Here is a 115,343-nt window from a genome sequence, read left to right on the forward strand (position 1 = left end):
ACTGTCAAATATACATCCGCTACAAATGCCTCTTTACTCATTTCTATTTCACCTATTTTTACAACTGCATTTGCGATTTTCTTGAAACAAGAAAAGTTTTCTTCTCGAAAGTTAATCGGTTCTATGACTGCCTTTGTTGGTGCAGCATTAGTTTTAGTAGCAGGACATTCACTTACTAGTTCTTTTTATGGAAATGGAATTGGACTTATTACATCAATATGCTGGGGGCTTTATCCTGTTTTAGCAGGACCATTAATTAAAAAATATTCAGCTTTACGTGTTACTGCATGGTCTGCATTAGTGGGTGCAATTCCGCTATTATTGTTAAGTGGTCCGCATGTGTTTGTCATGCCATTTCACATTACTCGCGGAATGACACTATTTGCTTTACTATATTCTATTTTCTTTGTAACAGTATTCGGTTTAGTAATGTGGTATGTTGGAGTTCAAAAAATTGGGGCGTCACATACGATGGTATATATGTATATAACGCCGCTTGTAGCGGTTCTATTTGCAGCTGTCTGGGCAAATGAATATGTATCGTTTCAACAAATCATCGGTGGAATTATCATTTTTGTCGGTCTATGGTTTGTGAAATCGGAGAAAGTAAAAGTTCATTCTATTGCAGGGGAACCTATATCAAAATAGGAAAACAGATCACCTATGATCTGCTTTCCTATTTTTTTATTTTTGGTAAGAAGATGAGAAATAAGATAGCAGTAATAAGTGGAATTAAGTTTAAAAATGGAATACGGAAGAGTGTAATAAGAATAATACCTGGAAGAAGAACACCGAGGACAGCGTAAAAAATGCTATGATTTTTCGTGTACCAATACAATGAAAGTCCAATAAGTGCAGGGATAATGAGGTGAATGAGAGCCATTAAAAAATAAATCATTAGACGCCCCCTTTATTTGTGTGCTTATTACATCATATCCGTATGTTCATAGATTGATATCATTTTTTTCATAAATGGACGAAAAAAGTTTGAAAAACCGTCACAAAATATGAGAATATGATGTTTGAAATCTTGTATAATATTATTTTCTAAAAACATTTAAACAACATAAACATACTGTTTATGTTGTTTTTAATTTGAATGAAATGAATGTAAGGGATATGAATTTGAAAGAAATTTTTTGTTGGATAGATAAGAACGAATGAAGAGAGGTACAGCATGATTAGTATGTCACTAAGATCATTTAAAATCCAATCGTATTATATACTAGGTATTTTGTTACTAGGTTGGATGTTAACACCGTTTTCAGCACATTTTTTAGGCGCTGGAATTGGGCTTATTGTAAGTATGTATTGCGTTTGGCTTTTAGGCAGAAGAATTGAGAAGCTTGGAGATAGTATTGTAAAGAAGACGAAAGCACCGACACTCGGTATGTTTAACCGTTTTGCAGCTGCCATTTTGGGTGCTATTATTATGTACGAAATTGAGCACCACATGGTTATGTGGGCGTTTGCAGTAGGGATTATGGGTGGGTATTTCTTAATCGTTGTGAATTTAGGTTACTATAGCATGAAAGATGAGAAAGAACTAACAAAGAGCTAAAAAGATAAAAGACTTCTTTTTAGATGGAATAGATGATCCAGTCACGAATAGAAGCGGTCAGGGCCTTTTTTAGCCCCATACGATGTAAAACCCGAGAGATGTAGTGAGTAGGGATATAATGTATATATTCGAAGCTGTAATTTTATAATCTAGGTCACAGATGAAGAGATTAGCGTTTCACTTTATATAAGATATAGAAAGAAGCTTACGTTTTCACGTAAGCTTCTTTTTTATGTAAGTGTGTGTAACCGTTAAGCCGCATTGGGTTTTGTCGGTGAGTACGCGAAACTTTACGGTTACACGACACTTATTCATATGAGTAAAGGGTTATTCCAACAGAAAGTTTTAATTTAAGCGATTGGACCGCCTAAGTTAATAATGTCTTCAGATACGCTGTCGAATTTTTTGAAGTTAGCTTTGAATTCATTTGCAAGTTCGATTGCTTTTGCTTTGTAAGCAGCTTTATCAGCCCAAGTTTGTTCAGGCATTAACACTTCGTCAGGTACACCTGGTACGTGAAGTGGAACTTCAAGACCGAAGATGTCATGTTTAGCTGTTTCAGTTTTCGCAAGTTCACCGTTTAATGCTGCTTGAATCATTGCACGAGTGTAACCTAAGTTCATACGTTTACCAACGCCGTATTCGCCACCAGTCCAGCCAGTGTTTACTAAGAATACTTTCGCATCGTGTTTCTCGATTTTTTCACCAAGCATTTCAGCATAGCGAGATGCATCAAGTGGTAAGAATGGTGAACCGAAGCAAGTTGAGAATGTTGCTTGCGGAGATGTAACGCCGCGCTCTGTTCCTGCTAGTTTACTAGTGTAACCACTTAAGAAATGATACATAGCTTGCTCTTTTGATAACTTACTGATTGGAGGCAATACGCCAGATGCATCAGCAGTTAAGAAAATAATTGTATTTGGGTGTCCAGCAACACTTGGCAGTACGATATTGTCGATCGCATGCATAGGGTATGCAGCACGAGTATTTTCTGTTAAAGTAGTATCGTTGTAGTCCGCGATACGCGTTTGGTCATTAATGATAACGTTTTCTAAAACGGATCCAAATGTGATTGCATCGAAAATTTGTGGTTCTTTCTCGTGAGAAAGGTTTACACATTTTGCGTAGCAACCGCCTTCAATATTGAATACACCGTTATCAGACCAACCGTGCTCATCATCACCGATTAATTTACGATTTGGATCAGCAGATAATGTTGTTTTACCTGTTCCAGATAAACCGAAGAATAGTGCTACGTCGCCTTCTTCACCTACGTTTGCAGAGCAATGCATAGAAAGAATATCTTGTTCAGGTAGTAAGAAGTTCATAATAGAGAAGATTGATTTTTTCATTTCTCCAGCGTATTCTGTACCACCAATTAGTACAATACGTTTTTCGAATGAAACCATAATGAATGCTTCAGAGTTTGTACCGTCAACAGCTGGATCAGCTTTGAAGTTCGGTGCAGAAACAATTGTGAACCCTGACTCATGAGTTGTTAATTCTTCTTCAGTTGGACGAATGAATAATTGATGTACAAATAAATTGTGCCATGCATATTCATTAATAACTTGAATTGGTAGGCGGTAATTGCGGTCAGCGCCTGCAAATCCTTTGAAGACGAATAACTCTTCTTTTTCTTTTAAGTATTCTAAAACTTTAGTATATAATTTATTAAAATGTTCTTCAGAAATCGGTTGGTTCACAGCTCCCCAAGCAATTTTGTCAGCAACCGATGCTTCTTTCACAATAAATTTATCTTTAGGAGAACGTCCTGTATATTTTCCAGTTGAAGCAGAAACGGCACCAGTCGAAGTTAATTTCCCTTCATTTCGCATTAATACTTTTTCCACTAATTGCGGAACACTTAGTTGAATCTGTGCATTGCTTCCGTTCAATAATTCGTGTAAACCAATTTGGACATTCACAGTACTCATATTTATATACCATCCTTTTCATTTAATGAAATATTTCTCGTAATCCCCAACAAGAGTATAACACAATTATATAAATAATGTATACTATTTATTTCTTTTTGTTTGTGTGAATGCATTATTTCCCTATTAATATTTCATTTCAGGCGTATTGAGAAAAACTTTCAGGAAAATGTGAATATTAATTGACAAATGAATATCATTTCTTTAGTATAGGTTGGGACGGATACTCTCTTATCCCGAGCTGGCGGAGGGACAGGCCCGATGAAGCCCAGCAACCTCACTTGTAGTGGTAAATACAGGTGAATAGGTGCTAAAACCTGTGCGAGGCTACAGGTCTCGAACGATAAGAGCGAAGGGCAAAAAGCAGTATGCAAGTAGCAAATTAAACCTTTCCTCTATGTAAAGTAGGAAAGGTTTTTCTGTATGCTTGTGTGGGAGAATAAATGTATGTCGCAGTTTGTGGCAAATTAAGGATGAGTTCCGTACAATATATACAATTACTGTAGGGAGGTTTACCACATGACAAAAAAACGTCATCTGTTCACATCTGAGTCTGTAACTGAAGGACATCCAGATAAAATTTGTGACCAAATTTCTGATTCAATTTTAGATGCGATCTTATCAAAAGACGCAAATGCACGTGTAGCTTGTGAAACAACTGTAACAACTGGTTTAGTATTGGTAGCGGGGGAAATTACGACTTCTACTTACGTAGATATTCCAAAAATCGTTCGTGAAACAATTCAAGGCATTGGTTACACACGCGCAAAATACGGATTCGATGCAGAAACTTGTGCAGTTTTAACATCTATCGATGAGCAATCTGCTGACATCGCTATGGGTGTTGACCAAGCGCTAGAAGCACGCGAAGGTCAAATGACTGACGCTGAGATTGAGGCAATTGGTGCAGGAGACCAAGGTTTAATGTTTGGTTTCGCATGTAATGAAACACAAGAGTTAATGCCACTTCCAATCTCGCTTGCTCACAAATTAGCTCGCCGTTTAACTGAAGTACGTAAAGATGATACATTATCATACCTACGTCCGGATGGAAAAACGCAAGTTACAGTTGAGTATGATGAAAATGGTAAACCAGTACGTGTTGATACTATCGTAATTTCTACACAACATCACCCAGATGTTACATGGGAAGAAATCGATCGCGACTTAAAAGAGCACGTAATTAAAGCTGTAGTACCAGCAGAATTAATGGATGGAGAAACGAAATTCTTCATTAATCCAACTGGCCGCTTCGTAATTGGTGGACCACAAGGTGATGCTGGTTTAACAGGACGTAAAATCATCGTTGATACTTACGGTGGATACGCTCGCCACGGTGGCGGTGCATTCTCTGGTAAAGATGCAACGAAAGTTGACCGTTCTGCAGCATATGCAGCTCGTTATGTTGCGAAAAACATCGTAGCAGCTGGTCTTGCTGAAAAAGCAGAAGTACAACTTGCATACGCAATCGGTGTAGCACAACCAGTATCAATTTCAGTTGATACATTCGGCACTGGTAAAGTATCTGAAGACGTATTAGTAGAACTAGTTCGTAACAACTTCGATCTTCGCCCAGCTGGTATTATTAAAATGCTAGATTTACGTCGCCCAATTTACAAACAAACAGCAGCTTACGGCCACTTCGGACGTACTGATGTAGATCTATCATGGGAACGTACAGACAAAGCAGCAGCTTTAAAAGAGCAAGCTGGTCTATAATATATGAAAAAAAGCTTTGCGCGGTGAGCGCAAAGCTTTTTTTATTTCGTTTTACTTATAATTTGAATACATGATTTGCAATATACTTCGCCATCTAGCTCAATATACTTTTTCATATTAGTCATGCCACTTGCTGGAAATGGCATATGAATCCATGCCTTTTCATACGTTTGTATTTCCTTTTTACATGATTTACAAAGGGTGGGTTTCTTCTGGAACATATGTAATCAACCTTTCATTTGACGTGCTTTACCTGCGCAAAAGGCACTACTTAGTAAAAATAGTGTCGCGAATATAATGCTTACTAATGTAGCGTATGGAATTGCGCCTTTTAAGGAAAAGCCGACAGTGATTGAAGCGATGAATAAGAGGATAAATGTTGTTGTTAATTTTTTATAAAGTTCCATACTATGTAGACCTCCAATTTATTTTTTAGTACAAGTTTTAAAATTGAATTCTATTATGTAGAAAATATAAAGAGTAGCTAAAGATGTGTAGTCTAGGAGTATAAGAAAGTGCACTTTCTTTTTTGTGGGTTAGTATACTTATATTGTATCATGGCGCATGATTGGCTTCATACATAATTGTGTAAAGGTATGTATGATAAAATGAAGAAAAGTCTTTAAGAAAGGAAAGATAAAAAATGAGTGTAACTGAACATAAAAAACAAGCTCCAAAAGAAGTGCGTTGCAAGATCGTGACGATTTCCGATACACGTACGGAAGAAACAGATAAGAGCGGACAACTATTACATGAATTGTTAAAAGAAGCGGGACATAAAGTAACTTCTTATGAAATTGTAAAAGATGATAAAGAAAGTATCCAGCAAGCAGTGTTAGCTGGTTATCATAAGGAAGATGTAGATGTTATATTAACAAATGGCGGTACTGGTATTACGAAACGCGATGTCACAATTGAAGCAGTATCAGCGTTATTAGATAAAGAAATTGTTGGATTTGGTGAGCTGTTCCGTATGATTAGTTATTTAGAAGATATCGGAAGCAGCGCAATGTTAAGTAGAGCGATTGGTGGTACAATTGGGCGCAAAGTAGTCTTCTCGATGCCAGGGTCTAGCGGAGCGGTTCGCCTTGCGATGAATAAATTAATTTTACCGGAATTAGGTCATATTACATTTGAGCTGCATCGCCAATGAGTAAGTATGCTGGAATTGTATTAGCAGGTGGTATGTCGAGTAGATTCGGTGAGCCGAAAGCGTTAGCAATTTGGAAGGGAACTACTTTTGTTGAGCATATTGTGAAAGTGATGGGAAATACTTTGCAAGACATTGTAGTAATTAGCCATACTGATATAAAAGAGCGAGTAGAGCAATTCGTACAAGTACCTGTTATAGAAGACATTCCGCACTATAAAGGAAATGGACCGCTTGCCGGCATTGTATCAGGTATGGAATACATAGAAGCAGATTGGTATGCTATTATGCCTTGCGATGCGCCAAATGTTTCGCATGAATGGTTTACCATTTTACTGGAGCAAACGAACAATGAATATGATGCGGTTGTACCTATTATTAATGGAAGAAAACAACCGCTACTTGCGGCGTATCATAACCGCGTGAAAGAAAAGATTTATGCTTTACTTCAGGAAGAAAAAAGAAGTATGGGGCAGCTTTTATCACAATGTAATGTGAAGTATGTTTCTGGAGAAGATGTACAAGCGAATGCGGATTGGTTTATAAATGTAAATACGAAAGAAGAATATGGGCAGGCTCAAAAAGACCTTTCAAATGAATGAAAGGTTTTTTTGATATACAGAATTGGGGAACAATTGCTGTATAAAGGTATGTGAGTAAGTTGATTTTAAGGGGAATTCTTAAAATCATTATACAGTTAAAATACTGTATAACCATATATTAATTTTTATGGGTTTTTATTACAAGTTTGTTTAGTTATGTTTATTTTTGATATAATTAATATAGAAATAAAACAATGCTTAACCTTATGTATCATTTATTAAACTAAAATTTATGACCATGTAATAAACTCCCTTCGTTTTTTTGAAGGGAGTTTTTCTATTTAAGCAAGCAACTCTGATGCGTTATGCTGAAGGACTTCTTCATATTGGTTAAGCAAGCCACGAAAGATCTCATCCCAGCTCTTTGATTTCGCAAAAGATGAAGCTGCTATTCCCATCTGCTCAAGTTTTTCTTCATTTTGTAATAAAAAATAAATGGATGATAGAAATGCATCTTCATTTTTAGGCGGACAAAGAACTCCCGTTTTTCCATCTGTAATAATATTTTTAACCCCGCCACTATTTGCACCAATAACAGGTGTACCGCATGCGAGTGATTCAAGTACGACATTTCCGAATGTTTCAGTAGCTGATGGAAATACCATTATGTTAGAACAAGCATATGCTTCAGCTAAATCTGCACTTTGTAAATAGCCAGTAAAAGTGATGTTTGTTTTCGGAACAGCTTCACGTAAACTTGTTGCTAGAGGACCGTCTCCTGCTATAAGCCAATGAATGTCGCTTCGAGTATGTGCTGATTTAACGATAAGATTTTGCAACGTATCAATATCTTTCTCAGGAGCAATCCGTCCAACATAGGAAAGGACGTACTTCGCTGTAATATTATATTTTTTTCGGAATAGGTCTGTATTGTAAGATGGATGAAAGAGATTGCAATCTACACCACGTCCCCAAATAGAGAGGGCCTGAAAGCCTTTATGTTTTAATTGATGTAATGTTTCAGGAGAGGGTACAAAATTTTTTTGCATATGACTATGAAACCATTTTAAATAGTTCCACAGCATATTGGAGAGGAATTCGATTTTGTAATAACGTAAATAGGCATCGAAATCAGTATGATAAGAACCGACAACTGGGATGTTTAACTTTTTTGCATAATACAATCCACAAAGTCCCATGTTGAAAGGTGTGGCAATGTGAATCATGTCAGGTTTAAAGGAAAGTAGTTCCCGTTTAATGCGCGGAGTAGGAAAAGAAAAACGACATTCTGGATATAATATTGTTAACGGGATACTTCTCATCTTATTCACATTCGCTACAAAATTATCTTCAGCTGTATGCTGAGGGGCGAAAACAGAATAGGCGATCTGTTCTTTCTGAAAATATCGTGTTAATCGCTCTAACGTTTTCGCAACCCCGTTAACTTGTGGCGTAAAAGTATCGGTAAAAATGGCGACTCTCATCATATCACTCCTTTATGTGAAAAGTGGGATGAATTGATAAAAAGAGATGATGCCAGAGCAAGTGCCAAGGCACATACCGACGAATACATCTGACGGATAGTGAAGTCCTAAATAAATACGTGAAATACCAACGCATAATGCTAACGGTAATAGGAAAGCAAGTAAGCTTGGATTATAGCAAATAAATGGAATGAAGACAGAGAAAACGGCTGTTGTATGACCAGACGGGAAAGAGTGGTCTTTTAATGGATGGACTGGATATTTTGCATCCTGAATTGTTAAATAAGGACGTTTTCGTGGATACCATCTTTTTAATATTTGTACAGGAATATGGCTAATTGCTAAAGAAATAGCAGTTGCAATTGCAGCTTGATGCAAAGTTCCCTTTGCGAAAATCAAAAAGAAAAGTGTGAGTGCGATGGGGAAAGTCGCGCCACCGATATGAGTAATATTGCTGAAAAAGATATTTAATGTTTTTTGATCAAAGTAGCGATTAATTCCTTTGAAAATGTAACATTCTATTTTATATAATCCACTGACCTTCATGAAAATTCTCCTCCCTCGTTTACATATATATGGAGATATTAGCTTTTATTTTAATAAGATTTTGTTGAGGGAGTAATAATGTTTTGTAAAGAAAAAGTTAGATTTTATATAAAAAAAGCTGCCAATCGTATGGCAGCGGAAATTTACCTCTGTAATGATTTATAATATTGACCTTTTTCAACGTATTGCGTGCGAATACGCTCCATATCTTTACGGTCTTCTGCTGTTAATTCACGAATGACTTTCGCGGGACGACCGAAAGCTAACGTGTTTGGTGGAATTTTCTTTCCTTGTGAAACGAGGCTTCCAGCGCCGATAAAAGCTCCTTCGCCAATTTCAGCACCATCTAATATAATGGATCCCATTCCAATTAAAGCATCTTTTTTAATATGACAACTATGTAAAATAACTTGATGCCCAACTGTAACATCATCTTCTAAGATAAGAGGATACTGAGGGCTTTGGTGGAGTGTACATTGGTCTTGTACATTTACTCGGTCTCCAATGATCGTTGGTGACACATCACCACGGATGACTGTATTAAACCAAATACTTGATTCCTCGCCAACGTAAACATCGCCTGTAATCGTAACATAGTCAGCGATAAAAGCACTACTCGCAATTTTCGGTTTTTTTTCTTTGTAAGGATATATCATGTAAAGTCTTCCTTTCCTAGAGACTAGTTTTAGTGTATCAAATTATGAGAAAGAGTGAAATGGAGGAGAGCCGTATGTGGAATTATGAAGCGGAGGAAGCAAAGGCTGTCATTGTTATTGTGCACGGTGCAATGGAATATCACGGACGTTACGAAGCCGTTGCGGAAATGTGGAATCATATCGGCTACCACGTCGTGATGGGGGATCTTCCGTCACATGGAACGACTTCAAGAAATAGAGGACATATTGATTCATTTGATGAATACATAGAGGAAGTTAAACTATGGGTGAAAGAAGCAAGAAAGTATAGGTTACCTATTTTTCTATTCGGTCATAGTATGGGTGGTCTTATTGTCATTCGTATGATGCAAGAAACGAAGAGAGAAGATGTAGAGGGTATTATTTTGAGTTCGCCTTGTTTAGGGGTAGTGACTGGACCCTCTGCTCCGCTTCAATTTGCTTCAAAAATATTAAATGTTGTGGCTCCAAAATTGCAATTTGCAACGAATCTTACGGTGGAAATGTCAACACGTAACCACGAAGTGAGAGATGCAATGGAGAATGATTCTTTGTTCTTGCGCAAAGTATCAGTACGTTGGTATAGTGAATTGATTAAGTCTATCGAAATTGCTCATAAAAAAATAGATGATTTTCCGGATGTTCCGCTCTTGCTAATGCAAGCTTGTGAGGATAAACTTGTAGATAAAACACGTGTCCGCACTTGGTTTGATAATGTTAAAATAAGTGATAAGGCTTTTAAAGAATGGCCGAATTGTTATCACGAGTTATTAAATGAGTATGAGCGTGATGAAATTTTGAGTTATATTCAGTCATTTACTGAAATGCATGTCAATAATATAGTAAAAACAAACAAATAAATCATTATTTGTACATTTAATAGAGGAGATGAAGGAAGAAGTGAACGTACCGAGTAATCCCATAACGCTCATGGCGAAAGTATACCGTGATGTGTTTCCGGTTGTACACCATGAGCTAGCGATGTGGAAAGAGCGTGCCTACCATATTCCGAATGATGAGCTTCATAGTCAGGCAATCGCAAGTATTGAGCATAAAACGTTTCATTGTGAGGGCGGTGGCATTTTAGCTCTGCTAGCAAATGAACACCGAGAAGAATGTATTCGTTTTATCGTAGCGTATCAAACGATCAGCGACTATTTAGATAATTTATGTGATCGCAGTACATCACTTGATCCAAATGATTTTGCCGCACTGCATGAATCGATGTTAATGGCATTATCACCTGAAGTAGAAGGTGGCGGTAATTATTATCGTTATCGTGATGATCAAGATGATGGTGGTTATTTAGATGAACTTGTTGAAACATGCCAAGATGTTTTAAAGAAAACGAAGCACTATGACAAAATTGCTCCTGTTCTTCATGAACTTGCTTGTTATTATTGTGATTTGCAAATTCATAAACACGTGAAATTAGAAGAAAGAGAGCCGCGCCTGAAAAATTGGTTTGAAGCACATAAAGAAAACTTACCTGAGATGAGTTGGTTTGAATTTTCAGCATGTGCCGGTTCTACACTTGGAATTTTCTGTCTTGTAGCATATGCATTTCATGATGAGTTACATGATGAAGATATTGCGAAAATTAGACAAGGGTACTTCCCTTACGTACAAGGACTTCATATCTTACTTGATTATTTCATTGATCAAGAAGAAGACCGTATAGGCGGAGATTTGAATTTCTGTAGTTATTACGAAAACGAGCAAGCGATATTAGATCGGATGAAACACTTTGTAGAAGAAGCGGAGAAGAGCATTGGTGATTTGCCTCATGCGAAGTTTCATCGTCTCATAAGCCGAGGGTTACTTGGTATTTATTTATCAGATCAAAAAGTATCAGCACAAAAGAATATGCACAAAATGGCACGGCGCATTGTAAAATACGGTGGTCTCACTTCACGATTCTTCTATTGGAACGGGAAGATGTACCGAAAGAAAACGGCGCAGTGATGAAGAAAACCACTCATGTAGAGTGGTTTTATTTGTTATAATATGGTAAAGGTGGTGATTGAAATGAAGCGATTGTTTCAAAAGCTATATGGCAATATTGAAGTAACATTACTTCTGCTACTTTCCATTTCATTTGTAACAGGAACGTATATGATGATGAATAAAGCGGGTGGTCCTACAACGATGGATTATGTAGCCCAAGTTATCATTGCATTGATTATTATAGTAGATATTTTCTTTTTAATAAGTGGTAGAAAAAAAGAAAATAGTAAATAAAAAAGCATTTGTACATGAGAGTACAAATGCTTTTTTATTATGATCGTATTTTTGAAAATACATATATAAGAAGTTCAATCGCAAAAATCACTAAAACAGATAGCCCGAATAAAGGCATGACAGCGCCTAGTATAACCATCATGATAAAGAAAACGATTATGCTTTTCTTATCTCTTTGCTTTGGTGGTGCTGCTAATTTTCCTTTCGGCTTCCTTGCTAACCACATTTTTATTCCGTAATAAATGAGAAGTAGTAGAGATAATGTCGTTAGTAAGCATAATATTTTATTTGGCCATCCGAATAAATGTCCTTCATGAAGTGGGATACCGTAAGTGAACCATTGTGCAAGTAATCCATAATCACGATAGTCCGTTTTGGAAATGAGTTCCCCGCTATATTGGTCAAAGTAAGCTGTTATCTCTTCATTTGGTGCAACATGCATACCTGTAATACCAGAACCGCTCGATTTCGAAATAGTGAATACACCTTTTGGATCAGCTGGTAGTGAAATAACATATGGCTTCTTTATTTCAATTCCTTTTTGTAATTCATGGACAGAAATTGCTTTCGGTTCATTTGAATCCGATTCAGGAGGAGCTTCTTTTCTTGTTGCCCACGGCAATTCTTTTACCTTTGATTCAGGCGGTGCCATGTACAATTTTGGATATCCGAGTGATTCATTTGACGATGCAATTTTATAAATTTGGTTCCCCATAAATCCTGACCATGGCAATCCAGATGCGACTAGCAGAAAGAGAGGAATTGTAAATATAATACCTATAATAGAATGACGTCTTTTTGCTTTTTCTCGCTTATTGGATGATGGTGTGTTTTTGAATTGGCGTATACTCATGTACAATCCGGTTACGATTAAAAAGATTGTCCAGCATGCCGCAAGCTCCACAGTATAGTTAACGATAGTGCCGCCAACTAAAAGAGAACTATGTAATTCCCTCATGATATTGGCAAACGTTTCACTTGCATTTTGATCTCCAACAATTTGATTATTACTATCTAAATACACATATTTTTGTTGTCCAGTATACTCATTTGCAATCGTAAGTCTCGTATTATAATCCCCATTAAACTCACTAATTTTCGCCACGCTATAATGTGGATATTTTTTCTCTGTTAAGGAAATAGAATCAGACATCGAAATAGATTCTGTTTGAGCACTCTTCCCAAAATATAAATCTTTATAGATGAAATCTTCAACTTCCTCCCGAAATAAATACCCAATTCCGCTCAGTGACAACGTAATAAGAAGTGGCGTAATAAAAAGCCCAGCATAAAAATGCCAACGCCAAAAAATGTAATGAAGCGAACGATTTACTTTCATACTTTCAGTTCCCCTAACCTTCCCTATATGAATAACTACTTATTTAATATAGCGAGATTAAGTGTGATTACTTTGAAAGAATTGTGAAGAAAGTTAAAAGTTTGTGGGATTTTTATTAAACATAAAACACATTTTAGAAGGAGTGTTTTCTATGTTTATGAAGATCTCTTTATATTTGATAAGTACATCCTAACAACCGCTTTCGCAAGACATTGAGAAGAATCAACAAAATTCTCACTAGCCACAACATTCAAATCAGTACATGCGATAATTGCGGTATCTACTTCATCCTTCAACTGCACAACGAGCGCGCTCCATAATTTGCGAGCTTTTTCAACTTCTCCGCTTTTAATATACGTAATAATTTGATTAATCATCGTTTGCCATTTTTCATAATGAATGTATTCTATATTCCGTTTTGCAATCCCGTCTTGATAAATACCAGCTTGAACTGTCGCTTCTGTTGCGAGAAGAGCGACTCTTTTTGCATTTTTAGGAATTGCTTGTAACGTCTCATCGACTATATTTAAAATCGGAATGGACAGAGAATGCTGTAATTCCTCGAAATAAAGATGCGCCGTATTGCACGGCATAGCGATAAAGCTTGCGCCAGTACTTTCAAGTTTTTGTGCTCCTTCAATAATTGCTTTTTTCATCGCTTCGTGATCAATAGGGCGATCCATGTAAAACGGTGTTGGGCACGAATAGATCATCATATGAGGAAAGTCCATATCATACTTTGCTCCGTATATTATTTGGCACCTTGCTACAACTGTATCGACGAATGGTCCAGTTGATTTTGGTCCCATTCCTGCTAGTATTCCAATCATTGTTTCGTCTCCTTTAATATGTAATTAAAAACGTTTTTTGCGAACGATAAAAAGAAATAAGGTAAATAATAAAAATGAATATACGATAGCCCAAGTTGTGAGCCATAGTGTGTGAGTCAGTATATTATATTTGTATTGGCCAAGCATTAGAAAGCTTTCGACAGGTGGTAAAAACCATAATAACTCTTTTTTAAACCGGATAGATGCGATCGTTATAAGCAATATAAAGGTAAGGCTAAGCCAAGCAGTGCCTGCTTTTTGAATCATATTTCTAGTAAATAATGTTGCGATTGAAATTCCTAGTATAGAGAAAGACATGTGAGAGAGAAATCCGACTAGAAATAAAGAAACTGTCATTTTTTCATTAAACATTTGCAAAATAATTGGATAGATTACGGATATAAAAGATAATACAGTACAAATGAGAAGAGCTGTAATATATTTACCAACGTATAATGCGGAAATATTATTTGTGTGAGAAATAGTAATTTGTTCTTGTACAGGGTCTTCAGTATGAAAGATTGTGACCGTAATCCAGGCAGATAATAAATAAAGCGCGAGAGCTGTTTCTAAATATGTCGGTACAATAGGAGTCGGTTTATATGTATATACAAAAAGCAAGCTCACAAAGTACATCGCAATAGGGGGGATGTACTTATACGATTTTGTATAGTCGAGAAAATGGTAACGAATAAGCGCGAACATAATAAACCTTCTTTCGATTTAAAAGTTAGGTTGTAGCAGTGTGATAGATGCTTTTTTATGTAATAAAAACTGAAGCATTTCGTTTGTATATTCTTTTTCGATTTGTAATTGAATAAGGTTTTGATTTGATTTGTGTGTAACGTGTATAAAACCGGATTGCTTTTGTAGTTCTATCGCTGAAAATGTGTCGTGAACGATTGCTTCAATATAGACTTGTTCTGCCCCTTTTTGTATAAAGGTATCTGCTGTGATTGTATGGTTTGCTAACGTCACAATTCTATCGGCGAAGTTTTCTAATAGTTGTTTTTCATGACATGTGAAGAGTATAGATATACCTTGTTGTTTTAATGAGAGTAAAATATGTTCTAATTCTTGCTGAGAGTGAGGATCGAGCCCAGAAAGCGGTTCATCTAAAATTAATAAATGGACGTCCGTAAGTAATGCTTGCATAATACCTGTTTTTTGTTTCATACCTTTTGAAAAGTTTCGTACAACGGAATGTCTTGCATGATGTAAGTGAAAAGTCTCAAGGAGCATCGGAATTTTATTTCTTAAATATGTTGTTGATAAGCCGTGAATGCAGCCGAGATGAAATAAATAATCCGCTAATGTAAAACGAATTCCTTCAGGAAAATGTTCAGGTACATAACCAATTTGTATATGTTCTTTTCTTTTGAGCGTCCCTGCCGTAGGTGAAATAAATCCTGCAATTATTTTTAGCAGAGTACTTTTTCCAGTCCCGTTCCCGCCAATAATAGCGAGCGCTTCTCCTTCTGGAATGGATAAATCAATGTTGTCTAGTATAAGTGATTTGCTATACTTCTTTTGAATTCCCCTTAGTTCTACTAGCAAAGTTCTATCCTTCTTTCTTTAAATAGTGTATATATCCATTATATAGGAGAATAACAAAAAGACGTGCAATGAGTGCACGTCTTTTTTTGTTATGTTTTGTCGAACAATCGATATATCCGAGAAATCGTTGATATATTGTAAGTTATGATAGATATATCGAAAAAATCGTTGATATATCCCGAGTTACGATAGATATAATTGAAAAATCGTTGATATATTACCCCACATTAACGGGCAGTAAAACTTCCACCTTAAAATTCGGCTGGAGCAAAGAAGTTAGTTGGGAGATAAACTGCCCATAAATGCCCGATTGGTTCAACTAATAATCAGTGGGGATTCCCCCCACTGATTAAAGTTTCACTTTATCGTTTCTCAATCGCCACAATAAATGGCGGATTATTTTGCTGGTTAATAAAGCCATATCGCAGTACGTGAGCTTGTTTTTGGTCTAGTTCTTCGGCAAATTTGAGAACAGCGTCGCGTTCTACTTGTCCTTCTGGATGTCCGTGGTAAATGACAAGGACGATGATACCTTCAGGCGCCATTACTTCTAATAATTGCTCGATCGCCGAGATTGTTGAGTTCGGTTTTGTGACGATATGTTTGTCTCCGCCAGGAAGGTAACCTAAGTTGAAAATTGCACCTGTTACTTTTCCTTTTGCATCTTCTGGTAATATGGATAGAAGTGTATCGTGACTATCGTGAACTAAAACAGTACGTTCGAAAAGTTTTTTTTCTTTTAGACGAGTTGTTGAGCTTTCAATCGCCTCTTTTTGAATATCAAATCCAAATACTTTTCCGTTATCTCCAACAATTTCAGCTAGGAAGCAAGTGTCATGGCCGTTTCCTAAAGTTGCATCTACAGCGTAATCGCCTTCTTTTACTGCCGTTTGCAAGAGAGTACGAGCAAACGGTAATACACGTTCTAATTTCATTTTTGTTTCTCCTCATTTGCATATTTTCCTTGCCAGCTTCCGCGGCGTACAAATTCTGCATCGATGGAATTTAAAACTTCCCATTTATTTAAGCTCCACATTGGGCCAATCATTAAATCAGGCGGACCGTCACCTGTGATGCGGTGCACAATTACGTCTTCTGGAATAATTTCAAGTTGGTCAACAACGAGGCTTACGTAATCCTCAAGAGAAAGGAATTCGAGTTGTCCTTTTTCATATTGCTTCACCATTGGCGTTCCTTTTAATAAATGAAGTAAGTGGATTTTAATTCCTTGCACGTCAAGTTTCGCTACTTCACGAGCTGTTTCCATCATCATGTCGTAATCTTCAAGAGGAAGACCGTTAATAATATGAGAGCAAACTCGAATGCCATGCTTACGTAATTTATTTACACCTTCAACGTAAGAAGGATAATCATGAGCGCGATTAATAAGGTTTGCAGTACGTTCATGAACGGTCTGTAGTCCGAGTTCAACCCAAAGGTACGTGCGTTTATTTAAGTCCGCTAAATATTCAACAACATCGTCCGGTAAACAATCTGGACGAGTTGCGATAGAAAGACCGACAACGTCTTTTTCTGCTAGAAGCGGTTCGAATTTTTCTTTTAACACTTCAAGTGGTGCATGTGTATTTGTGTACGCTTGGAAATAAGCGATACATTTTCCGTCTTTCCACTTTGAGCGCATTTTTTCTTTCATTTCATGATATTGCGTTATAACATCATCGCGGCGATCGCCAGCGAAGTCACCAGATCCAGCAGCACTGCAAAATGTACAACCGCCATAAGCAACTGTACCGTCACGGTTCGGACAATCGAAGCCAGCATCTAATGAAACTTTAAAGATTTTTTCACCAAATTCATTTCGTAAATGGTAATTCCATGTATGATAACGTTTATTGTCGTTTGTATATGGAAAAGGGTTTTGAACCTTCATTACTTTCCCTCCTAAGCCGAGTCAAAATAACACAAAATCCATTATAACATACTCATAAGGTTCATAAGGAAGGGACACACTAAAGGGGAATTGAAGCAAGGAGGGACAATTATGGCAGAGCGTCAATCACTTGAATCGTATATTACACAAGCGGAACAAGCGGTGGAATATGCGAAAGAACAATTAGAACAAGGCATGAGACAAGAGCATTATAATACGATGGAGTATTCGGATGCGCAGTTGCAATTAGAACAAGCATATAACGATTTACAAACGATGCAACAACATGCGAATGATGAGCAACGTGAGCAGTTAAATAGAGCGCGTATGGCAATTCGCCAATTGCAACATCAAATGATTATTACACCGCACTAATAAGGAGTGAATGTAATGGCGAAACGTTCAGATCAAAATAACCCAGAACAAAAAACACAAAATGGACATAACGCTGAATTTTCGAATGAACTTGATCCGATTGTTCAAGTGAAACAGCGTAACAGTAAAAAAGGACAACCTCAAAGATCAAAGCAATCAGAGTAAACCAGGTCGCAATATGACCTGGTTTTGTTTTGTTATATGACAATAATGTAAGATTCCTGTAAGGTTTGCCGATAGTTGTAAGCTTACTTTTCCAGTAGAGTAAGGGAGGATTAAATTTTGGACAAGGAGCTGCTTTATGGGGAACAATATTACAAACAAACGAATTGATGAGTTAGATTACATTCGTGGCTTCGCATTACTGGGGATTATTTTAGTAAATATTTTAGCACTACTTAATATTAAAACTCCAGATCCTAATACAGTAGATGCTAGCTATCAAAGGTTTCTATACTTATTTGTAGAAGGTCGTTTCTTCTCGATTTTCTCATTCTTATTTGGAGTGGGATTCTATATCTTCATTACAAGAGCGATTGCGAAAGGGAAAAATGGATATGTTCTATTTTTCCGCCGCGTAGTTGCATTATTTATTTTTGGTTTGATTCATTACATGTTTCAGCCTGGAGAAGCGTTAACGTTATATGCAATTTGCGGATTAATCGTTTTACCGTTTTATAAAGCGAAAAAACAAGTGAACTTAGTAATTGGTCTTATTATGACAATAGCCTTTAGTGTAATGGGTATTAAAGAACTATTACCACTTGGTTTAATTTTATTAGGTCTTGCTGCAGGACAATATCGTGTATTTGAAAATCTTTCAAAAAACATAAAGCAAGTCGCTATTTTTACAGGCATTATGTTTGTTTTAAGTGTGGCAGCTGTATGGTATCAATATGGACACGTGCCTGCTGGCCCATTTGTAAATATGATATTGATGAATGAAGACGGAACAATGGATGCTGCAAGCCAGTTTCTAAAAATTGGTATTACTGTTGGACCAATTATTTCAGCTTTCTATGTAGGAGCATTAATTTTATTACTTCAGTTAAAACCAGTTCAAACATTATTAGCACCATTGAAATACTACGGTCGTATGGCTTTAACAAATTATATCGGACAAACGGCAATGATTTTAATTGCCGGTAGTGTATTTAACTTTGCAGGTAACTTAACATACATGCAGACGCTATATGTATGTATCGCAATTTATGCAATTCAAATTGTGTTTAGTGTAATTTGGATGAAAATCTTTAAAATGGGCCCATTAGAATGGATTTGGCGTGTTATTACGTACTGGACGGTAACACCTTTAAAGAAATAAAGAGAGAAGTGGGCTGTTCTTTTTGTGGAACAGCCTATTTTTATTTTCAGCTTTTGTAGTTGCGCCGATATATTTTGAAAATCGCCGATATAATTTCATTTACCGATTTACTATGCTGAAATGTGAACTAGTATTAACAGCCAAACTTACAAGTACACCTTTTTTATATTACAAAAGTGTAAGGTAAATGTAATGTTAACAAATAGCAGTTCACTTCCAAAAGGCGCAAAATAGGTAATGGAAAAACAAGCGTAGGAGGATATATATGACGAAACCAGTTGTAGACGTGAAAAACGTTCAAAAAGTGTACGGTAAAAAAGGTGAGAACCAATCACATGCGTTAAAAGGTGTGTCATTCTCAATTCAAGAGGGCGAGTTTGTTGGAATTATGGGACCATCTGGTTCTGGTAAAACGACATTATTAAATGTAATTTCAACGTTAGATAAAGCAACGGGCGGCGTTGTTGAAATTGCAGGAACGGATATTACAAAAATGAAGCAAGGTGAGCTTTCAGATTTCCGTTCACAAAAGTTAGGATTTATCTTCCAAGATTTTAATTTGTTAGAAAACTTATCTATTTATGAAAACATTGCACTTCCACTTTCCTTGCAAGGTGTTCCATCACGTAACATTGGACCAAAAGTCGAGAAAGTAGCGGATATGTTAGGAATTACAGAAATACTTCAAAAGTACCCATCTGAAGTATCTGGTGGGCAAAAGCAACGTTCGGCAGCAGCGCGTGCTTTAGTGCATGAGCCTGCAATTATTTTAGGGGACGAGCCAACAGGAGCGCTTGATTCTAAAAATGCAACGAGTTTACTTGATGCGATGACAAACTTAAATAAAGATCAAGGCGTATCTATTATGATGGTTACACATGATCCATACAGTGCAAGTTACTGTCAGCGTATTTTATTCATTCAAGATGGTGAGCTATATAAAGAAATTCACCGCGGCGGTACACGTGAAGAGTTTTATAAAGAAATTTTAGATGTGCTTGCGGACTTAGGCACACAAAAAGCGTAAGAAAGGAGGTTCTAGAGCATGTTATTCAAACTTTCCATGTCAGGACTAAAGAGTAAGCTAAAAGATTACATCGTCTTACTTGTTGGTCTTGTCATGTCGATTTCAATTTTTTATATGTTTCAAACGTTAGCACTAAATGAATCATTTCTTGAATCTAATTCAGTGATTAAATCAATCGGATTTGTATTCCAAGCAGGTTCATTTTTACTAGCAATCATAACGTTCTTCTATATTTTATATGCGAACTCTTTCTTACTATCTCTTCGTCAAAAAGAGTTTGGTATGTATATGATGTTAGGAGCAAAAAAGCATAAAGTTACATTACTTATGTTTATTGAAACAATCGTATTAGGCGCTGCGTCTCTTGCAATCGGTATTACAGTTGGTGTAGGACTTGCAGAAGGTATCGGTCAATTGTTAATGAAACAATTAGAATTTGCTGGTGAAGGCTATAAAGCATTTTATCTGCCATCTATGACTGTTACTTGTATCTTCTTCTTTGCATTATTTGTACTATCAGCAATTATGAACAGTATTAAGTTATCACGTATTTCTGTATTGCAACTTGTACATGCAGATGCACAAACAGAACGTGTTGCGGTAAAAGGAAAAATGACAGGCTTAGTTGCATTCCTTGCGGTTATTTTATTAGGCATTGGCTATGCATCAATGATTTACATGGAAAAACTAAGAGAAATGGGAATCCTTATTGCATTAATTACAACGACAGCTGGTACTTATATGCTATTTGGCTCACTTCTTCCAGTCATTATTAAAAAGTTAAAAAGTAATAAAAAGCGTAGTGAAAAAGGACTTAACGCTTTTACATTTGCACAATTAAATTTCCGTATTAATAGCTTAACGAAAGTACTTGCGACAGTAGCGATGTTAGTTGCTCTTGGAGCTGGTGCAATTTCAGGTGGTATGGCATTTAAAAATAACGTTATAAAAATGGTAGATGGTTTAGTAATCTATGATTCAGTAGTTCATAATCCAACAGCTGAAGAAAAGAAAATTTTAGACGGTATTACATTTAAAGAGAAAAGCGAATATCGTTACAAAGTTGATGAAAAATACGTTTACTATGTAAAAGAAGATTTAGAGAAAAATCGTCCTTTAGTAAAAGATATGACAAAGATGAAGTCTATGAAGGATTTAGTAAATACGAAAAAAGCTTCAGAGGAACTACCGGTAGGTGCAGTTTCTAGAGAGATGAATCAAAAAGATGTGAACGCTAAAGAACTTTCGGCGGAATGGATAGATGCTTTTAGTACAATCCAACCATATTATTTATACAATGATCATGCAATTAAAATTGTAGATCAAAAAATGTACGATGGGATAAATGGTAAAGAAGGTATAGCATTTATTGGAAAAACAGATGATTTTTTAACATATAAAAAAGAATGGAAAAAACTTGACGAGTTGCAGCTAGATAAATATAAAAATGTAAAAGCTGAACAAATGGATAGTAAATATCAAGCTTATAGTGGGTTCTACGGCATTGCGAGTGGAACAGTATTTATGGGATTCTTCCTTGGAATCGCGTTCTTAGCAATGATGGCAAGCTGTCTTATGTTTAAAATTCTTTCTGGTGCATCAAAAGATATTACGCGTTATCAAATGCTCCGTAAAATCGGTGTGCGCCGTGAGTTATTAACGAAATCAATTTATAAAGAGTTATTCTTAGTATTCTTATTCCCAGCAATTGTGGGTATCGCTCACGTATTAGTTGGTATGAATATTTTCGGATTTATTTTAATTGATCCGTACTTCCGTATTTGGGTACCAATCGTAATTTTCGTAGTTATTTATGCGATTTATTACTTCATTACAGTTCAATTGTATAAAGGAATTGTTCTTCCGAAAGAAGATTAATAATAAAAACCGAGCAAAAACGCTCGGTTTTTATTATTTTCAGAAAAAACACTTTAATGTTACTGAAATATATAATATAATGCAAGTAAGTAACGTAATATAAAAGTAGAAGTAGCTGTATAAGGAAAGGAGGAATCCAATCTGTAGAAAGAAGCTGAACTTTTATCCCCACATTTTTTACCGCAACGTATTTATACAATCGTAAGTTTCCACATTGAAAGTTTTCAGAACCACCTGAGTATATTGTGAAAATAATGGATAACACATGGAAATCTCATAGCATGATAAGGTAAAATGGACAACATAATGAGAAAATTACCGTTCATAAGATGAGGAGAATACATGTATGGAAGTTGTAGAGGCATTAAAAGATATAAGCCAAATTGAGGCTATGAAAAAATATTTAAAAGAGCACTCCCAGCGAGATTATCTTTTATTTGTTATTGGAATTAACACAGGATTAAAAATTACAGAACTACTTAGTATGAAATTTGAAGATGTATTAAATGAAGACGGGACTGTTAAAGAGTTTTATACTCTTCCTGTGAAAGATGAAAAATTTAAACAAGATATTTATTTAAATACAAAAGTAAAAGAAGCGCTTTTAGATTACGTACAATCTATTGGCGTTAAAAGAGAAAATTACGTATTTCAATCTAATAAAACGCCAAATTCAATTACGCGCCAACAAGCGTATCGTGTAATTCATAATGCTGCAGAAGCAGTTGGAGTTGTTGGTAAGATCGGAACAAATTCAATGCGGAAAACGTTTGGATTTCATGCGTACAAAAGAGGGATAGCGATTGCGTTATTGCAAAAACATTTCCATCACGCGACTCCATCAGAGACGCTAAAGTATTTAGGCATCTCAAAGGATGAGACCTTTAAAACGGAGATTGATGTCGATTTATAAAAGCCGTAACTAAAAAATTAGGAGGCGGAAAATATGAATATTAGAGAGAGCGAACTGCCGGGTATTGGATGTAAGTTTGAAGTGATTACAAAAGGTAATGAAAAGATGGTTATCGTTATTCATGATGATGGCCGAAGAGAAATGTACCATTTTGATGCTGATCATGAGGAGAGTGTTTCAAGCGTCTCTCTTCGTGATTCCGAAGCGAGACAAATTGCAGCTATATTGGGCGGAATGGTATATAGACCACAAGCTTTAGATACGATTGAAATGGCCTTTGAAGGATTATCAATTGAGTGGTTTAAGGTGGAAAATAATGCACCAGTCGTACAAAAAACAATTGGTAGTTTACATGTCCGAAACACATATAACGTAACGATTATTGCCATTTTGAAAAAAAATATGAAGAAGTTCTTTAATCCAGGCCCAGATTCTATCATTGAAGCTGGCGATATGCTCGTATTATCAGGCGAAAGACATGAAGTAAAAAGAATTATTAATGAGTTGCTTTCAGTAGGAGGGGATTCATAATCGATGGATACTTTAATCTTTGAAGTTGGAACTGCGTTAGTATTAGTCGCTTTTGCAGCTATTCTCGCTGCAAAGTTAAAGTTCTCGATTATTCCGTTTCTCATTATACTTGGTATGCTAGTGGGGCCCCATGCCCCAGATTTAGGGCTTATCGATTTAAGATTTATTGAAAGTGGAGAAGTTATTTCCTTCCTCGGCCGTGTTGGCGTTATATTCCTCTTATTCTATTTAGGCTTAGAATTCTCAATTAAAAAATTAATTAAATCAGGAAAATCAATTGCCTTTGGGGGAACTGTTCATATATCGCTTAATTTTATATTAGGTTTAATTTACGGATATATAATGGGTTTCCCCTTATTAGAAACATTAATTATTGCTGGGATTATAACAATTTCATCGAGTGCAATTGTTGCGAAAGTAATTGTTGATTTAAGAAGATCTGGTAATAAAGAGACGGAGCTAATTTTAGGAATCATTATGTTTGATGATATCTTTTTAGCCGTATATTTATCAGTCGTTTCAGGATTAGTACTCGGAGGGGCAACGTCACTTGTAGGTGCTCTTACATCTATTTTAATCGCAGTAGGGTATATGCTACTATTCTTTGTAGTTGCTAGAAAAGCTACACGATTTTTAAATAAAATGTTAGATATTTCGTCCAATGAAATTTTTATTATCGTAATATTCGCTATTTTGTTCTTTGTAGCAGGATTTTCAGAAACGATTCATGTCGCGGAGGCGATTGGAGCATTATTATTGGGGCTCGTCTTTTCTGAAACAGAGCATAGTGATCGAATTGAACAGCTCGTTGTTCCGTTTCGTGATTTCTTTGGAGCTATATTCTTTTTCAGCTTCGGTTTAAGTATAGACCCATTTTCACTTGGAGGAGCAGTGTGGTTGGCATTAGGAGCAGTTTTCATTACTCTTATCGGTAATTTTACTGCTGGAATGGTTGCGGGGCGTAAAGCTGGGTTATCGCATAAGGCTTCTACGAATATCGGTTTAACACTTGTATCACGCGGAGAATTTTCCATTATCGTCGCGAATATTGGAATCGCGGGCGGCTTAATGGCAGCGATTAAACCGTTCTCTGCTTTATATGTTTTAATATTGGCATCGTTAGGACCATTATTAACGAAAGAGTCTGGGAGAATATACTCGCTACTAGATAAGGTGTTTAAATGGAGTGCTAAAGAACGTGCGAAGCGAGAAAAGGAAGTTGGATAGTATAAAGAGGCTGCATGAAGTTCATACAGCCTCTTTATACATTGTTACTGTTGTCATTTTTTGTCGGTAAGTCGATATATTTTAATAATCGCTGATATAATCCAAGAAGCAATCAGTATAATTTCATTTACCGTCGAACCATTATCTGAATTTCATCAACTATTAATCAGTTGCCTTCCTATTTAAAAACGACTACAATTTTACTGTTATATATATGAACGAAAAAAATAGAATAGGAGGGGAAACTATGCCAAGGAAAGTATGGCTATTAGTAGCTGGGATGATTATTAATGTCACGGGTGCTTCTTTTTTATGGCCTTTTAATACAATCTATTTGCATGATCACCTAGGAAAATCTTTATCTGTGGCCGGAATGGTATTAATGATCAATTCGCTTACTGGTGTAATCGGAAACTTGCTCGGCGGTGTTTTATTTGATAAATGGGGCGGTTATAAATCAACTTTAGTAGGGATTGTGATTACACTTGTATCAATTTTAGGTCTTGTGTTCTTCCACGGTTGGCCGTTATATGTTGTGTGGCTAGCGTTAATCGGCTTCGGTTCTGGAATGGTCTTCCCATCGATGTATGCGATGGTTGGTACGGTTTGGCCAGAAGGCGGAAGACGGGCATTTAATGCGATGTACGTTGGACAAAATGTTGGTATTGCGATCGGAACAGCATGTGGTGGATTAGTTGCATCGTATCGTTTTGATTATATTTTCTTAGCGAACTTTATTTTATACTTTGTTTTCTTCTTAATTGCTTTTATTGGATTCCGCGGTATGGAAGACAAGAAAGAGCCAGGCGTGCAAAAAGAAGTCGAAACGAAAAAAGGGTGGTCACTTACACCTGGATTTAAAGCACTTCTTATCGTGTGTGTAGCATATGCTTTATGCTGGGTTACATACGTACAGTGGCAAGGAGCGATTGCAACACATATGCAAGAATTGAATATTAGCCTTCGTCACTATAGTTTATTATGGACGATAAACGGAGCGATGATTGTTTGTGCGCAGCCACTTGTTAGTATGCTAATTCGTTGGATGAAGCGTTCTTTAAAACAGCAAATTATGATTGGGATTTTCATTTTTGCGGCGTCATTCATTGTGTTAAGCCAAGCGCAGCAATTTACGATGTTCCTCGTTGCGATGGTAACATTAACAATAGGTGAGTTATTTGTATGGCCTGCGGTTCCAACGATTGCAAATATACTTGCACCAAAAGATAAATTAGGGTTTTATCAAGGGGTTGTAAATAGTGCGGCGACTGTAGGGAAAATGTTCGGGCCGGTCGTTGGCGGAGCAATTGTGGATTTATACAATATGGAAGTATTGTTTATAGCAATCATGGTAATGCTTGTAGTAGCGCTTATAGCAACGAGCATTTATGATAAACGAGTAAAAGTAGAAGAAACAGTTGAAGAAAAAATTGCAGTTTAGTTTGACGGAACATGTAACATGTTTTAGAATATATTTAAATAAAACAACCTTTAGAACAAGGGAGATAGCTCGGCTGTCTTAAGATGAATTCGTTAGTTATTAAGAGTAACGATTAACCGAGAAGTCCTCGCTTTAAGTAAGCTCTTAAGAGATACTAGGTGAAGGATAGTTCACTTAACTTATATGTGTAATAACAGTGAGAAGGAGTAGTAGTAATAGAAGCTGGTTTAGAGAGTTGACGGTCGGTGCAAGTCAATCCACGTTTCGTTATGAACTCGCCTTTGAGTTGCAGTTGTGAAACTAATAGTAGCAATTGCCGTTAATCCACGTTACGGATCTAAGCGAATGTATATTTGTACATTAATTTAGGGTGGTACCGCGGGAATCTATAACCTCTCGTCCCTTTCTAGGGATGAGAGGTTTTTTGTATTTTGGGCGGTGAAAATAAATAGAATTTCAAGGAGGGTATCTCATGAGCTTTAATCATCAAGAAATTGAGAAGAAGTGGCAAGGGTACTGGGAAGAGAATAAAACATTCCGTACGCCAGATGAGACAGAAAAACCAAAATTTTATGCACTAGATATGTTCCCATATCCATCAGGTGCAGGCTTACACGTAGGACATCCAGAAGGTTATACAGCGACAGATATTTTATCTCGTATGAAGCGTATGCAAGGATATAACGTTCTTCATCCAATGGGATGGGATGCATTTGGTCTTCCAGCAGAGCAATATGCACTTGATACTGGAAACAGCCCAGCTGAATTTACAGAGCATAATATTAATACGTTCCGTAACCAAATTAAATCATTAGGTTTCTCTTACGATTGGGACCGTGAAGTAAATACAACAGATCCAAACTACTATAAGTGGACGCAATGGATCTTCCTAAAACTATTTGAAAAAGGCTTAGCTTACGTTGATGAAGTACCTGTAAACTGGTGCCCAGCACTTGGTACAGTACTTGCAAACGAAGAAATCATTGACGGTAAGAGTGAGCGTGGTGGACATCCAGTTGAGCGTCGTCCGATGAGACAGTGGATGTTAAAAATTACAGCTTACGGAGATCGTCTATTAGAAGATCTAGATGAGCTTGATTGGCCTGAAAGCTTAAAAGATATGCAACGTAACTGGATCGGTCGTTCTGAAGGTGCAGAAGTACACTTCAACATCGATGGTACAGACGAGAAATTCACAGTTTTCACAACGCGCCCTGATACATTATTTGGTGCAACATACTGTGTACTAGCTCCAGAACATGCACTTGTTGCAGAAATTACAACAGCAGAACAAAAAGAAGCGGTAGAAGCTTACATTAACGCTGTAAAAATGAAGAGTGACCTAGAGCGTACAGAACTTGCGAAAGAGAAAACTGGTGTATTCACTGGTGCTTACGCAGTTAACCCAGTAAACGGTGAGAAATTACCAATCTGGATCGCTGACTATGTTCTTGCAACTTACGGAACAGGTGCTGTAATGGCAGTTCCAGCTCACGATGAGCGTGACTATGAATTCGCATCAGTATTTAATCTTCCAATGAAGGAAGTTGTAAAAGGCGGAGATATTACGAAAGAAGTGTACACAGGTGATGGTGCACACGTAAACTCAGCATTCCTTGATGGATTAAATAAAGAAGAAGCAATCGCAAAAATGATTGAATGGCTTGAAGCAACGAGCGCAGGAAATCAAAAAGTAACGTACCGTCTACGTGACTGGTTATTCAGCCGTCAACGTTACTGGGGTGAACCAATTCCAGTAATTCACTGGGAAGATGGTACAATGACAACTGTGAAAGAAGAGGAATTACCATTAGTTCTTCCGAAAACAGAAAACATCCGTCCTTCAGGTACAGGTGAATCACCACTTGCTAACATTGACGAGTGGGTAAATGTTGTTGATCCTGAGACTGGTAAAAAAGGTCGTCGTGAAACGAACACAATGCCGCAATGGGCTGGTAGCTGCTGGTACTACCTACGTTACATCGATCCAAACAATAGCGAAGCACTTGTAGATCCTGAAAAAGTAAAACAATGGCTTCCAGTTGATATTTATATCGGTGGTGCAGAACATGCCGTACTTCACTTACTATATGCTCGTTTCTGGCATAAAGTATTATACGATATCGGTGTAGTTCCAACGAAAGAGCCATTCCAACAATTATTCAACCAAGGTATGATTCTAGGTGAAAACAACGAGAAAATGAGTAAATCAAAAGGTAACGTTGTAAATCCTGATGATATCGTAGCAAGCCACGGTGCAGATACACTTCGTCTATACGAAATGTTCATGGGACCATTAGATGCTTCAATTGCTTGGTCTGAAAATGGTCTTGACGGAGCTCGTCGTTTCCTAGACCGCGTATGGCGTCTATTCGTTCAAGATAACGGTGAATTAAGTGAGAAAATTACTGACGAACCAAATAAAGAGCTTGAAAAAGCTTACCATCAAACAGTGAAGAAAGTAACAGAAGACTATGCAGAGCTTCGCTTCAACACAGCGATTTCTCAAATGATGGTATTCATCAACGATGCATACAAAGCTGAAACACTTCCAAGAGAATATGTAGAAGGTTTCGTAAAAATGATTGCACCAGTTGCACCTCATATCGGGGAAGAGCTATGGAGCAAACTTGGATACAATGAAACAATCACATATGCAAGCTGGCCAACATTTGATGAGTCTAAACTTGTAGAAGATGAAGTTGAAATTGTTGTTCAAGTTATGGGTAAAGTTCGCGCAAAACTAACAATGAGTAAAGACGCATCAAAAGAAGAAATGGAACACCTTGCACTTGAAGCAATTCAAGACCAAATTGAAGGGAAAACAGTTCGTAAAGTAATTGTTGTTCCTGGAAAACTTGTTAATGTTGTTGCAAATTAATTTATTCTAAATGAAAGCTCAGAGTATGTATACTCTGAGCTTTTTTGTGTAGAAAATAATCTCTGGATCACCCTAGTCTAAGTTTTCAATTATTCCAATACGTACAAATAAAAGAGCGGAATTCCAATACAGACAAACACCTATTTTTCTATAGGAAATATGATAAAAAAGGTAGGCTAAATTGAGTAGAAGAGGTGAAAGGAATGAAAGGGATGGACAATAATGCACCACATGGCTTTTTCGGAGGTGGATCGGATAGTTATGAACAAATGATGTTAATGGGAGGCGGACAACAAGGATATGGCGGAATTCCGAGCTGGATGGGTGGAACACCTGGAGGATTTTCCACATCAGTAGCTGGAGCACAAACTGGAATTCCAACATTAACAGGAGGATTTCCATCATCAGTAGCTGGAGTGCAAACAGGAATCCCAACATTTGTAGGCGGAGCAGCGGGAGGAGTACCAGTAGGCGTACCAACTACATTCCCATCTTTCGTTGGAGGAGTACAAACAGGATTTCCGGTACCGGGAGTAGGTGTTGTGGCAGGCGGAGTAGGTGGTTATCCACAAGGTTTTTACGGTCACCATGGCCATCATCATCAAGGTCACCATGGCCATCATGGACACCATCACCACCAAGGTCAACATGGCCATCACCACCAAGGTCAACATGGCCATCACCACCAAGGTCACCACGGTCATCATGGACATCAACAACAACAAGTACATCACCACGGCCACCACCATATACATCCACAGGCTGTTCTTTATCAAACTCATCAAGGTCAACATGATCATCATGGCCACCATCACCACCAAGGTCAACATGGCCATCACCACCACCAAGGTCACCACGGTCATCATGGACATCATCAACAACAAGTACATCACCACGGCCACCATCATATACATCCACAGGCTGTTCTTTATCAAACTCATCAGGGTCAACATGGTCATCATGGACACCAAGGTCACCAAGGTCACCAAGGTCAACAGCACCAACAGCACCAACAGCACCAACAGCACCAACAGCACCAACAGCACCAGCAATATCAGCAATATCAACAACAGCAATCTTCTCCTTGGACAGGTGGAATTGGAGCAGGAGCAGCAGGGGCAGCAGCAGGAGCGGCTAGTATTAGTGGAGCTGCAGGACATGCGGGACACGTGGGTCATTAATGATTGCCAGAAAAAAAGACATAATAAAAAACTGCTAGGAAATCCTAGCAGTTTTTTTCAGCTTCTTGGCGTTGACGTTCGATTTCAGCACGAAGTTGTGGTTCTGGTGCTTGCCAGCCTTCAGGTTTTAGAATTTTACCGTCACCTTCGCGGAATCGAGGTTTCCCGTCAGGGAATAGTTTTGCCATGTTTGCGTTATTTACAATTTCGAATCCTTTATCAGGACGTACGCCCATTTCGGCAAATGTTCCGAATGCAAAGTAAATAAGGTCAATTAGTGCATCGTATTGATCTTCAACAGTCGTCGCCTCTAGAAATTCTTCCAGTTCTTCCTGCATAAAACTTGCACGGATTTTTGCACGCTCTTCTGTTAATTTTGTTGGAGTATTTGTCACAGGATGTCCGAATACTTCATGCATTTTCGCAACAAGTTCGTATCCTTTATCTAAACCTTTTTCGTTTGTCATGTTGTTTCATCCTTTCTTACGTTATGCCGAAGTTTATTGTAACATAAGGTGATTGTGAAATGAAAAGAACATCTTATCGAAATAAGATGTTCGCTCGTTATTCTTCTTTTTTTATTAAAAGGGATGAAATAAGATCGATGCCAAAAATACCGACCAGTAACATTGGTATAACGACAAGTAAGTAACGTGTGAAGGAAACATTTTTTAAGTATGTATGAGCAAATAAAAAGACACCGAGAAATAAAATACCATTTAAAATAGGCTTTACTAATTTTTTAGACATAAGCTCCCCCATAAATATCTTCTCTCTCTCTAAAATAAAAACTCCTCTCTCCGTTGTATCATGCTGGAGAGAGGAGTTCAATCATTTCTCATTCAATTACACCAGAATTTGTAATATTTACGGTGTATTTTATATGAACCGGAACATCTTTATACATTTGTCTCCATTCTTCTAATTTGAATGGGCGATAATGTTGCTTATACTTTGCACCTAGCCCGAGAGGATCGACGCCTAAAGATTTAAACTGCTTAATTAATTTGGAAGCCTGTATGTCCAATTGTTTTTGGACGTTTTTTTCAATGTTTTTTGTGTTCTTGTTATTTTCCAAGTTAATTGCTTTCGATAGTTCTTGAATACGTGCATCAAGATGAACATGAATGAAAAAAGAAGGCTTTCCGTTTTTAATTTTTATATCGTAAGTTGGAACAGAACGAATATTATTAATCATGACGTACGCAGAATCTGTTTTAAATTCATGTGAATCTAATTTATGTTTCTCTAATAGTCCTTTAAATATGAACATATCTTTTTCCGCAATTTTACCGATATATTTATCTTTTTTAAAAAGGCCAATTCCGGTAATTTTTATTTTATCACCATGCTTCTTTAGAATGGGAATATAGTAGTCTTTTCCTTCTTGGTAATAGCGAAATGCTCCTATATGTAGATTATCCACTGGTAAAGGTCCGGTCTCCATGTTATGTTCTAGCAATTTTTTTATATAAATGGCAACGTTGTATGAAGTCGAATATTTGCCTTTTAAAAGTTCAGTACCATTCCCATCTAATAAAGCAGCATATAGAGCGTTCCCTATATTCACATCTCGAAGTAATGTATCGAATGAAGTAGACATTCCTTTTTTGGCAAGCCTTATTGTATATAGAGCGACACGCATTTGTCCGCTAGCAAACGGTTGAGAAGACTCTAAAGATGTGTCTGCTTTTACTTGTTTTACCGCATTTGCACTGCCTTCAAAAACTTGAACTTTATTTCCTTTTTTCTGAATGGGACAAACGAATGTCACTTTTACTTTATTATCTTTTGCGACATCAAAAACTGTTCCTTGAATAAGTTGTACATCATCGATAATATTTTTTTGTAAACATCCAATTAGACTGAAGAATGTTATACAAGAAATAAGTATTAATTTGCTTGTGCTTTTGATTTTTTCCATTTTCTTTTCACCCACACAATAATAAATAGGATTGGGATGTATACATAAATGAGCCAAAAACTAACTTTTGATACATTACTAATAAAGTTATTAATATCGTGTCTGTTTGTTAAAAGTTGCGAAACAATGAGAGTGATAAAGATAAAAGCAATTAAAACACCCCTTTGTTTTACACGAAATATTTCATGAGTTCCTCTCATTGACGCCCATAAAGGGAGGATAAAACTTGAAATAATAACGAGTGCATAGCCTGAAATTGCAATATATTCGAGTCTTTCTATAAATGGTAATTGAATGACTTGGGTCATAGAAAGTTGTGCCCATATTGTTTTTAACAATTGCTTCTCACTAAAAAATGCAAAGGCTAAAAGGGTACTAAATAGATATAGAAGATTTGAAAATAGTGCTCCAAGCTGAGCGTATTTATGAGATTGCATAGGCTTTTTCACAAATGGATACACCATGAGGTAAATCTCAAAACCGGTCATACTGTAGATTGACAGTTGAGCGGATTTTAAAATGTCCGAAAAAGAATGTGTGAATATAGGTAGTAAATTATCCCAATGTGAATATTTCAAAACGAATAAGCTTAGAAATAAATATCCTAATGTACCACCAACAGAGATGACGCAAATACCGGTAATGACACGAAATCCAGAAGAGATAATGTAATAGCTAACTAAGCATAAAAAGAGTGTTAACATAAAGGTGGAAGCGGTAGGAAACATCCATACTTGAATAATTTCAACATATGTTCGGATGACTGAAATACTAACGATTAAAAAATAAGCCATAAAGATGATGCTAATGCCATTTCCTAGCCATTTTCCAAATGTTTGCCGATGTAAATCAACTAAATTCCCATTTGTTTCTTTTAATAAGACATACATCATCCATATAATAATATGGATGAAAATTCCTGTGATTATAACGCCCATCCATCCATCGTATCCAGCGGCCTTTGCGATGATTCGAGCGAAGCCGAGAACGCCAGCACCGAACTGTGCACCGTGAATTAAGAAGAAAACGAAGATAGGAGATATTTGATATTTTTCTTGAACTTTACTCATCGAATGCACCTCATTTCTTAATCATCAAAGTCCGATCTATGTTTTGTTGAAATTCCTTTCGCTGCTTTTTTTACATGTTGTGGTCTTGCTTGTACATCTCTTGTATCAATCATTGTTAAAGGGAAACGAATCCAAGAATCTTTAACAGATTGTTGTCTTGTTGGGTAGAACAAAGCGTATGGCTTGCGTAAAGAAGTAAGTCTAAATAGATGCGTAAATAAGAAGATAAATCCAAGAGAAATCCCGAAAAGTCCTCCTATTTCTGCAAATATGAGAAATGGGAAGCGTAGTAATCGAACCGCATTACCCATTTTGTAAATAGGTGTAATAAAGGAAGCGAGTGCTGATAAGGCAACGATAATTAATAAAATATTACTCGTTAAACCAGCTTGTACAGATGCTTGCCCGATTACGATACCGCCTACAATACCGAGCGTTTGACCAACTTTCATCGGTAACCTCGCGCCAGCTTCCCTCAGTAAGTCGATTGCAAGTTCTAAAAAGAGTGCTTCAATTAAAGGCGGGAATGGTACTTGTGCTCTTGATAAAATTAAAGTTTCAAGTAAATCACTTGGAATGAGTTCATAATGATAATTTAAAACTGCAACGTATAACGGTGTAGCGCAAATTGAAAATAGAACGGCAATTAATCTTAAAATCCTTGAAAATGTAGCGTACATCCAGGAGACATTGTAGTCTTCTGGTGAAATGAAAAAATCAAAATAGGATACAGGTGTTAGTAAAACACTTGGAGAACCGTCCACAAAAATAGCGATTTTACCATCGATTAGTGCTTTTGTAACTCTATCAGTGCGTTCTGTATTGATATAGAGAGGGAAAATCGATTTTTCACCCATTAATTCTTGTAAATAAGCACTATCATTAATTTGATCATATTCAAGAGCGCGTAATGATTCCTCGAGAAAATCTACATTATCTTTTTCAGCGAGGTTGTCTAAATACATCATGACAACTTTTGTTTTGGAAAACTCGCCAATAATCATTTCTTTTGTTTGTAAATCTAAAACAGGAAGACGTTTTCGAACTAAATTAATGTTTGTATCAATATCCTCTACGAAACCTTCTTGTGGTCCGATAACAGTTGATTCGTTTAAAGGAGGGGTTGGTGCACGATAATTATCAATTGCAATGTTTGCAAGCATACATTTTTGATCTTGCTGATTCAATTGAATAATCGCATGCCCCTTTAAAACCATATCCTCAATTTTTTGTAAGTCGTTCGTAATTGTAATGCCGCTCATTGGAATATGTTCTTTCAGCTCTTCTAGTGAAGCATTAGGTCGTTCCAAAAGAGTAGGCATTAAATATTTTTGTAATTTCTCTCCATCAAGCGAAGGACGATAGTAAGAAATCCAATAAGGCATCGTTTCATCGTCGGATGTATGATAATTCACAAAATCACTAGATTTTTTCAGCTTCTCTATTAAATTTTGTAAAGAATGGATACGGTCTTTTTCTGGTTTCGTAAAATCATAAATACTATTACCTTTAGAGTTTTGTTGCTTACTTTGAGAAGGTTCATCTTGCTTAGCGTTTTGTTGTTTATCTTGAGACGAATCACCTTGTTTAGCACCTTGTTGTTTATCTTGAGAGGAATCCTCTTGTTTAGTACTTTGTTGCTTATCTTGAGAGGAATCCTCCTGTTTAGAGTTTTGTTGCTTATCCTGAGAAGAGTCCTCTTGTTTAGAACTTTGCTGCTTATCCTGAGAGGAATCCTCCTGTTTAGAACTTTGCTGCTTATCCTGAGAAGAGTCATCTTGTTTAGAACTTTGCTGCTTATCCTGAGAGGAATCCTCTTGTTTAGCACTTTGTTGCTTATCTTGAGAGGAATCCTCCTGTTTAGCGCTTTGTTGCTTATCCTGAGAGGAATCCTCTTGTTTAGCACTTTGTTGCTTATCCTGAGAAGAATCTTTTTGCTCGTTATTTTTACCTTTATTATGTTTCATACTTCTAGTCTGTTCTTTGTTATCATCCTCTGCATTGTTAGAATGCTGCTCCTGATTATCTGTTTCGTTTGCTTCTAGTTTATTTGATTTTTTTTTCTTACGTAGCCAATTCCAAATCATGTGTATGCCCTCTTTAATCTTGTAATATAGTGCTATTTTGTGGCTAATTTTGTATATTATTCATTTATTTATGAAAAGAAGAAGGAGATTAGTTTGCATAGAAAAAAATCTTTAGTAAGCAGTTCATACTATAACGGGGAGAGGAAGAGTCTGTGCAAATTGTAAAAAAGGAGAAGTTTGTTTTAAAAGAGTTTACGTTTGAAAATGGCAGGGAAATTCCTGTTCAAATGGGATACGAGACATATGGCACTTTAAATAGAGAAAGGTCAAATGTGATTTTGGTTTGTCATTATTTTAGTGCAACAAGTCATGCGGCAGGAAAATATACAGTGCATGATGAGGAGTCTGGTTGGTGGGATGGGCTCATTGGAGCTGGAAAAGCAATTGATACAAATAAGTATTTTGTTATATGTACAGATAATCTTTGTAATGTGCAGGTGAGAAATCCATATGTGATTACAACAGGACCGAAATCGATTAATCCAGAAACTGGAGAAGAATATGCTATGGATTTTCCGGTTTTTACATTTCTTGATGTAGCTCGTATGCAATATGAGTTAATAAAAGGTATGGGAATTTCAAGGTTACACGCTGTAATTGGACCGTCGGCAGGGGGAATGATTGCACAACAATGGGCGGTTCACTATCCACATATGGTAGAGCGGATGATTGGCGTTATTACGAACCCACAAAATCCAATTATTACGTCAGTAAATGTAGCGCAAAATGCGATTGAAGCAATTCAACTGGATCCAAGTTGGAAAGATGGAAAATATGGAGAAGAGCAGCCGATAAAGGGGCTTCATTTAGCAAATAGAATGATGTTTATGAACGCGTTTGATGAGTATTTTTATGAAATGGCGTTTCCTCGTAACAGTATAGAGGTAGAACCTTATGAAAAGTTTTCTACACTAACATCATTTGAAAAAGAAATAAATAAAGCGACATATACAAGTATAGAGTTAGTAGATGCAAATTCATGGATGTATACTGCAAAGGCAGTTTTATTGCATGATATTGCACATGGGTTTTCTTCATTAGAAGAATCTCTTTCTAACATAGAAGCGAATGTACTTATGATTCCATGTAAACAAGATTTGCTTCAGCCGTCTCGTTACAACTATAAAATGGTAGATATTTTGCAAAAACAAGGGAAGTATGCGGAAGTGTATGAGATAGAAAGTATAAATGGGCATATGGCGGGAGCATTTGATATTCATTTATTTGAAAAGAAAGTTTATGAATTTTTAAATCGGAAAGTATCTAGTTTTGTTTAGAAGACAAATGATGGGGAAAAGGTGCAATGTTTGTAGTAGGCACCTTTTTTTACATGATTTGTAGACGGAAAATATATGTGGCAATTGCTATACCGAAGAATGCGATACTAAGCAATAGAAATAAGAATGACATTTCTTGGGGTGATTTTATTTTTTTAGTATTTTTCATACTAAGAGTAATAATTGCAGCGATTAAGAAAATGATGCCCATTATGAAAAGGGAAAGTGTCATTTTCATTGGCTCCTTTCATAAGACAAGTATATTGAGGATACAATGCAAGAGTTATGTTTGTAAAGAATAAGTTTTGCGAGAAAATTGAGAAATAGTTTTTCGATTCTTTGCGTTCTTTCTTTTGCGTGCTAAAATTGGTAGAGAATGTTTGTGAAAAAGAAACTAAAGGTTTTATTGTATATAAGGAGGAACTACATATGACAGAAGTTAAAACAATTACTACAGAAGAGGTACAAGAGCGTTTAGAAAATGGAGAAACGTTATTTTTAGTAGACGTAAGAGAAGATGAAGAAGTAGCGGCAGGAAAGATTCCAGAAGCTGTACATATTAAAATGGGCGATATCCCACATAAAGTAGATTTCTTTAATAAAGAGAATGAATATATCTTTATTTGTCGTTCAGGAATGCGCAGCGAAAATGTATGTCATTATTTAAATGAGCAAGGATTTAAAACAGTGAATATGGTTGGCGGTATGCTTCAATATGAAGGTGAAACGAAATAGTTAATAGTTAAAAACTTGAAACGAGTCTGTTTCAAGTTTTTTTCTTTTGCATACAGTATAAAAAGGAGGAGGGGGAAATGGGGATTAATTTGCGTAAAGTAAAAATTATGAATAATACAGGAGCTGTTAATGTCGGCGACTGTTATGATATCTCGCCTTTAGCTGTAGCAAAAGTATATGCAGGTGCTGGAGGGTCGAGTGCGGCTATTTTTTTAAATGGGAAAAGACAGCCAGAAGCAGTCATTAGAACATCAGTGTTTCTTCCGCCGTTAGCAACAAGTACACGTACATTAGGTTCATAGAGGAAAGGTAGAGTGTAATTATGCCTGCTCATATAAAAGAATTTGTTATTGTGAATAACACTGGGAATATATTTACCGGTGATAATTTGAGTGATACTTCATTTACTGCTTCGAAATCATATAGTGGTTCAATGGGGTGCACTTGGATTGATGTTGTTACAGTAATAGGGACGGAGACGAAGCTTTGTTTACAGCCGGGAGATTCGGTGACGACGACGTATACAAGGGGCACTCCTGCTGGTACTGTAACAGGAGCAAATATGGGGCAAAATGTAAATACATCGAGTATAGCGCAAGCTGTCCCTAATACAGATAATATGGATTCAATTGCAGGACTCCCTTAAGGAATTAAGGGAGTTTTTATTATTTAAAATAAAAATAGTCTTGGAAATTATTTTTGTAAATAGATTAAGAAGAGGCTTATTTATTATGAAAAAGACGGTTTGTAGGTGGTGAAAGTGTGAAGAATCGTGATAATAATCGGAAGCAAAATTCGTTAAGCTCTAATTTTAGAATTCCACCAGAACTTATTGGGCCTACTTTCCCCCCTGTTCCAACTGGGTTTACAGGTATAGGGATTACTGGTCCAACCGGTCCACAAGGCCCAACAGGACCTCAAGGACCAAGAGGATTACAAGGTCCGATGGGGGAGATGGGCCCGACAGGACCTCAAGGTGTGCAAGGGATACAAGGATCAGTTGGGCCAATAGGTGCAACTGGACCAGAAGGACAGCAGGGCCCACAAGGATTGAGAGGACCACAAGGAGAAACTGGAGCGACAGGACCTCAAGGGGTGCAAGGGTTACAAGGTCCGATTGGTCCAACGGGAGCGACTGGGGCACAAGGTATACAAGGGATACAGGGATTACAGGGGCCAATTGGAGCGACGGGACCTGAGGGACCTCAAGGAATTCAAGGCGTCCAAGGGTTACCGGGTGTAACTGGTCCACAAGGAATACAAGGAGCACAAGGGATACAAGGAACACAAGGACCGAGTGGAAATACAGGTGCAACCGGAGCAACTGGTCAGGGGATAACAGGCCCGACTGGAATAACAGGTCCAACTGGGATAACTGGACCATCTGGAGGACCTCCTGGTCCGACGGGGCCGACTGGTGCGACAGGTCCGGGCGGTGGACCGAGTGGAAGTACAGGTGCGACTGGAGCAACGGGGAATACTGGAGCTACAGGAAGTACAGGGATAACAGGAGCAACGGGAAGTACAGGTCCGACTGGAAGTACGGGAGCACAGGGCTTGCAAGGAATCCAAGGGATTCAAGGGCCAATTGGTCCAACAGGTCCAGAAGGTCCGCAGGGTATTCAAGGTATTCCTGGTCCGACGGGAGTAACTGGTGAACAAGGAATACAAGGAGTTCAAGGTATTCAAGGGGCAACGGGAGCAACAGGGGATCAAGGTCCACAAGGTATACAGGGGGCTATAGGGCCTCAAGGGGCCACAGGAGCAACAGGAGATCAAGGTCCACAAGGAATACAAGGAGTACCAGGGCCATCAGGAGCAACAGGCCCACAGGGAGTTCAAGGGATACAAGGTCCGATGGGTGATATAGGACCAACAGGTCCAGAAGGTCCAGAGGGACTTCAGGGCCCGCAAGGAATACAAGGTGTGCCAGGGCCAGTTGGAGCAACGGGTCCAGAGGGTCCTCAGGGGATACAAGGTATTCAAGGATCGGTAGGAGCAACAGGCCCACAAGGTCCCCAAGGAATTCAGGGAATACAAGGTGTGCAAGGGATAACGGGAGCAACTGGAGTACAAGGAGCAACTGGAATTCAAGGGATACAAGGGGAAATAGGAGCAACGGGTCCAGAGGGTCCCCAAGGAGTGCAAGGTGCTCAAGGGGAGATTGGTCCAACAGGTCCGATGGGTCCCCAAGGAGTGCAAGGAGTACAAGGAATTCAAGGAGCGACGGGCGCACAAGGAGTGCAAGGTCCACAGGGAATTCAAGGAATCCAAGGTCCGACGGGGGCAACAGGAGATACGGGAGCAACTGGGGCGACAGGGGAAGGCACTACAGGTCCAACAGGAGTAACCGGTCCAACAGGAGTAACAGGCCCATCTGGAGGACCAGCAGGACCGACCGGCCCAACGGGGCCATCAGGTCCGGCGGGAGTAACAGGTCCATCTGGTGGACCACCTGGCCCGACAGGAGCAACCGGGGCGACAGGAGTAACAGGAGATACTGGGGCGACAGGCTCAACTGGAGTGACAGGAGCGACAGGAGAAACGGGAGCAACCGGAGTGACGGGTTTACAGGGTCCGCAAGGAATCCAAGGTGTGCAGGGAGAGATAGGTCCGACGGGTCCCCAAGGTGTTCAAGGTCCCCAAGGAATTCAAGGAGTAACGGGGGCCACTGGAGATCAAGGTCCGCAAGGGATTCAAGGCCCACAAGGCGACATAGGTCCAACCGGCCCACAAGGAATTCAAGGCCCACAAGGTTCTCAAGGAATCCAAGGAGCGACAGGGGGAACAGGAGCACAAGGTCCACAGGGAATCCAAGGTCCGCAAGGTGACATAGGTCCGACTGGGCCACAAGGTCCAACTGGAATCCAAGGGATACAAGGAGAGATAGGTCCAACAGGTCCAGAAGGCCCAGAGGGACTGCAGGGCCCGCAAGGAATACAAGGTGTTCAAGGGCCAGTTGGAGCAACGGGTCCAGAGGGTCCTCAGGGGATACAAGGCATTCAAGGACCGGTAGGAGCAACAGGCCCACAAGGTCCACAAGGAATACAGGGAATACAAGGTGTGCAAGGGATAACGGGAGCAACTGGAGCACAAGGAGCAACTGGAATTCAAGGGATACAAGGGGAAATAGGAGCAACCGGTCCAGAGGGCCCCCAAGGAGTGCAAGGTATACAAGGGGCGATTGGTCCAACCGGTCCGATGGGCGCACAAGGAGTGCAAGGAATACAAGGGATTCAAGGAGCAACAGGTGCACAAGGAGTGCAAGGACCACAAGGAATTCAAGGAGTGCAAGGTCCGACGGGAGCAACAGGAGATACGGGGGCAACCGGAGCGACGGGAGAAGGAACTACCGGTCCAACAGGAGTAACCGGTCCAACAGGGGTGACTGGCCCGTCAGGAGGCCCAGCAGGACCGACCGGCCCAACGGGGCCATCAGGTCCGGCAGGAGTGACAGGTCCATCAGGTGGACCACCTGGACCGACAGGAGCAACAGGTGCGACAGGAGTAACAGGAGATACCGGGGCGACAGGCTCAACTGGAGTGACAGGAGCGACAGGAGCAACGGGAGCAACCGGAGTGACGGGTTTACAGGGCCCGCAAGGAATCCAAGGTGTTCAAGGAGAGATAGGTCCAACCGGTCCACAGGGTATTCAAGGTCCACAAGGAATCCAAGGAGTAACGGGGGCAACCGGAGCACAAGGTCCCCAAGGAATTCAAGGCCCACAAGGCGACATAGGTCCAACCGGCCCCCAAGGAATTCAAGGTCCACAAGGTCCACAAGGAATCCAAGGAGCGACAGGGGCAACCGGGGCACAAGGCCCACAAGGAATCCAAGGTCCGCAAGGTGATATAGGACCGACCGGCCCCCAAGGCCCCCAAGGAATTCAAGGCCCGCAAGGAATTCAAGGCCCAACGGGAGCTACAGGAGCAACCGGAGCGACAGGGCCACAAGGAATTCAAGGTCCAACGGGAGCTACAGGAGCAACCGGAGCGACAGGTCCACAAGGAATTCAAGGTCCACAAGGAATCCAAGGCCCACAAGGAATTCAAGGTCCAACGGGAGCTACAGGAGCAACCGGAGCGACAGGTCCACAAGGAATTCAAGGCCCGCAAGGAATCCAAGGTCCACAAGGAATTCAAGGTCCAACGGGAGCTACAGGAGCAACCGGAGCGACAGGGCCACAAGGAATTCAAGGCCCGCAAGGAATCCAAGGTCCAACGGGGGCTACAGGAGCAACCGGTTCACAAGGTCCAACTGGAGATACAGGTCCAACCGGAGCTGGAGCCACTGGAGCGACCGGGGCGACTGGAGTTAGTACAACTGCAACGTATGCATTTGCGAATAATACATCAGGAACCGCTATTTCCGTTTTATTAGGTGGTACGAATGTACCATTACCGAACAATCAAAATATTGGTCCAGGAATAACCGTTAGTGGGGGAAATACTGTATTTACAGTTGCGAATGCAGGAAATTATTATATAGCTTATACAATTAATTTAACGGCAGGATTAGTTGTAAGTTCTCGTATAACTGTAAATGGCAGTCCGCTTGCGGGAACGATAAATGCTCCGACAGTTGCTACTGGTTCATTTAGTGCAACAATAATTGCTAACTTGCCTGCTGGAGCTGCTGTTAGCTTACAGTTATTTGGAGTAGTTGCAATAGCTACATTATCTACAGCAACGCCAGGGGCTACCCTGACTATTATTAGATTAAGTTAATAAGCAGAGAACCTTGAAGCTTTTATGTTTCAAGGTTTTTTTATCTTTGTATTTGTAAGTAAACCTCGTTAACCAGGGGGGAGTGAATCCCCTCTAATTATTTAAAGTTTCACTTTATTCACTTGAGCAAAAACATCGTAGTTCGAAAATATATTATAATAGAATGAAAAGAAAGAAATTTGGCAGAAAGGGAGGGTGGCGATGCAGGAGATGGTTAAAGATTTTTTTGGACGCCCACTTCAAGATTTACGTATATCTGTCATTGATCGTTGCAATTTTAGATGTACATATTGTATGCCAGCGGAAATATTTGGGCCAGAATATGCTTTTTTGAAAGACGAGTTTTTACTAACTTTTGATGAAATTGAGCGTTTGGCAAAATTATTTGTTAGCATCGGTGTACGGAAAATTAGACTTACTGGCGGTGAGCCACTGCTTCGTAAAGATTTAACAAAACTTATTGCACGTCTTGTGAAAATTGATGGGCTAATAGATATAGGGTTAACGACAAATGCTATTCATTTAACGAAACAAGCGAAGGCATTAAAAGAAGCTGGATTACATAGAGTGAATGTTAGTTTAGATGCGATAGATGATGACATATTTAAGAATATTAATGGTCGAAATATTAATACAAAACCGGTAATTAAGGGAATTATAGCAGCTAAAGAGGCGGGCTTGGAAGTAAAGGTAAATATGGTTGTGAAAAAAGGGATGAACGATCATCAAGTACTACCGATGGCTGCGTATTTTAAAGAGCAAGGAATCACGCTTCGGTTTATTGAGTTTATGGATGTTGGTAGTACAAATGGGTGGAATTTTGATCAAGTCGTTACAAAACGAGAATTGATTGAGATGATTCATAAGGTGTATCCGCTTGAGCCAGCTGAAGCGCATTACTTTGGTGAAGTTGCGAAGCGATATCGGTACGTTGGAACAAATGTTGAAGTTGGTTTTATTACATCTGTTTCTGAGTCATTTTGTGTCTCTTGTACGAGGGCGAGAATTTCGGCAGATGGAAAGTTTTATACGTGCTTATTTGCGACAGAGGGTTTGGATGTAAGAGAACTTCTTAGAGGAAATCTTTCGGATGAGGAGTTATTAAGTGTTATACAAGATGTATGGATGAATAGAAAAGATAGGTATTCGGATGAACGAACAGAAGAAAGTGCAAAAAATCGTCCGAAAATCGAAATGTCTTATATAGGAGGATAAGAAAGGGGGCTATCGCATGCAGGAGCGATATTCAAGACAAATATTATTTTCTGGTGTTGGAGAAGAAGGGCAGAGAAAAATAAGAGAGAAGCATGTGCTTATTATTGGTGCTGGTGCTCTCGGTGCGGCAAATGCAGAAGCGATTGTTAGAGCGGGTGTTGGAAAAGTAACGATTGCTGATCGTGATTATGTAGAATGGAGTAATTTACAAAGACAACAACTATATACAGAAGAAGATGCAAAGCAGTATAAACCGAAGGCGGTAGCGGCAGCAGAGCATTTAAGAGCGATTAATTCTGAGGTGGAAATAACTCCGGTTGTGACAGATGTAACGGTGCAAGAAATGGAAGAATTAGTGAATGATGTAGATTTAATATTAGATGCGACAGATAATTTTGAAACGCGTCTTCTTATTAATGATATTTCACAAAAGTATAATATTCCGTGGATATATGGTGGGTGTGTCGGAAGCTACGGAGTAACGTATACAATTTTACCAGGGAAAACACCGTGTTTTCGCTGTTTAATGGAGCATCCAGCGAGCGGTGCAACATGTGACACAGCTGGTATTATACAACCGGCAGTACAATTAGTAGTTGCGCATCAAATTACGGAAGCGCTGAAAATATTAGTAGAAGACTTTGGTGCGCTTCGTGAAACGATGTTATCGTTTGATCTTTGGAATAATCAACAGATGGCATTTAAAGTGAATAGGCAGAAAAAAGATACTTGTTTATCTTGCGGAAGGTTACGTACATATCCGAGTTTAACATTTGAAGGACAAACGAAAACAGAAGTGTTATGTGGGCGGAATACAGTACAAATTCGCCCGGGTGTGCGGAAGAATTTTAATTTAGAAGAAATTAAAAAACGCTTACAAAGAAGCGTAGAGATAAAGGCGACACCTTATTTATTATCATTTCCGGTAGAAGAATATCGTTTTGTTTTATTTACAGATGGCAGGGCGTTCATTCATGGGACGAATGATATGAATGTAGCGAAAAGTTTATATGCAAGATATATAGGTTGAACCTAAAGGAAACCCTTTAGGCTCAACGGAGAGAGGATTATGAATTTCTCGTATAATCTCCACTTTTTCCACCTGTTTTTTCAAGTAAGTACGTTTCGCCGATAATCATACCTTTATCGACAGCTTTACACATATCATACACAGTAAGAGCGGTAGCGGAAGCAGCTGTTAAAGCTTCCATTTCAACACCGGTGCTACCTTCTGTTTTAACTTTTACTTCAATGAGTAAACGATATTGTTCTTCTGATTGTTTCCAATCGAAAGAAACGTCAACACCTTTTAATAATAAAGGGTGGCACATTGGGATAATATCAGAAGTACGTTTCGCGGCCATAATGCCTGCGATTTGCGCAACTGCTAATACGTCACCTTTCCCAATTTCATTGTGAGAGATTTTATCGTAAATTTCTTTCGTAACGACAATGCTAGAGCACGCGATTGCTGTTCGAACGGTTGCTTTTTTGTCGCTTATATCAACCATTTTTGCGCGTCCTTGGTCATTGAAATGTGTAAATGAAGACATGGAATTCCTCCTTGAAGTAATTTCTATTGAATATATAAAGTTTAATCGAGATAAAAAAATTTGCAAATATGAGGTGAGAAACGATGGTAGAAAAACGAATTCCAATTCAAGTTGCTAAGGCAGTAGAACGGGTAATGAAATATGCGAAGCATGGTGAAGTAGAAGAAATTTCTATTACGGAAAGTTACGGGAGAATTCTCGGGGAAGATGTTGTCTCAGATCATGACGTTCCTCATTTTGATCGTTCCCCTTACGATGGTTTCGCCATTCGAGCAGAAGATACGAAAGAAGCAACTCAAGAGAATCCAGTTGAATTTGAAGTAATAGGAGAAATCGGGGCGGGTTCCGTTTTTTTAGAGGAAGTAGGAGCTTTTGAAGCAATTCGCATTATGACAGGAGCAGCTATTCCAGAAGATTGCAATGCAGTCGTAATGCTAGAGCTGACAGAAGGGTTTGAGAAGAACGGGAAAACATATATGAAGTTAAAACGCCCTTTTAATAACGGTGACAATGTGTCGTTTAAAGGAGAAGATATAAAACAAAATCAAGTTCTCGTTAAGAAAGGTGTTGCAATTAATCCAGGTGTTGCGGCCTTACTAGCAACGTTTGGATATAGCACGGTGAAAGTTGTAAAACAGCCTGTTGTCGGTATTGTAACGACAGGAAGTGAATTATTAGAAGTACATGAGCCGTTAGAACCGGGGAAAATTAGAAATAGTAACTCGTATATGATCGCAGCTCAAATTATGAAAGCTGGCGGGAAAGTTCGTTATTATGGTCAACTCGCGGATGAGTTAGATGCATGTTTTACAGCTGTTCAATCAGCGATCGATGAGGTCGACATTTTAATTACAACAGGCGGTGTATCAGTAGGAGATTATGACTACTTACCAGCTATTTATGAAAGATTACAGGCAAATGTACTCTTTAATAAGATAGCCATGAGGCCCGGAAGTGTAACGACAGTAGCTGAAGTTGATGGAAAGTTACTCTTTGGTTTATCAGGAAATCCGTCTGCTTGTTATGTAGGTTTTGAATTATTTGTGCATCCAATTATAAAAACGTATTTGTATGCGAAGGAACCTCACGTATATAGAGCGGATGCTATTTTACAAAAAGATTTTCCGAAGCCAAATCCATTTACTCGTTTCGTAAGAGCGAACGTAACAATTGTGGATGGGGCGTTACAAGCGATGCCGGTTGGTTTAGATAAATCGAGTGCGGTATCTTCACTTGCAGATGCGAATGCTTTTATCGTGTTACCCGGAGGAACGAGAGGATTTGAGACCGGAATGAAAGTATCCGTATTATTGTTAGAGCACTCTGAGGGATGTGAGTGGCCATGGGCGAAGCCCCTTCAATCTTACAAATAGTAGGGTATCAAAATAGCGGAAAAACGACACTTGTAGAGAAAATTGTGCATGCATTAGCCGAAAGCGAAATGAAAGTTGCTACAATTAAACATCACGGGCACGGAGGTTTTCCAGAAGTAGCGCAAAAAGATAGCGAAAGACACCGTAAAGCTGGTGCTGTCGTAAGTAGTGTAGAAGGTGCTGGATTACTTTCACTTTCTTCACTAAGAAAGAAATGGTCCTTGCAAGAAATTATTCGCTTATATGAGTTTTTTAAAGTGGATACAATTTTAATAGAGGGCTATAAAAAAGAGAACTACCCGAAAGTAGTGTTACTTCGTTCTGCGGAAGATGCTGAGCTTTTACATAAAGTAGAAAATATAGTGGCGGTTATTACGTGGTATGATGTCCCAGTAAATATACGAGAAGAATATAAAGTATTTCATATAACAGAAGAAGAGTTGTACATAGACTGGTTTTTACAAACGGTTAGGAGTGCGAAATGACAAATACATATTATGAAGTAATTGATACAGAAATCTCGATTGAAGAGGTAACGAAGAAAGTAATTCGACGTGAATGCGGTGCTGTTACAACATTTATTGGAACGGTTAGAGAGTTTACGAAAGGGCGTCGTACATTATACTTAGAATATGTCGCTTATAAAACGATGGCAGAAAAGATGCTAGAGAAAATCGGCCTGGAAGCGAAAGAGAAATGGCCGGGTACATATGTTGCGATTACACATCGCATCGGTACGTTGCAAATTTCTGATATAGCGGTTGTTGTTGCTGTTTCAACACCACACCGTAAAGCGGCTTATGAAGCGAACGAATATATTATGGAACGCATAAAACAAATTGTTCCGATTTGGAAAAAGGAGTTTTGGGAAGATGGTGACTCATGGATTGGTGATCAATTAGAAAAAACACCATATCCGGCGGGAGAGCCTGGGAAGGAGCTATAAGTATGATTCGAGTATTGTTATTTGCGCACTTGCAAGAAGAAGCAGGGACAAGTGAATTACAAATAGAGAAAGAAAATATTACGGTTGCACAGTTAAAAGATGTTGTTGCGAACGAATATAATGTACCAGTTTCAGAGCCAATTATGGTTGCGATTAATGAAGAATATGCAAATGAAGATGACAAGGTCCAATCTGGTGATGTTGTTGCACTAATCCCACCAGTGAGCGGTGGTTAATATTGGATTCATTAAAACGACTTTCCTATATAGGGAAAGTCGTTTTTTTATGGCAGTTTTGAGAACACTAATCTATAGAACAAGGAGGGAATTATGAAAAAAATATGTGTAGTTATGACAATGCTATGTGCGTCTTTTTTCTCTTCTCCAAGTGATTCTTTCGCGAAAGAATCAAGAGAACAGCTTTTAGAGAGTGCATTATCAAATAGGTACTATTCAGTTATTAGACAAGTGACAGAAGATCAATATGAATGTGCTTCAGTCATAAATATAAAGCGTCTCGGCAAGAAAGATGAATTTGTTCCTAGGTATGAAGTGAAGCTACAATTTCTTACATTTCAAGGAGCGCATAATCCCCCGAACGATAAAGTTACGCTTACTTTGGAAGACCATTTAGATCACGTAAAGATAAAGAAAGTGGAGCGAGAAAAGAATGTTTCTGACGCTATTGCAGAAAAAGTTTGTGAACGGGAAAAAGAAAAAATAAAAGCTCACTCTAATGACTTAGAGTGATAACCTATGCATTTAGTAAAGAAAGGTAATGAGTGATGGATATATTTTTAGCGATTTTACCAGCTATATTTTGGGGAAGTATTGTGCTATTTAATGTAAAACTGGGCGGGGGACCGTATAGTCAAACGCTCGGAACAACGTTTGGAGCACTTATTTTCTCAATTGTTGTTTATATTTTTATGAAGCCAGTATTAACACCTACCGTTATCGGAGTTGGAGTTGTGTCAGGTTTATTTTGGGCGCTTGGTCAGGCAAATCAATTGAAAAGTATTGATTTAATGGGTGTTTCGAGGACGATGCCAATTTCAACAGGACTTCAATTAGTCGCGACGACTTTATTTGGCGTTATCGTATTTCATGAATGGTCCACGACAATATCGGTCGTCCTTGGGATTTTAGCGCTCGTTTGTATTATTATCGGTGTTATTTTAACATCGCTTCAAAGTGAAGAAGAAAAGAATGCAGAGCAAGCAGCAAACTTTAAAAGAGGTATCGTAATTTTATTAATTTCAACAGTCGGCTATTTAGTTTACGTAGTAGTGATTAGACTATTTAACGTAGATGGTTGGTCAGCTTTGTTGCCACAAGCAGTTGGTATGGTGTTAGGTGGGATTTTGCTTACCTTTAAACATCATCCATTTAATAAATATGCAATTCGAAATATTATTCCAGGATTAATTTGGGCAGCTGGAAATATGTTTTTATTCATTTCGCAGCCGCGTGTTGGAGTAGCAACAAGTTTCTCGCTATCGCAAATGGGAATTATTATTTCCACGCTTGGTGGGATCCTTATATTAGGTGAAAAGAAAACGAAACGTCAATTAACGGGTATCGTTGTCGGTATTGTTTTTATTATCGCAGCCGGAATTATGTTAGGTATAGCCAAAAGTTAAAGGAGGTATGGAAATGTATAGTGATTTAGCAGGGAAAGTTGTCGTTATTACAGGATCAGCAACTGGTCTCGGAAGAGCGATGGGAGTGAGGTTTGCTAAGGAAAAAGCGAAAGTGGTTATTAATTATCGCTCACGAGAGTCAGAAGCGAATGATGTGTTAGAAGAAATTAAAAAGGTAGGCGGCGAAGCGATTGCTGTAAAAGGTGATGTAACCGTCGAATCGGATGTTGTGAATCTCATTCAATCTGCTGTGAAAGAGTTTGGTACGCTTGACGTTATGATTAATAATGCAGGGATAGAAAACGCGGTACCGTCGCATGAAATGCCGCTTGAAGATTGGAATAGGGTAATTAATACAAATTTAACAGGTGCTTTTTTAGGAAGTCGTGAAGCGATTAAATATTTTGTAGAACATGATATTAAAGGGTCAGTCATTAATATGTCTAGTGTTCATGAGAAAATTCCGTGGCCACTATTTGTGCACTATGCAGCAAGTAAGGGTGGTATTAAACTGATGACAGAAACGTTAGCGCTAGAGTATGCGCCAAAAGGTATTCGAGTAAATAATATAGGACCAGGTGCAATTAATACCCCGATCAATGCAGAAAAGTTTGCTGATCCTAAAAAACGTGCTGACGTAGAAAGTATGATACCGATGGGCTACATTGGAAAACCTGAAGAAATCGCAGCAGTAGCAACTTGGCTCGCTTCATCAGAGGCGAGTTACGTAACGGGAATTACGCTATTTGCAGATGGTGGAATGACGTTATATCCATCGTTTCAAGCTGGGCGTGGGTAATATAAAAGGACGAAGAGATAAAACTCTTCGTCCTTTTTTTACAAAAAAAAATAGCGGCCAGCTATTTTAAATTTAGTGATTAATTGTATCTTGAAGAAATTCTGTTGCTTGATGTTCAGAAACATTTTGTACGAGTGCAACTTCACTAATCATCATTTTTCGGGCGTTATCTAGCATTTGTTTTTCACTCGCATTTAAAGTTCTCTCTTTATTGCGGCGAAGTAAATCCCGAACAACTTCTGCGCTATCTTGTAAATTGCCGTTTTTCATTTTTTCCATATTCATTGTATATCTTTGTTTCCATGAGAGTGATGTGTCTGACTCCCCGTTTTGAAATTCAAGAAGTATATCATCTAACGTACCTTGATCAACGATATAACGAATACCTGATTTTTTTAATTGATCCATCGGAAGCATTACTTGCATATCTTTACTAATGATGCGTATCACACAATATTGACGTGAAGTACCTAATATTTCTTTCTCTTCAATTGCTTCGATGATTCCTGCACCGTGCATTGGATAAACGATTTTATCACCAATTTGAAACAAATCATCCACCTCCATATGTGGTAACCACTTTTAATGATAGCATACGTATGTAAAAATGTCAAATTTTATATAATAACATAATATTTATATTCGAGTCAATAAGGTAAAGTGCTTTTTTTGTATTTTTTTCGGGTTTTATTTATAGTGATTTTTTTAGAAAAATAGTACAGGTGAAGAAAGAAGGCATATCCACTTATTTTTAAGCATAAAATGTAAAAGCGCTAATACAATATACCTAAATCCGTTCTTTGCAAAGGAGGGAGAGAAGGTGGGGCGCACAATAAAAATTGATATTACAAATAAAGTTGTAGCTAAATTTAGACCAAATTATTTGGAATTATATACGAGTAAATTTATGATAGGTAAGTTTTATGTCTATACTGAAGATAAAAAATATGTGTTAGAAGACGGATATATATATGAAAATGGAAAGTTTTATCGCATCATAGATACGCACCGTGGCAATAATCAAGCGGCGGAGGGCTGCGATCTAGGATGGTGTTAACATGATTCGTGTGAAAGTTTTTGATGAAAGTCACGAAAAAGACTTAGAAGACGCTGTGAATGTGTTTTTGAAAAAGATTGATGATAGCAACTTTGTAGATATTAAGTATCAAGTTGGTGTTTCTATTAACGACGATGAAAACCAAATTTATTGTTTTTCAGCAATGATCGTTTATAAAGCATAAAAAAGAGCTGGCTCACCCAGCTCTTTTTTATGTTTTATGTTGGGACAACATGTGTCGGTAATACGTTCATAATAGATTGGGTTGTGCCTAATTTCTTTGTCGTTAAAAGAGGCTCCCCTGTTTCATGGTTTTGGGCATCTTTACACATACCAAGGTGATAACGATCACCTAAAAATGGATCAATATAAAAACCGTTTTTGAATACTTTATCATTTGGATGTTTTTCATGATGAATATCAGAACAGTTGATGCAATAGAACATCGCTTTCATCCCCTTTTTATTTTTGTTTGAAAAAAGTGAGTCGGTAGTCATTTCGCTCCTGAGGAAATGTTGAGGAGAAGAGAAATAACTACCTACTCAAATGGTGGGCATATTCCTTCTGACTTTGTCATATCTCGCGTATTGTCCCTTGAGGGAAGGAGGAGAGACGAAGTACGCATGATATAAGTAAGGCGCTTCTTTCAATATGAATGATGGAGTTTCATGTTGAGAGAAGTTTTTATTTTGTATTGCCTTTGTGAGTATATTATGAGGAAATGCTAAGAGGGTGTTTGTCCTGTTGAAAAAATGTTGAGAATTTCTCAACAGTAAAAGAATTAGCGTTGACATGAAACTAAAAGGTGTTATATTATCAAAGTATAACCAAAAGGTGTTATGTTATAACGCCGAGTAAAGGAGAATGAAAATGGAACAACAAAATACATTAAATGATATTAAACAAACAATCGTTTTTAACGCGTCTATTCAAAAGGTATGGAGTGTAGTATCAACTGCAGAAGGGATTGCGTCATGGTTTATGCCAAATGATTTTGTATTAGAGGTAGGACATGAATTTCATGTGCAATCACCATTTGGGCCATCACCATGTAAAGTATTAGAAATTGATGAACCAAACCATTTATCTTTCTCATGGGATACAGATGGCTGGGTTGTTTCATTTGATTTGAAAGACTTAGGAGATAACAAAACAGAATTTACGTTAATTCACGGCGGCTGGAAACATCCTGATGAAATTCTTCCGAAAGCAAATGCGAAGAGCTCTATTATTCGCGATAGAATGAGCGGTGGTTGGGTAGCGATTGTAAATGAAAAACTGAAAAAGGTTGTCGAAGGCTAAGTGTCCTCGTCAGCAGCGAAATATGATGTATTTCAAGCAATTGCTGATCCAACCCGCCGAGAAGTAATACGGTTATTAAGTGACAAAGAGTTACCGATTTCCAAAATAACGGATCATTTTCCGATGAGTCGTACTGCGGTTGTAAAGCACCTTCATATTCTTTCAGAAGCGAATTTAGTAAGTGGAAGAAAAAGCGGAAGAGAGAAGATATATCGTTTGCATCCAGAACCATTAGAAGAATTACAACAATGGCTCTCGTATTATGAACGTTTTTGGGATAATAAATTATCCATGCTGAAACATATTGTGGAGAATGAAGAATAAAAAAGGATGACCAAAATGGTCATCCTTTTTATTGTTGCTCACTTGTTTGTGTAGCTGGCTTTAATAAGAGCCAAGCGATAATTAATGTAAATACTGCTAATACGAAAGTGCTCATATAAATGACGTGTACGCTTGATGCTAATGCAGATTGCGATTCGGTTACTACGTTTGCTGTAGTACCGCCATGTCCACCAGATACAAGATCAAGATTTTTAATACCACGTGCGTGAATCATCGTATTGAAGATTGTACCGAATATTGCAGCACCTAACGTTTGACTAAATGTATTAATAAATGTGTTTAAACCAACAGCTGTTCCGCGTGTATGAGCTGGTACGGCTGCTTGAATTGTTACCATGTAAATCGGTGTCACAAGCCCCATGCCTAAGCCGAATAATCCGACTGCTACATAAATAAGGAACGATGGTGAATTTGTTGATAGTGTAAATAATAAGAACGTAGCGACTGATAAAATGCTAGCTCCAAGTAAAATGATTTGTTTCGTTTTTAATTTGCCTACTAAGTTACCAGAGAAAATAGCGCCAAATGTCCACATAACAGGAATTGGCATTAAAATAAGTCCAGCTTCTGTAGCGTTTTTCCCTAATACACCTTGGCTCCAAATTGGAAGGTACATTGTAATACTAATAATCATTGCGCCAGCAATAAGAGTTAATATATTTATCGTAGATAATGTACGGTTAGAGAAAAGTGCTAGCGGAATTAATGGTTCCGGAGATTTCTTCTCGATGAATAAGAAAATAATAAATGAAATAGCGGCAAAGATTAATAGGCCGATAATTGTCATGTCTCCCCAGTTTTGCTTACTGCTACCTGTTAATAATGCATATAGTAGAGCGATTGTACTTAATGAGAAGACTGTTGCACCAAGATAATCGATATGATGCTTAGCAGGTTTAATAGATTCTTTGTAGTAAATTGCAATCATTAAGCAAGCGATAATTCCGAATGGAACGTTTAGGAAGAAAATATAGCGCCAAGAAAGGGAATCAACTAAAAATCCACCTACTAACGGTCCGATAACACCGGATACACCCCAAACGGCACTCATCCAACCTTGTGCTTTCGCGCGGTCTTTCGCTTCGCTATATAAGTCTCCAATAATCGTCATTGTGATTGGCATAACAGCACCAGCACCGATACCTTGAAGCGCGCGGAAGAAGATTAATTGTTCCATTGATGTAACGACTCCGCAAAGTGCAGAACCGACTAAAAAGATTGTAGCTCCGATCAGTAAAACTTTTTTACGGCCAAATAAATCAGCGAGCTTTCCGTATATTGGAGTCGAAACAGCTGTTGCAAGCATATAAATTGCATATACCCAACTAACAAGTTCGACGCCTGACAAATCACTCGTTATACGAGGGATTGCTGTACTAACAATCGTTCCTTCTACCGCAGAAAGAAACGTCATTAACATTAAAGACATCATGACTTTTTTTCTCATTTGTTTTTCCCCTTACCCTTTTTTAAATATTCAACAATATAAAATATAAAGGTACTAAGGTATATAAAGCAACAAAAAAGCAATGGGAAGTTAAGTGGAGCCTATATTTGTCGTTTCTTGTCGGTAAGTCGATATATTTGGGAAATCGCCGATATAAGTTGCAGAATCGCTCATATAATTTCATGTACCTATAAAAAAAAGAAACAGGAATCCCTGTTTCTTTTTTTAATACTGCATTTTCGCGTTTTCTCCAGCTGTCGTTCCGGCAATTCTACCAGTAACAAGGGCTGATGTAATATTATAGCCACCAGTATAACCATGAATATCAAGAACTTCTCCGCAGAAATATAAGCCGTTCGTAAATTTAGAAGACATTTCTTTCGGATTAATTTCTTTCACGGATACACCGCCGCCAGTAACGAATGCTTTTTCAATTGACTGCGTACCATTTACATTCACAGTAAACTCTTTAAAGTCTTTCACAAGTGCACGAATCTTTTCGTGAGAAACTTGTCCAGCTTGTTCGCTGCCGTCAATTTCATTTTTTTCTAATAAGAATAGGAAGTAACGTTCAGGAACATAACCTTTTAAAACGTTTTTAATTCCTTTTTTTGGATCTTCTTTCATTTGTTTCAGCATGCGCTGAAATAGTTGCTCGCTATTTTCCTCTGGCAATGCATCAATACTCATTTGTATTGTATTCGTTTTAAACTTTTTCAGTGCTTTCACGACGAATTGGCTACAGCGAAGAGCAGCAGGTCCAGATAGGCCGAAATGAGTGAAGAGCATGTCCATTTTGTGAGAAATGATAGCTTTTCCTTTCGGATTTAATACACTTAAGTTTATATCACGTAAAGCAAGACCTTGTAATGAGCGGTCACGTATAAACGGCTCGTTTGAAAGGATAGGTACTTCTGTTGGGAATAATTCTGTGATTGTATGACCCGCTTTTTCAGCCCAAGCATATCCGTCTCCAGTAGATCCAGTTTGAGGAACTGATTTTCCGCCAACAGCGATAACGACGTGATTTGTTTCTAACACTTCGCCTGTTTGCAGTATAACTGCTTTTGTTTGACCATTTTCATATTCAATCGTTTCAACAGGCGTATTTGTACGAATTTTTACACCTAAGTCTTTTAATCGTGTTAAAAGTGCGTCTACAACAGATTGTGCTTTGTTTGACACAGGGAACATGCGACCGTGGTCTTCTTCTTTCAATTTAACACCGAGATTTTCGAAGAATGTAATAATATCTTCATTATTAAAAATAGAAAAAGCGCTGTATAAGAAGCGACCGTTTCCTGGTATATGTTTAACAATTTCATCAAGTGGTAGACGGTTCGTTACGTTACAGCGTCCGCCACCAGAAATTGCAAGTTTACGCCCAAGTTTATTTCCTTTATCAAGAAGTAAGACATTTGCGCCTTCTTCTGCAGCACCAATTGCAGCCATTAGCCCAGAAGGACCGCCGCCGATGACAATAACATCATAATGCATAATATATCGACCTCATTTTCTACATTTCCTGCCTAAAAGAATAGCATGTTTTCCCTTAAAAGAAAAATAGAGTGAAGTACTGCTTAATGAGAGAATTGTGGTACAATACAAAAGTTAGAGTTCAGCACTATCCTGCCATTTGTAGGCGATAAGACTAAAACCTCAAGATTTAGGAGAAGTAAATAGGGAGTCTGTTAGCCTGTAAATGCTCGAATGGTTCAACTAATAAGGAGTGGGAGAGAAGTCTCCAACTAATTATAGTTTCACTTTATGTAGATGTAGGAGGATTTTTGTATGTCCGATTCGAAATTTCTGCGCGGAACGCTTATTGTTACGCTAGGGACATTTTTAGTAAAGTTCTTAGGCATGATTTACGTCTTTCCGTTTCATGCATTAGTAGGAACAGAAGGCGGAACGCTCTATACATATGGATACATTCCATATACGATCTTTTTAAGTATCGCAACGGCAGGTGTGCCACTTGCTGTTTCAAAATTTGTTTCCAAATATAATGCGCTTGGCGATTATAAAACGAGCCGGAGAATGTTCCGCTCGGGAATGGTTATGATGATAGTAACAGGAGTTCTTTCGTTCCTAGTACTGTACATGACGGCGCCATTGTTTGCAGAAGCGATGCTTGGTAAACAAAGTATACACAATAATGTAGGAGAAGTTACGACGATCATTCGTCTTGTAAGTTTCGCACTTATTGTTGTACCAGCAGCGAGTTTAATTCGTGGTTATTTCCAAGGTCACCAGTCTATGGGACCAACTACCGTTTCACAAATTATTGAACAAATTATTCGTATCGTCTTTTTATTAGCAGGTAGTTTTATCGTTATTAAAGTACTTGGCGGTACAGTTGCAACAGCAGTTGGAGTAGCGACATTTGCTGCGTTCGTTTCAGCGGTTGGAGCACTCGGTGTGTTAATTTGGTACTGGCTAAAACGTAAAAAATATTTGGATCAATATTTAATTGAACAAACTGTACCAGAATCAACAGTAAGCACCGTTCAATTGTTTAAAGAGTTATTTGCATATGCGATTCCTTACGTTGTAATTGGGTTAACAATTCCTTTATATCAACAAATTGATACATTGACATTTAACTCAATTATGCAGGCGATTGGTCAAGGTGATATCGCAGAGCGAGCTCTCGGTATTTTCACAATGTGGACGCATAAGTTAATTATGATTCCTGTATCACTTGCAACAGCGTTTAGTTTAACGCTTGTACCAGCAATTACAAAATCATTTACTGAAAAACAATACCGCTATTTGAAATTACAAATTACACAAACATTCCAGGCAAATATGTTTTTAACATTGCCAGCAGTTGTCGGTATTTCTTCACTTGCATATCCAATTTATACTGCGTTTTACGATTCAGATCCACTAGGTGGACAAGTATTAATGTGGTATGCACCAGTTGCGTTGTTATTCGCTTTATTTACAGTAACAGCGGCAATCCTGCAAGGTATTAACCAGCAGAAGCATGCGATTATTGCGCTTATAATGGGCGTTATTTTGAAATTTGTATGTAACGTAATCTTTATTCGTTATTTCGGTACAGTAGGAGCAATTCTAGCGACAGCAGTTGGTTTCTTAGCTTCTGTTTGGTACACAAATCAACAAATTAAAAAATACGCACACTATTCATTCGGTGTTGTATATAAAAGAACATTCCAAATTGCAGTACTGACACTTATAATGGTTGTTGCTGTAAAACTATCACAATGGATTCTATCCTTCATGATTTCGCCTGATGGCCGTATTGGTGCTCTTATAACAGTTGCGATTTGTGCAGGTATTGGCGGTCTTGTTTACGGATTGTTAGCAATTCGCACAGGAGTACTTGAAAGAGTATTTGGTGGAGAAGCATTAGATAAAATTCAACGTAAACTTGGTAGTAGATTTAAAATAAAGTTGAAATCAAGAGGGGCGTAATTACGTCCCCTTTTCTATGATAAATAAAGAAGGTGAAAAACGTGAGATTAGATAAATTATTAGCAAATATGGGATATGGAAGTAGAAAAGAAGTAAAGAAATTATTGAAAGATGGCGTTGTGAAAATTGATGGAACGCCAGTAAAAGATGCGAAAGTTCATGTAAATGTAGAAGAGCAAGAAGTTATGATTCACGGTGAAGTTGTGGAATACAAAGAATTTGTTTACTTAATGATGCATAAACCACAAGGTGTTATTTCAGCGACGGAAGATGATAATCATGAAACAGTAATAGATTTATTAGAATTAGAAGATGCAATCTTTGATCCGTTCCCAGTTGGACGACTTGATATCGATACGGAAGGCTTCTTATTGATAACAAATGATGGGAAGTTATCACATCAATTATTATCTCCGAAAAAGCATGTGCCGAAAAAATATTATGCACACGTTGCAGGAGTAGTAACAGAAGAGGATGTAAAAGAATTTGCTAAAGGTGTTATTTTAGACGATGGCTATGAAACAAAGCCAGGTGCACTTACAATATTGAAAAGCGATGATATTTCTGAAATTGAGCTTGTGATTACGGAAGGGAAATTCCATCAAGTGAAGCGTATGTTTGAAGCGGTAGGAAAAAAAGTAGTCTACCTAAAGAGAACAGAGATGGGTCCGTTAGTATTAGATGAAGAACTAGAACTTGGACAATACCGAGAGCTAACAGATGAAGAAGTAGAAATGTTAAAAACATATCAAGTAGATACTGAAAAGTAGTACCTTTATAGGCGCAGAAAAGACCCCTTTCTAATTATTAGAAAGGGGTATGTATTTATTTACCATACAATTATTTTTCGTTATGAGGTCATTCTCACTTTCTTTCCTGTTGTTGTCCACTTACCGCGGCAAGGGCTATACACGAGTTCATTAAACTGCAACACATTTAGATCACGTTGTATCGTTCGCGGTGTGATCCCGAACTCATCTACAAGGTCTTTCGTCGTTACCGTTCCGTTTTCATTGATGTACATATAAATTGATTTAATGCGTGTTAGCATACGAGTAGTTGTAGGTTTCAAGAGAAAACCACTCCTCTACTAGTTTTTTTGACCCCATTCAGGAAAGAAGGTCGTTACTACCATTGTACTCTACATGATAAAATTCATGCTTTAATCTACTTAAATTTTACAGAAATTTAACAAATATTCATATAGAAAAATATTGGTAGTTGACATTGTATATATGGTCAGTCAACTAACACATAAAATTCTACGTAAAACGCCAAATTCCTGCAAATTTTTTTGAAAAAACAAAAGAAAAACTAATAAGAAATATCTGAAATATTACAATTGTTCGGTATTTAGTTTTCGTGTATGGCATAAGAGATTTCGGTTTGTTATGATGAAAGAAACAATATAGTGAAGGATGGATGCGTGATGTCAGCAATTAATTGGACAGAAGAAGTTGCGAAACGAAAAGATGATTTAATTCGTGATACACAACAATTTTTACAAATTAAAAGTGTATGGGAAGAAGAATCTGCGAAAGAGGGCGCACCATTCGGTGAAGGTGTAGAAAAAGCTTTATCTTTCATGTTACATAAAGGAGAAACTGAAGGTTTTACTTCTAAAAATTTAGAAGGATATGCAGGTCATCTTGAAATGGGGCAAGGAGAAGAATTAGTAGGTATTCTCTGTCACGTTGACGTTGTACCAGAAGGAGATGGCTGGACGACTCCTGCATATAGTGCAGATATTCGCGACGGAAAGATTTTTGCACGTGGTGCAATTGACGATAAAGGCCCAACGATGGCAGCATATTATGCGATGAAAATTGTGAAAGAATTAGGCTTACCTCTTTCCAAACGTGTTCGTATGATTATAGGAACAGATGAGGAAAGCAATTGGAAATGTGTAGATCACTACTTTAAAAACGAAGAAATGCCAACAATCGGTTTTGCGCCAGACGCGGATTTTCCAATTATTAATGCAGAAAAAGGAATTTCTGATATACAAGTTGTGCAAAATGGTAGTGAAGAGAAAAAAGGTACATATGAACTTGTTTCATTTGATTCAGGGCGCCGTTTAAATATGGTTCCTGATTTTGCAGAAGCGGTTATTACAGGAGAAGATGTAAATGCACTTACAGTAGCATATGAAGAGTATTTACAAACTGCTAAAAAAATAGGGAAATCGACTATAGAAGGAAATACAGTGACGTTGCAAATAGAAGGAATTTCAGCGCACGGATCTACTCCTGAAAAAGGAGAAAATGCAGGTTTATTATTAGCAAACTTCTTAACTACAGTTTCACTTGATGGAAAAGCAACTGCATTTGCGACATTTGCAACAGAAACATTTACTGGTGATATTTTTGGTGAAAAAGCTACTATTGCTTATAAAGATGAAATTAGCGGTCCGTTAACAGTGAATGTCGGTCGCATTTCTTATACGAAAGAAAACGGTGGTAACTTAGGGCTAAACGTACGTTACCCAGTTACAACTAACTTTGAAGAAACAATTGTGAAGTTGAAAGCATATGTTGGTACGCATGGTTTTGAAGTGGCTGACTATTCTAATTCTCGCCCGCATCACGTCGATAAAGATCACGTATTAATCCGTACGTTACAACGTGTGTATGAAGAACAAACAGGTGAAAAAGCAGAACTATTAGCAATCGGCGGCGGTACTTATGCTCGTTCATTAAAAGCTGGTGTGGCATTTGGCCCGCTATTCCCTGGAAAAGAAGAACTTGCGCATCAAAAAGATGAGTATATCGAAATTGAAGACTTATTAAAAGCAACAGCAATTTACGCGCAAGCAATTCATGAATTAGCGAAGTAATGGATATATAAATAATGTCCGCTCTCTATTTTGGAGAGCGGCTTCTTTTTACCTGAATGAGATAAGAAAGAAAAGCAACAATAGAAAGAAGGAGAAGATGTACATGGAACTGCATTATTTTGTCGCAATTACGTTACCGAATCATATAAAAGAAATGCTGTCTAACTATAAAGAGGACATGCAAGAGGAATTACAATTTCGTTCATGGGTACATAAAGAAGACTATCATATTACCCTTTCATTTTTAGGGAGTGCAACGGAGGAACAGCTAGAGGGAATAAAGAATGGATTACAAACAATTGCAGAAACAAAAGAACTATCGTTCACATTACAAGGTTTTTCAACGTTTGGTAGGGAAGATCAGCCTCGTATTTTTTGGGCGAAGGTAAGTGAGAATCACGATTTGTTTCAGTTGCAAAAGCAAATACATGCCATTTGTGAAGAAAATGGATTTTCTCTAGAAACACGCCCATATCACCCGCATATTACCGTTGCTCGTAAATGGATAGGAGAAGAAAAGTTTCGTTTAGAAAGTATAAAAGAAGTGCCTGAAATATCATTTCAAGCAGATACAATTACTTTATACGAATCCCACGTGAAAGAAACCCCGAAGTATAAATCGATTGCTGAAATAAAATTACAAAAATAGAATGTTGAAAACGTTTTTTATGCAGGTGAATATACTATAGAGAAGAATGGAGTTACTGTATAGAGTCTTGTTGATAAGAAAAGCCTTATCATTTGCAGCTCATTTTATCTCGCCTAATTGGTGAAGGCTAATAATAAGTGAGGATGGAGAAATTTTCTCGCTCATTAAAGTTTCACTTTATTTTAACTTTGAGAATGATGGTGATTTTTTTATGTTGAAAGTAAAACGTCCATTTGATGCCTATTTAGATGAAATGAATAAAATTACAATTTTGCTCCCACATGCGTATGGAACAAGTCGGACATTTCGTTTGCAAGAAGGAAGTAATGTGAAAGATTTACCGATTGCTCATACGATTGCGCTTCCAGATGCAACGAAGTATGAGTGCTTTATAGAAGAGCCGCTAGATGTGGGGAAGTATTATACAGTACGAGATGAACGGAATGAAGAAACTGATTTACAAATAGGTGCTGTTATTCGAACAAAAATTTTCGATGAAAAGTATTATTACGAAGGTACAGATTTAGGTGCTGTTTATCAAAAAGAAGAAACGACATTTAAAGTATGGGCCCCAACTGCAAGGCTTGCGAAAGTAAGAATTTATAAGGGCGATAAAGAATATGCCGATCATGAAATGTACAGGGGAGAAAACGGAGTTTGGATTCAAACATTACAAGGTGATTTAGACGGAGCACGCTATACATTTCTTGTTTGTATTAATTTAATATGGAACGAAGCTGTGGATCCTTATGCAAAGTCGGTGACGGTAAATGGAAAACATGGTGTTGTTATCAATTTAGAAAAAACGAATGTAACAAGACGAGAGGGATTACCAACATTACAATCAATGACAGATGCCATATTGTATGAACTGCATATTCGTGATGCGACTATACATCCAAATAGTGGAGTAATTCAAAAGGGAACATATAAAGGATTGATGGAAGAGGGAACAACAGGACGGAATGGGACATTAACAGGGGTGTCTCATATAAAAGATTTAGGTGTTACACATGTTGAACTATTACCTTTATATTGTTTCGGTGGTGTAGATGAGGCGAATCCTTCGTCCGCCTATAATTGGGGATATAATCCATTATATTACAATGCACCAACAGGATATTATGCTACAAACCCCTCTGATCCGTATAACAGGATAGTTGAGTGCAAACAACTAATTGAAACATTTCATAAACAAGGTATTAGGGTGATTATAGATGTTGTATATAATCATGTTTATGAAAGAGAGCTATCATCATTTGAAAAGCTTGTTCCAGGATATTATTTTCGTCATGGTGAAGATGGTATGCCTTCTAATGGGACGGGAGTCGGAAATGATATAGCGTCTGAACGGAAAATGATGAGGAAATTCATTGTAGAGTCTATTTTATATTGGCTTACTGAATACAATGTCGATGGATTCCGATTCGACTTAATGGGAATTTTAGATGTTGATACAATGAATATGATAGAAAAAGAAGTGCGAAACATAAAAAGAGATGCTTTGTTATTAGGAGAAGGATGGGATTTACAAACACCGCTTCCTGCCAAAGAAAAAGCAACGTTAAATAATGCGAAGAAAATGCCACATATCGCGCAGTTTAATGATCAATTTCGTGATGGGATAAAAGGGAGTACATTTCATATAAATAAGCGTGGTTTTGCATTTGGTGGGCATGTAGACTGTAATCATTTGCAGTATATTGCAGCAGGAAGTCTTTTAAGTATGAAAGAAACAGGGCTGTTTCTAGAGCCAGCGCAAAGCATTAACTATGTAGAATGTCATGATAATATGACGATGTGGGATAAACTAGTGCGCAGTAATGAAGAATCAGAAACGATTTTGAAAAAACGTCACCTGTTAGCGAGCGCAATGGTTATTCTTTCACAAGGCATTCCTTTCTTACACGCAGGGCAAGAGTTCTATCGTACGAAGAAAGGAAATGAAAATAGTTATAATGCAAATGATGAGATCAATCAATTAGATTGGGATCAAAAAGAGAAAGAGATAGAGACCGTTAACTATATAAAAGGTTTAATTGCGATTCGTAAAGAGCATGGGGCATTCCGATTACAAAGCGCAGACCTTATAAAAAAACATATGACTTTTTTACAAACATCTACAGAAGTACTTGCATATCACCTCGAGCATGTAGAAACGTTTGGGCCGTGGAAAGAGATTATCGTCTTATTTAATAGCGGTTTAGAAGCTAAAACTGTGCAACTTCCGAAAGAAGCAACGTGGCATGTGTTAGTAAACGAAAACGAAGCGAAAATAGAGCCAATTTCTTCATTTAGAGGAAAGGAACTTAAGCTCGCTCCAATTAGCACGTATATATTGACGATAATGTGACAAATCGCTACTTGACGATGAGAATGTAATAAATGTAGAATTGACAAAGGTGACGATTTTGATAAGTTGTCATTCTATGACAGGTTTTGTAAAATAAAATAGAGGATTTTTGGCTTAGGCTAATTTTTCTTTTCATTTACAGTAAAATATATGAATCCACAACATGTGTAGAAATGTTGCGGTTTTTCTTTTCATAACTATAAAAGATAAGGATTTGTTAACGGGTAATGAATATGGAATGGTTGGAACAATTATTAGGAAAAGAGTGGAGTCTTGTACCGGCTGGTGGAGTAACGGGCGATGCATATATTGCGCAAAACGGACAACAGAAGTTATTTTTAAAGCGGAATACATCGCCCTTTTTAGCGGTATTGTCAGCAGAAGGAATTGTTCCAAAATTACTTTGGACAAGAAGGGTAACGAATGGTGATGTAATTTCTGCTCAAAAATGGCTTCCGGGACAGAAGCTAGAGCCAGAGGATATGAAACTAGAACGTGTTGCGAAACTTTTGAAGAAAATACACTCCTCTAAAGCGCTTGTACAGATGATTCAAAGACTTGGGAAGCAGCCGCTTCACGCACAAGAGTTATTACAACAACTGCAACTCGTTTTAAGAGGAGATATAAGGGATGATGAAACAATTCAGCAAGGCCTTCAATATTTAATGGATTCATTAAAAGCTATTGAATACAATGAATTCGTTGTATGCCATTGTGATGTAAACCATAACAACTGGCTATTGTCGGATGAAGATGAATTGTTTTTAATTGATTGGGATGGAGCTGTAATTGCTGACCCAGCTCTAGACCTCGGTATGTTATTATATTGGTACATTCCGCGCCAGGAATGGAGTGAGTGGCTCGGTTACTATGATATTGAAATGGATGAATCGCTGCTTAGGCGTATGAGATGGTATGTGATAGCACAAACGATTTTGTCTATTCAATGGCATACAACAAAAAAACAGCAAGCAGAAGCTGAATATTGGCATCAATATTTACAGCAACTACTTGCTTCAGAATGATACTTAAGAAAAATTGTCCATTCCAGCAATCCACTGAGTAAGTTGTTCTTGATTATTGGAAATATGGTTGTCCAAATTAGAGGAAGATTTACCCGATTGACTATAAGAATATACATCGTTTAGCATTGTTTTAGCGTCACTACTTATATTATCGTTTGCGAGTAACGATTGAATGAGGCGCTCTAATTGCTCGCATTCTGAAACTGTCCCGCAGCAATCACTTTGGTGGTTGACTAAAATATCTTTCAGCACTTCTAATTGATGTTGTTGATTAATTGGCATGAACGGATCATCCTTTCGATTGTTTTTCTCTTCAAATGTAAGAGAAAAAGCTGTTTCGTCATGGAATGTTTAATGCTGTATGTAGTTTTTATCAAAATGGTACATCTTATACTTGAAAGAAACGGACCGAGTGCTCGTACGTACTTGGTTTTTTGTTTGGTAGATTGATTAAAAAAGAAAGAAGGAATTATTCCTTTAAAATAGCTATGTAAAGAGAGGGAAACATCTATGCGTTTAAGACATAAACCGTATGCAATGGATCGAATTAATGAATATTCACATATCGTAATCGGAAACCCAGAGGAGCGCGCTGGTAGCTGGAAAGAAGTATTTGGAAACGAACAACCAATTCACATTGAAGTAGGTACAGGTCGTGGCCGCTTCATGTATGATATGGCGAAAGCGAATCCACATATTAATTATATTGGAATTGAAAAATTCACAAGTGTTGTTGTAGATGCACTTGATAAATTAATTGAAGAAGAATTACCAAACTTAAAGTTAATTAATAAAGATGCTGAAGATTTAACAGTTTTCTTTGCGAAAGGTGAAATTGATCGCGTTTATTTAAACTTCTCAGATCCATGGCCAAAGAAACGTCATACAAAGCGTCGTTTAACGTATAAAACATTTTTACGTAATTACGAAGAAGTGTTAGTAGAAGGCGGAGAAATTCATTTCAAAACAGATAACCAAGGTTTATTTGAATATTCTCTTATGAGTATGGCTGAGTATGGTATGTTACTAACATACTTAAGCTTAGATCTTCATAACAGCGACTTTGAAGGTAACATCATGACTGAATACGAAGAGAAATTCTCTAGTAAAGGTCATCGTATTTACCGAGTTGAAGCAAAATATCGTACAGAGCCTATGCAGTAATGCGTAGGTTTTTTTACATCTAAAATAATCAGAATTTTATGTTAAGATTAATTAAAAAGGGGGATGTGTAATGGAACAGTTACAAATTGGAGATATAAAAGTAACGTGGTTAAAAGGCGGGAATACACATTTAGATGGAGGAGCAATGTTTGGAGTCGTGCCGAAAGTACTTTGGTCACGTAAATATAAACATAATGATACAAATCATATTTATTTACGAACAGATCCGTTACTTTTGCAAACAAAAGACGGAAATATGCTCATTGATTCCGGGATAGGAAACGGTAAGTTGAATGAGAAGATGAAACGAAATCAAGGTGTAACAGAAGAATCATCAGTTTATGAATCATTAGAAAAATTAGGATTAAAGCCTGAAGATATCGACTACGTCTTGATGACACATCTTCATTTTGATCATGCATCTGGTCTAACAAAATGGGAAGATGATCACCTTGTACCGTCATTTCCAAATGCGAAAGTTTACGTAAGTGAAACAGAATGGAATGAAATGAGGAATCCAAACATTAGATCACGTAATACATATTGGAAGGAAAATTGGGAGCCAATTGTAGATCAAGTTGTTACGTTCCAGCAAGAAATAGAAATTACAGATGAAATCAAGATGGCGCGTACGGGTGGTCATAGTGATGGACATGCAGTTATTGCTTTGGAGAGTCAAGGGGAAACGATGCTACACTTAGCAGACCTATTGCCGACGCACGCGCATCAAAATGTATTATGGGTAATGGCATACGATGATTATCCGATGACCTCGATTGAAAATAAGCAAAAGTGGATGAAGTATGGTGCTGAAAAAGAGGCATGGTTTACGTTTTACCATGATGCATATTATCGCGCTGTGAAGTGGAATGAGGAAGGGCATATCGTAGAAAAAATAGAACGGAAAACGAGTATAGAAGCATAAAAATAGGAGGTTGTTCCATCATATTTATTGGAGCAGCCTCTTTTTTATTGTCGGGTTTTGTTGATAAGTCGATATAATTGGGAAATCGCTGATATAATTTTAATCAATACCCACAATTAAAAAATAAGAGGTTCACCTAATGGGAACCCTCCTTTTTATGCTGCTATAACCTCTAAAACAGTACCTGTTTTAGCATCAACTAAAAATTCAAATCGTTCTTGTATATCATTTAACATTGTTGTAAGACCGCCGCGATAAACTTCATATGCGACATCATATTTTTCAAATGTCTCTGGAACCATATGTACCCAAGAGCCAGTAATTTCACCTTTATGACTTAATGCTTGTTTCACCATTTTCAATGCTTTTTCTGAAGAAATATGGGATTGTTCTTGTACTTTGTTTGCAACGAGATAACCAGCTGCGAACCCAACGCCAAGACCTGCTACTAAACCTTTCCAGCTCATATATTCACCTCAATTCTATAAAATAAAAATAGTGTACCGATAATAATTATAAAGCAAATACAGCTAAAAAAGAAGAAACTAGAAACATTTCGAAAATTTCGTTACAATAAAAGAGGTATTCTACTAAGGTTTGAAAGAAGGGGACTTCGTGAATAAAGAGACATTACAATTATTTCGTACGTTAACAGAATTACAAGGTGCATCAGGTTTTGAACATGATGTACGCCGTTTTATGAAACAAGAATTAAGCAAATATGCAGATGAAATTGTACAAGACGGTTTAGGTAGCGTATTTGGTCTGAAAAAAGGGGACGAAACTGGCCCACGTGTTCTTGTAGCAGGTCATATGGATGAAGTAGGTTTCATGGTTACGCAAATTACGAAAAACGGAATGCTTCGTTTTCAAACGTTAGGCGGCTGGTGGAGTCAAGTTTTATTAGCACAGCGTGTACAAGTTATGACGAAGAATGGTCCTGTTATTGGGGTTGTTGGTTCTATTCCTCCTCATTTATTAAGTGACGCGCAACGTGCAAAACCGATGGATATAAAAAATATGTTAATTGATATAGGTGCAGATAGTTATGAAGATGCGATTGAAATTGGTGTAAAACCAGGACAACAAATCGTGCCGATCTGCCCGTTTACACCGATGGCAAATGAGAAGAAAATTATGGCGAAAGCTTGGGACAACCGTTACGGATGTGGTCTTGCAATCGAATTGTTAAAAGAATTAAAAGATGAAACATTACCAAACACATTATACTCTGGTGCTACTGTACAAGAAGAAGTAGGCCTCCGCGGAGCGCAAACAGCTGCAAATATGATTCAACCAGATATTTTCTATGCGCTTGATGCAAGTCCAGCAAACGATGCATCTGGTGACAAAACACAGTTCGGTCAATTAGGAAAAGGTGCCCTTCTTCGTATTTACGATCGCACGATGGTAACACATAGAGGAATACGCGAATTCATTTTAGATACAGCAGAAACAAACAACATTCCGTACCAATACTTTATTTCACAAGGTGGTACAGATGCGGGCCGTGTACATACAAGTAACTCTGGTATCCCATCAGCAGTAATTGGTGTTTGTGCGCGCTACGTTCATACACATGCTTCAATTTTACATGTTGATGATTATGCAGCGGCGAAAGAATTAATTACGAAGCTTGTAAGAACAACAGATAAAACGACGTTAGAGACAATTAAGAATAACGCGTAGAGAGGAAGAAGGGCTGAAGAGCCTTTCTTTTTTTGGCTTGAATAGATGACCCATCCATGAGTGGAAGCGGTCAGTGCCTAATTGGTGCTCGAATGGTGTATTAAGACCCTAGATAGGAAAAGAGAGGAAGGCTGTTTTTGTTTTTGAAGATGGTAATATTGTTAGAAAACCCTTCTTTTTTAGCTTGAATAGATGACCCATCCATGAGTGGGAGTGGTCAGTGTTTAATTGGTGTTCGAATGATGTATGAAGACCCCAAGTAGGAAGTGAGAGGAAGGCTGTTTTTGTTTTTGAAGACGGTAATGTTGCTAGAAAAACCCTTCTTTTTTAGGCTGAATAGATGACTTGGTGATATGTGGTAGTGGTTGATGCTTAATTCGTATCTGATACGGATATTAGAATAGAATGATGAATTTTTATAGAGGTGAACGAAATGAAAGTAGTAGTAGGGTCAAAGAATAAAACGAAGGTTGGCGCTGTGGAGAAGGTTTGGAAAGATGCTGAAATTACATCTCTTTCTGTTCCGTCAGGAGTATCAGCTCAGCCTTTCTCAGATGAAGAGACGATGCAAGGAGCGATTAATAGAGCGAAGCGAGCGCTAGAGGAAGGAGAAGCTCCAATTGGTATTGGGCTAGAAGGCGGCGTAATGAAAACGGAGCACGGTTTATTTATGTGTAATTGGGGCGCGCTAGCAACAATGGATGGGAAAGTATTTGTGGCCGGAGGAGCGCGTATTACGTTACCAGACGATTTTTTAGCACCTCTTGAAGATGGTAAGGAATTAAGCGAAGTGATGGAAGAGTTTGTGCAGCGAAAAGATATTCGTAGTCACGAAGGTGCTATCGGTATTTTTACAGATGATTATGTCGACCGCACGGAATTATTTGTACACGTTGTTAAGTTGTTAGTTGGGCAATATAAGTATGACAAAAAGCAAGCATAAACCTTGCACCATGCGCGATGTATGGTAGTATAAAAGAAAGATTATAACATGAAAAATGCACCCGTTAGAGGAGGAAATATAGATGAAGTCATTAGAAAGCATGGAGCAATTCCAACAGTTAAAAAATGAAGAGAATGTAGTCTTTATGTTCTCAGCAGAATGGTGCCCAGACTGCCGCTTTGTAGATCCATTTATGCCAGAAGTAGAAGAGAAATATAGTGATTTCTCATTTTACTATGTAGATCGTGATGAGTTTATTGATCTATGTGTAAAATTAGACGTATTTGGCATTCCGAGCTTTGTAGCGTACAATAAAGGTGAAGAAACTGGTCGCTATGTAAACAAAGATCGTAAAACACAAGAACAAATCGAAGAGTTCATTGAAGGTTTAAAATAAGGCAATTTGCCAATTGAATTGTAAAACAACCTCTACCTTCGCGGGGGAGGTTATTTTTTTGGAAGGGAGGAAAAAAGAGATGAAGATGACAAGTAAAAAGATGAAAGATGAGTTAATAAAGAAATTATCTCGCCCAGAATGGGACTTTCAGTATGATAGTGAGAAAGAAGTTTTACGTATTGAACAAAAAGACTCCAAAAAAGGTATTAACGTATCGCTTCCAGGAGTTGTGGCAAAATGGGAAGTGAACAAAGAAAAGGCAATTGAAGAAGTTGCTTATTACGTACAAGAAGCGCTAATTGCGATGCATAAAGAAGAAAATAGCGGAGCGAAAATTTTACCTGTTATTCGCTCTACTTCTTTCCCGAAACAAGCAGAAGAAGGAAATCCGTTTATTATGACGGATCATACGGCGGAAACACGTATTTACTATGCTTTAGATTCGAATAAAACGTATCGACTAATTGATGAGCGTCTATTACAAAAATTAGAACTTACAGAACAGCAAGTGCGTGAAATGGCATTATTCAACGCACGCTCATTAGGTTATGAATTTAAACAAGACACAGTAGCGGGTAATACATTCTACTTTTTAAACACAAATGATGGGTATGACGCGACTCGTATTTTAAACGAATCGTTACTACAATCGATGCGTGAAAAGATTTCTGGTGACATGGTTGTTGCTGTTCCTCACCAAGATGTATTAATTATTGCTGATATCGTCAACGAAATCGGTTATGATATTATTGCACAAATGACAATGAAATTTTTTGCCGAAGGGCATGTTCCGATTACATCACTTTCATTCGTATATGAAGATGGGGAATTTGAACCAATCTTTATTTTAGCGAAAAATCGGAAGAAGACAGATGGAAAAGAGAAAGGATGAACGAAGTGAACGTTTTTTACAACCTTGAAGGAATTGGTGACACTTTAATTGTTGCCTTACAAGATATTACTTTAGAGAACCGTACTTTTGATCGCAAAGGAGATGTTGCACGCGTATACGATCGTGAAAGCAATGAGACAGCAGGATTCAACATCTTTAATGCATCTTCTTACTTAGAAGTAAAAGAAACAGGCAACCTTACATTAACGAAAGAGCTTGTAGAGAAAATCAACGAAATTTTAGCGAAGAATGGTTTTGAAGAAACAGTAGAAGCAGATCTTTCTCCGAAATTTGTTGTAGGCTATGTAGCTGAAAAAGAAAAACATCCAAATGCTGATAAGCTAAACATTTGTAAAGTAGAAATCGGTACAGAAACATTACAAATCGTATGTGGTGCACCAAACGTTGATGCAGGACAAAAAGTTGTCGTTGCAAAAATCGGCGCTGTAATGCCAAGCGGTATGTTAATCAAGCCAGCTGAGCTTCGCGGTGTTCCTTCTTCTGGAATGATCTGCTCTGCACGTGAATTAGAGCTTCCAGATGCTCCACAAGAAAAAGGTATTCTTGTATTAGAAGATAGCTTTGAAGTTGGACAAGAGTTTAAATTTTAATTGATATAAGAAAAGAGAGGTTGTCCTTTTGGACAGCCTCTCTTTTTTTGCATTCATTGTTGGTAATTCGAAATTTCGTGTTGAATTGTTGATATATTGAGAATAGTGATAGATATATTTAAAAAATCGTTGATATATTGAGAGTAGTGATAGATATATTCAAAAAATTGTTAATATGATAAGGATGTCACCTTTTTTCTTAAAATCTATATTGTATTTTATAAACAATCTAGTTAAAATTTAGAAAAGTAGAAGGGGATAGAAGTATGAAACAGCAACCAAAAATCGCAGAACTTCTAAAACGAATTGAAACTTCAAAACAGCAAGATGTTGAGCTAGGTACTTATGAAATATATTTGTTTAGTGAAAGTGAATTAGAAAAAGGACAAATCGGTTACCGACACGATAAACATAAAAATTCATTAATAAGTGAAGAACACGGAAAATGGAAAGAAGAATGGATTACAATTGGATATGAAACGGATATGGGCGATCCAGTTTTCGTAAATATAGATGATGCCGCTTATCCGCTTTATACTGCAGAACGTGGTACAGAAAAATGGCAGCCAGTTTATATTGGAAATATAGATGAGATTATAGGGCAATTATAAGAAAAACTTTGAATCCGGTGCAAAGTGATGGGGGAGAAGTATGAAGTATATAAAAATAATGAGCATGATTGCATTCATTGGAATATATATGGCCGGTTGTTCACAAGAGCAGCCGAAAAAAGAAACTAGATCTTCTATACAAGAGAAAAACAAAGATACCAAAGAAGACGCACCGGTAGAAAAGAAGCAAGAACAAGAAAAGAACGAAGAATCGCAAGCAATTCAAACGAATGACCAAGTAGAACATAAGCAAGAGGAAGTATCATCTGATGAAAAGAAAGAAGAAACTACGCCAGTGCAGCCAACTGAGCAACCAGTGCAAAATAATGAACAAAAAATAGAGAGTAATGAAAAACAAGAGAAGTTTCTCGTCGTTATTGATCCAGGGCATCAACAAAAATCGAATTTAAATTTAGAGCCGATTGGACCAGGGGCAACAACGCAAAAATATAAAGTGACAGACGGTACAACAGGTGTTGTGACGAAAAAGAGAGAGGCTGTACTTGTATTAGAAATGGCTTTTTTATTAAAAGAAAAGCTTGAAGCAAAAGGGATACAAGTATTAATGACGAGAACATCACAAGACGTTGATATAAGTAATAAAGAAAGGGCGACATTCGCAAATAATCATAAGGCTAATTTATTTTTACGTCTTCATGCAGATGGTTCTGAAAATCCAAACCAAAGTGGATTCGCTGTATTGACGCCGGCAGAAGGAAGTCCGTATACGAAAGAGATTTATGCGGAAAGTCTTCAAATCTCTCAAATGATTGTAAATAAAATGAGGGAGAACCAGCAAGTAAAAGTAAATGGAATTAAATTTCGGGATGATCTTTCTGGATTTAATTGGGCAAAGGTTCCTGGTGTGTTATTAGAACTTGGGTTTATGTCAAACTATGAAGAAGATAAAAAATTATCTGACCCGCAATATGTAAATTCTTTATTGCAAAGTGTAACGGATAGCATAGATGCATATCAGAAGAGTAAAGCTTAAGCGCAGTCTTATATGAAAGGCTGCGTTTTTTCATATGAAACACTCGTAAATTAGAATATTGTGGATAAATATGACATGCTTAATTTTACCTGCACTTTTTGCCGAATGCTGATACAATAAAGGATGTTACTATTTAGTAGAAAGAGTGGTAAGCATGTTAGATTGGATGAAAAAGCTGTTTAACAAAGAGGAAGAACAAACAGCGATGAATAAAGAAGTACCAAAGCAAATTGAAAGTCAGCCGAAAATTCCTCGTGTAAACCACTACACTGAAGCAAGAGAAGCACAAATGGCAAGTAGGAATGCAGGTAAATGCCGTTTTCCTTTAGTACCGGATAATGGGTTCGATGAAGAGGATGAAAGCGAAGTAAATCGCTTCGAAGAACAACCTGTTCAAGGAGTAACATATGAAGAACCGACTGCCCAAAGAGGAATAAAGGTGGAAAGAAGCAGACGACCGTATGTGGAAAAGGTAGTTTCTACATATGAAGAGCCGGAAGTGCAATATGAACCGGTGCGGGAGTCTGTCGTTAAAAAGGCATCTGTACCTTCGCAAGAGAGTAACCGTAGACCATTTCGTCCAACAGAAATGATTTCGCCAATTTATGGATATAATCGTCCTTCAGTAGAGAAAAAGGAAGAAAAGCAGGAGGAAGTAAAGGAAAGAGAAGACCTTGAAATATCTGTAGAGGGTAAATCAGTCGTTGATGCATGGTTAGAGAAAAAAGGATATACATTATCTGATTTCTCAGAAGGACAAGCACCAACTTCTTCTAGTCATAGAGCTGCTAACCAGCAAGGGGAGCAACAATATGAAGAGAATAAAAAGGAAGAAAAGTCAGTAGTTGATCAATGGCTAGAGAAAAACGGTTATGAAATTGAACGCCAAGTGCCTTTAGTAGAAGAAAAAGAAGTGATTCAAGAAATGAGTACACCGCAGGAAGTTTCAGCGGATGAATTACTTCATAAAACAGTAGCTGAGCAGATGGAAAGTGCTAAGCTAGAAAAAGATGTAGTGGTGTTAAACGAAAACAATCTACAAGAAGAATTAGTAGCTTCTAAAGTAGAGCACGAGGATACAATATTATCAGAAGAAATTAAACGTAATACAGAAATAAAACAACCTACTATTGAAGTAGAAAAGCAAGCTCCAGAAGAATCAGTGATTGTCAAAGCAGAAGAAAAACTTGAAGAAACAATCATTGTGGAAATACCAGAAGAAGTGTCAAAAGTAGAAGTAATTGCAGAAACGGAAGAGTTTGAAGAAGTAGTTATGGAAACAGAGGCACCTGAAGAAGTGGAAGTAATTGCGGAAGCAAAAGAGCTAGAAGAAGTAGAAGTAATTGCGGAAACAGAAGAGCTAGAAGAAGTGGAAGTAATTACAGAAACAGAAGAGTCAGAAGAAGTGGAAGTAATTACAGAAACAGAAGAGTCAGAAGAAGTAGAAGTAATTGCGGAAGCAGAAGAGTCAGAAGAAGCTGAAGTAATTGCGGAAGTAGAAGAGTCAGAAGAAGTGGAAGTAATTGCGGAAGCAGAAGAGTTAGAAGAAGTGGAAATAATTGCGGAAGCAGAAGAGTCAGAAGAAGTGGAAGTAATTGCGGAAGCAAAAGAGCTAGAAGAAGTGGAAGTAATTGCAGAAACGGAAGAGTCAGAAGAAGTGGAAGTAATTGCGGAAGCAGAAGAAACAGAAGTGATTGCAGAAACAAAAGCGCCTGTAGTAGAGACATTTGTAGCACTTGAGGAAATTCAGCAAGAAGATGAAGCAATTGAACAAAAGAGTGAATTCATACATGTTGCTGAGGCTGATGAACAAACGAAGAAAGATGTTCAAAGCTTTGCGAATGTTTTAATTGCAGAAACAGAGGAAAATAGACGAGTTGTAGAAGAAGCACAGGTCGCAGAAGAGCAACGAGTTGTAGAAGAAGCGCCAGTCGTAGAAGAGCAACGAGTTGTAGAAGAAACACCAGTCGTAGAAGAGCAACGAGTTGTAGAAGAAACACCAATCGCAGAAGAGCAACCAGTTGTACAAAAAGAAGAACCAAAACGTGAGAAAAAGCGCCATGTACCATTTAATGTTGTTATGTTGAAACAAGATAGAACACGATTAATGGAAAGACATGCAGCTAGAGCAAATGCAATGCAGCCTTCTGCTAATGTACGAGTAGAGAATAAGCCAGTACAACAAGAGGTAGCAGAACCACAAGTGGAAGAACGCCCAGTGCAGCAAGTAGTAGCAGAACCACAAGTGGAAGAAAACCCAATGCAGCAGGTGGTAGTAGAACCACAAGTGGAAGAACGCCCAGTGCAGCAGGTGGTAGTAGAACCACAAGTGGAAGAACGCCCAGTGCAGCAGGTGGTAGTAGAACCACAAGTGGAAGAAAACCCAATGCAGCAGGTGGTAGTAGAACCACAAGTGGAAGAGCGCCCAGTGCAGCAAGTAGTAGAACCACAAGTGGAAGAGCGCCCAGTGCAGCAAGTAGTAGAACCACAAGTGGAAGAACGCCCAGTGCAGCAGGTGGTAGTAGAACCACAAGTGGAAGAGCGTCCAGTGCAGCAAGTAGTAGAACCACAAGTGGAAGAGCAACCAATGCAGCAAGTAGTGGTAGAGCAAGTACAAAAGCCAATTTCAAGTACGGAAGTACAAGAGAAAGCATATGTTGTAAATCAAAGAGAGAACGATATGCGAAATGTATTGCATACACCACCGACATATACTGTTCCACCATTAGCGCTGTTGTCGATTCCACAGCAATCAGCGTTAGATAATACAGAATGGTTAGAGGAGCAGAAAGAATTATTAGATACAACGTTTAATAATTTTCACGTTGGCGCACATGTTATTAATGTATCGCAAGGGCCAGCGGTAACTCGTTTTGAAGTACAGCCAGACCCAGGTGTGAAAGTAAATAAAATTACAAACTTAAGTGATGATATTAAGTTAAGTTTAGCTGCGAAAGATATTCGTATTGAAGCGCCGATTCCAGGGAAGAGTGCAATTGGAATTGAAGTTCCAAATAAAGAAAGTAAGCCAGTATTTCTTCGCGAAATTTTAAGAAGTCCTGTATTCACAAAGAGTGAATCACCGCTTACTGTTGCGCTTGGACTTGATATTTCAGGGGATCCAATTGTAACGGATATTCGAAAAATGCCGCACGGACTTATTGCGGGTGCAACGGGTTCAGGTAAAAGTGTGTGTATTAACGCCATTTTAACGAGTATTTTATATAAAGCGAAACCACATGAAGTGAAGTTAATGTTAATTGATCCGAAGATGGTTGAGCTTGCACCATACAATTCTGTTCCGCATCTTGTAGCACCTGTTATTACGGATGTAAAAGCAGCGACAGCTGCATTAAAATGGGCAGTTGAGGAAATGGAACGCCGTTATGAATTGTTTGCACACGCAGGTGCTCGTGATTTAACTCGCTACAATACGATTGTAAGTGAGCGAGAAATTCCAGGAGAGACATTACCTTATATCGTTATTGTCATTGACGAGTTAGCCGATTTAATGATGGTAGCACCTGGTGATGTTGAGGAAGCGATTTGTCGTATTGCGCAAAAAGCACGTGCTTGTGGTATTCATTTATTAGTAGCGACGCAGCGTCCATCTGTAGATGTTATTACAGGTTTAATTAAGTCAAACATTCCAACGCGTATTGCGTTTACTGTATCATCTCAAGTTGATTCGCGTACGATTATTGATATTGGGGGCGCGGAGAAATTACTTGGCCGTGGTGATATGTTATTCTTAGGGAACGGTACATCTAAACCAGTTCGTGTACAAGGTGTATATGTATCGGATGATGAGATTGAAAAAACAGTTGATCATGTGAAAAAGCAAATGAAGCCGAATTACTTATTTAAGCAAGAGGATTTATTAGCGAAAACAGAACAAGCTGAGTCGGAAGACGAATTGTTCCTTGATGCATGTCAATTTGTTGTAGAACAAGGGGGAGCGTCCACATCTTCTGTACAGCGAAAATTCCGCATCGGTTATAATCGCGCGGCACGTCTCATTGAAGAGATGGAATCGCAAGGAATTATTTCTGAAGGTAGAGGAACGAAACCGAGAGATGTCCTTATTTCTGAGGATGAATTTGCCGCTATGCAGGAAACAAATGTATAGTAAACGGTTTTGCTGTATACTAAGAGAAAATGTTGGATAGTAAAGTAGGGAGTAAAGCGACATGAAAGAAATTGAATTAAAATTAAAAGGTGAAATAAATAGACTAACAAATAAAACATTTAAATTTGACGAACGTGTTGGAGAAGGTTGGTTCTCTGCCGTTTACTTTTTAAAGACTAGAGAAATCATCGAAGAATTTCGCCCGAAAAGTGTTGTAACGATGCAATTTTTCCAAAAGGAAAATGCAGTTCTTTGCGGAACGGATGAAGTAATTGCATTGCTACAAACATTCGCTAAAAATCCTGAGGAACTTGAGATTAACTCTTTAAAAGATGGCGATAAAATTAGTCCATTTGAAACAGTGTTAACAATTCATGGTCCTTATGAAAATTTCGGATTTTTAGAAGGTGTCATTGATGGGATTTTAGCTCGTCGTACATCGGTTGCGACAAACGTATATAACGTTGTCCAAGCTGCGCGTAGCGTAGATAAAGAAAAACCAGTTATTTTCATGGGAGACCGTGATGATCATTATACACAACAAGCTGGTGACGGTTATGCAGCATACATCGGAGGTATGAGCGCACAAGCGACGCATGCGATGAATGAATGGTGGGGCAAAAGTGGTATGGGGACGATGCCTCACGCATTAATTCAAATGTTTAATGGTGATGTTGTGGAAGCGGCAAAAGCATATCATAAGAAATTCCCAGAAGATGAATTAGTTGTATTAATTGATTACAACAATGATGTCATTACAGATGCACTTCGCGTAGCGCGTGAATTTGGATCAACATTAAAAGGTGTACGTGTAGATACGTCCCGCACGATGATTGATCAATACTTTATTCGCCACCCAGAAGTACTTGGAACATTCGATCCACGTGGTGTAAACCCATCGCTTGTATTCGCACTTCGTAAAGCACTTGATGAAGAAGGATTCCAGCATGTAGACATCGTTGTAACTGGTGGATTTGATGAGAAGCGTATTCGTGAATTTGAAGCTCAAAACGTACCTGTTGACATATACGGGGTAGGAAGTAGCTTATTAAAAATGAATATTGGCTTTACTGGTGATAATGTAGAACTAAATGGGAAACCAGAAGCAAAAGCTGGTCGTAAATATCGTCCAAACCCACGTTTAGAGCGTGTTCAATTAGAAAAAAGAGAAGAGATGTAAAAGAGAGAAAAACTGATAGGTGATTGACCCTATCAGTTTTTCTGTTATCATAGTATAGCGGCTTCTTTTTTGCTATAATGGACTTATTATGGACATATAAAGAAGTACGTACGAGTTTATCCTGATAAGTGAAGGGAAAGAATAACTTCACTACATCAAAAATGTATGATGATTACCAAAATAAGAAAAGATTCATATACTGTCTTATAGATAGGCCGTTGTATTAGTTCGAAATGTTGGAGGTTCTTTAAGATGACAGTTTACCATTTTGTAGGAATTAAAGGAACAGGAATGAGTTCATTAGCGCAAATTCTTCATGATATGAAGCATACTGTTCAAGGGTCTGATTATGAAAAGCGTTTCTTTACACAAACAGCGTTGGAAAAGCGTAGTATCTCGATCCTTCCTTTTGATAAGAATAATGTAGAAGAAGGACAAGTGATTATTGCAGGAAATGCATTTCCTGATACGCATGAAGAAATCGTAGCAGCAAAAGAATTAAACATCCCAGTCCATCGTTACCATCATTTCTTAGGTGACCTGATGAGCCAATACACAAGTGTTGCTGTAACTGGTGCACACGGAAAAACATCAACAACAGGTTTGTTAGCCCATGTAATGCAAGGTGCACACCCAACATCTTACCTTATTGGAGATGGAACAGGGCATGGGGTAGAAAATAGTAAGTATTTTGTATTTGAAGCTTGTGAGTATCGTCGTCATTTCTTGTCTTATAATCCAGACTATGCAATTATGACGAATATTGATTTTGATCATCCAGATTATTTTGCAGACATCAATGATGTATTCAGTGCATTCCAAGAGATGGCATTGCAAGTGAAAAAAGGCATTATTGCATGTGGAGATGATGAAGAACTTCAAAAAATTCAAGCGAAAGTACCTGTTATTTTCTATGGATTTGGAGAAGATAATGATTTCCAAGCACGCAACATTCAAAAGAGAACAGATGGTACGATATTTGATGTATTCGTTCGTAACACGTACTATGATACGTTCAAAATTACAGGATACGGCAATCACAGCGTATTAAATGCGTTAGCAGTAATCGCGCTTTGCCATTATGAAAATGTTGATGTAGAAGCAGTAAAACATCAATTAACAACTTTTGAAGGCGTAAAACGTCGCTTTAATGAAAAGCCGATGGGAGAGCAAGTAATCATCGATGACTACGCACACCATCCGACAGAGATTAATGCAACGATTGAAGCTGCTCGTCAAAAACATCCAGAGCGTGAAATTGTCGCTGTATTCCAGCCACATACATTCTCACGTACAGAAAAGTTCTTAGATGAGTTCGCAGAAAGCCTAAGCAAGGCTGACCAAGTATACTTATGTGATATTTTCGGATCAGCACGTGAAAACAAAGGTGAATTAACAATCGAAGATCTGCAAAAGCGTATTGACGGTGCAGAATTAATTACAGATACAACAACGGATGTATTAAAGAAACATAAAAACGGCGTTCTAATTTTCATGGGCGCAGGTGACATCCAAAAATTCGAAGCGGCTTACGTAAAAGAAGTTCAAGTTGCAGAGAAATAATAGAAAAGACGCATAGCTTGGCTGTGCGTCTTTTTTATGTTGTCGTGGTTGTGCATTAATGTCAAAACGTCGATATATATGGAGTTGTGTTCGATATATTTCAAAAATCGTTGATATATTGGTACGCGTTTTGAAATATAAGTGTTAGAATAATAAGAAAACTAAAAAGGGGACTAAAAAACATGTTCACACTCCGAGTAGATGACGAAATCGAACTACAATTACTAGAAAAACATCATAAAGAGGAATTATATCAATTATTAGATCAAAACCGTAATCATTTACGAAAATGGCTCCCTTGGGTAGATGGGACAAAATCTGCTGATGCTTATGATGAAATTTTTCCGATGTGGTTAAAGAAGTTTGCAGAGGGAGACGGTTTTGAAAGTGGTATACGTTACAAAGGAAAGCTCGTTGGGATGGTAGGCATTCATCCGGTGAGCTGGGGGAAGAAAGCGACGAGTCTTGGGTATTATCTTGCAGAAGATGCTGGCGGGAAAGGTATTATGACGCGTAGCGTAAAGGCTGTATTTCACTATGCATTTGAAAATTTAAAGCTGAATAAAATTGAAATTCGTTGCGGTGTTGGAAATGCAAAGAGCCGCGCAATTCCAGAACGTTTAGGATTTAAGTTAGATGGTATTTTACGAGATGAAGAATGGCTATATGATCATTTTCATGATATCGCTGTATATAGTTTACTAGCTTCAGAATGGAAAGAGATTCGATGAACGAGAAGATTCGTATTGTTCCATATGAAGGTACGTTTCAAGAGGAAGTAGTAGATCTTATCGTTCATATTCAGCAAAAAGAGTATAATGTTTCAATTACGAAAGAAGAGCAACCTGATTTACTTGAAATAGAAACATTCTATCAAAAGGATCACGGAAACTTTTGGGTAGCAATTTATGATGGTAAAGTAGTTGGAACAGTAGCTTTATTAGATATTGAGAATCATCAAGTAGCGCTAAGAAAAATGTTCGTACAAAAAGAGTTTCGCGGAAAAGAATGGGGCGCATCACATATGTTGCTTCAAACAGCAATTTCATGGGCTGAGGATAAAAAATTGAAAGATATTTACTTAGGAACAACAGTAAAATTTTTAGCGGCACATCGTTTTTATGAAAAGAATGGTTTTCAAAGTGTGAGTATAGACGAGTTGCCGAAAAACTTTCCGGTGCTACAGGTAGATAAGAAATTTTATAGGTACATTGTGTAAAAGGTCATTTAGAAATGGCCTTTTTCTATGAACCAAAATGGAAATAGTGGTATAATTTGGATTAGGGGGTGTAGGTATGAACTTTCCAATTCAAAGAAGTAAGTCAGTAGTCATTTTCGTTTGTCTTACGTTAGTTTTTATGTTTATATATCCAATTGTCATGCTTTTCACTAATAAAGCGCATTGGATGTCAGCGTTGATCGGGATGGGTTTATGCTTCATTGTAAATGTACCACTCGTTTGGGAAGTATTTATTAAAAAACATAAAGTAGAAAATGGCGTATTAAAGTACGGTATTTTAAATGATGATATTGTATTAAAAGATGTAAGAATTATACGTCAGGTCGGAAAGTCTCTTGAAATTACGACGAATGCATATAAAGTACATATGGTTGCGATGCCGCAAAATATGGATGAATTCTTGGCGCTTATAGAGAAAGAAAATCCACATGTGAAAATAGAAATGGCAGGGAAGAAATAAAAAACGCTCGGCGAAAATTCCGAGCGTTTTTCATTATTTTAAGTTCTCTGGGTTTAAAGCTTCTAATTCAGGTACAACGAAGCGCCCGTCTTTACGGATTAGTACGTCGTCGAAGTAAATTTCGCCGCCGCCGTATTCAGGGCGTTGGATGCATACTAAGTCCCAATGGATGTTCGAGTTGTTACCGTTCCATGCATCGTCGTAAGCTTGTCCAGGAGTGAAGTGGAAGCTGCCATCGATTTTTTCATCGAATAGGATGTCTCCCATTGGATGTAAGATGTATGGGTTTACGCCGATTGCGAACTCACCAACGTAGCGTGCGCCTTCGTCTGTATCGAAGATTTTGTTAATGCGTTCTGAATCGTTTGCAGTTGCTTCAACGATTTGGCCGTTCTCGAACTTAAGTTGTACATTTTCAAATGTATAACCGTTGTAAGGAGATGGTGTGTTGTAAGAAACTGTACCGTTAACAGAATCGCGAACTGGTGCAGAGTATACTTCACCGTCTGGAATGTTTAAATGACCTGAGCATTTAATTGCTGGAATGTCTTTAATAGAGAATGTTAAGTCAGTTCCAGGACCAGTTAAACGAACTTTATCTGTTTTATTCATTAATGTAACAAGGCTGTCCATCGCCTTATCCATTTTACCGTAGTCTAAGTTACATACTTCAAAGTAGAAGTCTTCGAAAGCTTCTGTACTCATTTTAGCAAGCTGTGCCATAGAAGCATTTGGGTAGCGAAGAACAACCCAGCGTGTTTTTGGAACGCGAATGTCTCTATGAACTTTTTTACCAACTGTTTGGCCATGAACTTTCATACGCTCACTTGGAACGTCAGCTTGTTCATTAATATTATCGCCAGAGCGAAGGCCGATATAAGCGTCCATGTCTTTCATTACGCTTGCTTCATATGCAGCGATTTGTTCGAAATGTTCTTCAGTAGCCCCCATTAATAAAGAGCGATCTACTTGATGATCTTTTAAAGAGACGAATGGGAAACCACCAGCTGCATATGCTTCTTTTACAAGTGCAGTTACAAGTTCTTTTTGTAAGCCAAAGTTTTCAATTAATACTTTTTCACCTTTTTGTAAGCGGATAGAGTAGTTAATTAAATTGTATGCTAACTTTTCAATACGTGGATCTTTCATATGTAAAGCCTCCCTACTAATTATGTATCCTCTCCTATTGTAACCTACTTAGTGGAATTTGTTGAATGATTTATGTTACAGTTAACGAATAAGTATGAAAATTCTAATGATGAGATAGGGATTAGAATGAAACGGAAAATGATTGTATAATAGGGGAAAGTATGAAAAAGATAAAGGAAGTGATGAAATGCAAGTTCTTTTATATGTAAGTGCGGCTATTATCGCGGTTGCTTTCGCAGTATTAGTAGTGTATGTATGCAGAACGTTGTTATCGGTTCAGAAGACGTTAGAAAACGTTGCAAGCACGTTAGAAGGTTTAGAAAAACAAATGCAAGGAATTAGCGTAGAGACAGAGCAATTATTACATAAAACGAATGCGTTAGCTGATGATATTCAACAGAAGTCACAGTCATTAAATAAAGTGGTAGCGGGTGTAGATGGGATTGGAACGACAATCCAATCTTTAAATACGAAGCTTCGTAATGTATCAGACTCTGTAACGGACGAAATTGAAAATAACGCTGATAAAGTAGCGCAAGTTGTACAGTGGAGCAGTGCGGCGATTGAAGTATACAATCATTACCGTGCGTCGAGACAAGAGAAGAAGGTTGAAAAAGAAGAGCGTAAATTAGAAAGAATTGAGAAAAAAGCTGAAAAGAAAGAGAAACGATCTAGATTTCGTATGAGAGGTGAATCGTGATGAATATGACAAAACTTGAAACAATTGAAGAGCTTGAAGTCTTAGTAGAAAAGAACGAGCCGTATGTTCTTTTTAAGCACAGTACGACATGCCCAATTAGTCACGGTGCATACACAGAATTTCAAGCGTATTGCAGCGAAGAAAGAGAAGTACCAGCGTATTACTTATACGTACAAGATGCGAGAGATGTGTCAAATCGTGTTGCAGAACAATACAGTATTAGACATGAATCACCGCAAGTGTTATACATAAAAGATGGGATGGTAGTATGGAATACATCTCATTGGAATATTAAAAAAGATGCTTTAGAAGAGAATATAAAGTAAAAAGAAGCAAGCTAAAGGTGCTTGCTTCTTTTTTTTGTTTTTGTTGAAATATATTTAGTGGTACACTATTAATAGTTCAAACTAAATAACTAGATTGTTGAAAGTAGGTTTTAAGTAATGAAGAAAATGGCATTATCCTTCGCAGTCGTAAGTTTATTACTGGGAGCTTGTAGTAACAATAGTAATACGATTAGTAAGAAGGATGAAGTTATACAAAAAGATACAAAAGAAAAAAGTATGATTCCGAGAACTGCTGTTTCTAAAGATTATTATAGAACTGTTATTCCTTTAAAAGAACAAAAGGTTATTAATACAGCTAATATAAAAACAAATTCTAAATTAGATTTAGCAGAGTATGAAAATGGTTTAATAAATATTGCAACGCAACAATTTGATACAGAGAGTCACGTACTGCAATTAAACCAGTATATTCCAGAGAAACTAATTGATGAACTAGTTGCGAAAGTAGAAGCGCCAGTTTTGACGAATATTATAGAACAAGACTATTTCGGAAAACAGAATTCAAATGAATTAAGTTTATCTGGTGTTATGATTGGCTTAGCTATGTCTTCAAGTGTATCGAATGAAGAGGCTATGTCTAAAGGGACTGAAGTTGCTAAACAACTTATTGAAGCTATTAACAAAAATGATAAGTATAACAAATCTCCAATTACGTTTGCTATCTTTAAGCAAGAAAGTACTAGTTCTTTAAAAAATGGTACGTATATTGCTAGTGCTACTGTTCAAAAGAATGATACGAACCTTGGAAATTGGAGTACAATTGATGAAAAGTCGTATTCATATCCTTCTGATGAATTTACACAAGCACATGGAGAAGATAATACAAAAATAAATAACTTTGCTAAGGAAATAAAAGGTTTTTCTAATGGAGATTTTATTCCAGTCAACGCTAAAGTTTCTTATAAGAAAGATCAAATGGATACATTAAATATGAATATTGTTATTAAATATAACGGTAAAACAGAATTAATGGCTCTTACCCAATTGGCTGCTCAAGGCATGTTAGACAAATTGCCTAAAGATGCGAAAGTACAATTACAGATCAAGTCCGAGAGTAAAATTGAGGCCGTTATTATAAAAGAGAAAAACAGTGATAAACCGTTTGTTTCCTTCTTGTAAAAAAAGACAGTATGTAAACTGTCTTTTTTTTATTTTAAATGAAAATATATAATGTTTTTTGATAGTAATTCCTTGCTGTATATCGTGTGACAATCGTATATGTATCAGCTATAATAAATTATCTTAAAAAAGTAACATATAGGAATTTGAAAGAGGTGGCTTTCTTATGGCATCACAACAATTAGGTCGTTTACGTTCTGAAATTGATCAACTTAATTTACAAATATTAGAGTTACTAAACGAAAGAGGTCGTCTCGTACAAGAAGTTGGTAATTTAAAAGAAGTACAAGGTGTGAAACGTTTTGATCCTGTACGTGAAAGAAATATGCTGAATTTAATTGCAGAGAATAATAATGGTCCATTTGAAACTTCGACTTTACAACATATTTTCAAACAAATTTTTCAAGCTGGTTTAGAATTACAAGAAGACGATCATCGTAAAGCATTACTTGTTTCTCGTAAGAAAAAAACAGAAGATACGATTGTTGAAATTAATGGTGAAAAAATTGGTGACGGAAATCAGCATTTTATTATGGGACCGTGTGCAGTGGAAAGTTATGAACAAGTACGTCAAGTTGCTGAAGCAATGAAAGGGCAAGGTCTGAAATTAATGCGTGGTGGTGCGTTCAAACCACGTACTTCACCGTATGATTTTCAAGGTCTTGGATTAGAGGGATTACAAATTTTGCGCCAGGTAGCAGATGAATATGGTTTGGCTGTCATTAGTGAAATTTTAAATCCGAATGATATTGAGATGTCATTAGATTACGTTGATGTTATTCAAATTGGTGCTCGCAATATGCAAAACTTTGATTTGCTAAGGGCAGCTGGTGCTGTGAATAAACCAGTATTATTAAAACGTGGTCTATCAGCAACGATTGAAGAATTCATTAATGCGGCAGAATATATTATGGCAAAGGGAAATGGGAACATTATTTTATGTGAACGAGGTATTCGCACGTATGAAAGAGCGACGCGTAATACGCTTGATATTTCCGCTGTGCCGATTTTAAAGAAAGAAACACATTTACCTGTCGTTGTCGATGTAACGCATTCTACAGGGCGACGTGACCTTCTCTTACCAACTGCAAAAGCAGCGATGGCAATTGGTGCAGACGCAATTATGGCTGAAGTACATCCAGATCCAGCTGTAGCTTTATCTGATGCAGCGCAACAAATGAATATACCGCAGTTCAATGATTTTATGAATGAATTAAAATCATTTGGAAGTAAATTATAAAAACTTTTAATGAGCTGTTCCAAAAAGGCATTTTGGAACAGCTTTCTCCTATTGTATAGCGACTGTCATTGTCGATTTTTGTTGGTAAGTTGATATATTTAAAAAATCGCTGATATAATTAGAGTTGCGGTCGATATATTTGGAAAATCGCTGATATATTCGAAAAATCGCCGATATAAATTTCATTTACTATCGTACTGCTTAAAATAAGATTTCTACTAAGGAAACATCTATTTTTTTACAAAAAATGCCCTTTTTTCATAAAAAATACGAAAATACGAGAAAAGAAGCGAATTTTTTCGAAACTTTTGCGGGAAAATATTGTATGAGCCTGCGTTTTTATCGTATCATTAGTAAAAGGAAGAACTCGGGACGATTGGTGGCATCTGCAAATAGAGTTGATGTCTTTTTTTCATTCAAGTAACCGATACATAAAAATAGATAACAAAAATAGAAGGAGTGTGCGATGAGATGAACGTAACAATATATGATGTAGCGCGTGAAGCGAACGTTTCAATGGCTACCGTATCACGCGTTGTGAACGGTAACCCAAATGTAAAGCCTACAACAAGAAAGAAAGTATTAGAAGCAATTGATCGTTTAGGATACCGCCCAAATGCGGTAGCACGTGGACTAGCAAGTAAGAAGACAACTACAGTAGGTGTTATTATTCCTGATATCTCAAATACGTTTTATGCAGAACTAGCTCGTGGAATTGAAGATATCGCAACAATGTACAAATATAACATCATTTTAAGTAACTCTGACCAAAACAAAGAGAAAGAGTTCCATTTATTAAATACGATGCTTGGAAAACAAGTGGACGGAATTGTTTTCATGGGTGAAGATATTACAGACATTCACATTGAAGAATTTAAAAAATCTCCAGTACCAATTGTATTAGCAGCATCATTTGATGAGCAAAATGAAACGCCATCAGTAAATATTGATTATACACAAGCAGCTTATGATGCAATGAAGCACTTTATCGAGCAAGGACATAAACGTATCGGTTTCGTCTCTGGTCCTTTCATTGATAAAGCGGGAAGCGCGAAGAAGTTACAAGGTTACAAAAAAGCTTTAGAAGAAGCAGGTATTTCATATGATGAAAATCTTGTAATCGATGGAGATTACACATATGACTCAGGTATCGAAGCATTCGAAAAGCTTTGGAGCAATGATGAAAAGCCAACAGCAATCTTCGTATCTTCTGATGAAATGGCACTAGGTGTAATCCATGCAGCACAAGACGCTGGATTAAACGTACCAACTGACGTAGAAGTACTTGGTTTCGATAATACACGCCTTGCATTAATGGTTCGTCCGCAGCTTTCAACAGTTGTTCAACCGATGTATGATATCGGTGCAGTAGCAATGCGTCTATTAACAAAGTATATGAACAAAGAAAAAGTGGAAGATCACACTGTTATCTTACCTCACCGTATCCAATTTAGAGATTCAACGAAGTAAGTATAAAAAAGCTCACAGCGATTGCTGTGAGCTTTTATTCGTATTCAGGATAGTATTTTTGTACGACTGCATTTACCATTTCGTCTTTCTTAACGTGTAAAAATCTTGCATACAATTCTTTTCCGGTTTCAAATGGGGTATCGTCTAATTCAAACACATGCAATAGTTTTCGAAATGTCCATGTTATTTGCTCGCCGTACATATTATCGTACGTATGCTCAGACTGTATAGCGATTTGTTCACCTAGTGCATGAGCTTCTTCCAAACTGTTTGCTTTAACAAGAATAATACTTTCTTCAAAAAGTGTATCGTGATTCTCTTCATAATGCTCATCAATTTTCATAGAATCAGGCTCATCAGAATGAACGGACTCAAATAATAATTTTACAGCGTACAGATTATGCAGCATGTTTCACTTTATAAATAATACTTGCGACAAGCGAAGCAGGTATTGTAAATACGTTACTTTGATAATGGTAATGTACTTGGGATTCTTCATAAGACATGTTGTCATACAGTTCGTTTTGTGAGACACTCATTTTTTTCTGTTTTTCTTTGAGCATTTTAATGTAGTTGTACTGTATTGGGACGAGAATGATGAAATAAGCTAATACAATTAGTGAAATCCAAATCATTATGAACACTCCCTTACAAAGAATATTTTTATATAACAATTATATCAATAAAAAGAAAAAATAACCATTTTTTTATTGGAGCTAATTTTCTTCTAGAAATGCGAACAGTTCCTTTTGGTTTTTTAAATTATGATCAATACATGTTCGAGCAACATATTTCAATCCTTGTAATAATGCATCTACGTGAAAAGTATCATAATGAATTGTATTTCCCTCTACCATCGTTTCGTCTTTTTGCAAGTTAATTGATATTTTTAGTACAGTTATATTACTTTGTAAATTTACAACTTCGATGTAAAAAAACAGTTTGTCTAAGTCAATCGTAACATAATCGAATCGTTCGGATAGCTCTAATTTACATGTAGTAGTATATTCCAAATGAAAGCCTCCTATTGTATAAGTGTATGTTATAATGCCTTCGCTATAGGTGGGACTATTCCTTGTTATATGTCACATAAGTGCAAATTTAACTATTATAGGGCAATGTCATGTATAATAGAAAGAAAAGGCTTGTGAGGGGGGAAAAGAGATGATCGTTCTTTGGATAATTACGCTTTGTATGACTGCTATTTTTGCATATATGACGTTAAAACAAAATGGTTTAAAGCGATTTGTTCCAGGAAGTATTCTTGCAGGAATTGCCCTTATCACGTATGTAATTTCTATTTTTATTGAAAGTGTATTAGTAGATATGAGCACAAGTTTAATGTTTATTGGTATTACACTATTTGCAGGTAGCATCATGGTACTTATGGTTGCTGGTATTATTTTATTTATTCATATGAATTCGGAAACGTTATAGCATATAGAAAAGGCATGTCCCCTCGGGACATGCCTTTTTATCCGTTCAATTATGCTCTATCTTTAGAAGAGTTTTGCTGTTTTAGTAAGTCGCGAATTTCGCCAAGAAGTTCTTCTTCTTTTGTTGGTTCTGGAATTTCTTCCTCTTTTTCTTCTTCTTTTTTAGATGTTAGTTTGTTGAAAACTTTAACAAACATAAAGATAGAAGCTGCGATAATTAAGAAGTCAAAAATTGTTTGGATGAAGTTACCATACATAACAGCAGATTTACCGTATCCAAAGTGTAAACTTGTAAAGTCAACGCCACCTAATACCATACCAAGTAATGGTGTGATGATATCTTTTACTAAAGAACTAACGATTTTACCGAATGCAGCACCGATTACAACCCCGACAGCTAAATCAACGACATTCCCTTTGAAAGCGAATTTTTTAAACTCGTTCCACATGTGTTAATCCCATCCTTTCCACGATTCATTATGAAATTTATAATTCCTATCAACATATTCTATAGAAATTTACGAGAGAAATAAAGAGGGAATGGGAATGAAAGTAAATTCTGAAAAATGTATCCGTTTTAATTTTTGTTTACATCATCTAGTAAAGATTGTAGCATTTGCTGCGTTTTTAATCCTTCTAATCCATCTACAACAGGCTTTGTATCGCCTTGTACACACTTAATAAAATGATGAACAGCATCTTCAAAACCACGTTGTTTTAACGTCGTATCCCATGATGGGGAACCACTTTGTGAAACTGAGTTTTCCTGTTCAATTTCAAATGTATTCATATTTTTTACGCGAATGATTTTCCCTGGCGTTACAAGTTCAATTTGTTCTAAATTTGTACCGGCATGGCGATGCATTGCAGTAGAAAGTAACAGTCCACTTGGAGTTGTATATGTATGATGTCCGTAAAGAAGTTCATTCTTTTCATTGATTTGCATCATATTGTGAACGGCGTTAAGGTCATCATTAGCTAACCAGCGAGCGGTATCTACAATGTGTAAATAATCATCTAACATAGTGAAGTCGTACGTATATGGCCCGACTTTATTTGTACGATGCTTTTCAATTCGAATCCATGAAATATCATTAGCCTGTTCTTTGGCAGCGACATACATAGGAACGAATCTGCGATTAAATCCGACCATTAATTTTCGGTTATACTTCTCGCTTAACTCGACTAGTTGCTCAGCTTGTTCCACTGTAGCTGCTAGCGGTTTATCAACATAAACGTCGATCCCTTTTTTTAGAAGTTCAGAAACGATTTCATAATGCGATGCAGTTGAACTATGAACGAAGATTGCATCGCATTCCGAAGCTAACATTTCAATAGAATGAAAGTCTTGAATTCGGTATTGCTGGCAAACTTGTTTTCTTTTCTCTGCGTTAGGTGTAAACGCCCCTACAAAATTCCAATCAGTTTCTTTTGTAAGTGTTGGAAGATAGGCCTTTTGCGCAATACTTCCAAGTCCAATCATCCCAATTTTAGGTTTGTTCATGTTTATTCCCACCCTATTAATAGTAATGTAACGGCTTAAATGTAGCATAGGGTGGGGGAGGAAGGCAAAAATTAGCTTTTTACTTACGGCCTTCTAACAAAATCTTCTCTATCTCCTCAAAGTGATGAGCGCGAGCATGCTCTAGCGGGGTAACACCATCATTGTCTGGAATATTTACATCTGCACCGTGCTCAATAAGAAGGCGAATGACTTGTTGCTGTGTTTCGTTTCCGTTACTTAGTACGATGGCTTCCATTAAAGCTGTCCATCCCAGGTTATTTACATGATTTACATCAATATTTGTTCGAGTGAGGAGTTCTTTTATGACGTCAATATAGCCATGTTCTGAAGCTGGGATAAGAGCTGTTCCGCCGTAACGATTTGTAATCGTAGGATCTGCACCAGCATCAATTGTTAGTTTTAAAATGTCTAAGTAACCTTCCGCACCGGCGTATAGAAAGGGATTGTTTTTCATGTCATCTTGAATATTTACGTCAGCACCGGCTTTGATAAGCGCCTTTGCGGTTTTTACATCATTTTTGTATGTAGCAATCATAAGCGGAGTGCGTCCTTGACTATCCGTCGCATTTATATTTGCGCCTTGTTTTAGTAAAGATATAACAGTATTCGTTTCATTTTTTTCAGTAGCTGCTAGTAGTGCAGTCTCCATGTTTGCCATCTCCTTTTTTACTTCTTGTTCTTGCGAGCATCCTTGTAAAAAAATTACGCAACATATCATACTGAATGTTTTTTTGAACATGGAATTTCAACCTCCTAATTTCAACTGTAAAATAGGAACATTAAATTTTTATAAACTGACGCTAAAATTACTATAAAATCGCTTGAGTAATTGAACATATATTTTTATGCTTATAAATAATAAGGTTTGATAAAGTGAGGATTTAAGATATGTCTATTAAAACAAGGTTTTTATTTTCTTATATTGCTGTTATCCTCGTTTCCATTACGCTTATATTAGTCGCGGGATTTTTAATCGTTTTTTCGATAACAGGTGACTTGGAAGCAGTGAAAAATTTCTATAAAAGTTCTTATATTCAAAAGCCGCTTACACCAGAAGAAGAGAATGCCTATCTTGAGTTGAAGTCAGCAGCTAAACAGCATCAATCTCAATTGTTAGATGAGTCGTTTGTATCAGCAATAGAAAAAGAGGGTGTGAAAATAGTAGTAAGAAAAGGAGAAACACTTTCATATGCTTCAAACGTATTTGAAAGTGTATCTTTAAAAGAAGCCCTTCCGAAATTTGAATCAGCAAATATTAATAGTCGTGGTACAACGGAACTAGGCGATACATTTTATCGATATGTAAAGTTTGATTTTTATTTTCCTCAGGAAGAAGAGGGAAGTATATTTGTATTAAAAAAGCAAAGTTCATTTGTAGATCTTACACAAAAATTATTTCCAATCTTATTTGTATCTCTCTTACTACTAGCCATTTTACTCATTGGATTATTAAGTTACCTCGTTTCAAGAAGTGTAATAAAACCAATTTTTGTATTGAAAGGCGCAACGGAGAAAATTAAAGAAGGAAATTTAGATTTTCAAATACCAGTTACATCACACGATGAAATAGGGCAATTAAATCAAGGATTTGAGGAAATGAGGAAGAGATTAAAAGAATCGATAGAGATGCAAACACAGTATGAAGAAAATAGAAAAGAGCTTATTTCAAACATCTCTCATGACTTAAAAACACCGATTACATCAATTATCGGATATGTAGAAGGAATAAAGGACGGGGTAGCAAATACGCCAGAAAAAATGGATAAGTATTTAACAACTATCCATACGAAAGCAAGACATATGGATACACTTATTGATGAATTATTTTTATTCTCAAAGCTCGATTTGAATCGAGTTCCCTTTCAGTTTGAAACGGTTGAATTGAATACGTTTATGCAAGAGTTAATCGAAGAGATGCAAATGGATTTAAGTAAAGAAGGTATAGAAGTTAACTTACAATTACATGCATCACCACTATATGTAACGGCTGATTGCGAAAAAATCAATAGAGTTATATCAAATTTAATTCATAATAGTGTGAAATACATGGATAAAGAAGAGAAGAAAATTACTGTAATAGTATCGAGTGATAATAATAAAGTTATTGTGAAAGTGATGGACAATGGATCAGGTATAGAATCTGATACGCTACCTTATATCTTTGAACGTTTTTATCGTGCAGAACAATCGCGGAATTCTAGCACAGGTGGAAGTGGACTTGGTTTAGCAATAGCGAAGCAAATTGTTGAAGAACATGGCGGGGAAATTTGGGCGGAAAGCGAGCTTGGTAAAGGCACAAGCATTTTCTTCTCATTGGAAAAAGTAGAGGAATGTGGTGAGTAAATTGAAAAGAATTTTACTAATAGAAGATGAAGTAAGTATTGCAGAATTACAGCGAGATTATTTAGAAATTAATGATTTCCAAGTTGATGTAGAGCATTCAGGAGAAACAGGTTTACAAATAGCCCTGCAAGAAGACTATGATTTAATTATTTTAGATATTATGCTTCCGAAAATGAACGGATTCGAAATTTGTAAACAAATACGTGCTGTAAAAGATATTCCGATTCTACTTGTTTCAGCAAAAAAAGAAGATATAGATAAAATTCGCGGACTCGGATTAGGAGCGGATGATTATATAACGAAGCCGTTTAGCCCGAGTGAATTAGTCGCAAGAGTAAAAGCACATATTTCTCGTTATGAAAGATTATTAGGAAATGTAAGTAAGCAACGCGATACGTTATATATTCACGGAATTTCTATCGATCAACGAGCGAGGAAAGTTTTTATAAACAATGAAGAAGTGGCATTTACAACGAAGGAATTTGATTTATTAACATTCTTTGTAACACATCCAAACCAAGTATTAAATAAAGAACAGTTATTTGAACGTATTTGGGGATTAGATTCCGCTGGTGATTTAGCCACTGTTGTCGTCCACATTAGAAAGCTACGTGAAAAAATTGAAAGAGATCCTGCTCACCCGCAATATATTGAAACAGTATGGGGAGCTGGTTATCGTTTTAACGTGTAATATACCTGCCGAGTAATTGGCAGGTTTTTTGTATGTTATTCGAATGAAAAGGAAGGAATAGGTAATTTATGTTAAAATGTAAAGAGAAACAAAACAGAGGAGAGCATAGGGAGCGAGCTATATGTTGGGGGATATATTAAAAGATAATAAATCAAATAAGACTTTAAAGATTGGAACTAATATCGTACTTATCTTATTGATTATTGGTGCAATACAAATGTTTTATGATGAAGATTCTACGAATGATCATTTCGGTTGGTTCTTTTTTGCGATCTTTTGGGTAATTAAAAGCATTTCTAGCTCTAAGGTAAGTTTAAAAGATAGAGATAAAAAGTCGGTATTACTTGATGTGGGTTTAGTGGTTATTTCTTTTGTTTTTTTAGTTGTTTTTAGTGTGAAATATTTCTTTTGAAAAAAGCTCATAGTCGTATAGAGGCTATGAGCTTTTTGTCAGTGTTTAGGTTTTCTTAATAATAATGGTACTAACGATTTATAAAATGTTTGAGTAGTAGAAGTAAACTGAGCAGCTTCTTCTAAAAAAGGATAATGGTTGCTATTTTCGAATGGAATGAAGATAGAATTACGTATTCCATCATGTATCTCGATAGAATACTGAATCGGGCACTGTACATCATGGCTTCCACATGTAATGAGGGTCTTTGTTTGGATGGAAGGTAAATTCTCTCTTAAATCAAATGAAGGATATTCATTGGCGAAAGCATTCATCCGGCTAACGGACATTGTTTTATTAATTGGTTTACAAAAATAAGAGTTGTAGTTTTCTGGTTTATACAATGATAATTTTGTTCTCTTAGTAGCTAGTTCTTTTCGTTCTTCATTTGTAAGGTGAGGGCTTTTTAAGTTTTCGATGAGCTCTTGCATATAATGAAACTGTGGATGTGCTGGATGATAAATACAAAAGGGTGTTTCGGTATAGTTACTTGCTGCAGCTCCTGCTACGACTAATGATTGTAAGGAATGTGGATACGTAATTGCATATAAAAGTCCAAGCATACCACCTGTTGAATGGCCAGCGAAATGCCATGTTGGAAGTTGTAATGCTTCTCGTATGGCTTCCAAGTCGTGGATTGTTTCAATCATGCTTAATTCTTTTTCTGAATTGGCTTTTAACGAGTTACCAGCGTCTCGTAAATTAATGAGAAATACACGATGCGTAGCAGTAAAAACATCCGCAAAGTAATCACCCGTTTCATTAAATTGTGAATAGTGATGTGTAATGCAAAGGGGTTCGCCACTGCCTTTAGTAAAAAGCTCGAATGTGCCACGTTTCGTGTGAATCATTTTTTGCTTCCACATAATATCACGACCTTTTCTCTTGAACCACTCACCACTTAACGCCCTTACGGACTGTTTGAAGTGGGAGATTCCTAAGTACAGAAGCCTAGCGGCTTCTAATTCATTAGGCTATCCCCGTAGTCCCTACGGTTAGAAGCCTTAAAGCCTCATTTTTAAGATTGATACTTGCGTTAATATCTCTGTCGTGATGACTATTGCACGCAGGACAATCCCATTCACGAAGATTTAGATTCTTAACGTCTTTATTTTGATACCCACAACAAGAACATAATTGGCTTGAAGCAAATGTTTTGGATACCGGAATGACTTGTTTTCCATACCATTTTGCCTTGTATTCTAGCAACGTTCTAAATTGTGACCAAGATACTTCACTAATCGCTTTTGCTAACTTATGATTTTTTAACATATTCGATACTTGCAAATCTTCTATACCGATAACATCGTGGTTTTTGATGATTTCAGTTGAGATTTTGTCCAAGTAATCTTTTCTAGCATTAGCTATGCATTCATGAATTCTAGCTACCCTTACTCGTTGTTTATTCCAGCGAGAAGATCCTTTCATTCTTCTAGAAAGAACACGTTGTGCTTTTGCCAACTTCTCTTCCAATGAGCGAAAAAATTTAGGGTTTTTATAGGTTGTTCCATCTGACAAAATGGCGAAATCTTTTAATCCTACATCCATTCCAATATAAGAATGTGTTTTCGGAAGTTCTTGCACCTCTGTTTCAACTAACAATGATACAAAGTATCTGCCAGAAGGGTTCCGTCTAACCGTAGCATTTAAAATACGTCCCTTTACTTCACGACTTTTGGCAAATCGAACAAGACCTAGTTTCGGCAATTTCATTTTGTTTCCCACAACAGCAATGTTTTCATTTGTTTGTTTTGTGGTATAAGATTGTACGTTGTTCTTTTTAGATTTGAAACGCGGGGCACTGTTTTGTTTTTTAAAAAAGCGTGTATAAGCATCCGCAAGATTGCGAACAGACGATTGAATAGCAATACTATCCACTTCTTTTAGCCAAACAAACTCTTTCTTCATGGCAGGAAGTTTGGCAGAGCATGTACCATATGTCAAACCTTTTCCTGTTTCTTTGTATGCATTATCCCATAGAGATAGGAAGTGATTGAATACAAAACGAGAACACCCAATCGTTTTATTAATCAGGATCGCTTGTGCTTTATTTGGATAGATACGAAATTTATATGCTTTATTGATCATCCTTCGTTTCACCTCCATTTCGATATATGTCTATTATAAACCAAACATACATTCGATTGGTAGTGAAGTAATTATGACAAATTGTCCGGTAACACTTTACATATATCGAACAATTAAGATGACTTCCTGCCATCTCTTGTTCGAAGCCAATTCATCTCCCACCTACTCGCTGTGCTACGTCCTTCACGCTCCTTGAGGAAGGAGTCTTCTTGGCTAAATTGATAAAAGTTGGGCCACTTAATTATGAAATAAAATATATCAGCGATTATTAAAATATATCGACTTACCGACAGAAACCGACAATAAATAAAAGGAGGCTATTCAAAAACGAGCCTCCTTTTCGTTTAGTATAAAGATTTTGTCATATTATTCCGAATAATTTCAAGGGATTTCGCTACAGTTAATGCATTCTTTTCTTCAATTTCTGGTTTACGGGGGATAGGTTTATACATGTTGTCTGGATCTTCCCATGTGAGGGGAAGTTCTGTTTCTGCTTGTCCTTTCCAAGCTTCAATCCATTCTGGAGGGAGATAACCTGAGATGTTTTGGATGTTGTTCATTTCGAGCCAAATGAGTGCCCAAGCTCTTGGAACGACGCGCCAGTGATCATAGCCACCGCCACCGACAGCGATCCAGCGACCGTCGCAATATTCATTAGCAATTTCACGAGCGAGCTTCGGTATTTCGCGGTAAATATTCATTGTCGCACAAAGATGTGTAAGTGGGTCATAATAATGTGCGTCAGCACCATTTTGCGTTAAAATAATATCCGGTTTAAAGTACGCTGCAACTTCTTTTACAACAGTTCGATATGATTTTAAGAACGATTCATCTTCTGTAAAAGCATCGAGTGGAACGTTAAAAGAATAACTATAGCCATTACCTTGTCCGCGTTCATTTACAGCGCCAGTTCCAGGAAATAAATAGCGACCAGTTTCATGTAATGAAATTGTGCATACGTTAGGGTCATCATAAAACGACCACTGTACGCCATCACCGTGATGAGCATCTGTATCAATATATAAGACGCGTAAACCGTATTTCTTTTGAATATATTTCATTGCGATAGAACTGTCGTTATAAATACAAAAGCCAGATGCTTTGCCGCGAAAGCCGTGATGTAAGCCGCCGCCCAAATTAAGTGCGTGTTTTACTTTTCCGGAAAGAACAGCATCGACAGCTGTTAACGTACCACCAACGAGCAATGCGCTTGCTTCGTGCATATTTGGGAACATCGGTGTATCTTCTGTTCCGAGTCCATATGTCATCGCAATTGATTTTTCTAACTTTCCTTCTCCAGCACGTTTTACCGCATTTATGTACTCCTCTGTATGAACGTAGGCGATCTCTTCATCTGTAGCCATCCGTGGTGAGATGATTTGAGAGGGAGAGATGAAACCGCCCTTTTGTAATAAATCATACGTAAGTGTGACGCGCAGTTGGTTAAAAGGATGATCAGGGCTAAATGAATAGCCCCGAAAGTCATCCGAATAAATAAACGCGCTACTCATGCTTGCATCCCCATGATGTTTGGCCATAATACGCGGTAGCCTTCTGCTTCAAGTGCATCAATCACTTTTAGAGGATTCATCGTTTGAATGCGGAAAACGAGTACTTTATCATTCTCGTCTTTTGCTGGGTAGACGAGAACACTCACGATATTTATTTGTAAATCACTAAAAATAGCAACGACTTTTCCAAGAATACCAGGTTCGTTTTTTACTTGAATTTCAATTTGCGAACTTGGTTGATGTGCTCCTGTTAATTTTACTAACGTGTGTAATACTGTAGATTCAGAAATGATTCCAACTAACTTCCCGGCCTTTGTAACAGGAAGACAGCCAATTTTATTTTCAAAAAATAAAGTAGCAATTTCCTCAACGAAATCGAGAGGATGGCAAGTCATAACAGGATGTTTCATAATAAGTTCGAGAGGTTGCTGTAGCATATCGAGTGAAACTTGTTCATCTAGAATAGACGGACTTGCATCTCTTACATCCCGATCAGAAATAATGCCTACGACGTGATTATTTTGATCGACAATTGGAATGTGCCGAATGCCTTTCGTGCGTATCGTTCGGATTGCTGTTTCGATTGTATCGTTTGGATGTAATGTAACTACATTTTGATTCATAATTTCTTCTACAATCATTCCAGTTGCCCCCTTTATTAATACATAAAACGATTGTGAAAACGTAGACGATCAAAAGCTTGAATAGAATCCGTATCAACGCGTTTACCGATGCGGACCATTAAACAGTTGGCAGGATGTGAACAAATTTCAGGATCGTCTGTAGCCATCCATTGTAACCCGCCGGCATTCATCATCTTCTCCATTACTTTTCGGTATTCCCACACATTCAAACCTGTTTGTTTCAAATCCCAGTGCCAATAATATTCAGTCGTCAATATAATGTAATCTTCCATATAATCGTCCATCATAGAAACCTCTAGTAAGTTCTTTCCGACAGAACTCCCGCGGAAGGCTGGGACTACTTCAATTGCCCCAAGCTCAATTAAGTTTTCCATTTTTCCTTCTGACCATCGTTCAAGTGGATCAGGATACAAGTATGTAACATATCCAACAATTGTTTGGTCATGTCTAGCAATAATGAGACGAGCTTCTGGTAATTTAGAAATTTCGACAATTGCTTTATATTGTTGCTCGGCAGGACGAAACGCAATTAAGTCTGGATGAAACTCATACATTTCTAAGTTATGTGTAGAGACAGGACCTTCAATAATTAAAGTGCCTTTCGCTGTTTTTAAGTTTCTAGCATTATATATTTTTTTATGAATCAATGTATTGCTCACCACCTTGAGGGTTTGTGAATCTATTAATATCGTACTTTATAATATATGCGATGTGAATCGAAATTTGTCATTAAAAATTTGTCTAAAAATCAACAAATATACTGAAAATTTTAAATAATGTCATTATAATAGATAATAGAATACATAGGAGGGGGATGTAAAGTATGAAAGTAGAAACGCTTCCTGTCATTAAAGGAGAAAATAATTTGCCGAATTATGATGAGGCATACGCGAATTTTAACTGGGAAGAGGTTAATAAAAACTTTACTTGGAATGAAACAGGCCGAGTAAATATGGCGTATGAGGCAATTGATAAGCATGCGAAATCCGATCGAAAGAATAAAGTAGCTCTTTATTATCAAGATGGATCGCGAAAAGAGAAATATACATTTAAGGAAATGAAGGATTTTTCTAATAAAGCAGGAAACGTCCTTAAGAATTATGGCGATGTAGAAAAAGGCGATCGCGTTTTTATTTTTATGCCACGTTCTCCAGAGTTATATTTCGCACTTTTAGGTGCAGTGAAATTAGGAGCAATTGTTGGACCGCTATTTGAAGCATTTATGGAAGGCGCAGTTCGCGATCGCTTAGAAGATAGCGAAGCAAAGGTGTTAATTACAACGCCTGAATTATTAGAGCGCGTACCATTAAATGATTTACCGGCTTTAAAAACAGTTTTCCTTGTTGGAGATAATGTAGAAGAAGGCGGTAAAACGGTAGCGTTCAATCCGTTATTTGAACAAGCTTCAAAAGAATTACATATTGAATGGTTAGGCCGTGAAGACGGTTTGATTCTACATTACACGTCTGGTTCTACTGGTAAGCCAAAAGGTGTGCTTCATGCGCAAAACGCAATGGTTCAGCACTATCAAACGGCGAAGTGGGTATTAGATTTAAAAGAAGACGATGTATATTGGTGTACTGCTGACCCGGGCTGGGTAACTGGAACAGCTTACGGTATTTTCGCACCGTGGTTAGTTGGAGCGTCAAATGTTATTTTAGGTGGACGCTTTAGTCCAGAAGCTTGGTATGAAGCACTGCAAGATTACGGTGTGACGGTTTGGTACAGCGCACCAACAGCATTCCGTATGTTAATGGGAGCTGGACAAGACGCAATTAAAAAATATGACTTATCACAAGTTCGTCACGTATTAAGCGTTGGTGAGCCGTTAAATCCAGAAGTAATTCGCTGGGGTATGAATGCATTTGGACTTCGTATTCATGATACGTGGTGGATGACAGAAACAGGTGGACAAGTAATTTGTAACTACCCTTGTATGGAAATCCGTCCAGGTTCAATGGGTAAACCAATTCCAGGTGTGAAAGCAGCGATTGTTGATAATGAAGGAAATGAAGTGCCTCCTTACACAATGGGTAACTTAGCAATTGCGAAAGGTTGGCCATCTATGATGCGCGGGATCTGGAATAACCAGCAAAAATATGAATCTTATTTCATGCCGGGAGATTGGTACGTATCAGGTGACTCTGCCTATATGGATGAAGATGGATACTTCTGGTTCCAAGGACGTATCGACGATGTAATTATGACGTCAGGTGAGCGCGTTGGTCCGTTTGAAGTAGAAAGTAAATTAATCGAGCATGCTGCTGTTGCAGAAGCTGGTGTAATTGGTATTCCTGATCCGGTGCGCGGCGAAATTATTAAAGCATTTATCGCACTTCGAGCAGGATACGAACCATCTGATGAATTAAAAGAAGAAATTCGTCAATTTGTAAAGAAAGGCCTAGCAGCTCATGCAGCGCCACGACAAATTGAATTTAGAGATAAATTACCGAAAACGAGAAGTGGTAAAATTATGCGCCGCGTATTAAAAGCGTGGGAGCTGAATTTACCAACAGGTGACTTATCAACGATGGAAGATTAAGAGAGAAAGGTCTGAACGAAAAATGTTCAGGCCTTTCTTTTTTATGATATCATTAACTCATATATATAAGTTAAAGGGGATAGTATGATGAAAACAGAAAAGGAAAAGATGATACTAGGAGAAATGTACATACCGGCTGATCCAGTTTTAGTACAAGAAAGAGAGCAAGCACGTATATTAACGAGAAAATTAAATGATACGCCAGAAGAGCAATTGAAAGAGCGTAGCGAAATCGTAAAAGAATTATTCGGAACGACAGGAGATAATATTCATCTTGAATCTTCTTTTAGATGTGATTACGGCTATAACATTCATGTCGGTGAAAATTTTTACGCGAACTTTGACTGTACCATTTTAGATGTATGTCCAGTAACAATCGGAGTGAACTGTATGTTAGCTCCAGGTGTTCACATTTATACAGCAACGCACCCGCTTGATCCGGTAGAGCGCATAAGCGGATCAGAATACGGAAAACCAGTTACAATTGGCGATAACGTATGGATTGGCGGAAGAGCAATTATTAATCCAGGTGTAACAATTGGAGACAATGCGGTGATCGCATCTGGTGCTGTCGTAACGAAAGATGTGCCTAATAATGTAGTAGTTGGCGGGAACCCTGCAAAGATTATAAAAAAACTAAAATAATATTTGAACGAAGTGCCTTCCTCGTCTGTATACATTTATGAAAGAATAGATGAGGGAGGCTTTTATATGTCTAATAAATTACTTCTTACTTTTGCTGTAATTGGAATTATAGTTGTATTTTCTTGTGGTCTTTTCTTACCGATACCAATTGGATATAGAGTATCAATGCTTACAGCTGGAGTTATAATGGGTGTTATGTTTTCAATCATTATTCCATTTGATAGAAAACATATAGTACGGAAAAATGGATATAAAATTGATTTTACAAAAACAAAAGTGTATTTTCGCTGGAATGTATTTGACACTATTTCTATCTGCCTTGCGTTGTATGCATGCATATGTGTGCAAGCGTTAAATACTTTAGTTACTATGGGATTTACGATTCAAAACCCATATGTGCAATTTTTTACAAATCAATCACAATTGTGGATTTTTATTGCGATTGCATATTTAATTTCCCGTATTTCATTAACGTTAAAAGGAATAAAGGAGATCAAAAATCATGGCGCAGATTGGGATTGAGGAGGAGCTCATGCTTGCGTATCAAAGTGGAGATAAACAAGCGGGAGAAAGACTATATGTTTTAATCAAACCAGCGCTATACACATTTTTATATCGATTTAACCGAGATGAACAATTAAGTATCGATCTTGTGCAAGATACGTTTTTGACGCTAGAGCGTAAGAAACATATGTATGAACTTGAAAAAGGTAAAATAAAAACGTATTTATTTCAAATTGGTTATCGTCTTATGATTAATAAATTAAATAGGAGAAAAAAGTGGCGTACGCTTTTGCCATTTTTAGTGCCGATTCCGGAAAAAGAATTTTCTCACGAAGATCGGCTCACAGTAAGAGAAGCAATTTTGAAAGTTCCAGAAGAGCAAAGAGCGGTCCTAATCCTTTCTTATTATCATGACATGCAGCAAAAAGAAATTGCAGAGATATTAAACATTCCGATTGGAACGGTGAAATCGAGACTTCATAACGGGATAAAGAAATTGAAACAATTGCTGGAGGTGGACGAAATTGAGCGAAAATCCCTTTAAGAGTGAATATAAGTTAAAGCAACATTTAGATAGTGATCATGTAGAAATACCAGACTTTCCAAAAACGGTAAGTCGATTCGATCGATTAATCGGGTTTCTTGGTTCCCCAGCGAAAGATCCTGTGGAGGCGACCATTGGGAATGATTTATCGATTGTGTTTCATGTATCGTTATTAGTTGGGGTTCCAATTCTTTCTCTTATTACGATACTCTTTATGGTGTTGTAAAGGATTGACAAGAAGGGAAACCTGACCTCTATTTGACATGCCTATATAAATGATGGTATAAAGAAAAGTATATGAATAATTGAGCGTGGAAAGGGAGAAGTAGTGATCATTTCCCTGTTTTAGAGAGCTGATGGCCGGTGAAAATCAGCACATAGATGATCGCGAATTACGCCCCTAGAGCATCTTTTTTCGATTGAATTGTATTCAAAAGGGAAAAGACGGTGCTAAGCCGTTATGTAAATAAGGTGGTAGGCTTTTTTGGTCTGCAACTAGGGTGGTAACGCGATAATCAAAATCGTCCCTTATTTGAAGGGGCGATTTTTTTATGTTTTCAACTTTCACGCCAGTAATGAACTTAAAGGAGAGTATGTAGGATATGGGTATTTTACAAGATCTTGAATTTCGCGGTCTAATTAATCAGCAAACAGATGCTGAGGGCCTTGAGCAATTATTAGAAAAAGAAAGCGTTAAATTATACTGTGGTTTCGACCCGACAGCGGACAGCTTACACATTGGTCATATGTTACCAGTATTAATGTTACGTCGTTTCCAATTAGCTGGTCACCAACCAATCGCACTTGTTGGCGGTGGTACTGGTATGATCGGTGACCCAAGTGGTAAAAAAGCAGAGCGTACATTAAATACGAAAGATACAGTTGCTTACTACACAGAAAGCATTAAAAACCAACTTTCAAACTTCTTAGAGTTTGAAAACGTGGACAACCCAGCAACGATGGCTAACAACTACGACTGGCTTGGTAGCTTAGATGTAATTTCATTCTTACGCGATATCGGTAAAAACTTCGGTTTAAACTATATGTTAGCAAAAGATACAGTAGCATCTCGTTTAGAAACTGGTATTTCATTTACTGAGTTCAGTTACATGATTTTACAATCATACGACTTCTTAAACTTATACCAACAACATAATTGCCGCTTGCAAATCGGTGGTAGTGACCAATGGGGTAACATTACAGCTGGTCTTGAATTAATCCGTAAATCAGAAGAAGATGCGAAAGCATTCGGTTTAACAATTCCACTTGTTACAAAATCTGACGGTACGAAGTTTGGTAAAACAGAAGGCGGTGCAATTTGGTTAGACCCAGAGAAAACAACTCCTTACGAGTTCTACCAATTCTGGATTAACACAGATGACCGTGATGTTGTAAAATACTTAAAATACTTCACATTCTTATCTCATGAAGAAATTCTTGAGCTTGAAAAGCAAGTAGCTGAAGCGCCAGAAAAACGTGCAGCACAAAAGGCATTAGGTTCTGAAATGACAAAACTTGTTCACGGCGAAGAAGCATTAGAGCAAGCGATTAAAATTTCAGCTGCATTATTTAGCGGTTCTGTAGCAGAACTAACTGCAAGCGAAATCGAACAAGGATTCAAAGACGTACCATCTGTAGAACGTACTGCAGAAGATACAGTATTAATCGACTTACTTGTAGAAAGCAAAATCTCTCCATCAAAACGTCAAGCACGTGAAGATGTAACGAATGGCGCAATCTACGTAAACGGTGAGCGTACACAAGCATTAGACTACGTTGTAACAGAAAACGACCGCATCGAAGGTAAATTCACAATCATTCGCCGCGGTAAAAAGAAATATTTCTTAATTCGTTACTAATCAGAAACGAATATAAAACAAATAGTACCCCGAATTGTAGGCTGAAAATTCTATGATTCGGGGTTTTTTATGTATAAATTTAGATTGCCTCACGAGATCTTGTAAATAGAATATGAAGAATTAATACGAGCATATAAAGTAAGCTAATAAGCATAACAATAAATGCTGTTGGATAAAATTTTGCCGCATATATAAAGAAATCGATTTGATAAATATCTTCGTAATTTGAAACGGTGCCTTTAAAGTAATTCGTAAACTTGGCACTATATTTCCATTCATCAGGATCATCTATTAAATTACTTCCCTGATACCAATTAATAAGTGCGGAAGTAATAAACAACATACATGCACTACCCAACTGAACCATTTGATTTATTGTCAAAACGAATCAACCTCCTATTTAATGGTTATTATAGCGTGCATTCATATTCCTGTAACCTTTTTGTTGTAATCTCCTTTTCGAGTTCATACGGAAATCACATGTAAGCGGTATGATAAACGTATAACAATTAGAAAGGAGTGGTAAAACGAAATGTCACTAGAAGCGTTGATTATTTTTTCTTTGCTAAACGCGGGTCAACTTGCAGAGAATTCGAAGATGGATGTACATAAAGAGCAGAAAGATGCTTATGTATATATTCAAAAAGAGGAAAATAAATAATTTTAATATATATAAATAAAAGCTACTCGAAGTAACTGTTTTGGTGTCTTCGGTAGCTTTTTTGTATGCATAGGATTCAAATTTAGTAAGTGAGCTATTTAATAGAGGGTTTGTAGAAGAAACAAGTATAATTAATATGAACTGATAAATTGATAAAAATAAAACGTTATAAACAGGAGGATTTGTATGGAACATAGTGAGGCATCTCAAAGGCTGTTTTTTTGATTTAATCTTTTTAATATTAAGTCCCCCCTGTCAAAAAAAGTTTGTCCTCTGGGGAGGGTAGGTAGCGTAGGGGCACATCAATAGTTGCACTATTTTTTTAAAAATGAAGGGGGGTGAAATGTCTATGAAACTCTGTAAGTATTACATAATAAAAGCCACAACTCATGAAAAGACCTTCTAATTTATTGTTAGTTTATTTGATTAATATTCTTTGTCCACTTTTCGTAACTCTGACTGTGTAAGTCCATATGCCTCTGTTGTACAACCTGCTAACAACATAACAGGCATAGCTGAAGTTAATAGTTTACGTTTCATTGACATATACCCCTTTGTGTTATTTCTTTTTACTTAGTTCTTTTGTTGCTTTGTCTACTAACTCAGAAGCTTCGTCTAAATCCTTTTTAGCGAATTCAATTGTATCTTTATCATCCTCTTCTAAACCTGTCTGCATGTTTTCTACCCCTGATTTCGAGAATAACATTGCTTTACTTATGTTTATCGGTGTTTTATTGTCTTCAGCTAACTTATAATCTAGTTTATCAATCTTATCAATTAATTCGAAATAAGGTTTCGATAACTCTTTTAACTTTTCAGCCTTCTTCTTATTAGATTTTCTGCTATCTACAAGGTCTTTTATTTCTTCCGTTTGTTCAGTGTAATCTTTAAGTAAGTATGTTGCATTCTTATTATAGTCTTCTTTCTTGTTTTCTTTAACAGAAGCTTCCATTACTTCGTCTTTCTTTTTATCGTTTGACTCACAACCTACCCCTGTTATTAACAACATTGGAATCGCTAAAGTTAATAGTTTACGTTTCATTTTCTCATACCCCTTTAGTATTTATTATTCTACTTCACTTACACTTTGTTCGTCTAATGCTCGAATATCGTCTATTGCTTTACCAAACATCCCCATTGCTTCATTTAGACTCTTTGTACCAATGTCTGCCTTAGTCTCACTTATTTCGTCTACCGATTCTAATATCTTATCCCTTGACTTCTCATAAAGAATTAAAGACTTTTTCAATTCCATTTGCAAGTTTTCGTATTGTTTAGGCGGTTTAATGTCTTGTAATTTCTTAGACTCCGCATACACCTTTTCAAGTTGCGCTTTTACTTTTTCTTGGTTTGTTAGTAAAGTTTTATCCTTTTCCATAATCAGAGTTACTTTTTACATTTCCTTTGCAAAACCCTCTGCTTTAGTTTGTACTTCACCGAGATACATATTTAAAGACATGAACTTTCCCTCCCCTTACAAGAAAATAATACCAATTTAAGAGGGGGATTGTAAACGTAATATTCTGATGATTTAACGATTAAAGAGGTACTCGTCCATTAAGTTTTTTAATCTCATTCGGATGATCTGGTAATGAAGGGGTTTTTAAGGTTGAATGTAAATAGAAAAGGGAAGATATAGATTATGTGCAAATAAATACGTTGTAAAAATAATGTTAAGAAAAGGAGAGTATAGCAAAGAAAAATGAGTTATGGGATAGAATGTAGTGTTTTTAAGTGTTAGAAGAAGGGAGAGGTTTTTATTAATGTGGATAAAAAACAAATGAAATTCTAGAGAGAGGGTTAAGTTTTATTAACTATAGACTTGCAGTTCTTTTTTATTTTATTACATTAGTCTGTTTCTATACATATAATCGGCTATATTCAATAAAAAAAGCCCAGGCCCCTTGATAAACAAGGTTCCTAAGGCTTTTAATACGACTCTTTTCAGAGTACCGAGATTAACGAGAGTAGAACTCTACGATTAATGCTTCGTTGATTTCAGCTGGTAACTCAGAACGCTCAGCGTGACGAGTGTAAGTAGCTTCTAATTTGTCAGCATCGAAAGTTAAGTATTCTGGTACGAAGTTGTTAACTTCGATCGCTTCTTTAACAACAACAAGGCTGTTAGATTTTTCGCGAACGCTGATAGTTTGACCAGGTTTTACACGGTAAGATGGGATATCTACGCGAGCGCCATCAACCATGATGTGACCGTGGTTTACTAATTGGCGAGCTGCACGACGAGTGCGAGCTAAGCCCATACGGTAAACTAAGTTGTCAAGACGAGCTTCAAGAAGGATCATGAAGTTTTCGCCGTGCTTACCAGGCATTTTACCTGCTTGGTCAAATGTGCGACGGAATTGACGCTCAGTCATGCCGTACATGTGACGAAGTTTTTGTTTCTCTTGTAATTGTAAACCGTATTCTGAAAGTTTCTTACGTTGGTTAGGACCGTGAGGACCTGGTGCGTAAGGGCGTTTTTCTAATTCTTTTCCTGTGCCGCTTAGAGAGATTCCAAGACGACGAGACAGTTTCCAAGCTGGACCTGTATAACGAGCCATAGTTGACTCCTCCTTTAAAAATGTTTTTATTTACGTAAAATAAAAACAGACGTAATCGATATTTACGGGCATTTTGTTTTCATGTACCTTCGCTCCAGCAGCAGGGAGTTACGAGATACACCTCCGTAGAGGAACAAAATACAAACGATAAACTCACATTACAAGGCTGCCTTTTTATTTTACACAAACGCTATTATATCTTTTACCCAGAGTTTCGTCAAGCGAGTACGTTTTTGTTTTATGCATAAAAATTTTGGAAATTAATATAAGAAGGAATTTAAAACAATATAGAAGAAGAGATAGAAACACAAATAAAACGCTTACATAAAATGAAGGAAAACGTTCATCAAATTTTTATGGATGAATATGCGGCAATAAAAACATAAGGGGGATGTTTTTATGAAAAAGAAGCATATGGAGACAGCGTTAATTCATCACGGTTATACACCTGAGGAACATAAAGGAAGTTTAACACCACCTTTATTTCAAACTTCTACATTTACATTCGAGAATGCGCAGCGAGGAGAGGCGAGTTTTGCGGGAGTGGATCCATCTTATATTTACTCACGGCTTGGAAATCCAACTGTGAAATTATTTGAAGAACGTATGGCGGTGTTAGAAGGAGGAGAAGAGGCACTTGCCTTCGGATCTGGTATGGCAGCTATTTCAGCGACTTTAATCGGTTTTTTAAAGGCTGGAGATCATATTATTTGTTCAAATGGATTATACGGATGCACGTACGGTTTTTTAGAAGTGTTAGAAGAAAAATTTATGATTACGCATTCGTTTTGTGATATGGAGACAGAGGTTGATATTGAAAATAAAATTCGCCCAAATACAAAGCTTATTTTCGTTGAAACACCGATTAATCCGACAATGAAATTAATTGATTTAAAACAAGTGATTCGGGTTGCAAAGCGAAATGGCTTACTTGTTATTGTTGATAATACATTTTGTTCACCTTATTTACAAAGACCGCTTGATCTTGGCTGTGACGCTGTTGTGCATAGTGCGACAAAATATATTGGTGGTCACGGTGACGTTGTAGCAGGCGTAACAATTTGTAAAACGAAAGCATTAGCTGAAAAGATTCGCCCGATGCGAAAGGATATCGGCGGTATTATGGCACCGTTTGATGCGTGGTTATTATTACGCGGGTTAAAGACGTTAGCAGTAAGAATGGATCGTCATTGTGATAATGCAGAAAAAATTGTATCGTTCCTAAGAAAACATGATGCGGTAGAAGGTGTTTGGTATCCAGAAGGGGAGTTAGCATCTCGTCAAATGAAACGCGGGGGCGGTGTTATTTCTTTTTCAGTAAAAGGCGGAAAAGAAGAGACGCAAGCGTTTATTAATGATCTTCACTTTATTACAATTGCGGTGAGTTTAGGAGATACAGAAACGTTAATTCAGCATCCAGCAACGATGACGCACGCTGCGATTCCAGCTGAACTAAGAAAAGAAATGGGCATTTTCGATAATTTAATACGCTTATCAGTCGGTTTAGAATCGTGGGAGGATATCGTTTCTGATTTAGAGCAGGCATTAAAGAAAATATCTACTGTAAATCAATGAAAAAAGAGTGAGCTATCGGTTTTGTAAAGGGCGTACTAAATCGATAACTCGCTCTTTTCTTTTTACATATGTTTTAGGAGTGTTTCCACAAACTTTTCTAAATAGCGCTGATCTACTTCATCAAAACGATTCTTTTCAGGACTATCAATGTCAAGTACACCAATGACAGCTCCTTCTTTCACAATCGGTACAACGATTTCTGAATTAGAAGCACTATCGCAAGCGATGTGACCTGGGAATTGGTGAACGTCCGCTACAAGCTGCGTTGTTTTCGTTTCAGCTGCTACGCCGCAAACGCCTCGTCCAAATGGAATGCGTACGCAAGCAGGCATTCCTTGGAACGGTCCAAGGACAAGCTGATTTCCTTCTGTTACGTAAAAGCCAACCCAATTAACGCGATCTAAAAATTGGTTTAATAATGCGGAAGCATTTGATAAGTTTGCGACTACGTTTGATTCGCCAGTTAATAACGCATCCAGTTGTTTAATTACTGTCTCATATTGCTGCACGCGAGACCCTGCATAACTTTCTTTAGTAAACATGGAAACAGCTCCTTTTTTATCGAGATGTGTAAAATATTAGCAAAATACGATGTATTTCACATGACTTTGTCGATAGAAAATTAAAGGAATTTGTCTTAAAAGTCAAGAAATTTAAACTATAGCTGTTCAGTGAGGGGAAGTGAGCGCATGAAGCAGACGAAACAAAAAGTAATTGATGCGGCAATATCGTTGTTTAATACGAAAGGGTATGATGGAACATCGGTGCGAGACATTGCAAAGCGAGCGGATGTGAATGTAGCGAATATTTCATATTATTTTGCTGGGAAGCAAGGTTTATTAGAACAGCTTATTACTGATTTTTTAGAAGGATATATTCATGTGATTGAAATGTCGTTTGAACAGAGAGAGTATTTGTCGGCTAAAGATGTGATGGTGCAAATGGTGCGCGGGATTTTACGATATCAATTTGAAAATAGAGAACTAACACGTTTCTTCTACCGAGAGCTTTCGCTTGATACGACATTAATTCGTGAAGTGATGACCGTTTATTTTTCTAAAGAAAGATATTATATAGAACAAATGATTAGACAAGGACAAATGAAAAAAGAATTTCAGAAAGTATCATTTACAATGTTTATGACGCAATTAAAAGGTATGATAAATATGCCGTTTTTATATCCACAATATATATCAGAAGTACTGCATTCTTTCCCGTCTGAGACATTTTTCATAGAAATGTACACGAAAGAGATTGAGCAATGGATGGAACAAGCATTATGTAAGGCGAATATGTACCATGAATGGCCAAGAGCTGTTCATATGTGAAGAATCCCCACCTAACGAACTGAGGTGGGGATTTTTATGTTTACTTTTCTTTGCCATAAATTGTTACATAATAGCGCGATAATTGTTAATGCAGCTCCAGCGATTTCAATTTTATCGACTGTATAACCTCGAAAGATAGAACCGATCAGTGCAAGGATAGGAACTAAATTCATAAATAATATGCCGTTAATAGATGAAATATAGCGATTTCCCATATTCCAGCAAAATACAGCGATAACGCCTGCGATAATCGACATATAAAAGAGCTCAAAACGAACGCTCACAACTGTACGCAGTGACGGCATAGTAACTATATTTGTGTACGTTAAGAAAGTAACAATAACGATGAGTGAAATGGAGCCAAATAAACAAGTTAATGTCGTGTACCTAAGTGGTGACCAAGATTGAAAACGAGCACCCCCGTTTGTATAAATGACCCAGCAAGTAACGCCGCATAGCATCAATATATTTGTTGATAAGTGGCTTGCAGCTCCAAATAGTAATTCAATATTTCCTTTTGAAATGACAAGCATAACGCCAAGTAATGCAACGAACATACAAAGGAATGTATAGTTTTGTGGGCGGCGATTTTGGGTTATCCATTGCAGTGATAAGGCAATCAGTGGCATAAGGGATTGAATCATAGCTGCATGGATTGCTCCGGAAGGTCCGGCAAGTTGCTGTCCGTAGAAAACGAGAAAACCATACCCCGCGAAACCGACTGTCCCGTAAAAGAATAGAGAAAGTGTTCTTTTTTCTAAGCGGAGTGAAGTCTTTCCTTCAGTAATTAATAGCAAAATAAGAAAAATAATAGCTGCTGATCCATAGCGAAGCGTTGTGAAGAAGAATGGATCGATAAATTGCAGAGCACTTGCCATTACAGGAAACATAAATCCCCAGGCAGTGACGGCGAGTAAGCATAGAAAGGATCCGAGTAGCATTTGTTTTTTGTTCAAGAGTATCTTTCCCCTTTACATTTCGTTATAGTAAGTTGATGAAATAAGTATAAAGAGTAATTGTTTATAGGAGGAAATATCGATTTCTTATAACGGTTATAACTTTTTGTTAGAGGTGTGTACGATGGATTTGGAGGCAGTACGATCGTTTATTGAAGTGAAGCATACGCGAAGTTTATCAAAGGCAAGTAAGATTTTACATATATCACAACCAGCGCTTAGTAAACAAATTCAAAAGTTAGAAGCGGATTTAGAGGTTACTTTACTTAAACGTTCTGCGCAAGGAGTAGAGTTAACGGAGGCAGGAGAGTTATTTATAAAAAGAATGTTACCGATTTTGGAGCAAATAAATGAAGTGAAAACAGAAATGAGGGGGTATCAAGAGAACCGGAAGTTTTCAATTGGTATACTACCGAGTTTAGCGGAGCATTACATATCAGAATGTAAAGATATATTAGGTGATGAGTTCGAAGTGGAATGGCAAATCGGGCATACGGAAGTATTAAGAGATTTATTTAAAGCGCGGGAGATTGACGCGATGTTCATCGATTCAGTAGTAGGAGGTGCTACGTATATAAAAGAAGTGCAACAAGAGAAAATTGTTTGTGCCGTTTCAAATAATCATCCGTACAAAGAGAAGATAGTCATTCAAATAGAAGAGCTGCACAATGAAAAATTAATTGTATATCCAGAAATATGTGATGTAAGGAAAATGATTATGAACATGTTTCATGAAATAGGTGTAAAACCAACTATAGCTGTGGAAACATCTTACGCAGAACCGATGCTTGCGATGGTAAAAGCTGGCCTTGGTATCACGTTACTTCCAGAAAGGGCAGTAGAGCAGTCTGTAAGGCAAGGAAATGTACATGTAATTTCTGTTGAACCACCACTCATGCGGAAAATTTATTTCGTATCCCATACGAAAGATTGTTTGTTATTACAATCATTTGAGGATAGGGAGTGAGGTAGGCGGAATATTGAGAAAGATTACAATCACATTGAAAGAAACATGAAATTTTAAAAAAAACTAGGTCAAAAACAAACCATTACATGGTATGATTAGTACATTGTTAGTTGTTAAATATAGGGGAATTCCCTTTTTATACATAATGCCTTCCATTTCATAAACGGAACGGACAAAAAAAGAGATATAACTAGGAGGCTTTTTTGCATGGATTCTATCCTGACGATCGTTATCATTGTAGTAAGCTCTATTCTAGTGCTGCTCATGATAGAGCTTGTGATAAGAAATCGTTCATATAAAGATATTGAAGCACTGGAGCAGTGGAAACAAGAGATAAAAGATAAACCTGTGGCAGATGAACTAAAACGGGTAAAAGATTTAAACATGACGGGTCAAACAGAAGAACTGTTTGGTAAATGGCGTGAAGAATGGGATGAAATTGTATCAACAACCCTTCCGAAAGCTGACAAAGATTTAGCGCAAGCGCGAAAATTCGCCTCGCAATTCTCCTTCCGAAAAGCAAAGCATGCGATGAACGAATCCATAAGTGGTTTAGATGACGCTGATAATCGTATTACTGACATTTTAAATGAATTACAGCAATTGTTAGAAAGCCATGAGAAAAATAGCTCGGAAATTGAAGGGTTACGTGATACATATCGTAGTATGAAAAAGAGTGTTCTTGCTCATAGACATATGTATGGAGCAGCAGAGCAGAAAATCGAAGAGATGCTAGACGCTGAATCTGAGAAATTTAAAACCTTTGAAGAAGCAACAAACAATGGCGACTATTTAAAAGCGAGAGAAATTGTTATTAGTTTGGAAGAAGGTTTAGCAGATTTAGAAATCATTATTCACCAAATTCCAGATTTATTGGTAGAGTGTCAAGCGACGTTACCAGTTCAGCTGGAAGATTTATTACACGGACATAATGATATGGTAAGACAAGGTTATGTATTAGATTATTTGGAAGTCCCTAAAGAAGTTCGCGATATGACGAAACAACTACAAACATGTTTAATGGATATACAGGAGCTTCATATAACAGAAGCGGCTGAAAAAGTAGAAAATTTAAAAACACGTTTAGATGGCTTCTACGATCAATTGGAACAAGAAGTACATGCGAGACATTATGTGGAGCAAAAAACACTTTCTGTTTACGATGACTTAGAAGAAATGCGTATCGAAACGATTGAAACGAAAACAGAAACACAACTTGTGAAACAAAGCTATCAGTTACAAGATAAAGACATTGAGTCTCAAAAAGTAATTGAAAAGCAAATGCACATTTTAACGAAACGTTTTGAAATGCTACAATTACGCGTTGCAGAACAAGATATTGCCTTCTCTATTATTCGTGAGGAACTAGAAGAGGTTTATGAGCAATGTGAAACGTTAAAAGTACTTCATGCAGAATATAAAGAAATGCTGCAAGCGATGCGCAAAGAAGAATTTGAAGCACGTGAGAAGTTACAAGAAATGCGAAATACTATTTTCGAAACGAAACGCTTTATGCAAAAGTCGAATTTGCCAGGTCTTCCAGAGAGTATTATGGAAGATTTAAAAAGAGGGCAAATGGCAATGCAAGCTGTATATGAACAATTAGAAGTGAAGCCGTTAAATATGAACGCTGTAAATAGCAGTTTAGAAGAAGCATACACAACTGTGAACGGTGTGGCTGAAATGACAGAAGAGTTAATTGGACAAGCATATTTAGTGGAAAAATTAATTCAGTACGGTAACCGTTACCGTAGTCATGATGAAAACCTAGCAGAAAGTTTAAATTATGCTGAGAAATTATTCCGTGAATACCAATACGATGCAGCTTTAGAACAAGCGGCTTCAGTATTAGAGCAACTTGAACCTGGCGTTGTTCAAAAAATAGCTGAATATGTAGACAATGAACAAACCCTTTCATAAAAGGGTTTGTTTTTTTGTGTAATTTTGCAGACGATGTTGCTATAATGAATAGCGGAATACAGCAAGGTTATTCGTTTCAAAATAAAGTGAAACTGTAATCAGTTGGAGGATTCATCCCCATTGATTACTAGCCTTCACCAATCGGGCATTTACGGACAGCCCGACTCCTACCTAACTTCTTTGCTCTAACTGGATTTTGAGGTGAGAGTCTTATTGCCCGTTCATGCGGGATAAAGTGAAACTGTAATAGGAGGGCATCCTCGACAATTATTAGCCTTCACCAATCGAGATAAAATGGAACCTTTGCGTAGTCTTAGCGTAATGACACGTATTTATGATATGATTATACGATGTGATAGCGCTGAAAGGGGAAGAACGATGATCTATTTTGATAATAGTGCGACGACGAAGCCATATCCAGAAGCTCTTCAATCGTACGTGACGGTTGCTGGGAAATATTTTGGTAATCCTTCTTCTATTCATTCGCTTGGAGGAGAGGCAGAGCGTCTATTAACACAATCAAGAACGATTGCAGCGCAGCTTCTTCGTGTTAAACCTTCTGAAATTATTTTTACATCAGGTGGAACGGAAGGGAATAACCTTGCGATTAAAGGGATAGCGATGAGGAATCGTTCGCGTGGCAAACATATCATTACAACAAATATTGAACACGCGTCTGTGTTTGAGGCATATAAGCAATTAGAAGAACTCGGGTTTGATGTAACATATTTACCGGTTAACGAGCATGGTGTTGTGTCGGTAGAAGATGTGAAACGAGCACTTCGTGAAGATACGATTCTTGTGTCAATTATTCATGTGAACAACGAAACTGGAGCAATTCAGCCCGTTGCTGAAATTGGAACGTTATTATCGAATCATCCGAAAATAAGATTCCATGTAGATCATGTACAAGGGATAGGGAAAGTACCGCTTGATTTATATGCGTCTCATATTGATCTTTGCTCAATATCTGGACATAAATTCCACAGTGTAAAAGGAACGGGTCTTCTTTATGTACGCGATGGCGTAAGATTAGATCCGATTTTATCAGGTGGTCAACAAGAGCTTAAGTATCGCTCTGGTACAGAGAATTTACCTGGCATTGTAGCGATGGTGAAAGCACTTCGCATGACAATGGAACAAGTGAAAGAAAAGGTAGCTCATTTGCAAAGTTTACAAGCAGAGCTTGTTCGTTTCTTTAAAGAGATGGAAGATGTAACGATTAACACGTCGCTTGCATATGCAGCACCGCACATTTTAAATGTATCATTTGTTGGTTTAAAACCAGAAGTAGTCGTTCATGCTTTAGAAGAACACGGTGTATATGTGTCAACGAAATCTGCTTGTTCTTCAAAAGCAAATGAAGTGAGCAGAGTGTTAGTGTCAATGGGAGTGCCGCATGCAGCAGCTGCAAGCGCTATTCGTATTAGTTTGGCACCAGAAAACACAATGGAAGAAGTAAAACAATTTGAAGGTATTGTAAAAGAGACGATGCCAAAATTATATGAAGTGATGAGGTAAAGAAATTATGTTGAAATATGAATATATTTTAGTGCGTTACGGAGAAATGACGACAAAAGGTAAGAACCGTTCTAAGTTTGTAAGCACATTAAAAGATAACGTGAAGTTCAAACTGAAAAAATTCCCAAATATTAAAATCGATGCAACACACGATCGTATGTACATCCAGTTAAATGGTGAAGATCATGAAGC

At 37.5% G+C, this 115,343-nt stretch carries 125 protein-coding genes, 1 riboswitch and 2 other annotated features (2 of these 128 running past the window's edge); of the genes, 80 read left to right on the forward strand and 45 right to left on the reverse strand.

Features of this window, described 5'->3' with window-relative positions:
- Positions 1 to 648, forward strand: partial view of a DMT family transporter gene (locus M1D66_RS03625; protein WP_001255418.1) — the 3' portion only. The gene continues 258 nt to the left of window position 1, outside the view; the window shows 648 of its 906 coding nt (coding positions 259-906); the start codon falls outside the window, past its left edge; it ends in the stop codon at positions 646 to 648.
- A gap of 28 nt (positions 649 to 676) precedes the next feature.
- On the opposite strand, the gene M1D66_RS03630 is transcribed toward M1D66_RS03625, so the two are convergent.
- Entirely contained in the window at positions 677 to 898 is a 222-nt protein-coding gene (locus tag M1D66_RS03630) for a hypothetical protein (protein WP_000639042.1), read from the reverse strand.
- 279 nt (positions 899 to 1,177) lie between these two features.
- On the opposite strand from M1D66_RS03630, the gene M1D66_RS03635 reads away from it, so the two are divergent.
- Entirely contained in the window at positions 1,178 to 1,561 is a 384-nt protein-coding gene (locus M1D66_RS03635; RefSeq protein WP_000624926.1) for an ATP synthase subunit I, read from the forward strand.
- 350 nt (positions 1,562 to 1,911) lie between these two features.
- Here M1D66_RS03635 and pckA read toward each other — a convergent pair whose 3' ends face one another.
- Positions 1,912 to 3,498, reverse strand: a complete 1,587-nt coding sequence (pckA, locus tag M1D66_RS03640; protein WP_000108815.1) for a phosphoenolpyruvate carboxykinase (ATP) — start codon at positions 3,496 to 3,498, stop codon at positions 1,912 to 1,914.
- A 228-nt stretch (positions 3,499 to 3,726) separates the two neighbouring features.
- Positions 3,727 to 3,848: riboswitch (SAM riboswitch) on the forward strand.
- 169 nt (positions 3,849 to 4,017) lie between these two features.
- On the opposite strand from pckA, the gene metK reads away from it, so the two are divergent.
- The gene (metK, locus tag M1D66_RS03645; protein ID WP_000163123.1) at positions 4,018 to 5,217 is read left to right on the forward strand and encodes a methionine adenosyltransferase; all 1,200 of its coding nucleotides are present in this window, start codon (positions 4,018 to 4,020) and stop codon (positions 5,215 to 5,217) included.
- Between the two features lie 41 nt (positions 5,218 to 5,258).
- On the opposite strand, the gene M1D66_RS03650 is transcribed toward metK, so the two are convergent.
- Complete coding sequence (locus tag M1D66_RS03650) at positions 5,259 to 5,438, reverse strand: hypothetical protein (RefSeq protein ID WP_000486786.1); 180 nt, start codon at positions 5,436 to 5,438, stop codon at positions 5,259 to 5,261.
- Positions 5,439 to 5,444: 6 nt separating this feature from the next.
- Positions 5,445 to 5,624 (reverse strand): hypothetical protein, encoded by a 180-nt coding sequence (locus M1D66_RS03655; protein ID WP_000424797.1) that lies wholly within the window; start codon positions 5,622 to 5,624, stop codon positions 5,445 to 5,447.
- A 236-nt stretch (positions 5,625 to 5,860) separates the two neighbouring features.
- Here M1D66_RS03655 and M1D66_RS03660 point away from each other — a divergent pair, with 236 nt between their 5' ends.
- Positions 5,861 to 6,370, forward strand: a complete 510-nt coding sequence (locus tag M1D66_RS03660; protein ID WP_000117123.1) for a MogA/MoaB family molybdenum cofactor biosynthesis protein — start codon at positions 5,861 to 5,863, stop codon at positions 6,368 to 6,370.
- Positions 6,367 to 6,969, forward strand: a complete 603-nt coding sequence (locus tag M1D66_RS03665; protein ID WP_000049595.1) for a molybdenum cofactor guanylyltransferase — start codon at positions 6,367 to 6,369, stop codon at positions 6,967 to 6,969. The genes M1D66_RS03660 and M1D66_RS03665 overlap by 4 nt, the downstream gene beginning before the upstream one ends.
- A 281-nt stretch (positions 6,970 to 7,250) precedes the next feature.
- On the opposite strand, the gene M1D66_RS03670 is transcribed toward M1D66_RS03665, so the two are convergent.
- From M1D66_RS03670 to M1D66_RS03680, 3 genes are all read right to left on the reverse strand, one after another.
- The gene (locus M1D66_RS03670; protein WP_001261648.1) at positions 7,251 to 8,393 is read right to left on the reverse strand and encodes a glycosyltransferase family 4 protein; all 1,143 of its coding nucleotides are present in this window, start codon (positions 8,391 to 8,393) and stop codon (positions 7,251 to 7,253) included.
- A 12-nt stretch (positions 8,394 to 8,405) separates the two neighbouring features.
- Positions 8,406 to 8,939 (reverse strand): phosphatase PAP2 family protein, encoded by a 534-nt coding sequence (locus M1D66_RS03675; RefSeq protein ID WP_086386055.1) that lies wholly within the window; start codon positions 8,937 to 8,939, stop codon positions 8,406 to 8,408.
- Positions 8,940 to 9,082: 143 nt separating this feature from the next.
- Positions 9,083 to 9,595 (reverse strand): gamma carbonic anhydrase, encoded by a 513-nt coding sequence (locus M1D66_RS03680; protein ID WP_000640189.1) that lies wholly within the window; start codon positions 9,593 to 9,595, stop codon positions 9,083 to 9,085.
- Positions 9,596 to 9,669: 74 nt separating this feature from the next.
- On the opposite strand from M1D66_RS03680, the gene M1D66_RS03685 reads away from it, so the two are divergent.
- The 3 genes from M1D66_RS03685 to M1D66_RS03695 are packed head-to-tail and all read left to right on the forward strand — an operon-like array spanning position 9,670 to position 11,854.
- Positions 9,670 to 10,473 (forward strand): alpha/beta hydrolase, encoded by an 804-nt coding sequence (locus M1D66_RS03685; RefSeq protein ID WP_000267421.1) that lies wholly within the window; start codon positions 9,670 to 9,672, stop codon positions 10,471 to 10,473.
- Positions 10,474 to 10,513: 40 nt separating this feature from the next.
- Positions 10,514 to 11,578, forward strand: a complete 1,065-nt coding sequence (locus M1D66_RS03690) for a tetraprenyl-beta-curcumene synthase family protein (protein ID WP_001102461.1) — start codon at positions 10,514 to 10,516, stop codon at positions 11,576 to 11,578.
- A 42-nt stretch (positions 11,579 to 11,620) separates the two neighbouring features.
- Positions 11,621 to 11,854, forward strand: a complete 234-nt coding sequence (locus M1D66_RS03695) for a hypothetical protein (RefSeq protein ID WP_157414617.1) — start codon at positions 11,621 to 11,623, stop codon at positions 11,852 to 11,854.
- Positions 11,855 to 11,891: 37 nt separating this feature from the next.
- Here M1D66_RS03695 and M1D66_RS03700 read toward each other — a convergent pair whose 3' ends face one another.
- From M1D66_RS03700 to mnmL, 6 genes are all read right to left on the reverse strand, one after another.
- On the reverse strand, positions 11,892 to 13,193 hold the full coding sequence (locus M1D66_RS03700) for a PepSY-associated TM helix domain-containing protein (protein WP_000867824.1): 1,302 nt from the start codon (positions 13,191 to 13,193) through the stop codon (positions 11,892 to 11,894).
- Positions 13,194 to 13,348: 155 nt separating this feature from the next.
- The gene (locus M1D66_RS03705) at positions 13,349 to 14,023 is read right to left on the reverse strand and encodes an aspartate/glutamate racemase family protein (protein ID WP_000579343.1); all 675 of its coding nucleotides are present in this window, start codon (positions 14,021 to 14,023) and stop codon (positions 13,349 to 13,351) included.
- Positions 14,024 to 14,047: 24 nt separating this feature from the next.
- Positions 14,048 to 14,728: a hypothetical protein gene (locus tag M1D66_RS03710; RefSeq protein ID WP_000457745.1), complete on the reverse strand. Its 681-nt coding sequence runs from the start codon at positions 14,726 to 14,728 to the stop codon at positions 14,048 to 14,050.
- Between the two features lie 18 nt (positions 14,729 to 14,746).
- Entirely contained in the window at positions 14,747 to 15,580 is an 834-nt protein-coding gene (locus tag M1D66_RS03715) for an ABC transporter ATP-binding protein (protein ID WP_000959745.1), read from the reverse strand.
- 362 nt (positions 15,581 to 15,942) lie between these two features.
- A complete protein-coding gene (gene mnmM, locus M1D66_RS03720) occupies positions 15,943 to 16,515 on the reverse strand; it encodes a tRNA 5-(aminomethyl)-2-thiouridylate-methyltransferase MnmM (protein ID WP_000764496.1) in 573 nt (190 codons plus the stop codon).
- A complete protein-coding gene (gene mnmL / locus M1D66_RS03725) occupies positions 16,512 to 17,471 on the reverse strand; it encodes a tRNA modification radical SAM protein MnmL/YtqA (protein ID WP_000868033.1) in 960 nt (319 codons plus the stop codon). The genes mnmM and mnmL overlap by 4 nt, the downstream gene beginning before the upstream one ends.
- 111 nt (positions 17,472 to 17,582) lie before the next feature.
- On the opposite strand from mnmL, the gene M1D66_RS03730 reads away from it, so the two are divergent.
- From M1D66_RS03730 to M1D66_RS03780, 11 genes are all read left to right on the forward strand, one after another.
- Entirely contained in the window at positions 17,583 to 17,846 is a 264-nt protein-coding gene (locus tag M1D66_RS03730; protein WP_000840871.1) for a YtzC family protein, read from the forward strand.
- A gap of 15 nt (positions 17,847 to 17,861) precedes the next feature.
- Complete coding sequence (locus M1D66_RS03735; protein WP_001129341.1) at positions 17,862 to 18,011, forward strand: hypothetical protein; 150 nt, start codon at positions 17,862 to 17,864, stop codon at positions 18,009 to 18,011.
- Positions 18,012 to 18,147: 136 nt separating this feature from the next.
- Entirely contained in the window at positions 18,148 to 19,170 is a 1,023-nt protein-coding gene (locus M1D66_RS03740; protein ID WP_242554997.1) for a DUF418 domain-containing protein, read from the forward strand.
- Between the two features lie 265 nt (positions 19,171 to 19,435).
- A complete protein-coding gene (locus M1D66_RS03745; RefSeq protein ID WP_000165844.1) occupies positions 19,436 to 20,197 on the forward strand; it encodes an ABC transporter ATP-binding protein in 762 nt (253 codons plus the stop codon).
- 18 nt (positions 20,198 to 20,215) lie between these two features.
- A complete protein-coding gene (locus tag M1D66_RS03750; RefSeq protein ID WP_242554998.1) occupies positions 20,216 to 22,075 on the forward strand; it encodes an FtsX-like permease family protein in 1,860 nt (619 codons plus the stop codon).
- A 346-nt stretch (positions 22,076 to 22,421) separates the two neighbouring features.
- On the forward strand, positions 22,422 to 22,988 hold the full coding sequence (locus M1D66_RS03755) for a tyrosine-type recombinase/integrase (protein ID WP_000454210.1): 567 nt from the start codon (positions 22,422 to 22,424) through the stop codon (positions 22,986 to 22,988).
- 33 nt (positions 22,989 to 23,021) lie between these two features.
- A complete protein-coding gene (locus M1D66_RS03760) occupies positions 23,022 to 23,519 on the forward strand; it encodes a cation:proton antiporter regulatory subunit (RefSeq protein WP_001026054.1) in 498 nt (165 codons plus the stop codon).
- Positions 23,520 to 23,522: 3 nt separating this feature from the next.
- Positions 23,523 to 24,746, forward strand: coding sequence for a cation:proton antiporter (locus M1D66_RS03765; RefSeq protein WP_000380167.1), 1,224 nt, complete (start codon positions 23,523 to 23,525; stop codon positions 24,744 to 24,746).
- Positions 24,747 to 24,993: 247 nt separating this feature from the next.
- Entirely contained in the window at positions 24,994 to 26,187 is a 1,194-nt protein-coding gene (locus M1D66_RS03770) for an MDR family MFS transporter (protein WP_001137561.1), read from the forward strand.
- Between the two features lie 187 nt (positions 26,188 to 26,374).
- Positions 26,375 to 26,594: a binding site (T-box leader), on the forward strand.
- A gap of 65 nt (positions 26,595 to 26,659) precedes the next feature.
- Complete coding sequence (gene leuS / locus M1D66_RS03775; protein WP_242554999.1) at positions 26,660 to 29,068, forward strand: leucine--tRNA ligase; 2,409 nt, start codon at positions 26,660 to 26,662, stop codon at positions 29,066 to 29,068.
- Between the two features lie 203 nt (positions 29,069 to 29,271).
- Positions 29,272 to 30,249, forward strand: coding sequence for a hypothetical protein (locus M1D66_RS03780; RefSeq protein ID WP_242555000.1), 978 nt, complete (start codon positions 29,272 to 29,274; stop codon positions 30,247 to 30,249).
- Between the two features lie 44 nt (positions 30,250 to 30,293).
- Here M1D66_RS03780 and M1D66_RS03785 read toward each other — a convergent pair whose 3' ends face one another.
- The 5 genes from M1D66_RS03785 to M1D66_RS03805 form a co-directional block, all read right to left on the reverse strand.
- The gene (locus M1D66_RS03785; protein WP_000180554.1) at positions 30,294 to 30,716 is read right to left on the reverse strand and encodes a pyrophosphohydrolase domain-containing protein; all 423 of its coding nucleotides are present in this window, start codon (positions 30,714 to 30,716) and stop codon (positions 30,294 to 30,296) included.
- Between the two features lie 97 nt (positions 30,717 to 30,813).
- Positions 30,814 to 30,999, reverse strand: coding sequence for a hypothetical protein (locus tag M1D66_RS03790; protein ID WP_000038781.1), 186 nt, complete (start codon positions 30,997 to 30,999; stop codon positions 30,814 to 30,816).
- 88 nt (positions 31,000 to 31,087) lie between these two features.
- Positions 31,088 to 32,173: a spore germination protein GerHC gene (gene gerHC, locus M1D66_RS03795; RefSeq protein ID WP_242555001.1), complete on the reverse strand. Its 1,086-nt coding sequence runs from the start codon at positions 32,171 to 32,173 to the stop codon at positions 31,088 to 31,090.
- Entirely contained in the window at positions 32,143 to 33,243 is a 1,101-nt protein-coding gene (locus tag M1D66_RS03800) for a spore germination protein (protein WP_006924871.1), read from the reverse strand. Before M1D66_RS03800 ends, gerHC begins: the two co-directional genes overlap by 31 nt.
- A gap of 17 nt (positions 33,244 to 33,260) precedes the next feature.
- Entirely contained in the window at positions 33,261 to 35,330 is a 2,070-nt protein-coding gene (locus M1D66_RS03805; RefSeq protein ID WP_479831917.1) for a spore germination protein, read from the reverse strand.
- 152 nt (positions 35,331 to 35,482) lie between these two features.
- Between M1D66_RS03805 and M1D66_RS03810 the strand changes: the two genes are divergently transcribed.
- Positions 35,483 to 36,607 carry a homoserine O-acetyltransferase family protein gene (locus tag M1D66_RS03810; protein ID WP_006924874.1) on the forward strand — a complete coding sequence of 375 codons (1,125 nt, stop codon included), beginning with the start codon at positions 35,483 to 35,485 and terminating at the stop codon, positions 36,605 to 36,607.
- Positions 36,608 to 36,656: 49 nt separating this feature from the next.
- On the opposite strand, the gene M1D66_RS03815 is transcribed toward M1D66_RS03810, so the two are convergent.
- Complete coding sequence (locus M1D66_RS03815) at positions 36,657 to 36,839, reverse strand: hypothetical protein (protein ID WP_000175905.1); 183 nt, start codon at positions 36,837 to 36,839, stop codon at positions 36,657 to 36,659.
- A gap of 197 nt (positions 36,840 to 37,036) precedes the next feature.
- Here M1D66_RS03815 and M1D66_RS03820 point away from each other — a divergent pair, with 197 nt between their 5' ends.
- The 6 genes from M1D66_RS03820 (at position 37,037) to M1D66_RS03845 (ending at position 44,315) form a co-directional block, all read left to right on the forward strand.
- Complete coding sequence (locus M1D66_RS03820) at positions 37,037 to 37,342, forward strand: rhodanese-like domain-containing protein (protein ID WP_000141207.1); 306 nt, start codon at positions 37,037 to 37,039, stop codon at positions 37,340 to 37,342.
- Between the two features lie 77 nt (positions 37,343 to 37,419).
- Positions 37,420 to 37,644 (forward strand): spore germination protein, encoded by a 225-nt coding sequence (locus tag M1D66_RS03825; protein WP_000512468.1) that lies wholly within the window; start codon positions 37,420 to 37,422, stop codon positions 37,642 to 37,644.
- 20 nt (positions 37,645 to 37,664) lie between these two features.
- Positions 37,665 to 37,988 (forward strand): hypothetical protein, encoded by a 324-nt coding sequence (locus M1D66_RS03830; protein ID WP_001110848.1) that lies wholly within the window; start codon positions 37,665 to 37,667, stop codon positions 37,986 to 37,988.
- A 116-nt stretch (positions 37,989 to 38,104) separates the two neighbouring features.
- The gene (locus tag M1D66_RS03835; RefSeq protein WP_242555002.1) at positions 38,105 to 42,070 is read left to right on the forward strand and encodes a BclA-related collagen-like exosporium protein; all 3,966 of its coding nucleotides are present in this window, start codon (positions 38,105 to 38,107) and stop codon (positions 42,068 to 42,070) included.
- 201 nt (positions 42,071 to 42,271) lie between these two features.
- Complete coding sequence (gene moaA, locus M1D66_RS03840) at positions 42,272 to 43,285, forward strand: GTP 3',8-cyclase MoaA (RefSeq protein WP_001157117.1); 1,014 nt, start codon at positions 42,272 to 42,274, stop codon at positions 43,283 to 43,285.
- 16 nt (positions 43,286 to 43,301) lie between these two features.
- On the forward strand, positions 43,302 to 44,315 hold the full coding sequence (locus tag M1D66_RS03845) for a molybdopterin-synthase adenylyltransferase MoeB (RefSeq protein WP_001158105.1): 1,014 nt from the start codon (positions 43,302 to 43,304) through the stop codon (positions 44,313 to 44,315).
- 37 nt (positions 44,316 to 44,352) lie between these two features.
- Here the strand turns inward: M1D66_RS03845 and moaC are convergent, their stop codons facing one another.
- Entirely contained in the window at positions 44,353 to 44,838 is a 486-nt protein-coding gene (moaC, locus tag M1D66_RS03850) for a cyclic pyranopterin monophosphate synthase MoaC (RefSeq protein WP_000094146.1), read from the reverse strand.
- Between the two features lie 83 nt (positions 44,839 to 44,921).
- Between moaC and moeA the strand changes: the two genes are divergently transcribed.
- The 7 genes from moeA to M1D66_RS03885 all read left to right on the forward strand — a co-directional run bounded on the left by moeA (position 44,922) and on the right by M1D66_RS03885 (position 49,598).
- Positions 44,922 to 46,211, forward strand: a complete 1,290-nt coding sequence (moeA, locus tag M1D66_RS03855; RefSeq protein WP_000229713.1) for a molybdopterin molybdotransferase MoeA — start codon at positions 44,922 to 44,924, stop codon at positions 46,209 to 46,211.
- Positions 46,181 to 46,696 carry a molybdopterin-guanine dinucleotide biosynthesis protein B gene (mobB, locus tag M1D66_RS03860; protein ID WP_000503325.1) on the forward strand — a complete coding sequence of 172 codons (516 nt, stop codon included), beginning with the start codon at positions 46,181 to 46,183 and terminating at the stop codon, positions 46,694 to 46,696. The genes moeA and mobB overlap by 31 nt, the downstream gene beginning before the upstream one ends.
- Entirely contained in the window at positions 46,693 to 47,157 is a 465-nt protein-coding gene (gene moaE, locus M1D66_RS03865; protein ID WP_242555003.1) for a molybdopterin synthase catalytic subunit MoaE, read from the forward strand. The genes mobB and moaE overlap by 4 nt, the downstream gene beginning before the upstream one ends.
- A 2-nt stretch (positions 47,158 to 47,159) precedes the next feature.
- Positions 47,160 to 47,393, forward strand: coding sequence for a molybdopterin converting factor subunit 1 (gene moaD, locus M1D66_RS03870; protein WP_000621777.1), 234 nt, complete (start codon positions 47,160 to 47,162; stop codon positions 47,391 to 47,393).
- A gap of 93 nt (positions 47,394 to 47,486) precedes the next feature.
- Positions 47,487 to 47,906, forward strand: a complete 420-nt coding sequence (locus M1D66_RS03875; protein WP_000717684.1) for a DUF3888 domain-containing protein — start codon at positions 47,487 to 47,489, stop codon at positions 47,904 to 47,906.
- A gap of 35 nt (positions 47,907 to 47,941) precedes the next feature.
- On the forward strand, positions 47,942 to 48,799 hold the full coding sequence (gene glcU, locus M1D66_RS03880; RefSeq protein WP_000350861.1) for a glucose uptake protein GlcU: 858 nt from the start codon (positions 47,942 to 47,944) through the stop codon (positions 48,797 to 48,799).
- A gap of 13 nt (positions 48,800 to 48,812) precedes the next feature.
- Positions 48,813 to 49,598, forward strand: a complete 786-nt coding sequence (locus M1D66_RS03885; protein ID WP_000286673.1) for a glucose 1-dehydrogenase — start codon at positions 48,813 to 48,815, stop codon at positions 49,596 to 49,598.
- A gap of 72 nt (positions 49,599 to 49,670) precedes the next feature.
- Here M1D66_RS03885 and M1D66_RS03890 read toward each other — a convergent pair whose 3' ends face one another.
- Positions 49,671 to 50,165, reverse strand: a complete 495-nt coding sequence (locus M1D66_RS03890; protein WP_242555004.1) for a CarD family transcriptional regulator — start codon at positions 50,163 to 50,165, stop codon at positions 49,671 to 49,673.
- Between the two features lie 253 nt (positions 50,166 to 50,418).
- On the opposite strand from M1D66_RS03890, the gene M1D66_RS03895 reads away from it, so the two are divergent.
- Both M1D66_RS03895 and M1D66_RS03900 read left to right on the forward strand, forming a co-directional pair.
- On the forward strand, positions 50,419 to 50,655 hold the full coding sequence (locus tag M1D66_RS03895) for a DUF2553 family protein (RefSeq protein WP_000533804.1): 237 nt from the start codon (positions 50,419 to 50,421) through the stop codon (positions 50,653 to 50,655).
- 1 nt (position 50,656) lies between these two features.
- A complete protein-coding gene (locus M1D66_RS03900) occupies positions 50,657 to 50,839 on the forward strand; it encodes a sporulation protein Cse60 (protein WP_000621751.1) in 183 nt (60 codons plus the stop codon).
- 34 nt (positions 50,840 to 50,873) lie between these two features.
- Here the strand turns inward: M1D66_RS03900 and M1D66_RS03905 are convergent, their stop codons facing one another.
- The gene (locus M1D66_RS03905; protein WP_000498989.1) at positions 50,874 to 51,101 is read right to left on the reverse strand and encodes a DUF3973 domain-containing protein; all 228 of its coding nucleotides are present in this window, start codon (positions 51,099 to 51,101) and stop codon (positions 50,874 to 50,876) included.
- A 424-nt stretch (positions 51,102 to 51,525) separates the two neighbouring features.
- Between M1D66_RS03905 and M1D66_RS03910 the strand changes: the two genes are divergently transcribed.
- Positions 51,526 to 51,957 (forward strand): SRPBCC family protein, encoded by a 432-nt coding sequence (locus tag M1D66_RS03910; protein WP_000437765.1) that lies wholly within the window; start codon positions 51,526 to 51,528, stop codon positions 51,955 to 51,957.
- Entirely contained in the window at positions 51,958 to 52,281 is a 324-nt protein-coding gene (locus M1D66_RS03915; protein ID WP_000098837.1) for an ArsR/SmtB family transcription factor, read from the forward strand. It abuts the gene before it with no gap.
- Between the two features lie 28 nt (positions 52,282 to 52,309).
- Here M1D66_RS03915 and M1D66_RS03920 read toward each other — a convergent pair whose 3' ends face one another.
- Both M1D66_RS03920 and M1D66_RS03925 read right to left on the reverse strand, forming a co-directional pair.
- A complete protein-coding gene (locus M1D66_RS03920; RefSeq protein ID WP_001228021.1) occupies positions 52,310 to 53,749 on the reverse strand; it encodes an MDR family MFS transporter in 1,440 nt (479 codons plus the stop codon).
- Between the two features lie 225 nt (positions 53,750 to 53,974).
- Complete coding sequence (locus M1D66_RS03925) at positions 53,975 to 55,246, reverse strand: BaiN/RdsA family NAD(P)/FAD-dependent oxidoreductase (protein WP_000558859.1); 1,272 nt, start codon at positions 55,244 to 55,246, stop codon at positions 53,975 to 53,977.
- 294 nt (positions 55,247 to 55,540) lie between these two features.
- On the opposite strand from M1D66_RS03925, the gene M1D66_RS03930 reads away from it, so the two are divergent.
- Together M1D66_RS03930 and M1D66_RS03935 are read left to right on the forward strand one after the other, a co-directional pair.
- Positions 55,541 to 57,193: a putative polysaccharide biosynthesis protein gene (locus tag M1D66_RS03930; protein WP_001284028.1), complete on the forward strand. Its 1,653-nt coding sequence runs from the start codon at positions 55,541 to 55,543 to the stop codon at positions 57,191 to 57,193.
- Positions 57,194 to 57,234: 41 nt separating this feature from the next.
- Complete coding sequence (locus tag M1D66_RS03935) at positions 57,235 to 57,963, forward strand: pseudouridine synthase (protein WP_001234947.1); 729 nt, start codon at positions 57,235 to 57,237, stop codon at positions 57,961 to 57,963.
- Positions 57,964 to 58,043: 80 nt separating this feature from the next.
- Here the strand turns inward: M1D66_RS03935 and M1D66_RS03940 are convergent, their stop codons facing one another.
- Positions 58,044 to 58,265 carry a DeoR family transcriptional regulator gene (locus tag M1D66_RS03940; protein WP_000805512.1) on the reverse strand — a complete coding sequence of 74 codons (222 nt, stop codon included), beginning with the start codon at positions 58,263 to 58,265 and terminating at the stop codon, positions 58,044 to 58,046.
- 357 nt (positions 58,266 to 58,622) lie between these two features.
- On the opposite strand from M1D66_RS03940, the gene pepV reads away from it, so the two are divergent.
- From pepV to M1D66_RS03960, 4 genes are all read left to right on the forward strand, one after another.
- A complete protein-coding gene (gene pepV / locus M1D66_RS03945) occupies positions 58,623 to 60,029 on the forward strand; it encodes a dipeptidase PepV (protein WP_001274259.1) in 1,407 nt (468 codons plus the stop codon).
- Positions 60,030 to 60,132: 103 nt separating this feature from the next.
- Complete coding sequence (gene thpR, locus M1D66_RS03950; RefSeq protein WP_000418984.1) at positions 60,133 to 60,678, forward strand: RNA 2',3'-cyclic phosphodiesterase; 546 nt, start codon at positions 60,133 to 60,135, stop codon at positions 60,676 to 60,678.
- Between the two features lie 211 nt (positions 60,679 to 60,889).
- Positions 60,890 to 63,031 carry a type I pullulanase gene (pulA, locus tag M1D66_RS03955; RefSeq protein ID WP_242555005.1) on the forward strand — a complete coding sequence of 714 codons (2,142 nt, stop codon included), beginning with the start codon at positions 60,890 to 60,892 and terminating at the stop codon, positions 63,029 to 63,031.
- Between the two features lie 227 nt (positions 63,032 to 63,258).
- A complete protein-coding gene (locus M1D66_RS03960) occupies positions 63,259 to 64,056 on the forward strand; it encodes a phosphotransferase family protein (protein ID WP_001986674.1) in 798 nt (265 codons plus the stop codon).
- A gap of 3 nt (positions 64,057 to 64,059) precedes the next feature.
- Here the strand turns inward: M1D66_RS03960 and M1D66_RS03965 are convergent, their stop codons facing one another.
- Positions 64,060 to 64,338 carry a YtzH-like family protein gene (locus M1D66_RS03965; RefSeq protein WP_001122235.1) on the reverse strand — a complete coding sequence of 93 codons (279 nt, stop codon included), beginning with the start codon at positions 64,336 to 64,338 and terminating at the stop codon, positions 64,060 to 64,062.
- 228 nt (positions 64,339 to 64,566) lie between these two features.
- Between M1D66_RS03965 and trmB the strand changes: the two genes are divergently transcribed.
- Positions 64,567 to 65,220: a tRNA (guanosine(46)-N7)-methyltransferase TrmB gene (gene trmB / locus M1D66_RS03970; RefSeq protein WP_001239385.1), complete on the forward strand. Its 654-nt coding sequence runs from the start codon at positions 64,567 to 64,569 to the stop codon at positions 65,218 to 65,220.
- A 70-nt stretch (positions 65,221 to 65,290) separates the two neighbouring features.
- Positions 65,291 to 66,145, forward strand: coding sequence for a YtnP family quorum-quenching lactonase (locus M1D66_RS03975; RefSeq protein WP_000436855.1), 855 nt, complete (start codon positions 65,291 to 65,293; stop codon positions 66,143 to 66,145).
- A 155-nt stretch (positions 66,146 to 66,300) separates the two neighbouring features.
- Here the strand turns inward: M1D66_RS03975 and M1D66_RS03980 are convergent, their stop codons facing one another.
- Positions 66,301 to 66,612, reverse strand: coding sequence for a PepSY domain-containing protein (locus M1D66_RS03980; RefSeq protein WP_000118543.1), 312 nt, complete (start codon positions 66,610 to 66,612; stop codon positions 66,301 to 66,303).
- Positions 66,613 to 66,760: 148 nt separating this feature from the next.
- Between M1D66_RS03980 and M1D66_RS03985 the strand changes: the two genes are divergently transcribed.
- The 13 genes from M1D66_RS03985 (at position 66,761) to M1D66_RS04045 (ending at position 80,854) form a co-directional block, all read left to right on the forward strand.
- Complete coding sequence (locus M1D66_RS03985) at positions 66,761 to 67,834, forward strand: M42 family metallopeptidase (RefSeq protein WP_001031514.1); 1,074 nt, start codon at positions 66,761 to 66,763, stop codon at positions 67,832 to 67,834.
- Positions 67,835 to 68,267: 433 nt separating this feature from the next.
- Positions 68,268 to 68,777 carry a DUF84 family protein gene (locus M1D66_RS03990; RefSeq protein ID WP_000869940.1) on the forward strand — a complete coding sequence of 170 codons (510 nt, stop codon included), beginning with the start codon at positions 68,268 to 68,270 and terminating at the stop codon, positions 68,775 to 68,777.
- Between the two features lie 82 nt (positions 68,778 to 68,859).
- Positions 68,860 to 69,174 (forward strand): thioredoxin family protein, encoded by a 315-nt coding sequence (locus tag M1D66_RS03995; RefSeq protein WP_000838193.1) that lies wholly within the window; start codon positions 68,860 to 68,862, stop codon positions 69,172 to 69,174.
- A 79-nt stretch (positions 69,175 to 69,253) separates the two neighbouring features.
- On the forward strand, positions 69,254 to 70,066 hold the full coding sequence (locus M1D66_RS04000) for a DUF1444 domain-containing protein (RefSeq protein WP_000784588.1): 813 nt from the start codon (positions 69,254 to 69,256) through the stop codon (positions 70,064 to 70,066).
- Positions 70,063 to 70,677: a YtpR family tRNA-binding protein gene (ytpR, locus tag M1D66_RS04005; protein WP_001006761.1), complete on the forward strand. Its 615-nt coding sequence runs from the start codon at positions 70,063 to 70,065 to the stop codon at positions 70,675 to 70,677. Before M1D66_RS04000 ends, ytpR begins: the two co-directional genes overlap by 4 nt.
- A gap of 266 nt (positions 70,678 to 70,943) precedes the next feature.
- Entirely contained in the window at positions 70,944 to 71,288 is a 345-nt protein-coding gene (locus tag M1D66_RS04010) for a thiamine transporter (RefSeq protein WP_242555006.1), read from the forward strand.
- A gap of 40 nt (positions 71,289 to 71,328) precedes the next feature.
- Complete coding sequence (locus M1D66_RS04015) at positions 71,329 to 72,282, forward strand: N-acetylmuramoyl-L-alanine amidase (RefSeq protein ID WP_242555007.1); 954 nt, start codon at positions 71,329 to 71,331, stop codon at positions 72,280 to 72,282.
- A 154-nt stretch (positions 72,283 to 72,436) separates the two neighbouring features.
- A complete protein-coding gene (locus tag M1D66_RS04020; protein WP_242555008.1) occupies positions 72,437 to 76,411 on the forward strand; it encodes a DNA translocase FtsK in 3,975 nt (1,324 codons plus the stop codon).
- 61 nt (positions 76,412 to 76,472) lie between these two features.
- Positions 76,473 to 77,591, forward strand: coding sequence for a nicotinate phosphoribosyltransferase (locus tag M1D66_RS04025; protein ID WP_000658370.1), 1,119 nt, complete (start codon positions 76,473 to 76,475; stop codon positions 77,589 to 77,591).
- A 252-nt stretch (positions 77,592 to 77,843) separates the two neighbouring features.
- Positions 77,844 to 79,154, forward strand: coding sequence for a UDP-N-acetylmuramate--L-alanine ligase (murC, locus tag M1D66_RS04030; RefSeq protein ID WP_000219468.1), 1,311 nt, complete (start codon positions 77,844 to 77,846; stop codon positions 79,152 to 79,154).
- A gap of 182 nt (positions 79,155 to 79,336) precedes the next feature.
- Positions 79,337 to 79,885 (forward strand): GNAT family N-acetyltransferase, encoded by a 549-nt coding sequence (locus tag M1D66_RS04035; RefSeq protein ID WP_242555009.1) that lies wholly within the window; start codon positions 79,337 to 79,339, stop codon positions 79,883 to 79,885.
- A complete protein-coding gene (locus tag M1D66_RS04040) occupies positions 79,882 to 80,373 on the forward strand; it encodes a GNAT family N-acetyltransferase (protein ID WP_113304066.1) in 492 nt (163 codons plus the stop codon). Before M1D66_RS04035 ends, M1D66_RS04040 begins: the two co-directional genes overlap by 4 nt.
- A 76-nt stretch (positions 80,374 to 80,449) precedes the next feature.
- Positions 80,450 to 80,854 (forward strand): PH domain-containing protein, encoded by a 405-nt coding sequence (locus tag M1D66_RS04045; protein ID WP_001010642.1) that lies wholly within the window; start codon positions 80,450 to 80,452, stop codon positions 80,852 to 80,854.
- Positions 80,855 to 80,887: 33 nt separating this feature from the next.
- On the opposite strand, the gene M1D66_RS04050 is transcribed toward M1D66_RS04045, so the two are convergent.
- Positions 80,888 to 82,003: an aminopeptidase gene (locus M1D66_RS04050; protein WP_000654729.1), complete on the reverse strand. Its 1,116-nt coding sequence runs from the start codon at positions 82,001 to 82,003 to the stop codon at positions 80,888 to 80,890.
- A 187-nt stretch (positions 82,004 to 82,190) separates the two neighbouring features.
- Between M1D66_RS04050 and M1D66_RS04055 the strand changes: the two genes are divergently transcribed.
- The 5 genes from M1D66_RS04055 (at position 82,191) to ccpA (ending at position 86,879) form a co-directional block, all read left to right on the forward strand.
- The gene (locus M1D66_RS04055) at positions 82,191 to 82,703 is read left to right on the forward strand and encodes a DUF948 domain-containing protein (RefSeq protein WP_001197720.1); all 513 of its coding nucleotides are present in this window, start codon (positions 82,191 to 82,193) and stop codon (positions 82,701 to 82,703) included.
- Positions 82,703 to 83,029: a bacillithiol system redox-active protein YtxJ gene (ytxJ, locus tag M1D66_RS04060; protein WP_001057469.1), complete on the forward strand. Its 327-nt coding sequence runs from the start codon at positions 82,703 to 82,705 to the stop codon at positions 83,027 to 83,029. The genes M1D66_RS04055 and ytxJ overlap by 1 nt, the downstream gene beginning before the upstream one ends.
- 117 nt (positions 83,030 to 83,146) lie before the next feature.
- Entirely contained in the window at positions 83,147 to 84,169 is a 1,023-nt protein-coding gene (locus M1D66_RS04065; protein ID WP_000738025.1) for a CamS family sex pheromone protein, read from the forward strand.
- Positions 84,170 to 84,335: 166 nt separating this feature from the next.
- A complete protein-coding gene (locus tag M1D66_RS04070; protein ID WP_242555010.1) occupies positions 84,336 to 85,409 on the forward strand; it encodes a bifunctional 3-deoxy-7-phosphoheptulonate synthase/chorismate mutase in 1,074 nt (357 codons plus the stop codon).
- A 471-nt stretch (positions 85,410 to 85,880) separates the two neighbouring features.
- A complete protein-coding gene (gene ccpA, locus M1D66_RS04075) occupies positions 85,881 to 86,879 on the forward strand; it encodes a catabolite control protein A (protein ID WP_001103297.1) in 999 nt (332 codons plus the stop codon).
- 34 nt (positions 86,880 to 86,913) lie between these two features.
- Here the strand turns inward: ccpA and M1D66_RS04080 are convergent, their stop codons facing one another.
- From M1D66_RS04080 to dhp61, 3 genes are all read right to left on the reverse strand, one after another.
- A complete protein-coding gene (locus M1D66_RS04080; protein ID WP_242284905.1) occupies positions 86,914 to 87,276 on the reverse strand; it encodes a DUF4288 domain-containing protein in 363 nt (120 codons plus the stop codon).
- A gap of 1 nt (position 87,277) precedes the next feature.
- Positions 87,278 to 87,514, reverse strand: a complete 237-nt coding sequence (locus M1D66_RS04085; protein ID WP_000637902.1) for a DUF3949 domain-containing protein — start codon at positions 87,512 to 87,514, stop codon at positions 87,278 to 87,280.
- Between the two features lie 81 nt (positions 87,515 to 87,595).
- Positions 87,596 to 87,892, reverse strand: coding sequence for a protein Dhp61 (gene dhp61, locus M1D66_RS04090; RefSeq protein ID WP_046393028.1), 297 nt, complete (start codon positions 87,890 to 87,892; stop codon positions 87,596 to 87,598).
- Between the two features lie 151 nt (positions 87,893 to 88,043).
- On the opposite strand from dhp61, the gene M1D66_RS04095 reads away from it, so the two are divergent.
- Positions 88,044 to 88,316 carry a DUF3917 domain-containing protein gene (locus tag M1D66_RS04095; RefSeq protein WP_242555011.1) on the forward strand — a complete coding sequence of 91 codons (273 nt, stop codon included), beginning with the start codon at positions 88,044 to 88,046 and terminating at the stop codon, positions 88,314 to 88,316.
- A 49-nt stretch (positions 88,317 to 88,365) separates the two neighbouring features.
- Here the strand turns inward: M1D66_RS04095 and mscL are convergent, their stop codons facing one another.
- From mscL to M1D66_RS04110, 3 genes are all read right to left on the reverse strand, one after another.
- On the reverse strand, positions 88,366 to 88,764 hold the full coding sequence (gene mscL / locus M1D66_RS04100) for a large conductance mechanosensitive channel protein MscL (protein ID WP_000267011.1): 399 nt from the start codon (positions 88,762 to 88,764) through the stop codon (positions 88,366 to 88,368).
- A gap of 128 nt (positions 88,765 to 88,892) precedes the next feature.
- On the reverse strand, positions 88,893 to 89,819 hold the full coding sequence (locus M1D66_RS04105; protein WP_001039694.1) for a Gfo/Idh/MocA family protein: 927 nt from the start codon (positions 89,817 to 89,819) through the stop codon (positions 88,893 to 88,895).
- Between the two features lie 79 nt (positions 89,820 to 89,898).
- Positions 89,899 to 90,579: an ankyrin repeat domain-containing protein gene (locus M1D66_RS04110; protein WP_000474105.1), complete on the reverse strand. Its 681-nt coding sequence runs from the start codon at positions 90,577 to 90,579 to the stop codon at positions 89,899 to 89,901.
- A 149-nt stretch (positions 90,580 to 90,728) separates the two neighbouring features.
- On the opposite strand from M1D66_RS04110, the gene M1D66_RS04115 reads away from it, so the two are divergent.
- The 3 genes from M1D66_RS04115 (at position 90,729) to M1D66_RS04125 (ending at position 93,286) form a co-directional block, all read left to right on the forward strand.
- Positions 90,729 to 92,183 carry a sensor histidine kinase gene (locus M1D66_RS04115; protein WP_000023874.1) on the forward strand — a complete coding sequence of 485 codons (1,455 nt, stop codon included), beginning with the start codon at positions 90,729 to 90,731 and terminating at the stop codon, positions 92,181 to 92,183.
- A 1-nt stretch (position 92,184) separates the two neighbouring features.
- On the forward strand, positions 92,185 to 92,874 hold the full coding sequence (locus tag M1D66_RS04120) for a response regulator transcription factor (protein ID WP_061457777.1): 690 nt from the start codon (positions 92,185 to 92,187) through the stop codon (positions 92,872 to 92,874).
- A 121-nt stretch (positions 92,875 to 92,995) separates the two neighbouring features.
- Entirely contained in the window at positions 92,996 to 93,286 is a 291-nt protein-coding gene (locus tag M1D66_RS04125) for a hypothetical protein (protein ID WP_000900161.1), read from the forward strand.
- Positions 93,287 to 93,324: 38 nt separating this feature from the next.
- Here M1D66_RS04125 and M1D66_RS04130 read toward each other — a convergent pair whose 3' ends face one another.
- The 5 genes from M1D66_RS04130 to acuA all read right to left on the reverse strand — a co-directional run bounded on the left by M1D66_RS04130 (position 93,325) and on the right by acuA (position 98,215).
- On the reverse strand, positions 93,325 to 94,191 hold the full coding sequence (locus tag M1D66_RS04130) for an alpha/beta fold hydrolase (protein ID WP_086386077.1): 867 nt from the start codon (positions 94,189 to 94,191) through the stop codon (positions 93,325 to 93,327).
- Between the two features lie 103 nt (positions 94,192 to 94,294).
- Entirely contained in the window at positions 94,295 to 95,413 is a 1,119-nt protein-coding gene (gene tnpB, locus M1D66_RS04135; RefSeq protein WP_086386078.1) for an IS200/IS605 family element RNA-guided endonuclease TnpB, read from the reverse strand.
- A gap of 344 nt (positions 95,414 to 95,757) precedes the next feature.
- Positions 95,758 to 96,924, reverse strand: a complete 1,167-nt coding sequence (acuC, locus tag M1D66_RS04140; RefSeq protein ID WP_000092826.1) for an acetoin utilization protein AcuC — start codon at positions 96,922 to 96,924, stop codon at positions 95,758 to 95,760.
- Positions 96,921 to 97,565 carry an acetoin utilization AcuB family protein gene (locus M1D66_RS04145; protein ID WP_000634583.1) on the reverse strand — a complete coding sequence of 215 codons (645 nt, stop codon included), beginning with the start codon at positions 97,563 to 97,565 and terminating at the stop codon, positions 96,921 to 96,923. Before M1D66_RS04145 ends, acuC begins: the two co-directional genes overlap by 4 nt.
- Positions 97,566 to 97,582: 17 nt before the next feature.
- Positions 97,583 to 98,215, reverse strand: coding sequence for an acetoin utilization protein acetyltransferase AcuA (gene acuA, locus M1D66_RS04150; RefSeq protein ID WP_000581388.1), 633 nt, complete (start codon positions 98,213 to 98,215; stop codon positions 97,583 to 97,585).
- A gap of 176 nt (positions 98,216 to 98,391) precedes the next feature.
- Between acuA and acsA the strand changes: the two genes are divergently transcribed.
- From acsA to tyrS, 6 genes are all read left to right on the forward strand, one after another.
- Positions 98,392 to 100,110, forward strand: coding sequence for an acetate--CoA ligase (acsA, locus tag M1D66_RS04155; protein ID WP_000862049.1), 1,719 nt, complete (start codon positions 98,392 to 98,394; stop codon positions 100,108 to 100,110).
- 84 nt (positions 100,111 to 100,194) lie between these two features.
- The gene (locus tag M1D66_RS04160; RefSeq protein ID WP_002026426.1) at positions 100,195 to 100,755 is read left to right on the forward strand and encodes a maltose acetyltransferase domain-containing protein; all 561 of its coding nucleotides are present in this window, start codon (positions 100,195 to 100,197) and stop codon (positions 100,753 to 100,755) included.
- Positions 100,756 to 100,821: 66 nt separating this feature from the next.
- Positions 100,822 to 101,277 (forward strand): hypothetical protein, encoded by a 456-nt coding sequence (locus M1D66_RS04165; protein WP_000066457.1) that lies wholly within the window; start codon positions 100,822 to 100,824, stop codon positions 101,275 to 101,277.
- Positions 101,258 to 101,803, forward strand: a complete 546-nt coding sequence (locus M1D66_RS04170) for an RNA polymerase sigma factor (RefSeq protein WP_000057201.1) — start codon at positions 101,258 to 101,260, stop codon at positions 101,801 to 101,803. The genes M1D66_RS04165 and M1D66_RS04170 overlap by 20 nt, the downstream gene beginning before the upstream one ends.
- Positions 101,784 to 102,029 (forward strand): hypothetical protein, encoded by a 246-nt coding sequence (locus M1D66_RS04175; RefSeq protein WP_001293778.1) that lies wholly within the window; start codon positions 101,784 to 101,786, stop codon positions 102,027 to 102,029. The genes M1D66_RS04170 and M1D66_RS04175 overlap by 20 nt, the downstream gene beginning before the upstream one ends.
- Before the next feature lie 77 nt (positions 102,030 to 102,106).
- Positions 102,107 to 102,335 (forward strand) — a binding site (T-box leader).
- 70 nt (positions 102,336 to 102,405) lie between these two features.
- Complete coding sequence (tyrS, locus tag M1D66_RS04180; protein WP_000512092.1) at positions 102,406 to 103,662, forward strand: tyrosine--tRNA ligase; 1,257 nt, start codon at positions 102,406 to 102,408, stop codon at positions 103,660 to 103,662.
- 79 nt (positions 103,663 to 103,741) lie between these two features.
- On the opposite strand, the gene M1D66_RS04185 is transcribed toward tyrS, so the two are convergent.
- Positions 103,742 to 104,044 carry a YjdJ family protein gene (locus M1D66_RS04185; protein WP_000154632.1) on the reverse strand — a complete coding sequence of 101 codons (303 nt, stop codon included), beginning with the start codon at positions 104,042 to 104,044 and terminating at the stop codon, positions 103,742 to 103,744.
- 150 nt (positions 104,045 to 104,194) lie between these two features.
- On the opposite strand from M1D66_RS04185, the gene M1D66_RS04190 reads away from it, so the two are divergent.
- On the forward strand, positions 104,195 to 104,323 hold the full coding sequence (locus M1D66_RS04190; RefSeq protein WP_000050939.1) for a hypothetical protein: 129 nt from the start codon (positions 104,195 to 104,197) through the stop codon (positions 104,321 to 104,323).
- 559 nt (positions 104,324 to 104,882) lie between these two features.
- Here the strand turns inward: M1D66_RS04190 and M1D66_RS04195 are convergent.
- From M1D66_RS04195 to rpsD, 3 genes are all read right to left on the reverse strand, one after another.
- On the reverse strand, positions 104,883 to 105,365 hold the full coding sequence (locus M1D66_RS04195; RefSeq protein WP_000823777.1) for a hypothetical protein: 483 nt from the start codon (positions 105,363 to 105,365) through the stop codon (positions 104,883 to 104,885).
- Positions 105,366 to 105,389: 24 nt separating this feature from the next.
- Complete coding sequence (locus tag M1D66_RS04200) at positions 105,390 to 105,701, reverse strand: hypothetical protein (protein ID WP_049106949.1); 312 nt, start codon at positions 105,699 to 105,701, stop codon at positions 105,390 to 105,392.
- 580 nt (positions 105,702 to 106,281) lie between these two features.
- A complete protein-coding gene (gene rpsD, locus M1D66_RS04205) occupies positions 106,282 to 106,884 on the reverse strand; it encodes a 30S ribosomal protein S4 (protein WP_000135317.1) in 603 nt (200 codons plus the stop codon).
- A 399-nt stretch (positions 106,885 to 107,283) separates the two neighbouring features.
- On the opposite strand from rpsD, the gene megL reads away from it, so the two are divergent.
- Positions 107,284 to 108,459: a methionine gamma-lyase gene (megL, locus tag M1D66_RS04210; protein WP_000726563.1), complete on the forward strand. Its 1,176-nt coding sequence runs from the start codon at positions 107,284 to 107,286 to the stop codon at positions 108,457 to 108,459.
- A 62-nt stretch (positions 108,460 to 108,521) separates the two neighbouring features.
- Here megL and M1D66_RS04215 read toward each other — a convergent pair whose 3' ends face one another.
- Entirely contained in the window at positions 108,522 to 109,001 is a 480-nt protein-coding gene (locus M1D66_RS04215) for a GAF domain-containing protein (protein ID WP_000494340.1), read from the reverse strand.
- A 147-nt stretch (positions 109,002 to 109,148) separates the two neighbouring features.
- Between M1D66_RS04215 and refZ the strand changes: the two genes are divergently transcribed.
- Positions 109,149 to 109,787, forward strand: coding sequence for a forespore capture DNA-binding protein RefZ (refZ, locus tag M1D66_RS04220; protein ID WP_000814918.1), 639 nt, complete (start codon positions 109,149 to 109,151; stop codon positions 109,785 to 109,787).
- 11 nt (positions 109,788 to 109,798) lie between these two features.
- Here the strand turns inward: refZ and M1D66_RS04225 are convergent, their stop codons facing one another.
- Positions 109,799 to 110,743, reverse strand: coding sequence for a DMT family transporter (locus tag M1D66_RS04225; protein ID WP_061457762.1), 945 nt, complete (start codon positions 110,741 to 110,743; stop codon positions 109,799 to 109,801).
- Positions 110,744 to 110,867: 124 nt separating this feature from the next.
- On the opposite strand from M1D66_RS04225, the gene M1D66_RS04230 reads away from it, so the two are divergent.
- The 4 genes from M1D66_RS04230 to thiI form a co-directional block, all read left to right on the forward strand.
- The gene (locus M1D66_RS04230) at positions 110,868 to 111,710 is read left to right on the forward strand and encodes a LysR family transcriptional regulator (RefSeq protein ID WP_242555012.1); all 843 of its coding nucleotides are present in this window, start codon (positions 110,868 to 110,870) and stop codon (positions 111,708 to 111,710) included.
- Between the two features lie 207 nt (positions 111,711 to 111,917).
- On the forward strand, positions 111,918 to 113,630 hold the full coding sequence (ezrA, locus tag M1D66_RS04235) for a septation ring formation regulator EzrA (protein ID WP_000377303.1): 1,713 nt from the start codon (positions 111,918 to 111,920) through the stop codon (positions 113,628 to 113,630).
- A gap of 378 nt (positions 113,631 to 114,008) precedes the next feature.
- Positions 114,009 to 115,151: a cysteine desulfurase family protein gene (locus tag M1D66_RS04240; RefSeq protein WP_000638992.1), complete on the forward strand. Its 1,143-nt coding sequence runs from the start codon at positions 114,009 to 114,011 to the stop codon at positions 115,149 to 115,151.
- Positions 115,152 to 115,158: 7 nt separating this feature from the next.
- Positions 115,159 to 115,343, forward strand: partial view of a tRNA uracil 4-sulfurtransferase ThiI gene (thiI, locus tag M1D66_RS04245; protein WP_242555013.1) — the start only. 1,030 nt of this gene lie beyond the right edge of the window; only the first 185 of its 1,215 coding nucleotides appear in the window; its start codon is at positions 115,159 to 115,161; its stop codon lies beyond the right edge, outside the window.

Source organism: Bacillus sp. PK6-16, assembly GCF_056530295.1.

Bases quoted from the DNA above. Each gene is read 5' to 3' on its own strand.
- M1D66_RS03630 (WP_000639042.1), bottom strand. From the start codon at position 898: ATGATTTATTTTTTAATGGCTCTCATTCACCTCATTATCCCTGCACTT.
- M1D66_RS03635 (WP_000624926.1), top strand. From the start codon at position 1,178: ATGATTAGTATGTCACTAAGATCATTTAAAATCCAATCGTATTATATA.
- pckA (WP_000108815.1), bottom strand. From the start codon at position 3,498: ATGAGTACTGTGAATGTCCAAATTGGTTTACACGAATTATTGAACGGA.
- metK (WP_000163123.1), top strand. From the start codon at position 4,018: ATGACAAAAAAACGTCATCTGTTCACATCTGAGTCTGTAACTGAAGGA.
- M1D66_RS03650 (WP_000486786.1), bottom strand. From the start codon at position 5,438: ATGTTCCAGAAGAAACCCACCCTTTGTAAATCATGTAAAAAGGAAATA.
- M1D66_RS03655 (WP_000424797.1), bottom strand. From the start codon at position 5,624: ATGGAACTTTATAAAAAATTAACAACAACATTTATCCTCTTATTCATC.
- M1D66_RS03660 (WP_000117123.1), top strand. From the start codon at position 5,861: ATGAGTGTAACTGAACATAAAAAACAAGCTCCAAAAGAAGTGCGTTGC.
- M1D66_RS03665 (WP_000049595.1), top strand. From the start codon at position 6,367: ATGAGTAAGTATGCTGGAATTGTATTAGCAGGTGGTATGTCGAGTAGA.
- M1D66_RS03670 (WP_001261648.1), bottom strand. From the start codon at position 8,393: ATGAGAGTCGCCATTTTTACCGATACTTTTACGCCACAAGTTAACGGG.
- M1D66_RS03675 (WP_086386055.1), bottom strand. From the start codon at position 8,939: ATGAAGGTCAGTGGATTATATAAAATAGAATGTTACATTTTCAAAGGA.
- M1D66_RS03680 (WP_000640189.1), bottom strand. From the start codon at position 9,595: ATGATATATCCTTACAAAGAAAAAAAACCGAAAATTGCGAGTAGTGCT.
- M1D66_RS03685 (WP_000267421.1), top strand. From the start codon at position 9,670: ATGTGGAATTATGAAGCGGAGGAAGCAAAGGCTGTCATTGTTATTGTG.
- M1D66_RS03695 (WP_157414617.1), top strand. From the start codon at position 11,621: ATGGTAAAGGTGGTGATTGAAATGAAGCGATTGTTTCAAAAGCTATAT.
- M1D66_RS03700 (WP_000867824.1), bottom strand. From the start codon at position 13,193: ATGAAAGTAAATCGTTCGCTTCATTACATTTTTTGGCGTTGGCATTTT.
- M1D66_RS03705 (WP_000579343.1), bottom strand. From the start codon at position 14,023: ATGATTGGAATACTAGCAGGAATGGGACCAAAATCAACTGGACCATTC.
- M1D66_RS03710 (WP_000457745.1), bottom strand. From the start codon at position 14,728: ATGTTCGCGCTTATTCGTTACCATTTTCTCGACTATACAAAATCGTAT.
- mnmM (WP_000764496.1), bottom strand. From the start codon at position 16,515: ATGAAATTAGAACGTGTATTACCGTTTGCTCGTACTCTCTTGCAAACG.
- mnmL (WP_000868033.1), bottom strand. From the start codon at position 17,471: ATGAAGGTTCAAAACCCTTTTCCATATACAAACGACAATAAACGTTAT.
- M1D66_RS03730 (WP_000840871.1), top strand. From the start codon at position 17,583: ATGGCAGAGCGTCAATCACTTGAATCGTATATTACACAAGCGGAACAA.
- M1D66_RS03735 (WP_001129341.1), top strand. From the start codon at position 17,862: ATGGCGAAACGTTCAGATCAAAATAACCCAGAACAAAAAACACAAAAT.
- M1D66_RS03740 (WP_242554997.1), top strand. From the start codon at position 18,148: ATGGGGAACAATATTACAAACAAACGAATTGATGAGTTAGATTACATT.
- M1D66_RS03745 (WP_000165844.1), top strand. From the start codon at position 19,436: ATGACGAAACCAGTTGTAGACGTGAAAAACGTTCAAAAAGTGTACGGT.
- M1D66_RS03750 (WP_242554998.1), top strand. From the start codon at position 20,216: ATGTTATTCAAACTTTCCATGTCAGGACTAAAGAGTAAGCTAAAAGAT.
- M1D66_RS03755 (WP_000454210.1), top strand. From the start codon at position 22,422: ATGGAAGTTGTAGAGGCATTAAAAGATATAAGCCAAATTGAGGCTATG.
- M1D66_RS03760 (WP_001026054.1), top strand. From the start codon at position 23,022: ATGAATATTAGAGAGAGCGAACTGCCGGGTATTGGATGTAAGTTTGAA.
- M1D66_RS03765 (WP_000380167.1), top strand. From the start codon at position 23,523: ATGGATACTTTAATCTTTGAAGTTGGAACTGCGTTAGTATTAGTCGCT.
- M1D66_RS03770 (WP_001137561.1), top strand. From the start codon at position 24,994: ATGCCAAGGAAAGTATGGCTATTAGTAGCTGGGATGATTATTAATGTC.
- leuS (WP_242554999.1), top strand. From the start codon at position 26,660: ATGAGCTTTAATCATCAAGAAATTGAGAAGAAGTGGCAAGGGTACTGG.
- M1D66_RS03780 (WP_242555000.1), top strand. From the start codon at position 29,272: ATGAAAGGGATGGACAATAATGCACCACATGGCTTTTTCGGAGGTGGA.
- M1D66_RS03785 (WP_000180554.1), bottom strand. From the start codon at position 30,716: ATGACAAACGAAAAAGGTTTAGATAAAGGATACGAACTTGTTGCGAAA.
- M1D66_RS03790 (WP_000038781.1), bottom strand. From the start codon at position 30,999: ATGTCTAAAAAATTAGTAAAGCCTATTTTAAATGGTATTTTATTTCTC.
- gerHC (WP_242555001.1), bottom strand. From the start codon at position 32,173: ATGGAAAAAATCAAAAGCACAAGCAAATTAATACTTATTTCTTGTATA.
- M1D66_RS03800 (WP_006924871.1), bottom strand. From the start codon at position 33,243: ATGAGTAAAGTTCAAGAAAAATATCAAATATCTCCTATCTTCGTTTTC.
- M1D66_RS03805 (WP_479831917.1), bottom strand. From the start codon at position 35,330: ATGATTTGGAATTGGCTACGTAAGAAAAAAAAATCAAATAAACTAGAA.
- M1D66_RS03815 (WP_000175905.1), bottom strand. From the start codon at position 36,839: ATGACACTTTCCCTTTTCATAATGGGCATCATTTTCTTAATCGCTGCA.
- M1D66_RS03820 (WP_000141207.1), top strand. From the start codon at position 37,037: ATGACAGAAGTTAAAACAATTACTACAGAAGAGGTACAAGAGCGTTTA.
- M1D66_RS03825 (WP_000512468.1), top strand. From the start codon at position 37,420: ATGGGGATTAATTTGCGTAAAGTAAAAATTATGAATAATACAGGAGCT.
- M1D66_RS03830 (WP_001110848.1), top strand. From the start codon at position 37,665: ATGCCTGCTCATATAAAAGAATTTGTTATTGTGAATAACACTGGGAAT.
- moaA (WP_001157117.1), top strand. From the start codon at position 42,272: ATGCAGGAGATGGTTAAAGATTTTTTTGGACGCCCACTTCAAGATTTA.
- M1D66_RS03845 (WP_001158105.1), top strand. From the start codon at position 43,302: ATGCAGGAGCGATATTCAAGACAAATATTATTTTCTGGTGTTGGAGAA.
- moaC (WP_000094146.1), bottom strand. From the start codon at position 44,838: ATGTCTTCATTTACACATTTCAATGACCAAGGACGCGCAAAAATGGTT.
- moeA (WP_000229713.1), top strand. From the start codon at position 44,922: ATGGTAGAAAAACGAATTCCAATTCAAGTTGCTAAGGCAGTAGAACGG.
- mobB (WP_000503325.1), top strand. From the start codon at position 46,181: ATGGGCGAAGCCCCTTCAATCTTACAAATAGTAGGGTATCAAAATAGC.
- moaE (WP_242555003.1), top strand. From the start codon at position 46,693: ATGACAAATACATATTATGAAGTAATTGATACAGAAATCTCGATTGAA.
- moaD (WP_000621777.1), top strand. From the start codon at position 47,160: ATGATTCGAGTATTGTTATTTGCGCACTTGCAAGAAGAAGCAGGGACA.
- M1D66_RS03875 (WP_000717684.1), top strand. From the start codon at position 47,487: ATGAAAAAAATATGTGTAGTTATGACAATGCTATGTGCGTCTTTTTTC.
- glcU (WP_000350861.1), top strand. From the start codon at position 47,942: ATGGATATATTTTTAGCGATTTTACCAGCTATATTTTGGGGAAGTATT.
- M1D66_RS03885 (WP_000286673.1), top strand. From the start codon at position 48,813: ATGTATAGTGATTTAGCAGGGAAAGTTGTCGTTATTACAGGATCAGCA.
- M1D66_RS03890 (WP_242555004.1), bottom strand. From the start codon at position 50,165: ATGGAGGTGGATGATTTGTTTCAAATTGGTGATAAAATCGTTTATCCA.
- M1D66_RS03900 (WP_000621751.1), top strand. From the start codon at position 50,657: ATGATTCGTGTGAAAGTTTTTGATGAAAGTCACGAAAAAGACTTAGAA.
- M1D66_RS03905 (WP_000498989.1), bottom strand. From the start codon at position 51,101: ATGTTCTATTGCATCAACTGTTCTGATATTCATCATGAAAAACATCCA.
- M1D66_RS03910 (WP_000437765.1), top strand. From the start codon at position 51,526: ATGGAACAACAAAATACATTAAATGATATTAAACAAACAATCGTTTTT.
- M1D66_RS03920 (WP_001228021.1), bottom strand. From the start codon at position 53,749: ATGAGAAAAAAAGTCATGATGTCTTTAATGTTAATGACGTTTCTTTCT.
- M1D66_RS03925 (WP_000558859.1), bottom strand. From the start codon at position 55,246: ATGCATTATGATGTTATTGTCATCGGCGGCGGTCCTTCTGGGCTAATG.
- M1D66_RS03930 (WP_001284028.1), top strand. From the start codon at position 55,541: ATGTCCGATTCGAAATTTCTGCGCGGAACGCTTATTGTTACGCTAGGG.
- pepV (WP_001274259.1), top strand. From the start codon at position 58,623: ATGTCAGCAATTAATTGGACAGAAGAAGTTGCGAAACGAAAAGATGAT.
- thpR (WP_000418984.1), top strand. From the start codon at position 60,133: ATGGAACTGCATTATTTTGTCGCAATTACGTTACCGAATCATATAAAA.
- pulA (WP_242555005.1), top strand. From the start codon at position 60,890: ATGTTGAAAGTAAAACGTCCATTTGATGCCTATTTAGATGAAATGAAT.
- M1D66_RS03960 (WP_001986674.1), top strand. From the start codon at position 63,259: ATGAATATGGAATGGTTGGAACAATTATTAGGAAAAGAGTGGAGTCTT.
- M1D66_RS03965 (WP_001122235.1), bottom strand. From the start codon at position 64,338: ATGCCAATTAATCAACAACATCAATTAGAAGTGCTGAAAGATATTTTA.
- trmB (WP_001239385.1), top strand. From the start codon at position 64,567: ATGCGTTTAAGACATAAACCGTATGCAATGGATCGAATTAATGAATAT.
- M1D66_RS03975 (WP_000436855.1), top strand. From the start codon at position 65,291: ATGGAACAGTTACAAATTGGAGATATAAAAGTAACGTGGTTAAAAGGC.
- M1D66_RS03980 (WP_000118543.1), bottom strand. From the start codon at position 66,612: ATGAGCTGGAAAGGTTTAGTAGCAGGTCTTGGCGTTGGGTTCGCAGCT.
- M1D66_RS03990 (WP_000869940.1), top strand. From the start codon at position 68,268: ATGAAAGTAGTAGTAGGGTCAAAGAATAAAACGAAGGTTGGCGCTGTG.
- M1D66_RS03995 (WP_000838193.1), top strand. From the start codon at position 68,860: ATGAAGTCATTAGAAAGCATGGAGCAATTCCAACAGTTAAAAAATGAA.
- M1D66_RS04000 (WP_000784588.1), top strand. From the start codon at position 69,254: ATGAAGATGACAAGTAAAAAGATGAAAGATGAGTTAATAAAGAAATTA.
- ytpR (WP_001006761.1), top strand. From the start codon at position 70,063: ATGAACGAAGTGAACGTTTTTTACAACCTTGAAGGAATTGGTGACACT.
- M1D66_RS04010 (WP_242555006.1), top strand. From the start codon at position 70,944: ATGAAACAGCAACCAAAAATCGCAGAACTTCTAAAACGAATTGAAACT.
- M1D66_RS04015 (WP_242555007.1), top strand. From the start codon at position 71,329: ATGAAGTATATAAAAATAATGAGCATGATTGCATTCATTGGAATATAT.
- M1D66_RS04020 (WP_242555008.1), top strand. From the start codon at position 72,437: ATGTTAGATTGGATGAAAAAGCTGTTTAACAAAGAGGAAGAACAAACA.
- M1D66_RS04025 (WP_000658370.1), top strand. From the start codon at position 76,473: ATGAAAGAAATTGAATTAAAATTAAAAGGTGAAATAAATAGACTAACA.
- murC (WP_000219468.1), top strand. From the start codon at position 77,844: ATGACAGTTTACCATTTTGTAGGAATTAAAGGAACAGGAATGAGTTCA.
- M1D66_RS04035 (WP_242555009.1), top strand. From the start codon at position 79,337: ATGTTCACACTCCGAGTAGATGACGAAATCGAACTACAATTACTAGAA.
- M1D66_RS04040 (WP_113304066.1), top strand. From the start codon at position 79,882: ATGAACGAGAAGATTCGTATTGTTCCATATGAAGGTACGTTTCAAGAG.
- M1D66_RS04045 (WP_001010642.1), top strand. From the start codon at position 80,450: ATGAACTTTCCAATTCAAAGAAGTAAGTCAGTAGTCATTTTCGTTTGT.
- M1D66_RS04050 (WP_000654729.1), bottom strand. From the start codon at position 82,003: ATGAAAGATCCACGTATTGAAAAGTTAGCATACAATTTAATTAACTAC.
- M1D66_RS04055 (WP_001197720.1), top strand. From the start codon at position 82,191: ATGCAAGTTCTTTTATATGTAAGTGCGGCTATTATCGCGGTTGCTTTC.
- ytxJ (WP_001057469.1), top strand. From the start codon at position 82,703: ATGAATATGACAAAACTTGAAACAATTGAAGAGCTTGAAGTCTTAGTA.
- M1D66_RS04065 (WP_000738025.1), top strand. From the start codon at position 83,147: ATGAAGAAAATGGCATTATCCTTCGCAGTCGTAAGTTTATTACTGGGA.
- M1D66_RS04070 (WP_242555010.1), top strand. From the start codon at position 84,336: ATGGCATCACAACAATTAGGTCGTTTACGTTCTGAAATTGATCAACTT.
- ccpA (WP_001103297.1), top strand. From the start codon at position 85,881: ATGAACGTAACAATATATGATGTAGCGCGTGAAGCGAACGTTTCAATG.
- M1D66_RS04085 (WP_000637902.1), bottom strand. From the start codon at position 87,514: ATGATTTGGATTTCACTAATTGTATTAGCTTATTTCATCATTCTCGTC.
- M1D66_RS04095 (WP_242555011.1), top strand. From the start codon at position 88,044: ATGATCGTTCTTTGGATAATTACGCTTTGTATGACTGCTATTTTTGCA.
- mscL (WP_000267011.1), bottom strand. From the start codon at position 88,764: ATGTGGAACGAGTTTAAAAAATTCGCTTTCAAAGGGAATGTCGTTGAT.
- M1D66_RS04105 (WP_001039694.1), bottom strand. From the start codon at position 89,819: ATGAACAAACCTAAAATTGGGATGATTGGACTTGGAAGTATTGCGCAA.
- M1D66_RS04110 (WP_000474105.1), bottom strand. From the start codon at position 90,579: ATGTTCAAAAAAACATTCAGTATGATATGTTGCGTAATTTTTTTACAA.
- M1D66_RS04115 (WP_000023874.1), top strand. From the start codon at position 90,729: ATGTCTATTAAAACAAGGTTTTTATTTTCTTATATTGCTGTTATCCTC.
- M1D66_RS04125 (WP_000900161.1), top strand. From the start codon at position 92,996: ATGTTGGGGGATATATTAAAAGATAATAAATCAAATAAGACTTTAAAG.
- M1D66_RS04130 (WP_086386077.1), bottom strand. From the start codon at position 94,191: ATGTGGAAGCAAAAAATGATTCACACGAAACGTGGCACATTCGAGCTT.
- tnpB (WP_086386078.1), bottom strand. From the start codon at position 95,413: ATGATCAATAAAGCATATAAATTTCGTATCTATCCAAATAAAGCACAA.
- acuC (WP_000092826.1), bottom strand. From the start codon at position 96,924: ATGAGTAGCGCGTTTATTTATTCGGATGACTTTCGGGGCTATTCATTT.
- M1D66_RS04145 (WP_000634583.1), bottom strand. From the start codon at position 97,565: ATGATTGTAGAAGAAATTATGAATCAAAATGTAGTTACATTACATCCA.
- acsA (WP_000862049.1), top strand. From the start codon at position 98,392: ATGAAAGTAGAAACGCTTCCTGTCATTAAAGGAGAAAATAATTTGCCG.
- M1D66_RS04160 (WP_002026426.1), top strand. From the start codon at position 100,195: ATGATGAAAACAGAAAAGGAAAAGATGATACTAGGAGAAATGTACATA.
- M1D66_RS04165 (WP_000066457.1), top strand. From the start codon at position 100,822: ATGTCTAATAAATTACTTCTTACTTTTGCTGTAATTGGAATTATAGTT.
- M1D66_RS04170 (WP_000057201.1), top strand. From the start codon at position 101,258: ATGGCGCAGATTGGGATTGAGGAGGAGCTCATGCTTGCGTATCAAAGT.
- tyrS (WP_000512092.1), top strand. From the start codon at position 102,406: ATGGGTATTTTACAAGATCTTGAATTTCGCGGTCTAATTAATCAGCAA.
- M1D66_RS04190 (WP_000050939.1), top strand. From the start codon at position 104,195: ATGTCACTAGAAGCGTTGATTATTTTTTCTTTGCTAAACGCGGGTCAA.
- M1D66_RS04195 (WP_000823777.1), bottom strand. From the start codon at position 105,365: ATGAAACGTAAACTATTAACTTTAGCGATTCCAATGTTGTTAATAACA.
- M1D66_RS04200 (WP_049106949.1), bottom strand. From the start codon at position 105,701: ATGGAAAAGGATAAAACTTTACTAACAAACCAAGAAAAAGTAAAAGCG.
- rpsD (WP_000135317.1), bottom strand. From the start codon at position 106,884: ATGGCTCGTTATACAGGTCCAGCTTGGAAACTGTCTCGTCGTCTTGGA.
- megL (WP_000726563.1), top strand. From the start codon at position 107,284: ATGAAAAAGAAGCATATGGAGACAGCGTTAATTCATCACGGTTATACA.
- M1D66_RS04215 (WP_000494340.1), bottom strand. From the start codon at position 109,001: ATGTTTACTAAAGAAAGTTATGCAGGGTCTCGCGTGCAGCAATATGAG.
- refZ (WP_000814918.1), top strand. From the start codon at position 109,149: ATGAAGCAGACGAAACAAAAAGTAATTGATGCGGCAATATCGTTGTTT.
- M1D66_RS04230 (WP_242555012.1), top strand. From the start codon at position 110,868: ATGGATTTGGAGGCAGTACGATCGTTTATTGAAGTGAAGCATACGCGA.
- ezrA (WP_000377303.1), top strand. From the start codon at position 111,918: ATGGATTCTATCCTGACGATCGTTATCATTGTAGTAAGCTCTATTCTA.
- M1D66_RS04240 (WP_000638992.1), top strand. From the start codon at position 114,009: ATGATCTATTTTGATAATAGTGCGACGACGAAGCCATATCCAGAAGCT.